72 protein-coding genes, 7 pseudogenes and 1 riboswitch are annotated in these 86,786 nt (G+C 69.4%); of the genes and pseudogenes, 45 read left to right on the forward strand and 34 right to left on the reverse strand.

Annotated features, from left to right (window positions below):
* Positions 1-185 precede the first annotated feature (185 nt).
* From ACGFWI_RS33695 to ACGFWI_RS33740, 10 genes are all read left to right on the forward strand, one after another.
* Positions 186-794: a CDP-alcohol phosphatidyltransferase family protein gene (locus ACGFWI_RS33695; RefSeq protein ID WP_393909854.1), complete on the forward strand. Its 609-nt coding sequence runs from the start codon at positions 186-188 to the stop codon at positions 792-794.
* A 122-nt stretch (positions 795-916) separates the two neighbouring features.
* On the forward strand, positions 917-3,412 hold the full coding sequence (locus tag ACGFWI_RS33700; protein ID WP_393909855.1) for a sugar phosphate nucleotidyltransferase: 2,496 nt from the start codon (positions 917-919) through the stop codon (positions 3,410-3,412).
* Between the two features lie 75 nt (positions 3,413-3,487).
* Entirely contained in the window at positions 3,488-4,420 is a 933-nt protein-coding gene (locus tag ACGFWI_RS33705; RefSeq protein ID WP_393909856.1) for a DUF881 domain-containing protein, read from the forward strand.
* Complete coding sequence (locus ACGFWI_RS33710; protein ID WP_003984969.1) at positions 4,417-4,749, forward strand: small basic family protein; 333 nt, start codon at positions 4,417-4,419, stop codon at positions 4,747-4,749. Before ACGFWI_RS33705 ends, ACGFWI_RS33710 begins: the two co-directional genes overlap by 4 nt.
* A gap of 5 nt (positions 4,750-4,754) precedes the next feature.
* On the forward strand, positions 4,755-5,819 hold the full coding sequence (locus ACGFWI_RS33715; RefSeq protein WP_393909857.1) for a DUF881 domain-containing protein: 1,065 nt from the start codon (positions 4,755-4,757) through the stop codon (positions 5,817-5,819).
* A gap of 118 nt (positions 5,820-5,937) precedes the next feature.
* Positions 5,938-6,786: an FHA domain-containing protein gene (locus tag ACGFWI_RS33720; protein ID WP_393909858.1), complete on the forward strand. Its 849-nt coding sequence runs from the start codon at positions 5,938-5,940 to the stop codon at positions 6,784-6,786.
* Positions 6,787-6,803: 17 nt separating this feature from the next.
* A complete protein-coding gene (locus ACGFWI_RS33725) occupies positions 6,804-7,550 on the forward strand; it encodes a MerR family transcriptional regulator (protein WP_393909859.1) in 747 nt (248 codons plus the stop codon).
* 56 nt (positions 7,551-7,606) lie between these two features.
* Positions 7,607-8,080 (forward strand): bifunctional nuclease family protein, encoded by a 474-nt coding sequence (locus ACGFWI_RS33730; protein ID WP_006606439.1) that lies wholly within the window; start codon positions 7,607-7,609, stop codon positions 8,078-8,080.
* A 187-nt stretch (positions 8,081-8,267) separates the two neighbouring features.
* Positions 8,268-8,873, forward strand: coding sequence for a MerR family transcriptional regulator (locus ACGFWI_RS33735; protein ID WP_393909860.1), 606 nt, complete (start codon positions 8,268-8,270; stop codon positions 8,871-8,873).
* Between the two features lie 66 nt (positions 8,874-8,939).
* Positions 8,940-10,397, forward strand: a complete 1,458-nt coding sequence (locus ACGFWI_RS33740) for a DNA polymerase IV (protein ID WP_393909861.1) — start codon at positions 8,940-8,942, stop codon at positions 10,395-10,397.
* Here the strand turns inward: ACGFWI_RS33740 and ACGFWI_RS33745 are convergent.
* Positions 10,301-10,690: a PRC-barrel domain-containing protein gene (locus tag ACGFWI_RS33745; protein ID WP_174872739.1), complete on the reverse strand. Its 390-nt coding sequence runs from the start codon at positions 10,688-10,690 to the stop codon at positions 10,301-10,303. The genes ACGFWI_RS33740 and ACGFWI_RS33745 overlap by 97 nt on opposite strands.
* A 114-nt stretch (positions 10,691-10,804) precedes the next feature.
* Positions 10,805-10,902, forward strand: a riboswitch (glycine riboswitch).
* Positions 10,903-11,088: 186 nt separating this feature from the next.
* Between ACGFWI_RS33745 and gcvP the strand changes: the two genes are divergently transcribed.
* Positions 11,089-13,974 carry an aminomethyl-transferring glycine dehydrogenase gene (gene gcvP / locus ACGFWI_RS33750; protein ID WP_393909862.1) on the forward strand — a complete coding sequence of 962 codons (2,886 nt, stop codon included), beginning with the start codon at positions 11,089-11,091 and terminating at the stop codon, positions 13,972-13,974.
* A gap of 83 nt (positions 13,975-14,057) precedes the next feature.
* Here the strand turns inward: gcvP and ACGFWI_RS33755 are convergent, their stop codons facing one another.
* Together ACGFWI_RS33755 and ACGFWI_RS33760 are read right to left on the reverse strand one after the other, a co-directional pair.
* The gene (locus ACGFWI_RS33755) at positions 14,058-14,252 is read right to left on the reverse strand and encodes a DUF5999 family protein (RefSeq protein ID WP_393909863.1); all 195 of its coding nucleotides are present in this window, start codon (positions 14,250-14,252) and stop codon (positions 14,058-14,060) included.
* A 336-nt stretch (positions 14,253-14,588) separates the two neighbouring features.
* Positions 14,589-15,179 carry a hypothetical protein gene (locus ACGFWI_RS33760; protein ID WP_393909864.1) on the reverse strand — a complete coding sequence of 197 codons (591 nt, stop codon included), beginning with the start codon at positions 15,177-15,179 and terminating at the stop codon, positions 14,589-14,591.
* A 566-nt stretch (positions 15,180-15,745) separates the two neighbouring features.
* Here ACGFWI_RS33760 and ACGFWI_RS33765 point away from each other — a divergent pair.
* Positions 15,746-17,299: a glutamate-cysteine ligase family protein gene (locus ACGFWI_RS33765; protein ID WP_393909865.1), complete on the forward strand. Its 1,554-nt coding sequence runs from the start codon at positions 15,746-15,748 to the stop codon at positions 17,297-17,299.
* A 72-nt stretch (positions 17,300-17,371) separates the two neighbouring features.
* On the opposite strand, the gene ACGFWI_RS33770 is transcribed toward ACGFWI_RS33765, so the two are convergent.
* On the reverse strand, positions 17,372-19,159 hold the full coding sequence (locus ACGFWI_RS33770; protein WP_393909866.1) for a substrate-binding and VWA domain-containing protein: 1,788 nt from the start codon (positions 19,157-19,159) through the stop codon (positions 17,372-17,374).
* A gap of 171 nt (positions 19,160-19,330) precedes the next feature.
* On the opposite strand from ACGFWI_RS33770, the gene ACGFWI_RS33775 reads away from it, so the two are divergent.
* Positions 19,331-20,173: a CPBP family intramembrane glutamic endopeptidase gene (locus tag ACGFWI_RS33775; protein ID WP_393909867.1), complete on the forward strand. Its 843-nt coding sequence runs from the start codon at positions 19,331-19,333 to the stop codon at positions 20,171-20,173.
* 69 nt (positions 20,174-20,242) lie between these two features.
* Here ACGFWI_RS33775 and ACGFWI_RS33780 read toward each other — a convergent pair whose 3' ends face one another.
* Positions 20,243-21,064, reverse strand: coding sequence for a PhzF family phenazine biosynthesis protein (locus ACGFWI_RS33780; protein WP_393909868.1), 822 nt, complete (start codon positions 21,062-21,064; stop codon positions 20,243-20,245).
* Between the two features lie 212 nt (positions 21,065-21,276).
* Between ACGFWI_RS33780 and ACGFWI_RS33785 the strand changes: the two genes are divergently transcribed.
* Positions 21,277-21,903, forward strand: a complete 627-nt coding sequence (locus tag ACGFWI_RS33785) for a PadR family transcriptional regulator (protein ID WP_393909869.1) — start codon at positions 21,277-21,279, stop codon at positions 21,901-21,903.
* 64 nt (positions 21,904-21,967) lie between these two features.
* Here ACGFWI_RS33785 and ACGFWI_RS33790 read toward each other — a convergent pair whose 3' ends face one another.
* On the reverse strand, positions 21,968-22,396 hold the full coding sequence (locus tag ACGFWI_RS33790; protein WP_393909870.1) for an SRPBCC family protein: 429 nt from the start codon (positions 22,394-22,396) through the stop codon (positions 21,968-21,970).
* A gap of 297 nt (positions 22,397-22,693) precedes the next feature.
* Between ACGFWI_RS33790 and ACGFWI_RS33795 the strand changes: the two genes are divergently transcribed.
* From ACGFWI_RS33795 to ACGFWI_RS33805, 3 genes are all read left to right on the forward strand, one after another.
* Positions 22,694-23,224, forward strand: coding sequence for a Clp protease N-terminal domain-containing protein (locus ACGFWI_RS33795; RefSeq protein ID WP_393909871.1), 531 nt, complete (start codon positions 22,694-22,696; stop codon positions 23,222-23,224).
* 75 nt (positions 23,225-23,299) lie between these two features.
* Complete coding sequence (locus tag ACGFWI_RS33800; protein WP_393909872.1) at positions 23,300-24,439, forward strand: DMT family transporter; 1,140 nt, start codon at positions 23,300-23,302, stop codon at positions 24,437-24,439.
* 254 nt (positions 24,440-24,693) lie between these two features.
* On the forward strand, positions 24,694-25,671 hold the full coding sequence (locus ACGFWI_RS33805) for a DMT family transporter (RefSeq protein ID WP_393909873.1): 978 nt from the start codon (positions 24,694-24,696) through the stop codon (positions 25,669-25,671).
* A 101-nt stretch (positions 25,672-25,772) separates the two neighbouring features.
* On the opposite strand, the gene ACGFWI_RS33810 is transcribed toward ACGFWI_RS33805, so the two are convergent.
* Both ACGFWI_RS33810 and ACGFWI_RS33815 read right to left on the reverse strand, forming a co-directional pair.
* The gene (locus ACGFWI_RS33810; RefSeq protein ID WP_393909874.1) at positions 25,773-26,435 is read right to left on the reverse strand and encodes an FMN-binding negative transcriptional regulator; all 663 of its coding nucleotides are present in this window, start codon (positions 26,433-26,435) and stop codon (positions 25,773-25,775) included.
* Positions 26,436-26,444: 9 nt separating this feature from the next.
* Entirely contained in the window at positions 26,445-27,110 is a 666-nt protein-coding gene (locus tag ACGFWI_RS33815) for a pyridoxamine 5'-phosphate oxidase family protein (RefSeq protein WP_393909875.1), read from the reverse strand.
* A 35-nt stretch (positions 27,111-27,145) separates the two neighbouring features.
* Here ACGFWI_RS33815 and ACGFWI_RS33820 point away from each other — a divergent pair, with 35 nt between their 5' ends.
* Positions 27,146-28,477 carry an aminotransferase class I/II-fold pyridoxal phosphate-dependent enzyme gene (locus tag ACGFWI_RS33820; protein WP_393909876.1) on the forward strand — a complete coding sequence of 444 codons (1,332 nt, stop codon included), beginning with the start codon at positions 27,146-27,148 and terminating at the stop codon, positions 28,475-28,477.
* A gap of 210 nt (positions 28,478-28,687) precedes the next feature.
* Here the strand turns inward: ACGFWI_RS33820 and ACGFWI_RS33825 are convergent, their stop codons facing one another.
* Entirely contained in the window at positions 28,688-29,749 is a 1,062-nt protein-coding gene (locus ACGFWI_RS33825; protein ID WP_393909877.1) for a DMT family transporter, read from the reverse strand.
* Between the two features lie 74 nt (positions 29,750-29,823).
* Here ACGFWI_RS33825 and ACGFWI_RS33830 point away from each other — a divergent pair, with 74 nt between their 5' ends.
* On the forward strand, positions 29,824-30,732 hold the full coding sequence (locus ACGFWI_RS33830) for a LysR family transcriptional regulator (RefSeq protein WP_393909878.1): 909 nt from the start codon (positions 29,824-29,826) through the stop codon (positions 30,730-30,732).
* Positions 30,733-30,764: 32 nt separating this feature from the next.
* On the opposite strand, the gene ACGFWI_RS33835 is transcribed toward ACGFWI_RS33830, so the two are convergent.
* The 3 genes from ACGFWI_RS33835 to ACGFWI_RS33845 form a co-directional block, all read right to left on the reverse strand.
* Positions 30,765-32,105, reverse strand: a complete 1,341-nt coding sequence (locus ACGFWI_RS33835; protein WP_393909917.1) for a carboxyl transferase domain-containing protein — start codon at positions 32,103-32,105, stop codon at positions 30,765-30,767.
* Between the two features lie 190 nt (positions 32,106-32,295).
* Positions 32,296-33,756 (reverse strand): acyl-CoA synthetase, encoded by a 1,461-nt coding sequence (locus ACGFWI_RS33840; protein WP_393909879.1) that lies wholly within the window; start codon positions 33,754-33,756, stop codon positions 32,296-32,298.
* A 195-nt stretch (positions 33,757-33,951) separates the two neighbouring features.
* The gene (locus ACGFWI_RS33845) at positions 33,952-34,416 is read right to left on the reverse strand and encodes a pyridoxamine 5'-phosphate oxidase family protein (RefSeq protein WP_393909880.1); all 465 of its coding nucleotides are present in this window, start codon (positions 34,414-34,416) and stop codon (positions 33,952-33,954) included.
* A gap of 224 nt (positions 34,417-34,640) precedes the next feature.
* Here ACGFWI_RS33845 and ACGFWI_RS33850 point away from each other — a divergent pair, with 224 nt between their 5' ends.
* Positions 34,641-35,288, forward strand: coding sequence for a cysteine hydrolase (locus tag ACGFWI_RS33850; RefSeq protein WP_393909881.1), 648 nt, complete (start codon positions 34,641-34,643; stop codon positions 35,286-35,288).
* Positions 35,289-35,334: 46 nt separating this feature from the next.
* Here ACGFWI_RS33850 and ACGFWI_RS33855 read toward each other — a convergent pair whose 3' ends face one another.
* Both ACGFWI_RS33855 and ACGFWI_RS33860 read right to left on the reverse strand, forming a co-directional pair.
* Complete coding sequence (locus ACGFWI_RS33855; RefSeq protein WP_393909882.1) at positions 35,335-35,847, reverse strand: Rieske (2Fe-2S) protein; 513 nt, start codon at positions 35,845-35,847, stop codon at positions 35,335-35,337.
* Positions 35,848-36,105: 258 nt separating this feature from the next.
* The gene (locus ACGFWI_RS33860) at positions 36,106-38,244 is read right to left on the reverse strand and encodes a prolyl oligopeptidase family serine peptidase (protein ID WP_393909918.1); all 2,139 of its coding nucleotides are present in this window, start codon (positions 38,242-38,244) and stop codon (positions 36,106-36,108) included.
* Between the two features lie 526 nt (positions 38,245-38,770).
* On the opposite strand from ACGFWI_RS33860, the gene ACGFWI_RS33865 reads away from it, so the two are divergent.
* Positions 38,771-39,754: a hypothetical protein gene (locus ACGFWI_RS33865; RefSeq protein ID WP_393909883.1), complete on the forward strand. Its 984-nt coding sequence runs from the start codon at positions 38,771-38,773 to the stop codon at positions 39,752-39,754.
* A 66-nt stretch (positions 39,755-39,820) separates the two neighbouring features.
* Here the strand turns inward: ACGFWI_RS33865 and ACGFWI_RS33870 are convergent, their stop codons facing one another.
* The 5 genes and pseudogenes from ACGFWI_RS33870 to ACGFWI_RS33890 form a co-directional block, all read right to left on the reverse strand.
* Complete coding sequence (locus ACGFWI_RS33870) at positions 39,821-46,162, reverse strand: toxin glutamine deamidase domain-containing protein (protein WP_393909884.1); 6,342 nt, start codon at positions 46,160-46,162, stop codon at positions 39,821-39,823.
* 158 nt (positions 46,163-46,320) lie between these two features.
* Positions 46,321-46,701, reverse strand: coding sequence for a hypothetical protein (locus ACGFWI_RS33875; RefSeq protein ID WP_393909885.1), 381 nt, complete (start codon positions 46,699-46,701; stop codon positions 46,321-46,323).
* Between the two features lie 238 nt (positions 46,702-46,939).
* Positions 46,940-48,487: an ABC transporter substrate-binding protein gene (locus ACGFWI_RS33880; RefSeq protein WP_393909886.1), complete on the reverse strand. Its 1,548-nt coding sequence runs from the start codon at positions 48,485-48,487 to the stop codon at positions 46,940-46,942.
* A 36-nt stretch (positions 48,488-48,523) separates the two neighbouring features.
* Entirely contained in the window at positions 48,524-50,506 is a 1,983-nt protein-coding gene (locus ACGFWI_RS33885; RefSeq protein WP_393909887.1) for a hypothetical protein, read from the reverse strand.
* Positions 50,507-50,707: 201 nt separating this feature from the next.
* A pseudogene (locus tag ACGFWI_RS33890) lies at positions 50,708-51,025 on the reverse strand (ABC transporter ATP-binding protein); the annotation flags it as partial.
* 399 nt (positions 51,026-51,424) lie between these two features.
* On the opposite strand from ACGFWI_RS33890, the gene ACGFWI_RS33895 reads away from it, so the two are divergent.
* A complete protein-coding gene (locus ACGFWI_RS33895; RefSeq protein WP_393909888.1) occupies positions 51,425-53,449 on the forward strand; it encodes a SpoIIE family protein phosphatase in 2,025 nt (674 codons plus the stop codon).
* A gap of 101 nt (positions 53,450-53,550) precedes the next feature.
* On the opposite strand, the gene ACGFWI_RS33900 is transcribed toward ACGFWI_RS33895, so the two are convergent.
* Together ACGFWI_RS33900 and ACGFWI_RS33905 are read right to left on the reverse strand one after the other, a co-directional pair.
* On the reverse strand, positions 53,551-53,760 hold the full coding sequence (locus tag ACGFWI_RS33900) for a LexA family protein (RefSeq protein ID WP_393909889.1): 210 nt from the start codon (positions 53,758-53,760) through the stop codon (positions 53,551-53,553).
* Positions 53,757-54,002, reverse strand: a complete 246-nt coding sequence (locus tag ACGFWI_RS33905) for a hypothetical protein (RefSeq protein ID WP_393909919.1) — start codon at positions 54,000-54,002, stop codon at positions 53,757-53,759. Before ACGFWI_RS33905 ends, ACGFWI_RS33900 begins: the two co-directional genes overlap by 4 nt.
* 338 nt (positions 54,003-54,340) lie before the next feature.
* Between ACGFWI_RS33905 and ACGFWI_RS33910 the strand changes: the two genes are divergently transcribed.
* The gene (locus ACGFWI_RS33910; protein WP_393909890.1) at positions 54,341-54,496 is read left to right on the forward strand and encodes a hypothetical protein; all 156 of its coding nucleotides are present in this window, start codon (positions 54,341-54,343) and stop codon (positions 54,494-54,496) included.
* Positions 54,489-54,578 (forward strand): annotated as a pseudogene (locus tag ACGFWI_RS33915) (RNA polymerase subunit sigma-24); the annotation flags it as partial. The gene ACGFWI_RS33910 and the pseudogene ACGFWI_RS33915, both read left to right, overlap by 8 nt.
* Before the next feature lie 83 nt (positions 54,579-54,661).
* On the opposite strand, the gene ACGFWI_RS33920 reads toward ACGFWI_RS33915, so the two are convergent.
* Together ACGFWI_RS33920 and ACGFWI_RS33925 are read right to left on the reverse strand one after the other, a co-directional pair.
* The gene (locus tag ACGFWI_RS33920) at positions 54,662-55,273 is read right to left on the reverse strand and encodes a GNAT family N-acetyltransferase (RefSeq protein WP_393909891.1); all 612 of its coding nucleotides are present in this window, start codon (positions 55,271-55,273) and stop codon (positions 54,662-54,664) included.
* Between the two features lie 353 nt (positions 55,274-55,626).
* Positions 55,627-56,256, reverse strand: a complete 630-nt coding sequence (locus ACGFWI_RS33925) for a dihydrofolate reductase family protein (protein ID WP_393909892.1) — start codon at positions 56,254-56,256, stop codon at positions 55,627-55,629.
* 431 nt (positions 56,257-56,687) lie between these two features.
* Between ACGFWI_RS33925 and ACGFWI_RS33930 the strand changes: the two genes are divergently transcribed.
* Complete coding sequence (locus ACGFWI_RS33930; RefSeq protein ID WP_393909893.1) at positions 56,688-57,491, forward strand: SDR family NAD(P)-dependent oxidoreductase; 804 nt, start codon at positions 56,688-56,690, stop codon at positions 57,489-57,491.
* A 44-nt stretch (positions 57,492-57,535) separates the two neighbouring features.
* Here the strand turns inward: ACGFWI_RS33930 and ACGFWI_RS33935 are convergent.
* From ACGFWI_RS33935 to ACGFWI_RS33955, 5 genes and pseudogenes are all read right to left on the reverse strand, one after another.
* Positions 57,536-58,273 (reverse strand): annotated as a pseudogene (locus ACGFWI_RS33935) (hypothetical protein); the annotation flags it as partial.
* A gap of 439 nt (positions 58,274-58,712) precedes the next feature.
* Complete coding sequence (locus ACGFWI_RS33940; protein WP_393909894.1) at positions 58,713-59,525, reverse strand: class I SAM-dependent methyltransferase; 813 nt, start codon at positions 59,523-59,525, stop codon at positions 58,713-58,715.
* 393 nt (positions 59,526-59,918) lie between these two features.
* A pseudogene (locus ACGFWI_RS33945) lies at positions 59,919-60,715 on the reverse strand (inositol monophosphatase family protein).
* A 331-nt stretch (positions 60,716-61,046) separates the two neighbouring features.
* Positions 61,047-61,445 (reverse strand): DUF4440 domain-containing protein, encoded by a 399-nt coding sequence (locus ACGFWI_RS33950; RefSeq protein ID WP_393909895.1) that lies wholly within the window; start codon positions 61,443-61,445, stop codon positions 61,047-61,049.
* Positions 61,446-61,618: 173 nt separating this feature from the next.
* The gene (locus ACGFWI_RS33955; RefSeq protein WP_393909896.1) at positions 61,619-62,734 is read right to left on the reverse strand and encodes an agmatinase family protein; all 1,116 of its coding nucleotides are present in this window, start codon (positions 62,732-62,734) and stop codon (positions 61,619-61,621) included.
* Between the two features lie 661 nt (positions 62,735-63,395).
* Between ACGFWI_RS33955 and ACGFWI_RS33960 the strand changes: the two genes are divergently transcribed.
* On the forward strand, positions 63,396-63,629 hold the full coding sequence (locus ACGFWI_RS33960) for a hypothetical protein (RefSeq protein WP_393909920.1): 234 nt from the start codon (positions 63,396-63,398) through the stop codon (positions 63,627-63,629).
* Between the two features lie 536 nt (positions 63,630-64,165).
* Complete coding sequence (locus ACGFWI_RS33965) at positions 64,166-65,611, forward strand: oxygenase MpaB family protein (RefSeq protein WP_393909897.1); 1,446 nt, start codon at positions 64,166-64,168, stop codon at positions 65,609-65,611.
* 49 nt (positions 65,612-65,660) lie between these two features.
* On the opposite strand, the gene ACGFWI_RS33970 is transcribed toward ACGFWI_RS33965, so the two are convergent.
* On the reverse strand, positions 65,661-65,960 hold the full coding sequence (locus ACGFWI_RS33970) for a hypothetical protein (protein WP_393909898.1): 300 nt from the start codon (positions 65,958-65,960) through the stop codon (positions 65,661-65,663).
* A gap of 25 nt (positions 65,961-65,985) precedes the next feature.
* Between ACGFWI_RS33970 and ACGFWI_RS33975 the strand changes: the two genes are divergently transcribed.
* Positions 65,986-66,402: a hypothetical protein gene (locus tag ACGFWI_RS33975; RefSeq protein WP_393909899.1), complete on the forward strand. Its 417-nt coding sequence runs from the start codon at positions 65,986-65,988 to the stop codon at positions 66,400-66,402.
* 1,339 nt (positions 66,403-67,741) lie between these two features.
* On the opposite strand, the gene ACGFWI_RS33980 is transcribed toward ACGFWI_RS33975, so the two are convergent.
* The gene (locus tag ACGFWI_RS33980) at positions 67,742-68,260 is read right to left on the reverse strand and encodes a winged helix-turn-helix transcriptional regulator (protein ID WP_393909900.1); all 519 of its coding nucleotides are present in this window, start codon (positions 68,258-68,260) and stop codon (positions 67,742-67,744) included.
* A 116-nt stretch (positions 68,261-68,376) separates the two neighbouring features.
* Here ACGFWI_RS33980 and ACGFWI_RS33985 point away from each other — a divergent pair, with 116 nt between their 5' ends.
* From ACGFWI_RS33985 to ACGFWI_RS34005, 5 genes are all read left to right on the forward strand, one after another.
* Positions 68,377-69,162, forward strand: coding sequence for an SDR family oxidoreductase (locus ACGFWI_RS33985; protein WP_393909901.1), 786 nt, complete (start codon positions 68,377-68,379; stop codon positions 69,160-69,162).
* Positions 69,163-69,186: 24 nt separating this feature from the next.
* The gene (locus ACGFWI_RS33990; RefSeq protein WP_393909902.1) at positions 69,187-69,546 is read left to right on the forward strand and encodes a nuclear transport factor 2 family protein; all 360 of its coding nucleotides are present in this window, start codon (positions 69,187-69,189) and stop codon (positions 69,544-69,546) included.
* A 179-nt stretch (positions 69,547-69,725) separates the two neighbouring features.
* Positions 69,726-70,574, forward strand: a complete 849-nt coding sequence (locus ACGFWI_RS33995) for an enoyl-CoA hydratase/isomerase family protein (protein ID WP_393909903.1) — start codon at positions 69,726-69,728, stop codon at positions 70,572-70,574.
* A gap of 336 nt (positions 70,575-70,910) precedes the next feature.
* Positions 70,911-71,546, forward strand: coding sequence for an alpha/beta hydrolase (locus ACGFWI_RS34000; protein ID WP_393909921.1), 636 nt, complete (start codon positions 70,911-70,913; stop codon positions 71,544-71,546).
* A 6-nt stretch (positions 71,547-71,552) separates the two neighbouring features.
* On the forward strand, positions 71,553-71,858 hold the full coding sequence (locus tag ACGFWI_RS34005; RefSeq protein ID WP_393909904.1) for a hypothetical protein: 306 nt from the start codon (positions 71,553-71,555) through the stop codon (positions 71,856-71,858).
* Between the two features lie 118 nt (positions 71,859-71,976).
* Here ACGFWI_RS34005 and ACGFWI_RS34010 read toward each other — a convergent pair whose 3' ends face one another.
* Positions 71,977-72,189 (reverse strand): hypothetical protein, encoded by a 213-nt coding sequence (locus tag ACGFWI_RS34010; RefSeq protein ID WP_393909905.1) that lies wholly within the window; start codon positions 72,187-72,189, stop codon positions 71,977-71,979.
* Between the two features lie 379 nt (positions 72,190-72,568).
* On the opposite strand from ACGFWI_RS34010, the pseudogene ACGFWI_RS34015 reads away from it, so the two are divergent.
* A pseudogene (locus ACGFWI_RS34015) lies at positions 72,569-73,413 on the forward strand (IS5 family transposase).
* Positions 73,414-73,506: 93 nt separating this feature from the next.
* Here ACGFWI_RS34015 and ACGFWI_RS34020 read toward each other — a convergent pair.
* A complete protein-coding gene (locus tag ACGFWI_RS34020; protein ID WP_393909906.1) occupies positions 73,507-73,908 on the reverse strand; it encodes a hypothetical protein in 402 nt (133 codons plus the stop codon).
* A 475-nt stretch (positions 73,909-74,383) separates the two neighbouring features.
* Here ACGFWI_RS34020 and ACGFWI_RS34025 point away from each other — a divergent pair, with 475 nt between their 5' ends.
* A complete protein-coding gene (locus tag ACGFWI_RS34025) occupies positions 74,384-74,884 on the forward strand; it encodes a lactococcin 972 family bacteriocin (protein WP_393909907.1) in 501 nt (166 codons plus the stop codon).
* Positions 74,885-76,086: 1,202 nt separating this feature from the next.
* On the forward strand, positions 76,087-76,341 hold the full coding sequence (locus tag ACGFWI_RS34030) for a hypothetical protein (protein ID WP_393909908.1): 255 nt from the start codon (positions 76,087-76,089) through the stop codon (positions 76,339-76,341).
* A 450-nt stretch (positions 76,342-76,791) separates the two neighbouring features.
* On the opposite strand, the gene ACGFWI_RS34035 is transcribed toward ACGFWI_RS34030, so the two are convergent.
* A complete protein-coding gene (locus tag ACGFWI_RS34035) occupies positions 76,792-77,481 on the reverse strand; it encodes a TetR/AcrR family transcriptional regulator (RefSeq protein ID WP_393909909.1) in 690 nt (229 codons plus the stop codon).
* Positions 77,482-77,556: 75 nt separating this feature from the next.
* On the opposite strand from ACGFWI_RS34035, the gene ACGFWI_RS34040 reads away from it, so the two are divergent.
* The 5 genes and pseudogenes from ACGFWI_RS34040 to ACGFWI_RS34060 all read left to right on the forward strand — a co-directional run bounded on the left by ACGFWI_RS34040 (position 77,557) and on the right by ACGFWI_RS34060 (position 81,409).
* Positions 77,557-78,249, forward strand: a complete 693-nt coding sequence (locus ACGFWI_RS34040; RefSeq protein ID WP_393909910.1) for an NAD(P)-dependent oxidoreductase — start codon at positions 77,557-77,559, stop codon at positions 78,247-78,249.
* Positions 78,246-78,650: a pyridoxamine 5'-phosphate oxidase family protein gene (locus ACGFWI_RS34045; RefSeq protein WP_393909911.1), complete on the forward strand. Its 405-nt coding sequence runs from the start codon at positions 78,246-78,248 to the stop codon at positions 78,648-78,650. Before ACGFWI_RS34040 ends, ACGFWI_RS34045 begins: the two co-directional genes overlap by 4 nt.
* Positions 78,647-79,555, forward strand: coding sequence for a haloalkane dehalogenase (locus ACGFWI_RS34050; protein WP_393909922.1), 909 nt, complete (start codon positions 78,647-78,649; stop codon positions 79,553-79,555). Before ACGFWI_RS34045 ends, ACGFWI_RS34050 begins: the two co-directional genes overlap by 4 nt.
* 151 nt (positions 79,556-79,706) lie before the next feature.
* Positions 79,707-80,025, forward strand: a pseudogene (locus ACGFWI_RS34055) (transposase); the annotation flags it as partial.
* Positions 80,026-80,344: 319 nt separating this feature from the next.
* On the forward strand, positions 80,345-81,409 hold the full coding sequence (locus ACGFWI_RS34060; RefSeq protein WP_393909912.1) for a D-alanyl-D-alanine carboxypeptidase family protein: 1,065 nt from the start codon (positions 80,345-80,347) through the stop codon (positions 81,407-81,409).
* A gap of 718 nt (positions 81,410-82,127) precedes the next feature.
* Here ACGFWI_RS34060 and ACGFWI_RS34065 read toward each other — a convergent pair.
* Positions 82,128-82,295, reverse strand: a pseudogene (locus ACGFWI_RS34065) (FAD-dependent monooxygenase); the annotation flags it as partial.
* Positions 82,296-82,890: 595 nt separating this feature from the next.
* Between ACGFWI_RS34065 and ACGFWI_RS34070 the strand changes: the two are divergent.
* From ACGFWI_RS34070 to ACGFWI_RS34085, 4 genes are all read left to right on the forward strand, one after another.
* Positions 82,891-83,391, forward strand: coding sequence for a hypothetical protein (locus tag ACGFWI_RS34070; protein ID WP_393909913.1), 501 nt, complete (start codon positions 82,891-82,893; stop codon positions 83,389-83,391).
* Positions 83,388-84,104, forward strand: coding sequence for a restriction endonuclease fold toxin-2 domain-containing protein (locus ACGFWI_RS34075; RefSeq protein ID WP_393909914.1), 717 nt, complete (start codon positions 83,388-83,390; stop codon positions 84,102-84,104). The genes ACGFWI_RS34070 and ACGFWI_RS34075 overlap by 4 nt, the downstream gene beginning before the upstream one ends.
* Positions 84,105-84,137: 33 nt before the next feature.
* Positions 84,138-84,509 (forward strand): hypothetical protein, encoded by a 372-nt coding sequence (locus ACGFWI_RS34080; RefSeq protein WP_393909915.1) that lies wholly within the window; start codon positions 84,138-84,140, stop codon positions 84,507-84,509.
* Between the two features lie 136 nt (positions 84,510-84,645).
* Positions 84,646-85,203, forward strand: a complete 558-nt coding sequence (locus ACGFWI_RS34085; RefSeq protein ID WP_393909916.1) for an HAD family hydrolase — start codon at positions 84,646-84,648, stop codon at positions 85,201-85,203.
* The last annotated feature ends 1,583 nt before the right edge of the window (positions 85,204-86,786 follow it).

Raw genomic sequence — 86,786 nt, forward strand, 5'->3', positions numbered from 1 at the left:
ACTGCAGGGGGGACCCTGTGGGAGAGTAGGACGCCGCCGAACAATCATTGTGGGAAAGCCCCGCACCTTATGGTGCGGGGCTTTTCTGCGTTTCGTGATCTTGGGACCCGCGGCACGGCCCGGCGGGCAGGCCAGGTAAGGTCAGGGGGCATCGTTGGCACATTTCCCCCACAGGAGGCCCCCGCGTGGAGGTCCAGGAGACGCGGGTCCAGACGGATCGCGTCCTCACCATCCCGAATATCCTGAGCATGGCGCGTCTCCTCGGCGTGCCGGTGTTCCTGTGGCTGATCCTGTGGCCGGAATTCGGTGGCCCGAACGCTGATGCCTGGGCGCTCCTGATCCTTGCGCTGAGTGGCGTCAGTGACTATCTGGACGGCAAGCTCGCCCGGCGTTGGAACCAGGTCAGCAGTCTGGGGCGAATCCTCGACCCGGCTGCCGACCGCCTCTACATCCTGTCCACCCTCGTCGGTCTGACATGGCGCGAGATCCTGCCGCTCTGGCTCACCGCGGCCCTGCTGGCACGGGAGCTGATGCTGCTCATCGCGGTCGGATTCCTCGGACGCCACGGTTACGGGCCTCCCCAGGTGAACTTCCTGGGCAAAGCGGCTACGTTCAACTTGATGTATGCCTTCCCGTTGCTCCTCCTGAGCGACAGGAGGGGCTGGCTTCACGAACTCGCCACTGTTTTCGGATGGGCGTTCGCAGGATGGGGTACGGCGCTCTACTGGTGGGCAGGGATCCTCTACGTGGTCCAGGTCCGCCGAATCATCAGGGCGGACGCCACGGCCGACTGAGCTATCCGAACCGGCAGGTTGTGCCAGGGCCCCGGCGCCCGTACGTGAAAACAGGAACAGCGGGCGATTTGGACAAGTGAAGTCGGCAAGACCGTCGTCTCTTAGAGGAGGACGCTTCCGACATGAAGGCCGTCGTGATGGCCGGCGGCGAAGGAACACGCCTTCGCCCCATGACGTCCAGCATGCCCAAGCCCCTGCTTCCTGTCGCCAATAGGCCGATCATGGAGCATGTGCTCAGGCTGCTGAAACGGCATGGTCTCAATGAGACCGTCGTAACCGTGCAATTCCTTGCCTCGCTCGTCAAGAACTACTTCGGTGACGGCGAAGAGCTCGGGATGGAGCTCACCTACGCCAATGAGGAAAAGCCACTCGGCACCGCAGGCAGCGTGAAGAACGCCGAGGAAGCCCTCAAGGACGACGCCTTCCTCGTCATTTCCGGTGACGCCCTCACCGATTTCGATCTCACCGATCTGATCAGGTTCCACAAGGAAAAAGGTGCCCTGGTCACCGTTTGTCTCACCCGGGTTCCCAACCCGCTCGAGTTCGGCATCACCATCGTCGACGAGGCTGGCAAGGTCGAACGTTTCCTGGAAAAGCCCACCTGGGGCCAGGTCTTTTCGGACACCGTCAACACCGGTATCTACGTCATGGAGCCGGAGGTTTTCGACTACTTCGAGCCCGATGTTTCGGTCGACTGGTCCGGTGATGTCTTCCCGCAGCTCATGAAGGAAGGCAAGCCGATCTACGGCTATGTCGCCGAGGGCTATTGGGAGGATGTCGGCACACACGAAAGCTATGTGAAGGCACAGGCCGATGTGCTCGAAGGCAAGGTCGATGTCGAAATCGACGGCTTCGAGATCTCGCCGGGCGTATGGGTGGCGGAGGGGGCCGAGGTCCACCCCGACGCGGTGCTCCGCGGTCCGTTGTACATCGGTGACTACGCCAAGATCGAAGCGGATGTGGAGCTTCGCGAGCACACCGTTGTCGGCTCGAATGTCGTCGTCAAGAGCGGTGCGTTCCTGCACCGTGCCGTAGTGCACGACAACGTCTACATCGGGCAGCAGAGCAATCTGCGCGGCTGTGTGATCGGCAAGAACACGGACATCATGCGGGCCGCCCGGATCGAGGACGGCGCCGTCATCGGCGACGAATGCCTCATCGGTGAAGAATCGATCGTGCAGGGCAATGTGCGGGTCTACCCGTTCAAGACCATCGAGGCCGGCGCATTCGTCAATACGTCGGTGATCTGGGAGTCCCGCGGCCAGGCGCATCTGTTCGGCGCCCGAGGTGTGTCCGGGATCCTCAATGTCGAGATCACGCCGGAACTCGCCGTACGGCTGGCGGGCGCGTATGCCACCACGCTCAAGAAGGGCTCCACGGTCACCACCGCGCGAGACCACTCCCGAGGTGCCCGGGCACTCAAGCGTGCGGTGATCTCCGCACTTCAGGCCAGCGCCATCGACGTACGCGATCTGGAGAACGTCCCGCTGCCCGTCGCCCGCCAGCAGACCGCCCGCGGCAGCGCCGGCGGCATCATGGTCCGGACGACGCCGAGCGTGCCGGACTCCGTCGACATCATGTTCTTCGACGAGCGGGGCGCCGACCTGTCGCAGGCCGGGCAGCGCAAGCTCGACCGCGTCTTCGCCCGCCAGGAGTACCGTCGCGCCTTCCCTGGTGAGATCGGTGATCTGATCTTCCCGGCCAGCGTCTTCGACTCCTATACCGGGTCACTGCTGCGGGCCGTGGACATCACGGGCATCAGCGAGTCCGGGCTGAAGGTCGTCGTGGACGCCTCGAACGGCAGCGCGGGCCTGGTCCTGCCCAGCCTGATGGGACGGCTCGGCGTCGACTCCCTGACCATCAACCCCGGGCTCGACGAGTCCCGGCCGACCGAGACGGCCGACGCGCGGCGCTCCGGACTCGTGAGGCTCGGCGAGATCGTGGCCTCGGCCCGGGCCGCCTTCGGCGTGCGCTTCGACCCCGTGGGCGAGCGGCTGTCCCTCGTGGACGAGCGCGGCCGGATCATCGAGGACGACCGCGCGCTCCTGGTCATGCTCGATCTGGTGGCGGCCGAGCGGCGCACCGGGCGGGTGGCGCTGCCGGTCACCACGACCCGGATCGCCGAGCAGGTGGCGGCTTATCACGGGACGCAGGTGGAGTGGACGACGACCTCGCCCGACGATCTGACCCGGGTGGGCCGCGAAGACGGCACCGTCTTCGGCGGGGACGGCAGGGGCGGCTTCATCATCCCCGAGTTCAGCAGCGTCTTCGACGGTGCGGCCGCATTCGTCCGGCTGATCGGCCTGGTGGCCCGCACCCAGCTCACGCTCAGCCAGATCGACGCACGGATCCCGCGGGCGCATGTCCAGCGCCGTGACCTGGCCACCCCCTGGGCGGTCAAGGGACTCGTCATGCGGCATGTCGTCGAGGCGGCCGGTGACCGGGACGTGGACACCACCGACGGCGTACGGGTCGTGGAGCCCGACGGCCGCTGGGTCCTGGTGCTGCCCGACCCCGCCGAGGCGGTCACGCATCTGTGGGCGGAAGGGCCGGACGACGCCTCCGCTCAGCAGCTGCTGGACGAGTGGTCCGCAGTGGTGGACAGCGCAGGACGCTGACCCGGACCCCACCGGCGGGCCGCGGACGGGCACGCCGGTGGGGCCATTGGGAGACTGTGCGGACGACGTGCGACGATGTGCGGCATGTCGCAGCAGCGCCCCGATCGGAGCAACACGAAGACCTCGGCCGCGCGTCCCGATGCGTCCATGTCGCTGCTGACCAATGTGATGGATCACAGCCTCGACGACGGATACGCCGAGGCCGCCGCCCGGAAGTCCGAAGCCGGGGTCCGCGGTCTGCCGCGTACCTTGCGGGCGAAGTTGGGCCTCGCGGCCGGTCTGGTGCTCGCCGCGCTCGTGGTGACGGTGGGGGCGGCGCAGGCGCGGATATCCGCACCGACGCTCGCCAAGGAGCGCGAAGAGCTGATCAACCGCATCCAGAAGGGCACCGGCGAGGCGGACCGGCAGCAGCATCGGGTCGACGCACTCCGGGACGACGTCAGCAGAATGCAGCGCGAGGCGCTGAAGCAGCACGGCGGTGACAAGGCCGAACTGCTGGCTCTGCTGTCCGGTTCGACCCAGGTCTCCGGGCCCGGGGTGAAGCTCGTCGTGGACGACGCCAAGGACGCGGAGTCCAGTGGCGGCGGGCCGCGCGAGAGCAGTGGATTTTCGGACACGGGGCGGGTACGCGACCGAGACATGCAGCGCGTCGTCAACGGCCTGTGGGCGTCCGGTGCGGAGGCCATCTCCGTCAATGGGCAGCGGCTTACGTCACTCTCGGCGATCAGAGCCGCAGGAGACGCCATACTGGTCGACAACAAGCCACTGGCGCCGCCTTATACGGTGCTGGCGGTGGGGGACGGGCAGAGGCTGAGCACCGCTTTCCAGGACAGCGCCGACGGTCAGTACCTTCATGTGCTGCAGGAGAACTACGGCGTGCGCACCAGGATTTCCGCGGAGAACAAGGTCACGCTGACACCCGCGCCCAGTTTGATCGTACGTACCGCAAAGCCGCAGGCCGGTGCCGCCAAGGCGGACGGCGCCGACACAGGGAAGGGCACATCGTGATCGCCGTATTGGGCCTCATCGTGGGAGTCGTGGTCGGGCTTGTCGTCCGACCCGTGGTGCCGACGGTGGTCGAGCCCTACTTGCCGATCGCTGTCGTCGCGGCGCTGGATGCCGTGTTCGGTGGTCTGCGCGCGATGCTGGACGGCATCTTCGACGACAAGGTCTTCGTGGTCTCCTTCCTGTCGAACGTCGTCGTCGCCGCGCTGATCGTCTTCCTCGGCGACAAGTTGGGCGTCGGCGCCCAACTCTCCACCGGCGTCGTCGTGGTGCTGGGTATCCGAATCTTCTCCAACGCTGCCGCGATCCGCCGGCACGTCTTCCGGGCGTGAGGCAGATGTCGACGGAAGAGACCCCGGAGCCGGAGAAGAAGCCGGAACAGCCGGAACAGCCGGAGTGGGAGAAGGGGCCGGAGCGTCCCGAGCGGGAGAAGAAGGCAGAGCAGCCGGAGCCGGAGAAGTCGCCTGAACCGGAGCCGGAGAAGAAGCCGGAGCCGGACCAGGACAGCAGTACGGCCGGCCGACGGCCGATGCCGCCCGAGAGCCGGAGCACCTCTGAGCGGGCGGAGGCCGAGGAAGAGACCGAAGCCCCGGAACCGGACAGTGCTGGACAGAGCGCCGATAAAGGGGCAGACTCCTCGACTCCGGAGGCGGTTGCCGATAACGGGACTGCGGAGCGCCCGAAAAGTGGTCGGGAGCGGCTGGTGGCGAGCCTGTGGCCGCCGCGGCTGACCCGCGCTCAACTGATCGTTGCGTTGCTCCTGTTCATTCTCGGCCTCGGCCTGGCGATTCAGGTACGTTCCACAAGTGACAGCAGTGCGCTGCGGGGTGCGCGTCAGGAGGACTTGGTGCGCATTCTGGACGAGCTGGACAATCGCTCCCAGCGGTTGACCGACGAACAGCGGCGCCTGGAAGGGCAGAAGACCGAGCTGGCGAACAGCTCGGACCAGGCCGAGGAGGCCCGTAAGCAGACCGTGGAGAAGGAACAGCAGCTGGGTGTGCTGGCCGGGACCGTCGCGGCGCAAGGGCCCGGCATCAACCTGACCATCGACGACCCGAAGCACTCCGTCGAGGCGGACAAGCTGCTGGACACCATCCAGGAGCTGCGGGCGGCCGGCGCCGAGGCCATCCAGGTCAATGACGTCCGGGTCGTCGCGAACACCTCCCTCTCGGATCTCCGGGGTGGCGTGGAGATCGACGGCAAGCGCGTCACGCAGCCGTACCGCTTCAAGGTCATCGGTAAGCCGCAGGACCTGGAACCGGCGCTGAACATCCCCGGCGGAGTGGTCCAGACTCTGGAAAAGGAGCAGGCCAAGGTGTCTGTGACCCGTGAGGAGAAGATCATTGTGAGCGCCTTGCGACAGGCGAAGCGGCCTGACTACGCTCGGTCGTCATCGCAGTGAGGCGTACACCTATGTCGAGTGCCCGGGGAGGGCACGAGGTAGCGGGGGGTCGACGCACCGTGCATGTGGTGTGTGGTGGAAACTGTCTGAAGGCCACGGACGTTCACAGGATGTCCGGATGGGCCGGTGTGTGCATCGAGGGTTCGTCCTGCCCCACGGGCGGGTCTATGTCGTTCAAGGGGAATCGCCCGTGAAGTTGTTTGGAAAGCTGTTCGGCAAGAGCGCCCGCCAGGATGGCGGCAGCGGCTCCGCGCGGCACCGCGCGTCGGGCCGGCCCGACGAGAGCGGCGCTGCTGAGGACCGTCCGCTCTTCCGTGACGAGGTCAGCGGGCCGTCCGGGGGGCACGGCGCGGGTTCTGTTGACCCCTCCGGGGCCGCCCGCATAGGTTCCCAGGAACCATCAGCCGCACGCACGGGTGGAGGGTCGGCCTTGCCGATTTGTACGAGGTGTGGGAACAGGAACGCCGAGGCGAGCCGGTTCTGTTCCAACTGTGGTGCGCCGCTGCGTGCGGGCGCTCAGCCCGAGAGGGCGTCCGAGACGACCTCCACCATCTCCATTTCGGGGCTGGAGGCCTACGACTCGGAGGCGACGGGCCAGAATCTGTCGCCGTCGCTGTCCCCCGAGGCCCAGGCGGCTGTCGACGCCCTTCCGTTGGGTTCGGCGCTGCTGGTCGTCCGGCGGGGTCCGAATTCGGGCAGCCGCTTCCTTCTGGACAGCGAGCTGACGACGGCGGGCCGGCATCCGCAGGGCGATATCTTCCTCGACGATGTGACGGTTTCGCGCCGTCATGTGGAATTCCGCCGCGGCCCGGACGGTCTCTTCACGGTCGCCGATGTCGGCAGCCTGAACGGTACCTACGTCAATCGCGAGCGGATCGACTCCGTCACCCTTGCCAACGGCGACGAGGTCCAGATCGGCAAGTTCCGCCTGGTCTTCTACGCGAGCCAGCGAGGCGCCGGTATCTGACCGGCCGGGGAAGGCATATGCGCCATACACCGAAAGGCGGTGCCGGCTTTGCCGGCGCCGCCTCCTCGGGCGGTAAGCCGGTGAGCATCGGCACGGTGCTCACCCTGCTGCGCGAGGAGTTTCCCGAGGTCACCATCTCCAAGATTCGCTTCCTGGAGGCCGAGGGGCTGGTCGAGCCGAAGCGCACGCCTTCCGGATACCGCAAATTCACGTCGGCGGACGTCGAGCGGCTGGCCGCCGTCCTGCGGATGCAGCGGGACCACTATCTGCCGCTGAAGGTCATCCGGGAACATCTGGACGCCCTGGAGCGCGGTGAGCGGGTCCAGCTTCCGGCCCCGGCCACACCCTCACGGGATCTCGTCGAAGGCGTGCACGACCCGGGCGAGGAGCGCCCTACGGCTGCCCGGATCGGTCGGGCCGAGCTGCTGGCCGCCGCGGAGGTGGACGAGGCGGCGCTCGCCGACTGGGAGTCCTACGGACTCATCGTCCCTCATGCGGAGGGCGGATACGACATCGAGGCCGTCACGGTGGCCAAGCTCGTTGCGGACCTGGGCCGTTTCGGTCTCGAACCGCGGCATCTGCGTGCCGTGAAGGCGGCCGCCGAGCGCGAGGCCGGCCTGGTCGAGCAGGTCGTTGCACCCCTTCGGCGGCACCGTAATCCGCAGACCAGGGCCCATGCCGAAGCCACTGCCAGGGAGCTGGCGACGCTGTCCGTACGGCTGCATGCGGCACTGGTGCAGACCGCTTTGCGGGTCCGGCTGTAGTGAGCAAACGAGTGCCCGACTACCCAAACCGGCCGGGCACGTCCTAGGGTTGCTGTGTGAACGAGCTCGACGTCGTGGGTGTCCGGGTGGAAATGCCTTCCAGCCAACCGATCGTGCTCCTGCGGGAGGTGGGAGGCGACCGATACTTGCCCATTTGGATCGGGCCAGGGGAGGCCACCGCCATTGCCTTTGCCCAGCAGGGCATGGTCCCTGCCAGGCCGCTGACGCACGACCTTTTCAAGGATGTGCTCGAAGCGGTGGGCCAGGAGCTGACGCAGGTCCGCATCACGGATCTGCGCGAGGGGGTTTTCTATGCCGAACTTGTCTTCGCGAGCGGGGTCGAGGTCAGTGCGCGTCCGTCCGACGCGATAGCGCTGGCTTTGCGCACCGGAACGCCGATCTTCGGTACCGACGGTGTGCTGGACGACGCGGGCATCGCCATCCCGGACGAGCAGGAGGACGAGGTGGAGAAGTTCCGCGAGTTCCTCGACCAGATCTCGCCCGAGGACTTCGGGACCAACAGCCAGTAATACCGGCCAGGCGAACCGCCTGTTTCCGGCCAAACAATTAGGCCTTCCCCGTGCGAGGTCACGAGAAACCACTCGTAGGGTGATTATCACTCGGCGTGGCGAGCGCGGCGATCGTTGACGCACCCCGAGTGACTGCATACCGTCGATGTGGCAGGTCCCGTCCGGGACGTGGAGGACGGAGGGCGGCGTGGCAATCACCGGCGACGGTATGGCGGCGGAAGGGGCGTTGCCGCTCCACTCGGGCGCGGCAGCAGACCCTGCCCCGGCATCGGCCGCGGCGGTGTCGGGGGACTGCGAGGCGCAGAACATCGGCTATCGCGGCCCGACCGCCTGTGCGGCAGCGGGCATCACCTATCGGCAGCTCGACTACTGGGCGCGTACGGGCCTGGTGGAGCCGAGCATCCGGCCGGCGTACGGCTCCGGCACCCAGCGGCTCTACAGCTTCCGGGACGTCGTGGTCCTGAAGATCGTCAAGCGGCTGCTGGACACCGGGGTGTCGCTGCAGAACATCCGCACCGCCGTCCAGCATCTGCGTTCGCGCGGGCTTGCGGATCTGACGCGGATGACGCTGATGAGCGACGGCGCCACGGTCTACGAGTGCACCTCGCCCGACCAGGTCGTGGATCTGCTCCAGGGCGGCCAGGGCGTCTTCGGGATCGCCGTGGGCGTGGTGTGGCGGGACGTGGAGAGCGTGCTGTCACAGCTCCACGGGGAGCGTGTGGACACCGGCGAGACCCTGGTCGGGAAGAACCCGCACGACGAGCTGGCGCGGCGGCGCAACCGGGCGGGCTGAGTCCCTGGGGGCATCACCGGCCCGGCATCGGGCCGATTGTCAGTGGCATGGGGCAGCATCGGACATGTGAGACCCGCGCCGACGATTCTGCATCTCGACATGGATGCGTTCTTCGCGGCCGCCGAGCAGGCGGCCAAGCCGAGCCTCCGCGGCAAGCCCGTGGTGGTCGGCGGGATCGGCGTGCGCGGGGTGGTCTCCACGGCGTCGTACGAAGCCCGGGTGTTCGGTATCCGCTCAGCGATGCCCACGGCACAGGCGCGTCGGCTGTGCCCCAACGCCGCTTATCTCACCCCGCGCTTCGCGTTGTACCGCCAGGTGAGTGAGACGGTGATGGAGCTGCTGCACGCGCTGTCGCCGCTGGTGGAGCCGCTGAGCCTGGATGAGGCGTTCGTCGACCTGGAAGCAGGCGGGGTGCCGCCCGAGACGGCCGCCGCGCGGGTCGTGGGGGAGCAGCTGCGCCGAGACATCCACTCCGCCACGGGCCTGACCGGCTCGGTGGGGCTGGCCGGCGCCAAGATGCTGGCGAAGATCGCTTCGGAGGCGGCCAAGCCGGACGGTCTGGTGGTCATCGAGCCCGGTACCGAGCGGGAGATGCTGGGCCCGATGACGGTGCGGACGCTGCCCGGGGTGGGGCCCGCGACGGCCGAGACGCTGCGCCGGGCCGGGATCCACACCATCGCGGAGACCGCGGAGGCCGGCGAGGCCGAGCTGGTGCGGCTGCTGGGCAAGGCGCACGGTGCCGGGCTGTATGCGATGGCGCTGGGCCAGGACGACCGGCCGGTGGTGGCCGAGCGGGACGCGAAGTCCATCTCGGTCGAGGACACCTTCGAGGTTGATCTGACCGACCGGACCCGGGTGCGGAGCGAGGTGCTGCGGCTGGCCGACCGCTGCGTACAGCGGCTGCGGGCCGCCGGGCGCTCCGGGCGGACGGTGGTCATCAAGGTGCGCAACTACGACTTCTCGACGCTGACCCGCTCCGAGACGCTCCGTGGGCCCACCGACGATCCGGCGGTGATACGGGAGGCCGCTGCGCGGCTGCTGGAGACGGTGGACACCACCGGCGGGGTCCGGCTGCTGGGCGTGGGGGTCAGCGGACTGGCCGACTTCACACAGGAGGATCTGTTCGCCCAGCTGGCGACGGAGCGGGAGGCGGAGGAGACTGCGAGAGCAGCGGCGGAGCCGTCCGGTGGCGAGACGGCGCCGCACGAGCCCGAGGAGGAGCGGCCGCGGCGCTGGCATCCGGGACTGGACGTGGTGCACGACGCATACGGCGCCGGCTGGGTGCAGGGCAGTGGGGTGGGGAGAGTGACCGTACGCTTCGAAACGCCATGGTCCGCACCGGGAAGGGTGCGGACCTTTGCTGTCGAGGATCCGGCACTGCGGCCGGGGGAGCCCCTGCCGTTGGTGGGCGGGGGGCCGGCGGACGGTCAGTCGTCCGAGCCGGCGATCTTGCCGAAGTCCTGGTCACCGGAGCCGGGGGAGGACACCGGATCGGAGGTCGGGGAGGAGATATCCAGTCGGTAGTGGTGATAGAGCTGAAGTTCCTGCTCAGGGGAGAGATGGCGGCCGACGCCGAAGTCCGGCGCGTCCTTGATCAACTTGCGGTCGTAGGGAATGTGCAGTCCCTCACCGACCATCTTGCTGGGTTCGAGGGGGACGAACGCGTCCCGGCTGAAGAGTCCGGTGCGCACGGCCGCCCACTCCGGTTCCCCCGTCGCGTCGTCGAGATAGACCTCGTCGATCGTGCCTATTTTGGCGCCGTTGCGGTCGAACGCTTTGCGGCCGATCAGGCTCCGGGGATCGATATCGGTTTGCACGGTCCCTCCAATTGGTCGCAACTGCCCTCTGACAACTACCAAACGGCACATTTCATGCCCTGGCCACTCGAAGGATCCTTCGAGTGCCGCGCTGGTAGGCTGGCCCATGGCCGCAGACCCCGTGCGGGAGAGTCCTTTGTCGTTCGCGACCAGGGCGCCGAAGGAGCAAATCCTCCCCGGAATCTCTCAGGCACACGTACCGCATGGGCGAGGTCACTCTGGAAAGCAGGGCGGGTCACGGAAGGTACAGTCCGAGACCCCTCCTCACCGACGGTGAAAGCCGGGCCGCCTCGGGCGGGCCGGTGAAGCTCTCAGGTTAGATGACAGAGGGGGAGGCCGTCCGGGCACCCGCGCCGTGGTGCCCCTCGTAGGTCGCACCGACCAGGAGGCCCCCGCAGATGACCACCAATCGCATCTCCTTGACCGAGCTGGAACGCGGCACCCCCTTCGAGCACCGGCACATCGGTCCCGACCACGAGGCGCAGGCGAAGATGCTCGCGCACATCGGATTCGGATCGCTGGACGAGCTCACCGCCACCGCCGTCCCCGATGTGATCAAGAGTGCGGAAGCGCTCGGCCTGCCGCAGGCCCGTACCGAGGCCGAGGTGCTCCAGGAGCTGCACGGCCTCGCGGACCGTAACCAGGTGCTGGCGTCCATGATCGGACTCGGCTACTACGGCACGTTCACCCCGCCGGTGATCCTGCGCAACGTCATGGAGAACCCGGCCTGGTACACGGCGTACACCCCCTACCAGCCGGAGATCTCGCAGGGCCGCCTCGAGGCGCTGCTCAACTTCCAGACGATGGTCGCCGACCTGACCGGACTGCCCACTTCCGGCGCCTCCCTGCTGGACGAGGGCACCGCAGCCGCCGAGGCGATGGCGCTCTCCCGCCGTGTCGGCAAGGTCAAGCAGGGCGTCTTCCTGATCGACGCCGACTGTCTGCCGCAGACCATCGCCGTGATCCAGACCCGCGCGGAGCCGACCGGCGTCGAGGTCGTGGTCGCCGACCTGTCCGACGGCATTCCGGCCGAGATCGCCGAGCGCGGTGTGTTCGGTGTGCTGCTGCAGTACCCGGGCGCCTCCGGTGCGGTCAGCGACCCGCGCGCCGTCATCGAGCAGGCCCACGAGCTGGGCGCGATCGTCACCGTCGCCGCCGATCTGCTCGCCCTGACGCTGCTGACCTCGCCCGGTGAGCTCGGCGCGGACATCGCCGTCGGCACCACCCAGCGGTTCGGCGTCCCGATGGGCTTCGGCGGACCGCACGCCGGGTTCATGGCCGTACGCGACCAGTTCGCCCGCAGCCTGCCCGGTCGTCTGGTGGGCGTCTCGGTCGACGCCGACGGCAACAAGGCCTACCGCCTCGCGCTGCAGACCCGCGAGCAGCACATCCGTCGGGAGAAGGCCACCAGCAACATCTGCACCGCGCAGGTGCTGCTCGCCGTCATGGCCGGTATGTACGCGGTGTACCACGGTCCCGAGGGCCTGCGGACCATTGCCCGGCGCACCCACCGCTACGCCGCGGTCCTCGCCGAGGGCCTGCGGGCCGGCGGGGTGGAGATCGTGCACGGCGCCTACTTCGACACGCTGACCGCGCGGGTGCCCGGCCGGGCCGCCGAGGTCGTCGCCGCCGCCCGCGAGGCCGGTGTCAACCTCCGGCAGGTCGACGCCGATCTGGTCGGCATCGCCTGCGACGAGACCACCGGCCGTGCGCAGCTGGCCGGTGTCTGGGGCGCCTTCGGTGTGCACGGCGACGTCGAGCAGCTGGATGCGGCCGCCGACGAAACGCTGCCGCGGGCTCTGCTGCGCGGCGACGACTACCTCGCCCACCCGGTCTTCCACCAGTACCGCTCCGAGACCGCGATGCTGCGCTACCTGCGCACCCTCGCGGACAAGGACTACGCGCTGGACCGCGGCATGATCCCGCTCGGCTCCTGCACGATGAAGCTGAACGCGACCACCGAGATGGAGCCGGTCACCTGGCCCGCGTTCGGCCAGCTGCACCCGTTCGCGCCGGCCGCCCAGGCCCAGGGCTACCTCACGCTGATCCAGGAGCTGGAGGAGCGGCTGGCCACCGTCACCGGCTATGACAAGGTCTCCATCCAGCCCAACGCCGGATCGCAGGGCGAGCTGGCCGGTCTGCTGGCGGTGCGTGCCTACCACCGCGCCAACGGCGACGAGCAGCGCACCGTCTGTCTGATCCCGTCCTCCGCGCACGGCACCAACGCCGCCAGCGCGGTGATGGCCGGAATGAAGGTCGTCGTCGTCAAGACCGGTGAGGACGGCGAGGTCGACGCCGACGATCTGCACGCCAAGATCGAGAAGCACCGTGACGAGCTCGCGGTCCTGATGGTCACCTACCCCTCCACACACGGCGTGTTCGAGGAGCACATCACCCAGATCTGCGCGGCGGTGCACGACGCCGGCGGCCAGGTGTACGTCGACGGCGCGAACCTCAATGCGCTGGTCGGCATCGCCGAGCCCGGCAAGTTCGGCGGCGATGTCTCGCACCTCAACCTGCACAAGACGTTCTGCATCCCGCACGGCGGCGGTGGCCCGGGCGTCGGTCCGGTCGGCGTACGCGCCCACCTGGCGCCGTACCTGCCCAACCACCCGCTGCAGCCCGCCGCGGGTCCCGAGACGGGCGTGGGACCGATCTCCGCGGCGCCCTGGGGCTCGGCCGGTATCCTGCCGATCTCCTGGGCGTACGTCCGCCTGATGGGCGGCGAGGGACTCAAGCGCGCCACCCAGGTAGCGGTGCTGAGCGCCAACTACATCGCCAAGCGCCTGGAGCCGCACTACCCGGTGCTCTACACGGGCCCCGGCGGCCTGGTCGCCCACGAGTGCATCATCGACGTCCGGCCGCTGACCAAGGCGACCGGTGTGAGCATCGACGACGTCGCCAAGCGGCTCATCGACTACGGCTTCCACGCGCCGACGATGTCCTTCCCCGTGGCCGGCACGCTGATGATCGAGCCGACCGAGAGCGAGGACCTCGGCGAGCTGGACCGGTTCTGCGACGCGATGATCGCCATTCGCGCGGAGATCGAGAAGGTCGGCTCGGGGGAGTGGGACAAGGACGACAACCCGCTGCGCAACGCCCCGCACACGGCGGCCGCGCTCGGTGGCGACTGGTCGCACCCGTACACCCGTGAGGACGCCGTCTTCCCGGCCGGTGTCGAGGCCTCGGAGAAGTACTGGCCGCCGGTGCGGCGCATCGACGGTGCCTTCGGCGACCGTAACCTCGTCTGCTCCTGCCCGCCTCTGGACGAGTACGACAACTGAGGTACGGCAACGGCGTCACCGCAACATTCAAGGGCCCTCGGCAGATCTGCCGGGGGCCCTGTGGTTCGTGCCGCTCTCGCGGGTCAGGCGGCGGCGATGGCGCGAGCGCGGTGCGGGGCGATGACCTGCCCGTCCGGCAGCAGCTCACCGGTGTCCTCGAAGAGCAGGACGCCGTTGCAGAGCAGGCTCCAGCCCTGCTCCGGGTGGTGCGCCACAGGGTGTGCGGCCTCCCGGTCGGTGGAGTTCGCAGACGGGCAGGGCGGTTGGTGCTGGCACATGGAAGTTGTCTTTCGCTGCGGTGTGAACGTCGTTGTGCGGCTCGATGAGGTGTTCATGGCCGCTCCCCCGTTTCCTTCGGTCGGTCCCAGTGTTGCCCCACAGGCAGGATTCCGCAGGGATTTCGCAGCAGCGGTACTCACTCGGTATGGACGCGTCACCCATGCGGGCGGTTGCTCCCAATTGCACTCCTCCCCAAGAGGATTGGGAGAGGTATCCGCGGGCTAGCCCGCGTGGGTGAGTACGACAGAGCGCCCCGCGGCCGGAAGGGCCGCGGGGCATGCTCGTGCGGGGTGGCGGAGGCCGGTGTCCGCGGGCAGCGGAGCCGGCGCGCCGGTTCAGGCGGGTTCGGCGAGCAGCGGGGTGGCGGGTGTGAGGCGCCGGGTGAGGCGGGGGAGCAGGTCGGCGATGGGCTGCGGACGGTGCGCGGCGATCCCCGGCGGGGCGGGCGCCAGCGGAACCAGCAGGTCACCGGGTGCGGGCAGCCCTTCGGCGCCGTCGGAGGCGATGTCGTGATGCAGCCACAGGGTGAGCATGTACAGCTCGGGAACGGACAGCAGTCGTGGCTGGTAGGGCGTAACGAGCGACTCCGCCTGCGCCAGAGCCTGCTCGGTCGCGGCGACATAGGGGCCGCCGCAGAACCGCGCGAAGGTCCAGCCGTCCGCGGTGAGCATCGCCTCGGCGGTCGCCACGGCACGCTCCCCGCCGCGGACCAGGAAGCGCCAGCCCGCCAGTCGGGTCTGCGGCATACCGCCGGCCCGGCTGACGTCGTCCCAGACGTGGACGGGCAGCGGGTGGTCGGGGCTGAGCGGACCCTGATGGGCGCGCAGCGCGGAGACCGGAGCCTCGCGGACCGCGGTGGGCGAGCCGAGGGCGGCGAGAACGCTGCGCAGGGCAGGCGCGGGGGCAGGGGGAAGGTGCAGCGGCATGGTGGGTCGCCTCTCACTTCGGAGACACGGTGGAGCGTGGCAGGTGCAAACGACGCTGTCTGCGTGCGGGGTCAGAGCGTGGCCGGCCGGGGCTGCGGCCCGGCGAGGTCAGTCGCTGTGCCCCGTGCCGATGAGAACACCGAGACGCTGGGCGCCAAGTCTCTGCCTCGTAAGCGGAGTTTATACGACGTATGTTCTGAAAGTGTTTCGTCTACCGGCCTTGTGGATTTCCGGCAAGATGAAATCCAGACCCTTGAGTGAGGTGCTTTCTGCCGCTTTGTGCAACGTTTTTGCGGCGCCACCTCACATTTCCTCGGCGGCGCGGTAGGCCGGATCTCGTCGGTGTTTCTCACGAAGGAAATGCGGAAGGCGATCGCCGCCGAGATATGCCTATGGGAGGTGCCGGAGGCTGGGCCACTTCGAGCCTATCGGTACCGGCGTGCCGCTGCGGCGTTATCGATCAGATTGCCGGGGCATCATCGACCGTAGCGTGAGCCCCGGTGGAGTCGGGGAAGGCCCCAAGCGGCCCGTGGTCACGGGTCGTTCACTCGAGGAGGGACCCTTCGATGGGGGAGAAGGTCGCCGCGGACGGGATCGACCTGGCGGACCGGGAGCGTTATCGAAGAAAGCTTCACGAGTGTCTTGAGGGATTGCGGAGGCTCCTGGAGGAGGAGAGGTTCGACCGGCCCAAAAATCTCATGGGGCTGGAGATCGAACTCAATCTGGCCGGCGCCGACGGGCTGCCCCGCATGATGAACTCGCAGGTGCTCGAGCGCATCGCCAGCTGCGATTTCCAGACCGAACTCGCCCAGTGCAATCTTGAGGTCAACATCCTGCCGCACCGATTGAGCGGCCGGGTCCTGGACCAGCTCGCCGAGGAACTCCGTACGGGACTCGCCTACGCCGAAAGGAAGGCGCGCGAGGTCGCCGCCCGGATCGTGATGATCGGCATCCTGCCCACCCTGCACGCCACCGACCTCACGGCCGCCAGCCTCTCCGAGAACGACCGCTATGTACTGCTCAACGACCAGATGCGGGCGGCCCGGGGCGAGGACTTCGCACTCGATATCCGGGGCGTCGAGCATCTGGTCTCCCGCTCGCCCTCGATCGCACCGGAAGCCGCGTGTACCTCGGTCCAGCTGCACCTCCAGGTGACACCGGGCCGCTTCGCCGCTGTCTGGAACGCCGCCCAGGCCATCGCCGCGGTGCAGGTGGCGGTCGGCGCCAACTCGCCGTTCCTCTTCGGCCGTGAGCTGTGGCGCGAGTCCCGGCCGCCGGTCTTCCAGCAGGCCACCGATACCCGCGTGCCCGAGCTGCAGGCCCAGGGGGTACGCCCCCGCACCTGGTTCGGCGAGCGGTGGATCGACTCCGCATACGACCTGTTCGAGGAGAATCTGCGCTACTTCCCGCCGCTGCTGCCGGTGTGCGGACCGCAGGAGCCGCTGCGGGTCCTCGCCGAGGGCGGGGCGCCCGACCTGGCCGAACTGGTGCTGCACAACGGCACGATCTACCGCTGGAACCGCCCCGTCTACGCGGTCGCCGACGGGGTCGCGCATCTCAGGGTCGAGAACCGGGTGCTGCCGGCCGGCCCCACCGTCGCCGACGTCATCGCCAACACCGCCTTCTACTACGGACTGGTGCGGGCGCTGGCCGAGGAGCCGCGCCCCATCTGGTCGCGCCTCCCGTTCGCCGCCGCGGCCCGCAACTTCGACGCCGCCTGCCGGTACGGCATCGACGCCACCCTGGACTGGCCCCGTCCCGGACGGGCCGGCGGCATCGCCGAAATCCCGGCCGTACGGCTGGTGCGCAGGGAACTGCTGCCGCTGGCGGCCCGCGGGCTGGACGCCTGGGGGGTGGAACCGGCCGATCGTGACCACTACCTCGGCATCATCGAGGAGCGCTGCCGGCGCCGGGTCAACGGCGCGTCCTGGCAGGCCGCGGCCTGCCACCACGCCCGGCGCCAAGGCCTGGACCGGGATGCCGCGCTCGCCGCGATGACCCGGCGCTACAGCGAGCTGATGCACACCGGGGAGCCGGTGCACACCTGGCCGGTCGCCTGGCCGGTGCGTGGGCGGCCCGCCGTACGGGAGCCACAGGAGGCGGCGGCCGAGGGGGCGTAGCGAGGCGCGGCGGACAGTGCCCGGTTGCTGCCGGTGCGGCCGAACGGGTTCCGGGGCCGCCGCACGGGGTGCTCAGCGCGGCCCCTTGCCGCCTGCCGCCAGGAGGGCCTTGAGGATCACCTGGTGGATCTGCGACGGGTCGCTGACCTGGTGCGCCGATCCGCCGGTCGGCGCCACGATGCGGTCCAGGGCCGAGGTGTCGGCGGCCGGGCCGATCGCGAGGGCGATCAGCGGCACCGGCTGCTTGGGGTCGGACAGCTCCTTCAGCTTGTCGACCAGGGCGTCGAGGCCGAGGCTGCCGGCGTCGTCGTTGGCGCCGTCGGTGACGATGACCAGTGAGTTGAGCTTCCCGCTCGCATACGAGGCGCAGGCCTCCCGGTACGCGGCGAGCGTGGTGTCGTACAGGCCGGTGGCGCCACGGGGCACCGGGGCCAGCGAGCTGAAGGCGGCGGTGAGCGCGTCACGGTGGGTGCCGCCGGCCGTCTCCCGGTCGCCGAGCCGGCCGGTGGGGGACAGCTCCACATAGTCCTTGTCGCCGTCCAGGAAGGTGGCGAACTTCCACAGCCCGATCTCGTCCTCGGGTGTGAAGGTGGCCAGCGCCTGGAGCAGGGACTTCTTGGCGAGATCCATCCGGGACCGGCCGGCGCCGCCCGGGACCGGGCTGCCCATCGACGGCGAGGCGTCCACGACCGTGGTGAGCCGGATGTTCTGCACCGTGACCGTCCACATGCCCATCAGCGCCTGGAGTTCCTTGACCGTCGGCGGATCGGCGGGGTCGGCGGAGTACGGCTGCGGAGCACGCCCGCCGGCCGCGGCGGTCACCTTCGGGTCCGCCTTGCCGTTGCCGGCCCGGAAGCCGTGCTTGCGCAGCGTGCGCTGTCCGTCGGTCTCGCCCAGCAGCGTCATGAAACGGTTGGCGGCGCGGGTCTGCTCGGGGCTCATCTCCGCGTCGTCGACCAGCGTGTACGGGTAGTCGAGCCGGGCCGCGCCGTCCTGGGGGTAGAACAGGTCCAGGTCGGGGCCGCCGCCCGTCCCGGTGTTGTGGGCGTACGCGGCCTGCTCCGACAGCAGCAGCGCCTGGTTGCGGCGCGGATTGTCCTGCTCCGCTCCGGAGCCGTCGCGCGGCAGGGTGGCCAGTGCCTCTTCGTCGCCGTCAGCGATCCGCTGGTGGAGAAGCTTGGCCGTCGCCGCGGTGCGGGTGTCGGCCTCGTCGCTGTCCTCGGCGTCCTTGGCGTTGGCGGTGCCGACCCGGGCCAGTGCGAGCAGCCCGGTGGCGCTGCGGGCCGGGTCGGCGACGCCCAGGCGCAGTGCGTCGCCGGATGTCACGGTCCGGGTCAGCTTCGTCCAGCTGTAGGTCTTCTCGGGCCAGCCCAGCGACGTGGCGGTCCCGGGGACGGCGCCGAGCGCGATCGGGGACGAGGCGATGATGCCGGCGGCGGTCAGGGGGGTGCCGCGCTCCGCGTCGACCCGGTCCACCCACAGGCTGGAATCCGGTACCCATACCTGGAATTCGGGGTCGACGGGCCGCTGCCCGAACGCGTCGGCGAGGTCGTTCGAGGCGCGCGCGGTGACTCTGACGTCCAGACATCTGCCGTCGGTGCGCGTCGCGTCCTCGCGGGCGGTCTTGGCCACCGCTTTGAGCGCCGGGGCGATATCGGGCGAGACGGCCACGTCGAGCCGCGCCGACCGGCCGCCGCACGGACCCCCGAACGGGAGCAGACCGCTGCGCAGCGCCACGACCGAGCCCGCGGCGACGGCCAGCACGAGCCCGGTGGAGATGACGAGGGTGCGCCGACGTACACCGGAGCGGGCCCCTGTGTGCTCCGGTGCGGAGCCGTCGGGCAAGCTGTGTCGTCCCATTGCGGTAGCGCCTCGCCTTCTCGGAGCTCGATCGGGATTCGATGGGGCGAGGGAGCGCGCCACGTGGATGGCGCCCGTCCCCGGCCTGTCGCGCGCGATCTTCGTACCTGCTGTCGAGACCCTAGCGGGGCGGTGGTGGCGAAGAGGCGGTAATGCGGAAGTGGAGGAAGCGTGCAGTCGGATACAAGTCCCGTGGCCGATGCGGACGTTCCAGGTAATGGGCCCGGTACGGGAGCAGGGACGGGGCAGGCCGAGGAGCCGTCCCGGAGCATCCTGCGCAGTGAGACGCTGATCGTCCTCGCCCTCTCGCTGGGTGCCAGTGCGGTGTCGGCACTGATCAGCTTCATCGGATCGCTGACCAAGCCCGGCGGCCTCAAGCATCAGGCGGCGACGCTCAACGGGTCCCATGCGCCCGGTCGGCCCTGGCTGGATCTCGCCTGGCAGCTGTTCGGTATCGCGACGGCCCTCGTCCCCGTGGTGCTGGTGGCACATCTGCTGCTGCGCGAACGGGCCGGCGGGCTGCGGGCGATCGGCTTCGACCGGCGGCGGCCCGGCTTCGACCTGGGGCGCGGTGTCGCGCTGGCGGCCGTCATCGGCGGCAGCGGGCTGCTGCTCTATCTGGGTGCGCGGGCGGCCGGATTCAATCTGACGGTGGTCCCCGAGGCGCTGCCCGCGGTGTGGTGGAAGATTCCGGTGCTGATCGCCTCCGCGGTGCAGAACGCCGTACTGGAGGAGGTCATCGTCGTCGGGTATCTGCTGCGCAGGCTGGGGCAGTTGGGCTGGTCCCCGGTGGCGGCCCTGGTGGCCAGTTCGGTGCTGCGCGGCTCCTACCACCTCTACCAGGGCATCGGCGGCTTCGTCGGCAACATGGTGATGGGCGTGATCTTCGTCCTGCTCTACCGGCGATGGGGGCGGGTCGGGCCGCTGGTCGCCGCCCATGCCCTGATCGACATCGTGGCGTTCGTCGGCTATGCGGTGCTGGCGGGGCATGTGGGGTGGCTGCCGACGGCGTGAGACGGGGGAGGCGCGGGGCACCGCCGGTGCCTGCCGCGCCTCCTGGGGACCGCTCCCGCCGGGGCCGGCTCAGCCGGTGACCAGCAGCTCGCCGTCGATGACCGTGACCGCCCAGCCGGTCAGCAGCGTACGGTCGCCGCGCAGCTCGGTCCGTACGAAGCCGGTGCGGGCGGCGCCCTGCAGGCCGACGAGTGCATCCCGGCCCAGGCGCGCCGACCAGAACGGGGCGAGCGCGGTGTGCGCGCTGCCCGTCACCGGGTCCTCGTCGATGCCCACCCCGGGGAAGAAGCAGCGCGAGACGAAGTCATAGCCGCCGTCGGGGTTTTCGGCGCGCGCGGTGGTGATCACGCCCCGGCCTCCGTGCCCCGCCAGCGCCGTCAGGTCCGGGCGCAGCGCCCGTACGGATCTCTCGTCGGCCAGCTCGACCAGGAGATCCCCGACATCGGGACCGGTGTCGTGCGCGGAGCGGATCTCGGTGCCCAGCGCGCCCGCGACGGCCGGCGGTACCTCGACGGGCGTGAGCGGGGCGGTCGGGAAGTCCATGGTGATCGCACCGCCGGAGCCGGTCGTCGTGGTCAGCACTCCGCTGCGGGTGCGGAAGCGGACCGTACCGGTGGCCGTCCCGGTGGTGTGCAGGACATGTGCCGTGGCCAAAGTGGCGTGCCCGCACATGTTCACCTCGGCGGCCGGGGTGAGCCAGCGCAGCGCCCAGTCGGCGTCACCGCCTTCGGGCAGCGGATGCGCAAAGGCGGTCTCGGAGAGATTGACCTCGGTGGCGACCTGCTGCAGCCAGGCCGTATCGGGAAAGGCGCCGGAGTCGAGGAGCACGACTCCCGCGGGGTTGCCGGTGAACGGACGCTCGCTGAAGGCGTCGACGATACGAATCCTCATGGCCGCGAGCGTAGAGGTGCCGCAAAGCCGCAGGCCAAGGCCAATTCGAGGGAATTGGACACGGTTGGCCGGCACGGCGGCGGCCAACCGTGGCTCGCCGCTCTGTGCGCGATGTTCCCGGGGGAGGTGTTCAGGGGCTTGCTTCGACGAACAGTCCCGATATATCGTTGAGGCATCGCAATAGATCAACGATAGAAAGCGAGGACGCCATCATGCGTTCCCAAGGACACGATCACGGACATGAGCACCGCCATGAGCACTGCGGCCCCGGGCGCCATGGCGGCCGCGGCGACTTCCCGGGCGGCTGGGAGCGGCGGCGCGCCGCCTTCGGCCCGTTCGGCCCGCCTTTCGGGGGCCCGCCGTTCGGCGGCGGCCGGGGGCGCGGCGGACCGCGCGGCCGGGCGCGGCGGGGTGATGTGCGCGCCTCGATCCTGGCGCTGCTCAAGGACCGCCCGATGCACGGCTACGAAATGATCCAGGAGATCGCCGAGCGCAGCGGCGGGGCGTGGAAGCCCAGTCCCGGCTCGGTCTATCCGACGCTGCAGCTCCTGGAGGACGAGGGGCTGATCGCCAGCGCCAGTGAGGGCGGCAAGAAGCTGTTCTCGCTGACGGACGCCGGGCGCACCGAGGCCGACAGTGGCTCGGACGCCCCCTGGGAGGACGCCGGCCGCGGCGTCGACTGGGAGGCGATGAACGAGATCCGCAAGGCGGGCGGCGGCCTGGTCGAGGCGTTCCGTCAGGTGTGGGCCACCGGCAGTCCCGAACAGCGGGAGAAGGCCATGGCGGTGGTCAACAAGGCGCGCAAGGAGCTGTATCTGATCCTTGCCGAGGAGGACTGAGCGGGGGGGGGTGACGGGGGTGCGGGGCCTTCGGGGGCCGGTGTGTGTGGGGGCTCCCGAGGGCTCAGGTGACCAAAGCGGCGAGCTTGCGCAGTGACTCGTTCAGCGCGGCGCTCGCCGAATCCCTGAGTTTGCCGGCCATCAGGGAGACCGCGGCGCCGGTGAACGTCCCGTCGATCCGGACGGCCGTCGCCGCGCCGTCCGGTGTGAGCTCATAGCGCATCCCCAGGTTGACGCCCATCGGGCCCTTGCCCTGGATGCCGAGCAGCCGGCCCGGCTCCAGCTCCCGCACGGTCCAGATGACCTCCGCGGGAAAGCCCATCAGCTTCATGTTCTCCTCGTACCCCGCGCCGACCTCAAGTGATTCCGGGCCGCCTTTGGGGAAGGCGGTGTGGGTGGCGTTCCACTCCCCGTACGAGTCGAAGTCGGTGAGCCGGTCCCAGAGCTTCTCGGCCGGTGCTTCGATACGGGCCTGCGCGGTGACTTCGGCCATGCGAGCACCCCTTCGGTGACGGTCTCTGGCTGGTGCCGCGGAACGTAGCCGTACGGGGGTGAAGGTTCAATACCGATGACCGAGCTTTGCTGATGAGTCGTCAGTTTGAGATGTCCCGCCGTGGTGGGCCGCGACGGACGCGTGGTCGCCCCGGGCCCGCATGTCCGGCCTCCACGTTTCCCTCGCATCTCCTCCGCAAGGATGAGACGGTGTGCGGCCGTGCCCAACCACCGTGGGATACGCAAATGCTCCCCGCCGGGGATGATCCGGCGCCCAGAGGCTGGTGGGGTGGGTGCTGTGCAAAACCGTACTGCGTACAGTGGTGGCGACGGGCCCGCCCAGGAGGAGCTCGACACCCGGCTCACCGTCGAGCTTGCGACGGTCGTATCCGCTGCCCGCAGACGGGCCACCCGCGACGGCGACCGGCAGGTCGACACCGCGCATCTGCTGCACGGCCTCCTGGAATCGGACCCCGCCGTACGCGACTCCTTCGACGGTGCACCGCAGGTCGCACGGCTGCTGGGCTACCTCGTCCAGCGCAGCATCGGCTACGGGCTCCAATGGCACGGCACGATCGAGGACTCCGGAGCGGTCCCCATGGTCGCCGAGGGCGGGGCCCCCGGGTGGTCACCGGCCGCGGCCGCCGCCATGGACGGCGCCCTGGACCGCGCCCATTCCCGCTACGACACCTGTGCGGGCTGCCTCGACCTGCTCGCCGCTTTGGTGGACGACCCCGAGTCCCGGGCCGTCGAAGTACTGCGCCGGGCCTCCGTCGACACCGCCCGGCTCGCCGCCCGTCTGGACGGGGAACGTCCCGGTCGTGTCTGACGGGGAACGCGCCGGCCAGGAAGGACAGGGGTATCGGGGGGTGGCACTGCTGACGACGGCTGCCATGATGGCCCGATGCACGCGACTTCGGGGAGCCCGGCAGGTCCATCGACCGGGCCGGGCCAGGGAACTCCAGGGTCCTGGGGGACCCGGCCGTCAGCACCCGCCCTCCGGGCGAGCCATGGCGAGGCGTCCCGGGGACGCGGCGCCGGCCTCGGTATCGCCCTGCTGTCCGCCCTCGCCTTCGGCGGTTCGGGCGTCGCCGCCAAGCCCCTGATATCCGCCGGTCTCGAACCGCTGCAGGTCACCTGGCTGCGGGTCGTCGGGGCCGCGCTGGTCATGCTGCCGGTCGCCTGGCGCCACCGGGATCTGCCGCGCCGCCGGCCCGCGCTGCTCGTGGGCTTCGGGCTGCTCGCCGTCGCGGGGGTGCAGGCCTGCTACTTCGCCGCGCTCTCCCGTATCCCCGTCGGTGTCGCGCTGCTCATCGAATACCTGGCTCCCGCCCTCGTGCTGGGCTGGGTGCGCTTCGTTCAGAAACGGCCGGTCACTCGTGCCGCCGCGGTCGGAGTGGTGCTGGCTGTCGGCGGACTGGCCTGCGTCGTGGAGGTGTGGTCCGGGCTGAGCTTCGATGCCGTCGGACTCGCCCTCGCGCTCGGCGCGGCCTGCTGCCAGGTCGGCTACTTCGTGCTCTCCGATCACGGCAGCGACGGTGACGACTCGGTGGACCCGCTCGGCGTGATCGCCTACGGCCTGCTGATCGGCGCCGTCGTCCTCACCGCCATCGCCCGCCCCTGGGGCATGCACTGGCCGGTGCTCGGGGGCAGCGCGGAGATGAACGGTGTCCAGGTGCCCGCTGTCCTGCTGCTCGCGTGGATCGTGCTGATCGCGACGGTGGCCGCCTACCTCACCGGAGTGGTCTCGATCCGCCGGCTCTCACCACAGGTGGCCGGGGTGGTCGCCTGTCTGGAGGCGGTCATCGCGACCGCCCTTGCCTGGGTCCTGCTCGGTGAGCACCTCTCCGCGCCGCAGATCGTCGGTGGGATGGTGGTGCTGACCGGCGCCTTCATCGCGCAGTCGGCCAAGCCGAAGGCGACGGAGACGGTGCGGGTGGCGGGTGCCGGTGCCGGGACGGGGACGGCGGCGGGCGACGGGACGGGTGAGGGGGCTCCGGGTGACGGGGTGTCCCCGGCATCGTCGGCCTCCTCGGCGCCCTAGCGGACACGCCCTGGGCCCGTCGCGCCCGGAGCGCTCCGGGGAGCGACTTGTCGGCCGGTCCGAGCGTGACGTAGGGTCACGATCATGCATTCGACTGTGCTGCCCCCTCCCGCCGCGTAACGCGGGCGGCGGCCTCCGAGGAAACCCCCGGCTCGGGAAGGTTCCCGAGCTGTTTCGTCGCTGCCTGCACACGGGACCACGCGACCACTCCACGGCGCACCGCGCCGTCCTGGATTTCCCGGAGCACCTCTGTCATGCATGCCACTCCTTCCTCCGCCCTGCCCGTGGGCCGGGGGCTGCTGTACGTGACGTTCGCCGCGACCGCCTGGGGCACGGCGGGCGCGGCCGCCGCGCTCCTCTACCGCGGTAGCGGACTGGGCCCGCTCGCCCTCACCTTCTGGCGCACCTTCGGCGGCCTGGTCCTGCTGCTCGCCGTAAGGGCGCTGCTGCGCCGCCGGTCCGGTACCGCCGACGTCCCCGCCCCGTACGAGCCGCTGCGCCGGCGGATGACCCGGGTCGTGGTGACCGGCGTCGCCCTCGCCGTCTTCCAGGCCGCCTACTTCGCGGCCGTCGAAGCCACCGGCCTGGCCGTGGGCACCGTCGTCACCATGGGGGCGGGTCCCGTCCTCATCGCCATCGGGGCGCGCGTGACGATGGGCGAACGGCTCGGCGGGGGCGGGGTGCTGGCCGTCGCCGGGGCGCTGGCCGGGCTGACGGTTCTGGTCCTCGGGGGTGACGGGGGCGCCACCGTCCGTCCCGCCGGCCTCGGTTATGCCCTGCTGTCCGCGGCCGGCTGTGCCGCGATGACGCTGGCCACCCGGCGGCTGGGCAAGGGCGGCGGCAGCGATCCGTACGCCGCGACGATCGGCGCGTTCGCCGTCGGTGCGCTGTGTCTGCTGCCGCTCGCGGCGGCGGAGGGGCTGTGGCCCCAGGCCCACGATCTGGGCCGCAGCCTCTTGCTGCTGGGGTATATCGCCGCCGTGCCGACGGCGCTGGCCTACGGGCTGTACTTCGCGGGGCTGGCCGCCGTCCGGGCCGCGACCGCTTCCGTGATCTCGCTGATCGAGCCGGTGTCGGCCGCGGTGATCGCGGTGCTGTTCCTCGGGGAGCGGCTCACGACGGGGACGGTGGTCGGCACCGGCGTGCTGCTGTCGGCCGTGGCCGCGCTGGCGGTGACGGAGGCGCGCGGAGCGGTGACGGCGGCGCGGTCAGCGGCGCCGGTGGCCGGCTGAGACCCGGGGCCCGGCCGGTTGTACCGACCGGGCTCCCGCCGGTTCGTCGGCCGGGCCCCTGCCGACGGACCGGCGGGGCAGTAACAGGGCGGGGGCGCCGTTCAGGGGCGAGGCGTGCCGGTGGCCGTGCCGGTTGCCGTGAGTCGGCGCTGCTGGTGGGTGCGGGCCGCCGCGTCCCCGGGGCCGTCCCGTTCGGCGAGGTGCTCCGAGATTCGCTGTTGGACGGCCTCGCTCCGCTTGCCTCCGTACTTGAACTTGGCGCGGACCTCGTGCACTTCGAGGCGCAGGCCGCGGATACCGGACAGCAGTCGCCCGTACGGAGCCGCACCGGGGGTGACCGGGGCCGAGCCGCCGTCCGGCTGGAAGTGGCCCAGCTGTCGCTGCAGCAGCGCCGCCTTCGCCTCCGGGTCGTCCACCACATGCGCGGTGCAGATCAGCTGGACCGCGGCGTAGAAGCTGGTGGGGACGCCGTGTTCGGGCGGCTGGTCCTCGGCAGCCTGCCAGGGGCCGGGGACGAAGGTGTAGTCGTCCACCACGCTCAGCAGCACCGTCGGCCGGTCCTCCAGCGCGCCCCAGAGGGGGTTGGGGCGGGCCAGGTGGGTGAGGGCCTCGCGCCGGGACGGGTCGTAGGCGAAGTGCAGTGGTTGCAGCATCGGCGGCTCGCCGGGTGGTCCGTTGACGGCCAGCTGGCCGAAGTCGTGTGCCGCGAGCCACTGTTGCCACTCGGTGTCTTCGGTGGGGGCGTCCCAGGGATGGATCAGCACGGTCGCTCCTCAGCGGGCGGAGAGGTACGCCGGCTCGGGCGTGCCCGGCGCGAGATCGTCGGACGCTATGGGGGCGCCGTAGACGGGTGCCACGGGAAGGACGCCGCTCCAGTACGGCAGCTCAAGATCCTCCGGCTCGTCGTTGGGGCCACCGCTGCGGATCTTGGCGGAGACCTGGCGCAGGTCGAGCCGGATCACCGCGGTCGCGGCCAGTTCCTTGGTGTTGCCCGGCCGGGAGTCGGCGGCGCGGCCGGGCAGCACATGGTCGACGAGCGCGTCGAGCGCGGCCTTCTTCTCCTCGGGGTCGGTCACCTCGTGCGCGGTGCCGTGCACCACGACGGAGCGGTAGTTGATGGAGTGGTGGAACGCGGACCTGGCCAGCACCAGACCGTCGACGTGGGTGACCGTGACACACACCTCCAGGCCGGGATCCGGTGCCTCGCCGGCCATCCGCAGCGGGCGGGATCCGGTCGATCCGTGCAGATAGAGGCGGTCCCCGACGCGGCCGTAGAGCGTCGGCAGGACGACGGGGGAGCCGTCGCGGACGAAGCCCAGATGGCAGACGTATCCCGTGTCGAGGATGGCGTGCACCGTCTCGTGGTCGTAGGCCGCGCGGTCACGGGCGCGGGTGGGGGTCGTGCGCGCGGTCGGTTCGTAGGCCTCGGTTCGGGACATTGCCAACTCCATTGAACTAGTGCATAATAAAGTTTGTGCTAGGAGAGTATCGGATCGAAGGGCGGCGCGCATCGGAGATTGCCGCCAGCGTCGAGCGAGCCGTCGGTGCGGGCGAGCTCCAACCGGGCGAAGTCCTGCCCCCGCTGCGGGAGTTGGCCGTCTATCTGGAGGTCAATCCGAATACGGTCGCGTCCGCGTACCGCACGCTCCGCGACCGCGGGGTGATCGAGACGGCGGGCCGGCGCGGCAGCCGGGTGCGCCCTCGCCCCGCGAGTACGCCACGTGAGGCGCTGCGGGCGGAGGTCCCGCCCGGCGTCCGCGACGCCTCCGGCGGGAACCCCGACCCGTCCCTGTTGCCCCCGCTCGAACGGGCACTTGCGGAGGCCGCGGCGCGCAGCGCGCGGCGCCCCGTGCTCTATGGCACACCTGCCGTGGACGACGAGCTCGCGGCCCTCGCCCGCGCGGCGTTCGCTGAAGACGGCGTGCCGGCCGGCCCAGTCGCCGTCACCAGCGGTGCCCTGGATGCCATCGAGCGGGTGCTGGCCGCTCATCTGCGGCCCGGCGACACCGTGGCGGTGGAAGACCCGGGGTGGGGCAGCCTGCTGGATCTCATCCCGGCGCTCGGATTGCGCCCCGCCCCGGTCGGGGTGGACGACGAAGGCCCGTTGCCGGAGCCGCTGGCGCGTGCGCTCCGGGACGGCGCCCGTGCCGTCGTCATCACCGACCGGGCGCAGAACCCCACCGGAGCCGCCGTCAGCCGCGCCCGCGCCACCGAACTCCGCACGCTCCTGTCCGCACACCCCGGCACCCTCCTCATCGAGGACGACCACGGCCACGGCATCGTCGACCTTCCGCTTCATCCGCTCTCCGGCGTCACCGACCACTGGGTCCTGGTCCGCTCGACGGCCAAGGCGTACGGACCTGATCTGCGGCTGGCCGTGCTCACCGGCGATGCGCTGACCATCGACCGGGTGCGGGGCCGGCAGGGCCTCGGCCCGGGCTGGATCAGCCATCTGCTCCAGGACGCCGTCGTCCATCTCTGGCGGACGTCCGCGGTCGACCCGGAAGCGGTGGCCGGAGCGTACGGGCGCCGGCGTGACGGGCTGATACGGGCGTTGGCGGAGCGCGGGGTCCGTGCCCGGGGCCGCAGCGGTATGAACGTGTGGGTACCGGTGCCGGACGAGACCGGTGCGGTGGCCCGGCTCCTGCACTCCGGCTGGGCGGTGGCCCCCGGCGCCCGCTTCCGTCTGCAGTCCCCGCCCGGCATCCGCATCACCGTCTCCGCCCTCTCCGATGACGACATCGACCCCGTGGCGGACGCCGTTGCCGCGGCAACGGGGGTGGGGGAGGCGCGGCGGTACGAGTGAGGGGAGGCGATAGGGGCTGACGGAACCGTGCAGAACTGCCGGGGAGGCTGCGGCGGTTGGCCCGGGGGTGCGGGGGAGCATCTGCGGGAGCCCCCGCGCCGGGAGCCCCCGCGCCGGGAGCCCCCGCGCCGGGAGCGCCCCCGCGCTGGGAGCCCCCGCGCCGGGGGCACGGGGGCTGGGAGGCGCGGGCTCGGCGCCCTGGCGGCGCCGTCAGTCGCTGGTGGAGCCGGGCCGGGGGAGCGACGGGCCCTTCGGGCGGGGCTTGCTCTGTGTGAGGGCGGCGCCGGCCAGGACGATGAGGGCGCCGGCCGGGGTGTTCCAGCTCAGCTGTTCGTGCAGAAGGGCCACTCCGGCCGCGGTGGCGATCACGGGGATGAAATACGTGACCATCTGGGCGGTGGTGGGACCGATCTCGGCGACGAGTCCGTACTGGATGAGGAAGGCGAAGCCGGTGCCCAGGGCGCCGAGGGCGAAGACGGCGAGCAGCGGGACGATCGGGTAGTCGGCCGGTGCGGTGGTGAACAGGGGTGTCACCACGGCCAGTTGGGCGGTTGCCAGCAGCAGCTGGGCGCTGGACATGGACAGGTGGGAGTGCTGGACGCCCGCCAGGGTGCGGCGGACGTAGATCCAGCCGATGGCGTAGCTGAGCGAGGCGCCCAGCGCCATCGCGGTGCCCGTCAGATCCGTGCCCGCGAAGCCCTGCCAGGCGCCGAGCACGGTCAGCACGCCCAGGAACCCGAGGCCGAGTCCGGCGACCCGGCGCCGGCTGGGGCGGTCCTCGGAGAGCGCGACGACCGACAGCGCCATGCCCCACAGCGGGGAGGTGGCATTGCAGATGCCGGCCAGTGTGGAGGGGATGGTCAGCTCGGAGTAGGCGAAGAGGGAGAACGGCAGCGCATTGAGGAAGAACGCGGCGACGGTGAGATGAGCCCAGGTGCGGGGGGAGCGGGGAAGCCGCTCACGCTTGATCACGACCATGGCCAGCAGTACCAGCGCACCGAACGCCACCCGGCCCAGCGTGACCTGCAGTGGGGCGAAGCCCTGGGTGCCCACCTTGATGAAGAGAAAGCTGAAGCCCCAGATCAGCGAGAGGACGGCGAAGCGGAGCTGCCAGCCGCGGGCCCGGCCGGTGGTCTTCGGGGTCGGGGTGCCGGTGCGGGGCGAGGCCGTCGTGGTTGCCGCGGCGTGCTCGTCGCCGGCGTGGCACGCGGTCGTGGCCGGAGAGTTCGTGGTGTCGGCGGAGGCAGCGGGTGCGCCGGTGGCGGTGCTCATGACGACCACGATGCGGCGTACAACTTCGTAGCACAAGCGAGATTTCGTGGCGGGTATCGCTTAGCATTGCTTATATGTTGAACCTTGATCGCCTACGGACGCTGAGCGCGGTCGCCCGGCACGGGTCGGTGAGCGCGGCCGCCGACGGACTGCATGTGACGACCTCGGCCGTCTCGCAGCAGATCGCCAAGCTCGAGCGGGAGACCGGACAGCAGCTGCTGGCGAAGAACGGGCGCGGGGTCCGGCTGACCGACGCCGGACGGCTGCTCGCCGACCATGCGACGCGCATCCTCTCCCAGGTCGAGCTGGCACAGGCCGAGCTGGAAGCGCATCGCGGCCAGGCGGTGGGCGAGCTGCGGCTGGGCGCGTTTCCCACCGCGGCGCGAGGACTCTTCCCGGCCGCGCTGGTCGCCCTCCGGGCCGAGCACCCACAACTGCGGGCGCGGCTGACGGAGATGGAGCCGGATGAATCGGTACGCGGCGTGGTGCGCGGCGATATCGATCTGGCGGTCGTCCTGGACTGGTACAACCGGCCGCTGTCACTGCCCGAAGGGCTGGCGAAGGCCCCGCTCCTGGACGATCCGGCCGATGTGGCCATGCCGTCCACGCATCCGCTCGCCGGGCGGGGGTCCGTGGAGCTGGAGGAATTCGCGGAGGACGAGTGGATCTCCTGGCCGCAGGGGGAGTTCTGCCACGACTGGCTGATGTTCACCCTGCGCAGCAAGGGCGTGGAGCCGCGCATCGCGCACATGGCCGAGGAGCACCACACCCAGCTGGCCCTGATCGCGTCCGGGCTGGGCGTCGCGGTGGCGCCGCGGCTCGGCCGCGGACCGGTGCCGGAGGGGGTGAGTGTGGTGCCCGTCCGTCATACGATGCGCCGCCATGTCTATGCCATCTGGCGCGCGGACGCCGACCGCAGGCCCTCGATCCGTGCCGCGGTGGGGGCGCTCCGCGCGGCCGGGAAGCGCGTGGAGGGCTGCTGAGGACGGAGCTGCCGGCAGTCTCCTGCCTCCGCTCAGGGCGGTGGGACGATCCCGCGGATCACGCCCAGTTCCAGCAAGTCCTGCGGGCGGATGCGGAGTTGGTCGGCAGTGTCGTGGATCTGCGCTTCGTCGCGCTTGAGGATGGCCGCGGCCAGCTCCGGGGCGATCACGGAGAAGTAGCTGTCCGGTGTCGCCCACAGCCGGTCCGGCGCGGCAAGGGCCAGTGCGCCGCCCGAACCGCCCTCCCCGATGAGCAGGGAGGTGACGGGCACCTCGGCGGTGGCGAGCGCCGCGAAGGCATCGGCGATGGCCGCGCCGGCCCCGGCCCGTTCGGCCGCGGCATCGTTGGCGGCGCCCGGGGTGTCCACGAGGGTGAGGACCGGAAGGCCCAGCCGGCCGGCGAGCCGGACCAGGCGCGCGGCAGTACGGAAGCCGGCCGGACGGGTGGCCGTGCCGCACTGGGCGGCGAACGCGATCGTACGGCCCTCGTGATGACCGAAACCGCACCGTATCCCGGGGTCGACGCCGCCACAGCGGTCGCCACTGATCTCCTCCCGGTCGTCGAAGTACGCGTGCAGATACGCCTCGGCCCGCGGCCGCCGGGGCTCGCGGGCGCGGACCACCGCACCCCAGCCGGTCTCCGGCAGCCCCGGCGCTCCGAGCGCATACGGCGGGGGCGCCGGCTCCACGGTGCGAGTGCGGGACTCCGCGGGCGGGCACAGCAGTTGCAGCCACCGCTGGAGCGTGCCCCGCAGCCGGTCGGGCGGGACGACGGCGTCGATCTGGCCGGAGGCGAGCTGCCCCTCGGCGCAGTAGGCGGAGGGATCGGCGTCCGGGGGGCGCACCCGCGAGCCCGCGAAGCCGACCTGTGCCCCGGGAAGCGCGAGGATCACATCGGCGGCCGCGCCGAGGGTGGCCCAGCCGCCGCCGGTCGTCGGATCACGCAGCACGGCGATCTGCGGCAGCCCCGCGGCGCGGTTCAGCGCCGACTGCCGTGCCACCCGCTGGAGTTGGGTCAGCGCGCGCATCCCTTCCTGCATCCGGCTGCCGCCCGTCGCGATCAGCGAAACGACCGGCAGGCCGCGCTCGCGGGCGTGGGTGTAGGCGGCCTCCAGACGGTCGCCGGTGCGCTCGCCGAGGGAGCCGCCCAGATAGCGGAACTCGAAGGAGATCACGACCGTTTCCCTGCCGCCCATCGTGGCCAGGGCCGTGACCACCGACTCGTCCTCGCCGGTCCGTGCGTGGGCGCGGGCCCGTGCGTCGTCGTAGCCGCGCCAGCCGAGCGGGCCGTCCGGTGCGGACGGAGCCGCGGCCGGAGTTTCGCGGCCGGCGGGAACGGCCGTTTCGGTGTACGTGTCCGCCACTGCCGCGATGGCTTGACGAGCTGTCAGCCGGGCGCACGGTATCGCGGTGGCAGCGGTGGCAGCGGTGGCAGCGGTGGCCGGAGCCCGGTCGTCGGCCGCGGCGTCGTTGGCGGCGTCGGCGCCCTGGCCGCCGTCCACACCGTGGCGCCCCTTCCCGCCCCCGGCCCGGTCCCCGTCCCCGGCCGCGCCGCGGCCGTCGTTACGCACGGAGCTCACGCTTCAGGATCTTGCCCATGTCGTTGCGCGGCAGGGCGTCCAGGAAGTGCACGGTGCGTGGCCGCTTGTGCGGCGCGAGCTGGCGGGCGACATGATCGGCGAGCTCCGGGCCGGAGGGTGCCGGGCCTGCGTCCGGACCGGTCTCCGCCACGACCCAGGCGACGATCCGCTCGCCGAGGTCTTCGTCCGGCGCGGCGGTGACGGCGGCCTCGGCGACCCCGGGGTGGGCCAGCAGCGCATTCTCGATCTCGCCCGCACCGATTTTGTAGCCGCCGCTTTTGATCAGGTCGGTGGCCTTGCGGCCCACGATGCGGTAGTTCCCGCCGGCGTCCCGGATCGCCATGTCGCCGGTGCGGAACCAGCCCCCGTCGAAGGCCGCGGCGGTGGCATCGGGGCGGTTGAGGTACTCGACGAAGAGGTTCGGGCCGCGGACCTGGATCTCGCCGACCGTCTCGGCGTCGTTCGCCTCGATGGCCTGCCCCGTCTCGTCGACGAGACGGACGTACACCCCCGGCAGCGGCACTCCGACCGTGCCCGTGGCATCGGGGCCGTCCGCCCGCACGCTGGTGTTCATGAGCGTTTCCGTCATGCCGTAGCGCTCGATCACCCGCCGGCCGGAGGCCGCCGTGATCCGCTCATGATCGGTCAGCGGCAGCGCGGCCGAGCCGGAGACCAGCAGCCGGGCGCGGGAGAGCGCCTTGGCGAGCGCGGGGTCACCGCCGGCCTCGACGGCCAGGCGGTGGTACATCGTCGGTACGCCGAACAGCATCGTGCCGTCCGCGGACAGCTCACGGACCACCGCGTCGGTGCTGAAGCGTCCCAGGTGGTGAACGCTGCCACCGCGGCGCAGCGGTCCGAGGATGCCGAGAATCAGGCCGTGGACATGAAAGAGCGGCAGGGCGTGGACGAGGACGTCGTCGGCGGTCCACTGCCAGGCGTCCTCCAGGGCGTCGAGGGTGTGCGCAATGGCGCGCCGGGGGAGGACGACGCCCTTGGGCGGCCCGGTCGTACCCGAGGTGTAGACGATCAGGGCCGGTGCCTCGTCGCCCGGTTCGTACGGCGACGGGGCCGGCTCGGCGTCCTCGGGCGGCTCCGCGGCCTCGATGTCGACGCGGTGCAGTGCGGCGAGCGGGCCCGGCAGGTCGGCGCCCGGCTCGGCCAGGACGAGCGACGGCGCGCTGTCCGTCACGATGTGCGCCAGCTCGCTTTCGCCGATCTTCGGATTCACCGGCACCACGGACACTCCGGCGAGCAGGGCGGCCACCACACCGACCGAGGTCTCCAGCGTCGGCGTCGCCCAGACGGCGATACGGGTCTCACCGGCGATCCGCTCGGCGAGCGCCCCCGCCACCGACGCCAATTGGCGATAGCTGAGGGTGCGGTCACCGAAGCGCAGCGCGGGCGCGGGCGAAGCGTCACGCAGCGCGGGGAAGAGCACGTTCACCGGATCTCCTTCGTCCTCGTCGGCGCCCGGTCCGTCGCGGCCGGGCCGTCCCGCTCCGGCGCCCCTGCCGGTACCGAACGGGCTGACCCACACCACTCTCGCAGAGACCACCGACAACGCGATCACATCCGGATGATCGATCCCCGCCGTCCGCGGTGACCGTCCCCATACCACCCCTCGCCCGCGCCCCGACGCTCACCCCGGGATCTTGCGGAAGTCCCATGACGCGACCGACTCCGGCGTCAGGCGCAGCCACGCATGGCGGCCGTCGTGCGGCATGTCGGACATCCCGAAGTACTTGTCCGCGAAGAGCCGCTCCGGGGCGTCGAGCGCGGGGCAGGGCTCGCCGGTGCGCGGCGCCTCGCCGACGAAGTCCGCGCGGCCCGCCAGCTCGGCCCCGCGCAGCTCGCCGTACTCGTGCCCGTCGTCGACGACCACCGCGATCCGCGGGTCCGTGCGCAGCTGGGCCCACCGCTTGCTGCGGGTGATCGAATACAGCCACAGCGCTGTGCCGTCCCAGACGAACCAGAGCGCCCCGACGTGCGGCGCACCGTCGCCGCCGACCGTCGCGACCCGGCAGGTGCGCTGCGCCGCGAGAAACGCGTCGAGCTCGCCCTGCGTCATCATGATCCGGCGCCCGCGCCGCTGTGTGTCGGCCATCGTCCCTCGCCCTCCGCCGTGTGCCCCCGCTCGTGGGGCACTGACCCGCTTGCCTGACACCGACCCCGCTACCTGACTGGGTGTCAGAAATCATGAGGGCTCTTCCTGACGTGCGCAATGCCCGGTACCCTCACCCGGCTCGGACAGGCCGGGAACAGGTCCGCCAGGGGCCGGCTCCGAGGAGTCACGTCCGGCAGCAATCACATCCGCCAGAGGGGAATGCGATGTCTTCGGGCGCAGCACGGCTCAGCGAGCAACTGGATCCGGTCTCCACGGTGCTGCTCACCGTCGAGTGCCAGCGCGGCGTGGTCGGCCCGGACAGCGCGCTGCCCGAACTGGCGGACGCGGCCCGCAAGTCGGGGGCGCTGGCGAATGTCGCGCGGCTGGTGACGGCCGCCCATGACATCGGCGTCCAGGTGCTGCACGCCGTGGCCGAACGCCGTCCCGACGGCCGCGGCGCCAGCCACAACGCCCGTCTCTTCAAGGCGGCCGAGCGGCTGCCCGTCCAGCAGCTCACCGGGTCCACCGCGGTACGCATCGCCGATCCGGTCCCCGTCTCGCCGGACGACCTGGTGGTACGCAGACTGCACGGCCTCTCGCCGATCGCCGGCACCGAGGTGGACGCGCTGCTGCGCAACTTCGGGTGCCGGACACTCATCGTCACCGGGGTGTCGGCGAATGTGGCGATCCCCAATGCCGTGTTCGACGCGGTCAATCTCGGATACACGGCCGTGGTGCCCGCGGACGCCATCGCGGGGGTGCCTGCCGACTACACCCCCGCGATGGTCCGCAACACCCTCGCTCTGGTCGCCACCGTCACCACCACCGATGACGTCCTGACCAGCTGGAGACGACCGCGCCGTGGCCGCTGAGCCGTGCCCGCCGCCCTGAGCGGCGGGCGGCCTGCGGCCCGTTCCGTCAGTCCAGGGCGACCGAACCGCCCTTCACGTTCACCTTGGCGGGCGCCAGCCCCTTGGTGGCGGGGCCCTTCTTCACGCTGCCGTCGGTGATGTCGAACTTGCTGCCGTGGCACATGCAGTTGATGGTGCCGCCGGAGACCTCGCCGACGACGCAGCCCGCGTGGGTGCAGATCGCGGAGAACGCCTTGATCTCGCCGTCCTTCGGCTGCGTGACGACGACCTTGTCGGCCTTGAAGATCTTGCCGCCGCCCGGGGGGATCTCCGAGGTCTTGGCGAGGATGGTGCCGCCACCGCTCCCGCCGGCGGCGCCGTCGCCCCCACCGCTCCCGCCCGAGCTGCCGGCCTGATCGCCGCCCTCGGCCTTGGAATCGCCGCTCCCCGCGTCCGCCGTGCTGCCTCCGCAGGCCGCGAGCGCCGCCGTCAGCCCGGCCGCGCCGACCGCCGCGACGACGGTCCGCCGGGCCGCCCCACGCCCGGCCGGCGCCTGGTCGGTCCCCTCCGTCGCCGTCATCGCTTCGGTCTCCGTCCGCTCTGACGCTGCCTGTCGAGCCATGGTGTGCCTCCGGTTCTTGGTGGTGCCTTCGGTGCGCGTTGTGCTCCATGGACGTTGCACAAGGTCCATACGGAGGGACGGCCCGGCGTGTTCAATGCGGATGCGTTCTCTCGGCAAAAGCGACGAGCCGACGGTGAACCACCAGGTCGAACGGGCGGACCGAAGAGCCGAGAGGGAACCGCCGAGCCGGACCACGGGGCGAACCGCCGCGGGCCCTCACTCCACGTCGTCGCGCCCCGCCAGCGCTTCCAGCAGGAAATCCCGCTGGAAGTGCAGCAGCTGCTCATTGACCGCGTCGTCGGCCGGCAGATGCGTGGCGCCCGGGAGCGGGAGCACACTGTGCGGTTTGCCCGCCGCGAGCAGCTCCGCCGAGAAGCGCAGGGTGTGCGCGGCGGCCACATTGTCGTCCGCCAGGCCGTGGACCAGCAGCAGCGGACGGCGCAGCAGATGGCCGTGGCCGATCAGGGAGCAGCGCACATAGTTCTCCGGCTGCTCGTCCGGGTGGCCCAGGAACCGCTCCTTCCAGTGGGTGTCGTACAGCCGCATGTCGGTGGGCGGGGCGCCGGCGACCGCCGCGTGGAAGACATCGGGGTGGTGCAGCACCGCGGCCGCGGCGAGGAACCCGCCGAACGACCAGCCGCGGATCGCCACCCGCGTCAGGTCCAGATCGCCGAAGCGCGCCCCGGCCGCCCGCAGCGCGTCCACCTGGTCCTCCAGCGCGGGCGTGAGCTGGTCGCCGTGGATGGTCTTCTCCCAGGCCGGGCCGCGGTTCGGTGTCCCGCGCCCGTCGACCACCAGCACCGCGAACCCCTGCTCGGCGAACCACTGCGACACACAGGCGGGCCAGTCACGGGCCCGTCCCACGAGCTGCATGGCCGGGCCCCCGTACGGGTCGAGGAGTACCGGCAGCTTCGCGGCGCCTTCCTCGTGCCACGACGGCAGGAAGAGCGCGCCGCGCAGCCGCCGGGAGCCGAGGGTGAGATGGAGCGGCTGCGGGGTGACCGACGGCTCCTCGGCGAGCGAGGCGATGGCCTGGTACGACGCTTCCTCGTCCGCCCCCGCACCCGGCCCCGTTCCCCGCAGCACACCGGCTTCCTCGCCCCGCGGTGTCACTCCCGCCACGACGACCGCGCCGCCCCGCCCCACGCCGGTGTACCTGCCGGGGTCCCGGCTCAGTCGGCGGCAGCCGTGGCCGGGCTCATGGCACCACACATGGGTCTCCAACGGGTCCTCGCTCGCGGTGAACAGCACCCGCTCGCCCTCGACCCCGAGGACCGCGCACAGCTGCAACCCGTCCGGGGTGACCCGTCGGCCGCCGACGGTCAGATACCGGGTGTCGCCGTCGTCCTCGGGGAGCACCAGGGCACCCGACGCCGTACGGGCCGGGGTGCCGCCGACGAGCTCCACCCATGCGGGATCGGTGCGCTCATGCAGTACTTCGGTGGCACCGGTCGCCGCATCGACCGACAGCGTGCGCACTATCCGCTGGTCGCGGCTCTGTACGGCGAGGTACGGGCCGTGCGCGTCCCAGCCGGCGTCCACGAGGTACTCGTACGCCTTGCGGTCCCATTCCACGTCGACCCGCTCCCCCTCCAGGGAGAGGATCTGCAGGGTGACCTCCGCATTGGGCGTCCCGGCCGCCGGGTACCTGATCGTCTGCGGTGGCCTCGTCGGGTCGGCCGGATCGCCGACGTATCGCCGTTCCACGGGGCCGGTGTCTACCCTGGCCACCAGGACGTGGCGGCTGTCCGGAGCCCACCAGTAGCCGCGCATCCGGTTCATGGATTCGGCGGCCACGTATTCGGCGAGCCCGTAGGTGATCTCCGGGCCCTCCGCGCGGGCCAGTTGGCGGTCGGCACCGGTCAGATCGACGACGTGGAAGCAGCGGCGGCTCACATAGGCGATGTGCCTGCCGTCGGGGGAGGGGCGGGGGTCGACCACCGGACCTGCCGCGGGGACGGAGAACGGCGCGCCGTCATCGGTGCGCACCGCCCAGAGGGCTCCGGACAGCGCGAACGCCACGAGACGGGCGGCGTCGTCGGTCGCGTAGGACACCACCCCCACGGACCGCTCACGGGCGCGTTCCCGGCGCAGCCGCTCCTCCTCGGGGACGGCCCCGGAACCGGCCCCCACCAGGAGCGCCGGATCGGCCAACAGCCGTTCCACGCCGTCCTCGTGCTGCCACAGCCGGCCGACGGGATCGGTGCCCGAACCCGTACGGACGAACAGCACCCGGCTGCCGTCGGGGGAGAGGGTGAAATGCCGGGGCACCCCGAGGGAGAAGCGGCGAGTGCGGGCGAATTGGCGCGGAAAATCGGCGGAGTTTTCGGAGCTCACGGCGGGCGTCGAGCTCACGGCGTGTGCGGAGTTAGCGGTGTCCGTGGAGTTCACGGTGCTGCTGGGCAAGGTGCTGTCCTCCAGGATGCTGAGGGGTCCGGTCTGCGATGGTCCGGGTACGGCGATCCCTGGGGGCAACATAGGCAGGTCCGGGATTCACGGAAAAGGCTTGGCCGCGACGAGTTTTTTCGCAGCACTGAGCGCCCGGTACCCGACCGGGTGCTCAAGAGAATTCGGAAGCCTCCCCCTGCGCCCTGCCGCCCGGCGTATGCCGGTGATGATCACGATGCGGGGCATCGGCGCGTCAGGGTCAGGAAAGCCGTAGTTCGATCCAAGGGATGATATCCCCCCGGCAGCAGACCGCGCTCGGATTTTCACCGACCCGGTGCTGCTGCACGAACCGGAGCCAGCCCGCGCGGGAGGACAGGACGACGGTCTCGATCGTCTGCGTCACCGAGGTACGCGACCTCCAGATTCCGGCGCCGGGTACGTTCCCGTATCAGCCCCGGAGGGCCTTGGTACCTGCTCGGCTAGGGTCGTTCCCATGAGTGAGGACATCGCCGCGCTGGTAGGGCAACTGGCAGCCGTGGACCGGGTCGAGCGCAGGGCAGCGGCGGGCCGGCTGGTCGCGCTCGGAGCCCCGGTCGTGGAGTACCTTCTGCCGCTGCTCAGTGACGAGGAAGGGCCCGGCCGGGAGGCCGCGGAGTCGTGCGTACAGCGCCTCGGCGCCTCGGCGATCGAGCCGCTGAGAAGGGTGCGCGGCGAAGGCCCCGGCCGCCTGCGGCCGGCCGCACTCCGCATGCTCGCGAGCGTCGGCGGCGGCGACGCCCTGGCCCCCGCCGACCGGGCAGCCATCGAGCGACTCGTACGGATCAAGCTGCTGGACGAAACGCCCGGTGATCTTCCGGCCGAGACCTGGGCAGCGGTGCCACGGGCGGAAGTGAAGGACATCGTCCGGGCGTTGGGACTGCACGACGCACGCCCGGTCACCACGGCCCTGGGGGTGTCCGCCGCCGTCCACCAGGAGAATGCGCTCGACCATCGCTCCGCCGACGGCACCACCACCACCGAATACCGCGTGTTCATCACGCCCGAATTCGACGGCTGGCGGCTCGTCTACGGTGCCGGCTATCTCAACGACAACTGGGCACAAGCCGTCGAAAAGCTCAGCGCCCATTGCCGGGAAGCCCATTTCTACGCGGTGGACGAGTACAACGGCGCGCGGGTGTGGTGGGTCGCGGAGAACGGGCAGGACAAGCGCGGCTACCGCACCTACGGCGATCCCGAATGGGTCGGCGAACCCATGGAATTCGAGCGGGACCTGATGCAGGACGAGGACGACGAACTCTACGACCCGGAAGAGGCCGAGGAGTACGCCGAAGGCGTCCGCGACCCGGAGGAGGCGGCGTCCTGGATCTCCGTCCAGCCGACGACCGTCGAGGTGCTCGACCGGGTGGGCCACGGCTGGCTCGCGGTGACCAGCCCGGACGTCGGACACGGCCGGTTCAGGGGCGCACTGGACATCTGAGGGCCGGGACGGGACCGGTGGGGCCGCCCCGGCACGGGCGGCCGCACCGGGGACCGGGCCGACCGGTCACATCAGGCTCGGCTGGATCTTCCGCCAGGTCGTGTCCAGGTGATCGATGTGCCGGTCCATCTCCCGGACCATGGCCTGCTTCTCCTCCGTCGTCGAGCTGTCCTTCCGCTTGCCGTACTCGCGCTCGATGATCTTCTTGAGTTCCTTGCGCGCGTCCGCCTCGCCGAGCTTCTGTGCTGCCGCGATTTCCTTGGCGGCCCGCTCGGCGGACTTGTCCGAGCGCGCGTTGATGCGGTCGGCGATGTTCTGCTGCACGTCGGCCGCGGTCATCTTGTCGACCTTCTTCTTCTCCGCGGTCTTCTCCGTGTCGAGCTTCTTCTTCGCCGCGACATCGGCCGGGTCGGTGCGATAGGTCGTGCTGTAGTAGACCTTTGCGTCGTCGAGTGCCTTGTCCCGCAGCACCGTGGAACACTTCGCATGGCCCTGGCCCATACCGCAGGGCTCACGCTCCGTGTAGACGGCCATGGGCGTGTAGGTCTGGTCGCCCTGATTGACCCGCTTCAGCCAGTCGGCGAGATGCTTTTCCGAGTGCCGGCCCGACACATATTTCTCGCCCACCGGCACCGAGGAGTCGGTGACATAGTGCGTCTCGCGTCCGGGCGGCGGGCCCTCGACCTCCAGCACCGCGTAATTGCGGTCCGTGAGGTCCGGGCTGTTGTGCTGCAGGCCGGGCGGAACGGTGCCGAGCTTGAGAGTGTTGAGGAGTTTGTCGCTGCTCTTGCGGTGGCCCCGCACACCGAGCGATTCATCCGAGTTCTTGGCCGCACTGTCCCGGCTTTCCGGCTTGGGCGCATCCTCGCCCTTCTTGCGGTACGGCTTGTCGACGTTCTCCGGATTCTTGCCCACGCCGTGCTGCTCGTGGAATCCGACGCTGAGCCGGGCCAGGGACGAAACGACCGCGAGCCGTTCACCGCGCTCCAGGTTCTTGAATCCGGGCAGCCGCTGTTCCAGATCGCTCTGGGTGAAGGCGCGCGGACCCTTTCCGGCATCGGGTGACGAGGGAGTGGCATCACCGGTCGAGGCACGGAGAACCTGCGCCAGACTCCCGTCCTTCGCCCAACTGTCCAGATGGTCATGGACGTTGTCGAGCGGGATGCGGTGTACGTCGCGGTCCCGCCGGAGATCGTTCTGCAGCGTGTCCGGCGGAATTCCGTACTCCTTGGCCCCTTCCGCCTCCGCGGCGAGAGTGCGATCCCCCTTCCGCTCCTGCTCGGAGGTGTCGCTGTCACCGCGGTCGTGCGGGTCGGAGTAGGGCTTCTTCTCGTCGACGTCCATCCCGTCGTCGTCCTTCGGCGGCGACGGTGAATCGTCCAGTTTCAGAGCGGCGAGCCCCTCGTGATCCGGATCCGTTCGCGGCCTCTTGTTGCCACGTCCGTCCCCCGACGAGGGCCCGGCGCCCGAGCCGGACGGCTGGTTGTCCGTGGGCGGTAGATCGCCGGCCTTCCGCTTTCCGCCCGGAGCGTCAGGAGCCGGCTGCTTCGGACGGCCGTCGGGAGGCGACTGCTTCGGGCGGCCGTCGGCAGGGGGCTGGTCCGGTCGGCCACCGGGCGTGCCGGGGACGGTGGGGTCGGGCCGCGCCGTGGTGGGCCGGTTCTGGTCGTTGCTCTGGGGATCGCCCTCACGCGGCGGGGTGTCGCCGGGATTCCGGGATGCGCCGTCCGCAGCGGGCCGGGCGTCGCGACCATCCGGACGCGGCTGTCCACCGGGTGAGCCGTCCGCAGGCGGGCCCGAGGAGAGCGAGGTGGACTGTTCGTGCCCGCGCTCGGGCTCGTGCCCGTGGCCGTGCCCGTCCTGCTTCTGGTGGTCCGGGGCGTCCTGGCCGTTGTCCGAAGCGGGCGGGGTGCTGGCGGAGTCGGGTGTTGCGGTGTCCGGGCCGGAGGACCTGTCGGGGCCGGCGTCCGGCGTGCTGTCCGCAGGTGCGTGGGGCGTGGTGTCAGTCGCGTTGACGTGGTTCCCGGGCGACTCTTGAGGGGCGTCACCTGTCGGGGGCTTGGCGGGATCGCGCGCGTCCGAGGGGCCCGAGGCCTCCGAGGTATCCGAGGCGCCGTGGTTGCTCTGTGACGGGTCGGACGGGGGTGAGTCTGACGGGGACGGGTCGGACTGGGACGGGTCGGACTGGGACGGGTCCGACTGTGGTGAGTCGGGGTGCTGCGCGTCCGGGTCCTGCGCGTCGGCGTGCTGTGCGTCGGACTGTGGTGAGGGATCGGACGGGGCGCTTTCCGTCTGTTCGGACGGGGAGTTGTGTGGCTGATCGGTCGGGGAGCCGTCGCTCTGCGGGCCGTCGTGCGCATCGTCCGAGGGTGGGGAATCGGCCGACTGGACGTCGTCGGACTGGTCCGAGGCGGAGTGGTCCCCGTCGGACTGGTCCGAGGTGGAAGGGGCATCATCCGACGTGTCGGAGCCGGCTGCCGGGTCCTGAGCCGGATGGAGCGGGTTCCGGTCGGCGTCCATCGGGATGTAGAAGACATCCGTGGCGCCGTCGGTGTTGATGGGCTGCTCGCTCACCTCGCCGCTCTGGGTGTCCACCCACACGACGCGGCCGTCGTGGTTGACGGCGTTGAACGCGTGGCCTCCGCCTCCGTCCCAGTTGACCTGGACGATCGCGGACGAGCCCGGACCGGCGTTCAGAAGGTCTTGGGCGATCGCGGCGTGGCCGTCGGGGCTGGTGCCGGCGTACGAGTGCGGTGCACCCGTCCAGTCGATGATGTTCTCGTTGGCATCCGTCTCCGGCGACCAGTGGTCCGGGGTCCCGTCCGCATTGAGGTCCGGCGTACGAGGTGCCGAGACCTGTGGGTTTCCGTACCAGGACTCAAGGAATGAACGGCTGCAGTCGGCACAGTTGTTGGACCGGCCGGGCACGTTCGTACCGCCGTCGTTCTGCAACTGGGCCCAGTTCCCGAACGGGTCGGGAAAGCGTTGCGGGGTGCCATCGTCGTTCCGGGGGATGGCGTCCACGAGTGCCTGCTGATCCGCTGTGTCGGGCGGCAACAGGCCGCCGGGGGCCTCGTGGATACCGGCCCGGATGTCATCGAGGCTGGGCCGGTCGTCCTGCGCGTCGGACTCGGTGTCCGCGTCGGACTCCGGGTCCGAGTCCGGCTCCGAGTCGGCTTCCGAGTCGGCATCCGTGTTCGGGTCCGAGTCGGACGTGGAGTCCGTGCTCGGGTCCGAATCAGGTGAGTCCTTGTCATCGGGGCCGGAATCGTCGGCCTGGGTGTCGTCGCTCTTGCTGTTGTCGCTCTCGCTGTCGTCGTTTGTGACGTCGTCGTTCTTGACGTCGTCGGGCTGGTGGTCCTCCGGCTTGTTGCCGTCGCCCTGGTGCTCGGAGTCGGCATCGGGGTTGTCGGCGTCGGGCTTGTCGGGACCCGGCTTGTCGGCATCGGGCTTGTCGGTCTCAGGGTCCTTGGCCGAGTCCGGCTCGGTGTCGGGCTTTTGCTCGGAGTCCGGCGTCCGGCCGTCGTCCGTGCGGGGGTCCGGCCGGTTCGTGGTGCCGGACTCCGGTGTCTCCGTGCTGTGGTCAGCCGTGGGTGGTGTGTCGTCGCCCCGGGGGGACTGCGGATCGGGGCCGTGGTTGTCCGGTCCCTTGCTCGGCGGCGGAGTCTGCGGCTGGTGCGGGGACGACTCGTCGCCGCGCGGCTGCTCGCTACGCGGTGGGTCCGCGCGCGGAGGCGTGGGCCGGGGACGTGAGGCCTGGTCCGGAGCGCCGGGCCGCTGACGTGGGGGAGCGCTGCGGGGATCGCCGTAGGGCGCGGTGCGGGGGTCCCGGGCGGGGGTGCTGCGTGGTGGAGTGCCGTTGCCGGCCGGCGTGCTGCGCGGGGGCGCGGAGGCGGGTGGAGCGCCCGCCGAAGCGTGGGCTCCGGCGGGGGCACTCGGGGTGGGGACCGGGCCGCCGCCCATGGCCATGCCGGGCGGCGCGGTGGCAGCTGCGGGAGGGGGCGAGGACGGGGAGTTGGACGGATCGCCCCCGGCCTGCGACGCGTTCGGCACACCGGTGGGCGGCGGCGCGAGGGTGGTCGCGCTGTCCGTGTGCATGATGACGTCGCCGTCGTCGTTCGCCTGGTGGGGGTTGTGCTGCTGGGGTGAGCCGTACGAGGACGCGGGCGAGGAGTGCGACGAAGCCGCATGAGGCATGGCGCCCGAAGGCATACCGACCCGGCCGCCGCTCCCGTTGCCGCTGTCGCTCTGTGACGACGAGTGGGAGGAGTCCGCCCCGTTGGGCGCGTTGTCCGGTGCCGGCGAGCGGGAGGGGACATGCGCCTCCGGCCGGCTCCCCGAATCCGGTGCGGGCGAGGGGGACGGGTCCGGGGACTGGGACGAAGCGGGCGTCGGGGAGTGCTGCGGCGACTGGCCGGCTTCGGGGCCCGCGTTACCGGGGCCGGGGGTGCCGTGATGGGCCGGCCCGGAGGGCGTGCTGTCGGAGTGGGCGGGCGTGCCGTCGGTATGGGCGGGCGTCGGCGAAGGCCCGTTGTCCTGTCGGGTGCTCGCGTCGGGCGTGGGCGAGCTGTCCGTGTGTACGGGGTCGGGAGACGACCCGTGATCCGGTCGCGGTCCCGCGTCCGGGGACGGGGAACTGTCGCCACGGGACGAGTCCGACGAGGGTGTGCCGGCCGGGCCGTCGGAGTCCGGGCCGGGGGATCGGTCGGGTGCCGGTGCCGCGTCCGGTCTCGTGTCCTGTGGCGTGCCGGGCGTGGTGTCGGGCCCGTGGCCGGAGGGGGTGTCGGCGTGCGCAGACTCCGGTGCGGCCGGGGCGCTGTCCTGAGATGAGCCGGAGTCCGGCGTGCCGCCCACGTCGGGACGGGCACCCGAATCCGGGGACGGCCCCGCGCCGGCGTCCGGTACCGAACCCGGCCCGGAGCCGGTGGCGGACGCCCCGTCGGGCCCGGCTCCGGAATCGGAGGACGGCGAAGCATCGGGGCGGGACGCCCCCGCGTCGGGGGAGGTACCCGGGTCGGGGGAGGAACCCCCGTCGGCGGACGCCGAGGACGAGGACGTCGGCGGCGTGGCGGCCGAGTGCGAGGAGTCGGAGGGCGAGTGTGACGAGTCGGAGGGCGAGTGCGAGGAGTCGGAAGGCGAGCTCGCCGGAGCGTCGCCGCCGCTCTGCGATGCGCGGTAACCCTCGTCGAACGGGGTCAGTTGGTGCGCAGCCGGGGAGTTCGACCCCGAAGGTCCGGACTGACTGCTGCCGTCGGGGGAGTGGCCGCCACCGGAAGCGGGCGTGCTGGGGGCATCGGCCGGCGAACCCGCGTTGTCGGACGCCGAGTTCGTCGAGACCCCGGCGCCGCCGTCGGAACTGCTGCCGCCCGAACCCCCGCGGTGTGACGCGCCACCACTGGACGAGCCGTCACCCCCCGACGCACCGGAAGTACCGGACGCCCCCGAGGACGTCGAGCCGCCAGAGGCAGACGAGTCACCCGAGGACGACGAGTCCCCCGAGCCGGACCCCGTCCCCGTCCCCGAGCCGGAGCCCCCGGACCCGGACGATCCCCCGGAAGCCGAGTTCGTTCCCGAACCACCGCTGCCGGAGCCGCTGTTGGTCTCACTTCCGCCACCGGAGCCCCTGTCGGAGTCTCCGGCGGATTCGTGCCCGGAGTCTGCGCCGGAACCGTGCCCGGCCGCCGATTCCATCCCGTTGCGGACGTGGTGTCCGGCCTTGGCGCCCGCACCGTCACGCAGCGACTCGGCGAACGTCTGGCCGGAGTTCTTGAGCGCGTTGACGCCCTCCTCGGCGCCCTTCTTGACCGTACGGCCGGCGTCGAAGCCGTTCTGCGCGTCGAAGCTCATGTTCACGGACTGCGCGATGACGTCCGAGATCATCGCCTGCAGCGCCGAGACGGCGGGTTCCTTCGCCGTCTCCATGGCCGCGTCGAGGAGCTGCTTCGCCACCTCCTTGATGATCTTCCGGACGATCGCACGGGTCGCGGTGGTCGCCGCCACCGCCGCTGCCTCGGACAACCCGAAGGTGAACGGTGCCGCTGCTTGAGCCGCGATGATTTCCGCGGCAAGAATCGCTAACTGCGTGATCACCGCGACTTTCATCCCGATGACGAGTCCGGCCGCGGCGTCCAGAGCGATGGCGATGGCGTTCGCGGCACTACGGGCGTCGGCGAAGTAGCCCGAGCCGCCCGCGAACTTCTCCCAGGTGGTGTGGAAACCGTCGATGGAGTCGCCGGAGTTCTGCGACAGCACGTTGCCGGCCGCCGTGACGCCCTGGTGCTGGAGATCCTCCACCCCGGCCGCGAAGTCCCGCCACTTCTGGGCGGAGTCCATCAACTTGTCCTCGTCCGCCGTGGGCCAGTTGAACCCCAGCATTTCGAGGACCCACTCAAGTGCGTCCGGCAGCATCAACGACACGGTGGCGTTTCCCCCGGCTGACTGTGGTTCGGGTATGTACGGATCAAGGACTGCTCATCCAGCGGGACGGCGTCATCGCGCTCTATCGAGAGGGAACTGAGCTCGGCAAGGGTTCTTGGGCCTGTCGGTGGAGCGGGGTCGGACAGGCCTCAGACGCTGGGCCGTTTGACCTGGGCGATCAGCTGGCTCTCCGCTTCTTCGTTCGCCACATGCTGCTTCATCATGGACTCGTTGAAGTTTTCGTCGGCGTCGTGGTTCTTGGCCATGTTGTTCAACCCGCCGCCGATTTCCTGGAGCTTGGCCGCAAGGTGGCCCATCGACTCGTACATGCCGTCGCGCAGACCTTCGTACACGACGCCGAACTTCTCGCCCAGGTCGTCGTCGCCCCACGGAGGTGTGTCCTGGCCTTCGAGGGAGGTCAGTCCGCTCTGCAACGTGTCGACGAGAGACTGGTAATCCTTGCCGATCCGGTCGAAGTCGGTGCCGCCCGTCCGCAACGACCCGATGTCGGCCTTGAGCCCGTCTCCCATCGAGTTCCCCTCACCTTGGACGTCGCGGCCGCTCCGTCGGTACGGAAAGTTTAACCGTCAAAGTTGACGCCGCCTCAAGCGGCCTCCTGTTACGGGCGGTGGCGGTGGCCCTTGAGGGCGTCACCGGTCTGCGCCGGACAGCTCCGTCGCGATTGCGGCAACCATCGGATCAACGGTCCCGCATTGAGGACGAGTACGACGCGGGCCCGGTTGCCCGGAGGTCCGTACACGATCCCGGTCACGGCACCAGGTACGGCGGGCCGGGGTCCTTGAGGGGCTCGGGCAGTCGGATCACGGGGACCGGTTTGTTGTGCGGCCAGCCGTTGGAGGCGTCGTCGAAGCTGAGCTCTCCGCCGGCCGCGGGAACGGTGCTCGCGTCGTGGAGATTGGTGATCTCGTTGTACACGTCCTGGACGCCGGGCGCGTCCTTGCCGGTCTGGCCGGTGACATTGCGCGTCGCCCAGATCGCGGTCAGCACGGCGTCGTGGTGCATGATCGCGTATCCGTCGTCCATCACCGAGTCGGGGAACCGCAGGTCCCGCAGGGCTTGGTGGAAGGGTTTGAAGCCGGACGGGGCATGGATGCCACGGACCCACTGGGCGGGACTCGTCGCCGAGACGTCCAGAATGGATATTTTGTTTTCCTTGAGCAGCCCCCGTACCTGCTGTCCCTGTGCGAACGCCCCGGTCGCCCCGGTCATCACCGTGATCGGCGCGTCATGACCGCACTGGCTGCGCGTGGACAGGGCACGGACGAGATCGGCGAGATCGCGGTCGCGCCCGGCGTAGAAGATGACTTGCGCCTTGGTCAGGCAGATGTTGTTGACGGCGTTGTAGAAGAGCCTGGGGATGCCCGCGGGGTTGTGGCCGGTCGTGCCGACGAACGAGGCCCGCCGCCGGCCGATGTAGTCGGCGAATTCTTCGTCGAACGCCTTGCGCATGGTCTTGACGTAGTTGTCTTCCCGGCTGTCGAAGACGAGGTAGCCGCGGTGCCCGGCCAGCGGAGAGTGGTCCAGGTACCGGCGGAGCGCCTTGGCGTAATCGACGTTGGACGGCGACACCTTGAACAGCCGTGGCGCATTGAGGTCCGTGGCGGTCAGGACCGCACCGATCGCGGGGATCTTCAGGCGGCCGAGTTCGGCGGCCGCTGCGTGGGTCTCCGGAATGCTGACTCCCATGCCGGCGACCGCGACCAGGGGATGCGGGTCGTCGACCAGGTCGGCCAGTTGTCGCACCACCGGCTGCCAATGCGTCTCATTGCGGCCCTCGTTGGCCAGGACGAGCTGGATCAGCGGTGTCTTGCCCTGGATGCCGGTGGAGCTGGTCGTGGACAGCTCGGGGCAGGCATTCGCGCGGCACTGCGCGATGAAGGCGCCCTCCAGGCTGGTGCGGATCTCATCGAGGGGCAGCGCGCTGGTATCGCTCTCCGTCATGGGCATCAGTACGCCGACCTTGACGTAGGGCAGTCGGCTCTTTCCGGAAGCGGGCTTCTCCCACTGGGCACGGACCCGTCTGTTCTCCTGCGCGATCCGGTCGGTGATCCCTTTGAGGCGGGGGTCGAAGGCGAAAGCCTTCTCTTCCGTGATGCCGACGCACTCCCGCCGCGGGCCGGTGCCGTCCCAGTGCAGCCCCGGCTGGCCCGCCGCGCAGCTGGTGTCCTCCTCGACCGGCCAGAAGAACCAGAGCCCGCCGGCTGTCAGCGCCAGCGCGAGTACGAGGGAGGCGATTCCTCGCCACCCCTTCCACCACGGGGGGAGTTCGTCGGCGGGTTGCGGGGGCAGATGCATGGTGCCAGCTCCTAGGGACGGGGTGCTGCAGTGCGCTCACACGTACTTCGCGGCCTCGTGCATGAGTCCGATCCGGCGGGGGACGGAGCGCATGGCAAGGTCCTGGAGCATCGCGTTGATGGTCCGGTTGAGCTCGGGATTCGCGCCGGGCAGCCGATTGCGTGGATCGGACGCCAGCCACAGCCCGACCACCAGCAGCGTCAGGGGTGTGTGCGCCGCGAACGAGCGGGGCGCGAGGTCGGCGGCCAGCTGCTCCAGCCGCAGCGTGGCGGACTGCTCCGGCACCACCGGTTCACGAAGTGGCGCGGCGGTGATCGTGTAGAGCTCGTACAGCCAGATGTCCGTGTCGGAGAGCTCGGCCAGACGCCGGACGAGATGCTCGATGACCTCGTCCACCCGGTGCAGCGCAAGCGAGTGGTACAGCACCTCCAGCGGGTGGCCGTGGTGGGCGTGCCAGGTCCGCAACTGTCCGTGGACGGCGTTCCAACGGTCCGGGCGGGCGGCCAACTCCTGCAACAGCAGCAGGCGCAGCCACGGGTGAAGGGCGGGGCTGCCGCGCAACGGGTGCGGATGGACGCCTTCCAGATAGCCGGAGCCCCGGCCGCCGCGAGCCTCGGCATCCTGGGGGACCGGATCGGTCAGCCATAAGCGGGTCGCGACCACCCGGGCCAGCGAATCACGGGTGTGCAGCTGGAAGCGGTCGAGGAGCCCCGCGTCGCATGCGGCGTCGAACTCGCGGGCGGCACAGCACTCGACGAGCGCACGGTGCTGGTCATCGGTCAGATCGCGCAGCAGGTACTGCCGCGCCTCTTCCTCCAGCAACGGCCCTTCGTCGGCACCTTCCGCGGACGGCGCGGTACCGGCGAGCACCGCGCGCAGCAGCGTCTCCGGGTCCTCACGGCCCACGAGGCGCGCCGAGGCGGCCAGCAGTTGTCGGATGCTCCATGGATGGCCGCTGGTCAACCGGTGTGCGAGCAGCGGTGCTTCCGGCAGCCGCGTGGCGATGTTCGTGCCGAGCTGGGCGGTCTCGCCGGCGGTGAGACCGCGCAGCTGGACGCAGTACCAGCGCCAGGAACGGTTCGGCGGCGGGTCCGGGATGGCCTGCTCCCAGTCGGCGTAGCCGGCCTGCTCGGGGGCCAGCACCCGCACGCCGGCCGGTCCGGTGGCGAACATCGCCGGCACCCGGCCGACGTTCGACGCCGCGGCCACGGCCAGCAGCGGATCCGGCTCCCCGCTGGCGTCGCGGAGTTCCATCATCAGGTCCAGGAACTCGCGCCCGCCGGGAGCATCGATGTTGTCCAGCAGCACGACGCAGTTGCGGTCGCGCTGGCGGCGCGCGTACTCGCCGCGCAGATCGGCCAGGAACGCCTCGCACAGCCGCCGGTCCACCGTGGCCCGGTCCGCCGGCTCCTCGCTCTTGCTGAGCTGGTTGAGTTCGACCAGTGCGTCCAGGGCGGCCAACGGACCGGCGTACCAGGCGAATCCGGTGTGCCGGGTCACCCGCAGCGGCATGCTGGGCGGCTGCCGGATGAGGCTGGCCAGCAGGCTGACGCCGGGGATCCGGACCAGGTTGAGGTCCTGCAGCAGCCCGGCGACCGCGGCCACCCGGTCGCCCGCGGCGTTGGGCTCCTGGGGCCCGCGCAGCGCCTGGCGCAACTGCTTCTTGGCCCGCTCGGGATCCGTCGCGTCCAGCGACAGTTCGGGGGCCACCACGAACAGTCCCAGCGTCAGCCGCGGGAAGACCAGCGGGGTCTGCCGGGGAAAGCGGTGCGAGAGCCCGTACGCCAGACGTCCGGCGACCTCGTGGGGCCTGCGGAGCGCGGCGGACCCGAAGTCGAAGTACGCGTGCGGACGCCGCGATCCGAGGTAGCCGAGCCAGTTCAGTGTGGTGGTCTTGCCGCTGCCCCGCGGTCCGACGAGGACGACCGCGGGAAGTCCGCGGCCGGTACCGGCGGTCCTGCCGTCCTGTACACGAGTGCGGCACTCCTCGTACAGGGCCTCGATCCCCTGTATCCCCAACGGACGCTCCGCCACGCTGCTTGGCCCCCTGTGAAGACAGCGACTGTGATGACAGCAACTGTGATGTCAGCGACGGCAGACGCCGGCTGATTACAGAAGGTTGGCACGCGTACGCACAACGTGCCACCGGTTCGCGCAAGGTACCGAAATGCGGGGCGCCGCGGGAGATTACGGAGGAGAGGGGGGCCTACTCGGCATGCGCTATGCGGTGACCCCCGCAGCGGCCGACGTCGCCGTCGCCGGGTCCCAGCCCTCGCGCGGCACCGCGGCCAGCAGCGCCCGGGTGTACGGAGCCGCCGGCTCGGCGAGCACCTGTTCCGTGGGCCCCTGCTCCACGACCCGGCCGCGCTGCATCACCAGCGTTTCGTCGGTGAGGTGTCGGACCACGGCCAGATCGTGGCTGACGAACACCAGCGCCACCCCCGTTTCGCGGCGGATCCCGGCCAGCAGTTGCAGGACCTGTGCCTGGATGGAGACGTCCAGCGCGGCCACCGCCTCGTCCAGGACGAGCACCTTGGTGAAGGAGCGGGAAACTCGTCGGCCAAGCGCCGACTCGCGCCGCCGCCCGCACGGGGCGCGTACCTCACCGCGGCCGGGGGACGGCTGCCCGACCTCCTCGCCTCCGTCCGGCCGGGACGAACGACGTAGCGTCCCCTCCCTCGCCACCTGGATCCGTCTGCATCGTCCGGGCCCCCGGTCCGGCCTCCTCACCCCATGCCACTCCAGCGGCTCCCGCCAGGTGCCTTTTCCAGCCCGTCACTGCGGTGTGGCGACAGGCAAGGCAGACCCGGACCGGTGCAGGAACGGCCCGGGAAACCTGGGTCCGCCTGCTCGGTGGCCGCCTCGGTGGTGCCTCATCGTCGCGACGGCGGGACGATGGACAGGGGGCCGCGCGGCTCAGAGCAAGGAGGCGGGCCGGTGACCGAGGGCTGGTGGGCTGCGGGCTCCGCCCAAGTGCGGGCCGGGCCGTCGCCGCCGGGCGCCCTGCTGGACGTGCTCGGGGTCGCCGCGGTGGTGCTCGACGCCGAGGGGCGGATCGTCCTGTGGAGCCCGCAGGCCGAGGCACTGTTCGGCTACACCGCAGGTGAGGCACTGGGTGCCTTTGCCGGCCGTCTCCTGGTCAGTGAGGAGAACCTGGAGCAGGTGATCGACCTGTTCTCCCAGGTGATGGAGGGGGGCGGCCCCTGGGCGGGAGTCTTCCCCGTGCGGTGCAAGGACGGCAGCACCCGGTCGGCGGAATTCCGCAACATGCGGCTGGAGGACCGGGACGGACACTTCTTCGCCCTGGGCCTGGCGACCGACCAGCCCACCCTGCGCCAGGTGGAGCGGGACCTGGCCGTCTCCCTACGGCTGGTGGCCCAGACTCCGATCGGGATCGGGGTCCTCGATACTCAGCTGCGGTTCATCACGGTCAATCCCGCGCTGGAGCGTCTCAACGGCCTGCCGGCGGCCGAACACGTAGGCCGCCATGTCCGAGATGCCGTGCCCTTCTTGGACACCGAGGACATCGAGAACACGATGGGCGAGGTGCTGGCGACCGGGAAACCCGTACTCGATCGATTCACTGTCGGTCGCACCCCCGCCGACCCCGCCACCGAGCATGCCTGGCGGGTCTCGTACCACTGCCTGGAAGACTCTGCGGGGAACGTACTGGGGCTGGCCACCTCGGTCGTCGACTGCACCGAGGAGTACCGCACCCGCAATCACATGGCGCTGCTGGCGGACGCCTCCAAACGCATCGGCACCACCCTCGATACCGACACCACAGCACGGGAACTGGCCGAGGTGTGCGTGCCCGACCTGGCCGACTCTGCCACCGTCGACCTCCTCGCCCTGGTCACCGACGACAACCAGATCGAGTCCAGGCCGGAGAATCCCCACGACTTCCACCCCGCCGCCACCGCCTCCACGACGGGTTCCCCCTCGTCGGCACCTGCCCGGATCGTGGCCGGGTGCATCGACACCGGCTGTCCGCTGCAACTCTACGAGGGCGCGGCCGGCACCTCAGGCCAAGCGGCGGCTCCCGGAACGGGCGCACGGAGTGGGGGGAAGTGCTGCCGCCTGGTCGTGCCGCTGATTGCCCACGGTGAGGTCATCGGGGCCCTGGACCTTGCTCGTTCCCGTGAGTCCGCCGGCTTCGACCAGGACGCCCTGGCCCTGACACAGGAAATCGCCTCCCGCGCGGCCGTGTGCCTCGACAATGCCCACGGCTACCAGCAACAGCGCCAAGCGGCCCTCGCCCTCCAGCGCCACCTGCTTCCCCACCGCCCGCCCCAGCACTCGGGCCTGTCGGTCGCCTACCGCTACCGGCCGGCCCGAGCCGCCAGCGCCGTCGGAGGGGACTGGTTCGACGTCATCGCCACCCCGCACCAGACCACGACCCTGGTCATCGGAGACGTCATGGGCAGCGGCCTGTCCGCCGCGGGCACCATGGGCCAACTGCGCACCGCCATCCGCATCCTGGCCACGCTCGGCCTGGATCCGGCCCGCATCCTGCAACACGTCGATATCAACGCCACCGGCCTCGAACACGGCATCGCCACCTGCACCCTGGCCGTCTACGACCCACGCCAGGCGACGTGCTGCATCGCAACCGCCGGACATCTGCCGCCGGTTCACCTCCACGGGCAGCAGCCGACACTGCTCGACCTGCCCACCGGCGCTCCCCTCGGCGTCGGAGGCGTGTCCTTCCACACCACACACCTGCGCCTGGCCCCCGGCGACCGTCTCGTCCTCTACACCGACGGGCTTATCGAAACGCGCGACGAGCCGATCGACTGCCGCCTCGACATGCTCCTGCGAACCCTGCGAGGCGCACCCACCGGTGTGGAAGCCGTGTGCAACCTGCTCATGGACACCCTGCACATCGACGACCTCGACGACGCCACCCTGCTCGTCGCGCAGGTCCCCCTCAACAGTCCACCGGCCGAGGACCGGCCGTAACGCCGGCGCCCATGGACCGCACGTAGTGACGGCGAACCGTCCGCGATGCCGACTCTCACCTGACGCGGGCCACGGGATCCGCCGGCACCGCGGCCGGGCTGTCAGCGCACCCGGTACGAGCGGCTGTGGTGCGGGGTGTGGGTGACGATCCCGTGGTGTTCCAGGGCCTGCAGGTGGTAGGCGACCGTCGAGGCGGACAGGGCGACCGCGTCGGCGATCTCCCGTATAGACGGCGGGTAGCCGACGTCGTCCGTCAGCTCCCGCAGGGCCCGTGCGATCCGGCGCTGGGTGTCGGTGAGGTAGGCGGTCATCGCCGGGTCTCTTCGGCGTCTGGTGCCCAGGTCTGCTGCTTGAGTGCCATCCGAGCGGCCGGGGCCCGGCCGGGGATGGTCGCCCAGTAGGGGTGCGTGGCAATCCGTACGGACAGCCGCTGCAGCGTACGGCGCAGAACGGTGGTCTGGGCAGGGTTCTGCTCCTGGGCGAGCTGACGGTAGGCGGCGTACCAGGAGTGCTGGGCTTGCACGAGGTCATCGGGGAAGTCGTAGGAGGACATCACCCTCGGATTGCATCACATGTTCGAATTGCGGTGCAGCACACGCAAGGGTGAATCTCGCACCCGGCTGTGGTCGGACGCGTCGCCTGGCGGTTGGGCTCCTGAGCTGGCGGTCCGAGCGTTTCGGTCGGCGGGCACGGCAGCGGTCGGGGCGAAGGCTCCAGCGCATCAGCCCTGCCGGACCGTGTTGTGAACTGAATCACAGTGGAGGGCTGTCACGGTTTTCCGGTGCGGGGTGTCTCGATGAGCATCCGAAGAAAGGGGCCGGATGTGATGCCGCCGGGTTGCCCACGCATGGTCGTGATGGGGCAGGCCATCAGCCTGGGACGCCGAGGGGTGTGATCCAGCCTTCCCGGTTCGACGGCACTTCGCTCGGGCCCCCGGTCACCGGACGCACCGCGGCGGTGACCAAGGAACTGGTCTGCCGGTTCACGGTGTGGCCACTGCGGACCGGCCACCGCACCGGGGGAGGAGTGGGGGTCGGCCATGGCTGAGGACGTCTTCACCGAGCACCGTCCGCTGCTGTTCACCATCGCCTACGAGATGCTGGGCAGCGCCGCCGACGCCGAGGACGTGCGCGCTCACCCGCTGTGGGGTTCAGATCCAGTACGGCGTCGTGCGGACCGGACCGGGCCGGGAGGCCTCGGGCCACGCCGGGCTCACAGCTCCCACGACCTGGGCCGCTCCAGCCCCTCCCACTCGGCGCGGAGCAGGGACAGCAGCGCGAGGTCGTAGCGGCGCCCGCGGTGCAGGCACACCGAGCGGCGGACGCCCTCCCGGACGAAGCCCGACCGGGCCAGGGCCGCCAGCGCGGCGTGGTTGTCGGTGTGGGTGTCCGCCGCGAGGCGGTGCAGGGGCAGTTCGCCGAAGGCGAGGTCGACGAGGGCGTCGAGGGCGTCCGTGCCGAGGCCGCGGTGCCGGTGCTCCGGGGCCAGCATCAGTGCGATCTCCGCCGTGCCGTCGACGAAATCCTGGTCGGTGAGTGCGATATGGCCCACCGGAGTGCCGTCCGGGAGCAGGACGAGGAAGTCGTCGCGGTCGTACGTGGCGATATAGCTCTCGATGCGCTCGCGGAGCGAGGACAGGGGGCGTGGCCAGAAGCCGATCTCATGGATCGCCTTGGGGTCGCACCGCCATGCGTGCAGCAACTCGGCATCGTCGACATCGAGTGGGGCGAGGCGGATCTGCTGCCCCCGCCAGCACGTCTCCCGGCCCGCATCCGCCGGCCGCCGTGCCGTCCCGCCCGTCTCTTCCCCCGTGTTCGCTGTCACGGGTGGATGCTACGGGCCGGGCGGGCGCCGGGCCACGGGATTTCGCCCACGGGCGGAACAATCCGCCCGTCGGGCAGGTGACTTCGGCATGAGAGCGCTACAACTCACCCGCACGACAAGGGACTTCGACCGGATGTCCGTCGGACCCCGCCCCACGTGCCCCGTGCACGCTGCGAGCCCCGGGCACGCACGCTGCGAGCCCCCGGCATTGCGGCGGCGGAGTGGGCCGGGTCGGCGACTGCCTTCGGGCCTGCCTCATCGAGTGGGGGCAAAGCTGGTACATGCGGCGCCCGGCCTGCGCCCAAGACCGGCCGGCTGCGCGCCGGCTGCGGCGAGGCGTCTGTCGAGGGTTCTCACTCCTGTTCGTCCAGCATGAAGGATCCGTACTCGGGCTTCCCCGCCCGTTCGTAGGCGCAGTACTGCACGCCCACACTGGTGGCGCGGGATTCCGTGAGTGTCCAGGCGGCAGGGACGGCGCCCTCGGTGAAGAGCCGCTTGCCGATGCCGATGATCACGGGGTTGACGAGCAGCCGGTACTCGTCGACGAGGTCGTGCTGCTGCAGGGTGTGGATGAGGTCGCTGCTGCCCTGCGTCATGATCACGCCGTCGAGCTGCTCCTTGAGCTGTGCGACGGACTCCGCGGCCTCGCCCTTGAGCAGATGGGAGTTGTGCCACTCCAGGCTGTTGCGGGTGCGCGAGGCGACGTACTTGGGCATGGCGTTGAGCTTCACGGCGATCGGGTCGTTCTGGTCGGTGACGCGGGGCCAGTGGGCGGCGAAGATGTCGTACGTCTTCCGGCCGAGCAGCAGATGGTCGGCGGTCCGCTCGAAGATCCCCGTCATGAGGTCCATGAAGTCGTCGTCGACGTACGGGACCTGCCAGCCGCCGTGCTCGAAGCCTTCGTCGACGTCCTCGCCCCGGCCGCCGGGGGCTTGCATGATGCCGTCCAGGGTGACGAACGCGGTGACGATCAGTTTGCTCATGGTGCTGCCTTTCGGGTGCGGAATCTGCCTGCAGGTGAATTGACTCCCGGACCGGCGAGAAGTCATCGCCCGCCGCGCGACGGTCTTCGGCACATTCCGCGATCAGCGGCCCGCCACGCGCAACCTTGCGTGGGGAGGGCATCGGCTCCTCCGAAAGGACTCACCCCGGCCCCGGGCCGACGAGGGGGCGGAAACCAGCGCGCGAAGCCTCTCACCAGCACGTGCTGGTAAGGGCGTGCGGCGGTGACAGCGCGGCGGCGCGGCCGGGCGCCCAGCCCCACGTCGGCAGGGGGGATCCGCCCGCACCTGCGGCACAGGAAGCCCACCAGTTCTCGTCCTTCCACACCCCCGGTGTGCGCGGGTGTCGCGGACCCGGTCCAGGTACCGCCGGTGCCTGGACCGGCTCTCTGAACGCACACAGGCTTGCTGCCATGGACGACACATCCACCACTGACACACCCACCACCCCTGCCTCCCTGGGCTTGCTGGCCGGCAAGGTCGCCTTCATCACCGGTGCCGGGCGCCGTATCGGCGCCGCGGCGGCTCGGCTGTTCGCCCGGGAGGGCGCCCGGGTGCTGCTCGCGGCCCGGACGGAGGCACAGCTGAAGGCAGTGACTGAGGAGATCCGGGCGGCGGGCGGCATCGCGGACCACGTGGTGTGCGACCTGGCCGACGCGGCCGGCGTCCGCGCCGCCGTCGACCGGGCCGTGGACCTGTACGGCCGACTCGACGTCGCCTTCAACAACGGCGCGACGTTCGTGCCGCCCGGCCCGATGGACCAGGTGACGGAGGCCGACTTCGACCACGTCTACGCCGTGAATCTCAGGGGCCCCTGGCTGGCCATGGTGGCCGAGGTCGCCGCCATCCGAGCCACGGCCGGGACGGGCGCCATCGTCAACAACTCCAGCGTCGGCAGCCTGCGGGGCAACCCCGAGCTGCCCGCGTACGGCGCGATGAAGCGGGCGGTCAACAGCCTCACCGAGTCCGCTGCCCTGACGTACGGCCCGGAAGGCATCCGCGTCAACGCGATCGCCCCCGGCAACACGCTGACCGAGATGATCCGTACCTGGGAAGCGGATTCACCCGGTCTCGTCGACCGACTCAAGGCGCATACCCCACTCGGTCGCGCGGCCGACCCTGAGGAAATCGCCCAGGCCGCCGCCTGGCTCCTCAGCGACCGCTCCTCCTACGTGACCGGCACGGTCCTGCGGGTCGACGGCGGCGCGCGGGCCTGAGCCGGGACCGTGCGCCCCGCCCCGAGACGACCACCCCACCCCGGTCAAGGCCGGGCGGAGCCCTGAACGGAGGTGGTGGCGTCGGCGATCTCCGCGCGGCCCAGAGCCGGCCGCAGCGTCAGGGCAGCCACGGATCCTGCCACCAGGCCGCAGGTCAGGGCGGCAGGGACACCGTTACCGATGCCGACGGACAGGCGCAGCAGGTCCCAGCGCAGGTCCGAGATCGCCCCGTCCACCGCCATCCTCAGCAGCTGGCTCGCCAGCAGCCCGAGGACGGTGGCGCAGACCGCGCCGGCCGCCATCGCGGGGACAGTGGCTCGGGTGAGCAGGCCGGGCAGCCGGCGCAGTGCCCACCACACCACGGCGAGCAGCAGCACGTCGGTGGCGCGATACAGGAGCCAGTCACCGAGCGGCGCCCCTCCCGGGCCCGTCCAGGCGCCGAGCAGCAGCCACTGCCGCAGGAGGTCGCCCGGCTCGGCGAACAGCCCGATGCCCGGGGAGACTCCCTGGAGAACGGCGGCGACCGGCTGGTACGAAAGGACCACCAGGGACAGTGCGATCACCGCGGTCCCGGCGGTGGCGGCCAGGCGGGCGGCGCGCGCCGGGACGGCCTCCCGTGGCAGCGGACCGGTCCCCTTGACGGTGACCCGCGCGATGAACACGGTCACCGCCGCCGCGACCAGTGCGGTCACCACCAAGACCTGCCGCCCGGAGGAGATCACGTTCGCCAGCTGGGGCAGGAAGCGGTAACTGCCGTGCCCTCCCGAGGCGATCAGCCACGGAATCCTCTGCCCGGGGGAGATTACGGGGCGTTGATCACATACGGATCACGGTCGTACGCCGGGTTGCCCGAGCGACGGAGACGACGGCCTCAGCTGGATCCCGGGGACGACCGGGCAGTTGACGTCTTGCGTGGCTCCGGCAGACCGAGTCCAGTGCCGTCCGCCTCCGTGCACGTCACGCTCTACTCGCGCTCAGGCTCCCGCATCGCCTGCCGCCTCGGTGGTCACGCCGAATCGCCGCGTACAGCTCGGCCTTCGACGTCTGCAGCATGACCTTGCGCAGCAAGCTGCAGCTCAGCATTCGGCGCTGCCATCTTGCCTACCGTCTTGCCCTCATGGAGCAGATGATCCAGTGGTTCCAGCGCCCAAGCGGCGTCACCCGCAGCTGCCTGGCTTGCCGTGCCACGAGCGGAAAGCCCGCGCTTGACCGGCCACCTGTTCAGGCCGACGCGTTCGGTTCGCCCCCGGGGCGGCGGCCCCATGCGGAAATGGTGACTTGGGGGATGTCGATGAACGCTGGGTCCTTGAGCAGGGTGGCGAACTCCGCCAGGTCGGCTTCAGTGAGGAGACCGTCGGCGAGAAGCGCGGGGGCCGCCTGGGTAAGGAGGGGGAGCCAGCGGTCCTTGTCCAGCCCGCCCATGCAGCCGAGGTTTCCGGCGAAGGCCACCTCGGTCAGCGCGTTGCGGGCGAGGAGAGCGGGCAGGGCGCGTGCCCAGGTCATGTCGGCGCCGTGTTTGCGGTAGGTGCGCTGATAGGCGTCGAGGATGCGCTGGACCAGGGGGAAAGGTGAGGTGTCGGCCGGCAGGTGGTAGGGCTCTTCGACGAAGAGCCGGCCACCGGGGGAGAGCCAGCGGGCGGCCCGCGCGATCATGTCGTCGCGGTCCTGGAGATGGCAGAACAGGTAGCGGGCGTGGATGAGGTCGAAGCTGCCGGGCGCGTAGTCTCCGCGCGTGATGTCGGCTTCCTGGATCTCCAGGTTCGCGGCCCGGCCCGCATCCAGGTGGCGGGTGTCGAGATCGACGGCGACCACCCGCCCGTCCGGACAGCGTCCGGCGAGCCAGTAGGCGATGGAGCCGGTGCCCGCGCCCAGTTCCAGGCAGTTCCATGAGGCTTCGATGGGAAAGCCATCCAGGATTCCGGTGGTGAACCCGTCGACATTGCGTTGGATGGCCTCTAAGCGGTCACGTTCACGCTGGGCGTCATTGCTCAACAAGCCGGAGTTGTACGGGGTGGTGGCAGGCTGCTGTGTCATGGGGTGCGCCTCTCTCGTGCGAGTAGCCGGGGCATGGCGGTCGCGCCGGCCCGGCGTGGCGGGGTCGGATGCTGTGGCGGGATAGCGCACGAGTGTACGGCGCGTAGCGTGCGGGTCCGGAGGACGGCAGGAAACCAACTCGCCCAGCCTCTTATGACCCACTACGGCAGCCGTGGGACTCCGCGGGCTACAGGGCCGCCGAGCGCCAGGGAGACCGGGACGGCGGCCGCGAGGACGATCACCCCCAGGGCGGTGAGAATGACCTCGACTGTCCTGGTGAGAGCCGCGACGCGAACGCGGCCGCGTCCGCAGTGAGAAGGGCATCCGCTGGGGCGGCCGCCCACTCCAAGCCACAGCCTGATCAACCCGCCGAAGTTTCCGACGTCACAGCCTTTAGCCTCGACCGCGGATCATCGACAACAGCAGAGCGTGAGTCTCGGCGTCCGAGGCCACTACGAGCCCACGGCCTGCCTGCCCGATGGGAGCGCCGTCGACTCCGGTGACGACGCAGCCGGCGGCCTGGCACAAAGCGATGCCGGCGGCGAAGTGCACGCTCTCGGCCAGATCGCCGCCATCGGTGACGTACGCGGCACGCTTACCGGCCGCGACCCAGGTCAGCGCCAGCGTCGTGGACACGACCCGCGGCCGGAACCGCTCGACGAAGCCTGGGTGAGCGAGCAAATCCACAGCTCTGAACCCAGGCGCGCTCGGAAAGGGCGGATCCAGGTTCACGTCCACCAGCTGGGTGGCCGCCGTCGGCACCAGCTGCGTGTCGCCGCCGTCGCGCCGAACCCAGGCCGACTCACCGTCGGTGAAGAACACCTCGCCGCTGACGGATCGGCCACTGCGGCCGGACCGTTGCGCAGTGCCACGTTGACTGCCACCAGCATGTTGCCGACGGCATAGTTGAGGGTGCCACACAAGGGGTCCACCAACCACTGGCGCACCACGTCAGTGGCACCCTGCTGCCCGCCCTCCTCGCCGTGCACCGCGTCCTCAGGCCGCGCAGCACGGATGACGTCGAGGATCGCTCCCTCAGCCGCCACATCGGCATCAGTGGCGAAGTCCCCGACGCCTTTGTCGATGTGGGTGAGCCGCCGTCCATACCTGGCCCGCACGACCTCCGCCCCGGCACGTACCGCAGCTACCGCAACCTCAGCATCGTCAAGGCTCGCATGTGAGTTGATCACGGCGGGCAGAGTATCGGGGGCACATCCCCCGCCGTACGCGGAGCCATCCGACAGCCGCCACGCCTCTGCGCTCGCCGGCCCGGTGAACCAAATTGGTCACAGCACCAGGGTCCGGCTCCGGACAGACCTGCTGGCGGCGCCTGGACCGATGGCAGCAGGGCTCGCCGTCCGATGGGAACGCCGCACCGAAATCCACGATTCCCTCGTCTCCTTGGCCTGCAGCCCCATCTGCTGGAGGTCCCTCAACAAGCCCAAGTCGTGATCGTGCTACGAGTTCCGAGCAACGGCGTCGAGTTCCCAGCTGATGAGCCGCAGCCGACCGCCCCTGCGGTCAGGGCTGGTCGTACCAGGCCAACGCTGCGATCCGCCAGCTCTCTGAGGTGCGGACGAACTGGATGGTCTTGGTCCCGCCTCCCTCGAACGGCGCACCATCCAAGGTCCCGGACTTGCGGTACTCGCTGAACCGCGACGCGATATCGCCCGCGATCTCTGTCCGTTCGGAGGTCTCCCACTCGGAGAACTCGACGAGCCGACCGTCGGTCAGCAGCCGCTGGCGAGGCTCGATGAACTCGTCCACGGTGTAGACCGTGAACTCCGGGCCGGCCTTGACAATCACACCACCCGGAAGAACCAACCGGCGGATCCGGGCCACGTCGGCAGCCTTGCCGCCCCGGTTGTCAAAGGCCTCGAAGAACTCGGCGGTCACCACGTCTATCTCGGTCTTGGACATGGCGCGACAGTAACAATGAAGGGGCCCGGACATCGTCGGTCTCGACAAGCTGCGGCACTGGTCAGGAGCGGGACAGCGGTGGGAGAAACCGGGAGGTGCAACGCGAACCGGCCCTCGCTCCGGACGGGCCGAGCAAAAGGCGCCTGACGGGCAAAAGCCCAGGTCAGTGAAGGCTATGTCTGCTGCCCGGGCGGCGGGCCGGCGACCGCCGGGTCCAGATAGGCGGGACCGGGCAGACCTTTGCGACGCATGGCGATCCCGGTCAGCGCCTCGAAGATGGCTCGGCGGGCGTTCATGGTGGTGGTGTAGCCGGGATCGAGATGGGGTGCGACCTCGACGATGTCCATGCCCACGACGGGCGTTTCGTGACAGATCCGGCGGATGGCCGGCAGCAGTTCGCGGTTGGTGAGGCCGGGTGGCTCCGGTGTGCCGGTGCCGGGCGCGAAGGCCGGGTCCAGCACGTCGATGTCCAGCGACACGAACAGATATTCCGGACCGTCCAGCGCCTCATCGATGGCCTGTTGGAGGACCACGTCGAATCCGCGTCGGTCGATCTCAGCCATGAAGTGCGCGCGCAGTCCGTGCTCGCGCATCCAGTCGAACAGTTCGTCGTCGGGCGCGATCGCGCTGCGCAGGCCGATCTGGATGAAGTTGCGTCCGGGGACATGCTCGTCCTCGATCAATCGGCGGATCGGTGTTGCATGCGAGGTGGGATGGCCGAACAGGTCGTGGGAGCAGTCCGGATGGGCGTCGAAATGGATCACGCCGACCTTGCCCGCCCCGTACACGTCGGCCATAGCCGCAGCGTCCGGCCACAGGATCGAGTGGTCCCCGCCGAGCACGATCGGGATCGCGCCCGTTCCGGCGATCTCGCGGACCAGAGTACGGATCGGTTCCATGGAGTTGTCGATGCTGAATGGGTCCACGGCGGCATCGCCGTAGTCGACTACCGTCAACTCCTCGAACGGTTTGATGCGGGTGCTGGGATTGACCAGCATCTGCGGAGTGTTGGGCAGAATCCGCTCATCGGCCCTGATCGCACGTGGCCCGTAGGCCGCCCCCCGGTGTCCGGTGGACATGTCCACCGGTGCCCCGACAACTGCCACATCGACATGGCCGGCACGCAAGTCGTCCGGATTCAGGCACAGCGGCAGCCCGAAGAACGTGGCGACCCCGGCGTAAGCCGGTACGAACGCATACCGCTGCAGGTTGATCGGCCCAGGCTCGCGCCTCGGGTCGGACGTACGGTCGAGTTCCCATTTCCAGGCATCCGGCGGTACGCCTTCCATGAGCAGCTCCTTTCGATCCCGTCCGGACAGCCCCTTGGTACGGATGGCGCCGGGTCGGCCACACAGCCGTCACTCAACCCGACCTGCGGTGATTCGCCGCGCACCTTGGCGAGACAGACCGCAACAGTCAGTCGTTCGGACTGGTGATCAGGATGTCGGCAGGTCACGACAGAGCATCTGCGGTGGCGAATGGGCTCCTGGCGGATACTCTCCACGCCTTCACCCCGGCGCGCGGGAATCAGGCGGACAGCGGCCGATGGCCGGCGACACGCGAGGAGGTGGGAAAGGGTCGCGCCCTATGGGCTGGTTCTCCCTGTTCACCGCCCTACGCGCCCAAGAAGGCTCCTGCGGGCAGTGTGCTGCACGGAGCGGCCGAAAGCGGCGTCACCATGAAGAGCATCGCGCAGGCCATCGCCCGGGCCGCTCATCCGACACTGCTCGATGACCCGGAGCACGGCGACTACTTGGCCACGCCCGCCTCCTGCCCCCCAACCACAGCTACGGGCGGGGCGGCGCGCTGGCCTACCTGGCTGCCTACGACGTCCACCGCGCGAAGGTCTTGGGCCGCCGCGAGCCGAAGACCGGCATCGTGCCCTTTATGGCCTTGGTCGCCCAAGTTATGGCAACCGAGCCCTACGCCAGCGCGAAACGCGTCTTTTAGATTGTCGACAACGGCTCCTCCCACCGGGGGAAGAAGGCCATGGACCGTCTGACCAAGGCGTTTCCGAACGCAGTCATGGTCCATACCCCCGTGCACGCCTCCTGGACGAACCGGATCGAGATCTTCTTCTCGATCGTCCAGCGCAAGGTCGTCCGACCCAACGCCTTCACCGACCTGACCCAGGTCCGGAACTGGATCCGAGCATTCGAAGACCGCTACAACGCCACGGCATAGCCATTCCAGTGGAAGTTCACCACCTCCGACCTGGACGATCTACTGGCCCGGCTCGACCGAGCAACATCCGCCGACCGACAAGAAGAATCCTCCGCCGCCCAGTCAGCCGGATCAACCCCCGAAGGGTTTCCGTAGCCGACCACTGAGGCGTACCCCCCCAAGTCCGTTCGCGGGCCTGATTGTTCAAGAAGGTCTGGGAGAGAACTTCGAAGCGGATCCCTTCACGGCAGGTGTGGTGCAGGGTGTCGTCGCCTCCACCGCCTCTGGTCTGTGTGAACTCCCACCGGACGCTCGCGGCGGCGCCCCGGAGAACCCGCTCTGCTCGGAATGTCGTGCTCGGGTAGAGGCGGACCGGTAGAAGACCCGTTTCTGAATCGCCCGTTTCCGCGGCCCTGTGGCGTGTCTCGGATGGGTGAATTCGGGAACCTGGCCGCTCCCGGATTCCGGTAGGACCGTTGGGCTGGGCGGATAGCCGGATGATCGCTCTTCGGGCGTCCCCTGCTCATTCCTGTACACATGCTTGAGGAGACGTCCCCTTGACTACCGCTGATCTTCCTGGTCCTGATTCGCTGCTGCGCCGCACGCTGGGGGAGTGGCGGATCGGGTTGGTGGCGTGGCGGCTGCTGGTTCTGCAGACCGCGGATCCGGCGGTCGCCGCCGGCATGGCCAACTTCTCCACCTACCGCGCGCACCCGTGGCGGCGTATCGAGCACACCATGGACAGCGGGAAGCGGCTGTTCTTCTCCGACCGTGAAGGGCTACGCCGTGAGATCGCCCGTCTAGAGCGCACGCACCGCCGTCTGGCCGGGACCGACGAGCAGGGCAGGCCGTTCACGGCGTTGGACCCGGCGGTGCGGGCGTGGGTACTGGTCACCTTGTACGAGTGCATGACGGCGATGCGGGAACTGTCCGGACGCCCGCTGGCGCCGCCTGAACTGGATCAGATGTACGGAGAATTCCGTGCGGTGTGTACCGAGTTCGGCCTCTCCGACGACCTGCTCCCGGCCACGGCCGCGGACGTGCCCGCGTATATGGACCGCACGATCCGCGAGCGCCTCGAATACAGCGAACCCGTGCGCTACCTGCTCTTCGACATCCTCCGTGAAGCACCCGCACCCCGCCGCCTCGGCCACCTGAAACCGGCCTGGCCGCTTGTGCGCATGGTGGCCGCCCACGTGATCGGTGCACTGACCATCGCGGACCTGCCGGAAGCCTTCCGCGAGCGCTTCAACTTGCCCCGCACCCGCCGCGCGGCCCTGCTGTCCTTCATCCTGCACCGTGGCATGCGCGTGCTGATGAATGCGCTGCCCGAGCACCGCCGCTACCGCACACCACTGGCCGGCAACTCCTCGCCTTCGCAGCCTCCCACCGCCTCCACCGACCGTCCTTCCCCGCCGGAGGCAAGCCCTGTCCGGCTTCCCGCACCACGCCGCCGCAAGGGTGCCGATTCCCGCCCGGCGCGTCTGCGGACCTTCTTCCGCCAGGTCCTCGACCAGACCGGCGACGGCCGCATCAGCTCGGCCGATCTGCAGGCCATGGCGCACAATGTGTGCTGGCCACTCGAACTCACCCCTGAGCGCGAAGGCCGCGTCTATGCCGCCTTCGAGACCTGGTGGCAGCACCTGCGGACCGGCATGGATGCTGACGACGACGGACAGGTGACCTGCGAGGAGTTCGTCACCGCCATGCTCACCGGGATCGACGCCGGGCCGGCCTACCTCGAGCAGGGGTTGCATTTCGCGGTGCGGGCGATCTTCCACGCTGCGGACACCGACGGCAGCGGACACCTGTGCGCCGATGAGTACCGCACGATCTTCGGCGGCTCCCGGGTCCACCCCGCCGAACTCAACCACGGCTTCCGCCAGCTCGACCACGATGGAGACGGCCGCATCACCGAAGACGAATTCGTCCAGGCCTTCACCGACTACTTCACCGCCTGCACCGACAACACGGCCGGCAGCCAACTCCTCGGACGCCCATAGCGGCCGACGCGGGCGAAGTGCCGGGGCAGCCACTGACGGCCTTGGCAGCTCAGTGGCGATTCCCGCAGGGGCCCGGCGCGTTTGGTGGCGGGAAGTACCCGACGTGGCTGGTGGCCAGGGTGTGCACGTCAAACGGATTGTCGGGCGTCAAGGCATCGGCTTCGGCGACCAGGCGGTCCTGCATGGCCACGGGAAGCGACCGGTCGTCGGTGAGACGGATGTAGGTGCGGGCGATGGTGCCCCAGGTGTCGGCGTGACCGCGTGCGTCGGACATCATCACGGCGCCCCGGTGGTGGCTTTCCACACTGCTGGTGGTGAATACGGCAGTGGTCGTGCTGTTCCAGGTCAAGGCAACCCGGTGGGTGAGGGGCCCGTTGCCCGCTTCCACCGCGCTCCGCGGAGCAGGATTCCTGTCCCTCGCCGGCTGTACCGTGCTCGCCCTCGCCGCAGGGGTTTCCGCCGCCGTCGCCGCGGCCCTGCTACTCGTCGGCGTGCTCCTGCTGTCATCGGGTGAACTCGGCCTGGCCGCAGGGGCGTTCGAAATCAGCTTCGTGCTGGCCCCGGAACACGCCCAAGGGCAGTACCAGGGAGCATTCAACCTGGCTGATGGCGGGGTACGTGCAGCGTCACCGGTCGCGCTCACCGCTCTCTGCCTCCAATGGGGCAGGCCCGGCTGGGTGGTACTGGGCATCGTCCTCACGCTCTGCGGCCTCGCCACCCGGCCGCTCACCCGGTGGGCATTGCGTACCCGGACGCTTCCGGCGCCGAAAGCATCCGTCCCCGTTGGCTGAGGCCTCCATCGCTCTGACATCTCCGGCATCGATCCATGGGTCTGAACATCATCATCAACCTGTGGCCTCTGTTGGAGTTTTGACAGTGGCGGCAAAACAAGTGGCACGGATCGCGGACATCGAATGTTCCGAGTACATCGCCTGACCATTACTCACTGATGCGATGGAAATAGGGTGTTGGTCTCGACAGCTGCACCTCGGGTGCGGGATACCGAAGTGCAGATGGTGCGATGAGATCGCGACGCATGAATCCAGTTGGTCAGGGCGGGAAAAGCTGGAATCCAGAGAGCAACCAGTGGCCACGTTGAGTACACGGAACAGCAATTTGGCTACCTTTCAGCTTTTCCCGTTTGATTTCGGCTCATACCGCGGCGTAGCGTAGGAAGTGGTCCAGCTGGACAGCTGGACCATCATCAGAGATTCAAGGAGGCACGATGAGCTTCCGAAGCATATTCCCCCGCAGGCATGGCGATGACTGGGACGACTACGGCCGACGTGGATACGGTCGTGGACGGCGCGGGCGTGGACGCGGTCGTGGCCGTGGACGCGGCTTTGGCCGAGGTCGTGGATTCGGCCGCGGAGGCCGTTTCTAGGACTCCACAGGTCAACCTCGAGGCTGGTCCCCAATTGTGAGGGCTGGCCTCGAAGGTGCTGCGAGACGGGGGTTGACGGTCGTGCCAATTCCCGTTCGCGCTATCCGTATCGGGGAGTAATCTGATGCCGACTCCTGACTCGCCGACCTCGATGAGGAAAGCGTCATCGGCGAAGGCGGCTCATCACCTTGCAATGCTCGCGCACCCTGAACCCGTGTTCGTCAACAGCTCATTGAGTCTACGGAGTTCCCCGACGTTCCCAGTGCCTGCGCAAGGGAAACGCTGCGTGGGGCGCATTTGCTCACACGCAGCGCGCTTCCGGGCCTTCCCTGCCCGCGGTATTCGGTATTCTCGTCGACGACTTGCATCGCAATCCCAGATGCGCAACGCGCCCTTTGCGCACTCCTTCCGACTGCATAACGATGCGCTGCGCTCAGACGAGCAGTCAGGCCGTTTGCTGTCATCGGTACGACGATTTTGGACTGACGTCGGTTATGGAAATACGGCCGCAGGGCAACCGATAGACGAGGTGACGTGGCGCCGGATGCCGTTCAGCGTAGAGTCGCCGTGAGTCGAGCCCGGCGGTCGGCCAGGGCTTTCCTGCCTGCCGGGGTGCCGAGGGCGGGCGGCGGTCCGGCAGCGGCGGCTCGCTCACCGCCCGGAACTCCTCGTCAACGAGCCACGGCTGAGTATTCGGATCCGCCCGCCCCAAGGGTGCGGTTCCACGCTTGTTGGTGAGATCGGCGTCAGGCGCTGCTCGCAGTATCAGTTGCGGTCGCCGTGGTGCGGGTGTAGCGCGCCCGCATGGCGTGGCTGGCAGCGGGGCCGGCGGCGAACACGTAGGCATGGCTGTCGTCGAGGCGGCGGCCGGTCTTGGCGTCGACGACCGCGGGTTCGACTTCTTCGCCGCTGCTGGTGTCGATCAGAATCATGCTGCGCTGCTCAGGGGTGAGGCGGGAGTTGCCCCAGGCCGCAAGCGTGACTATCACCGGGCGCAGGGAGCGCCCCAGGCCGGTGAGGACGTACTCGTGGCGCACGGGGTTGGTCTGGTACGGGCGGCGCTCCAGCAGGCCATCGGCGACGAGGGTTTTCAGGCGTGCGGTGAGCATGCTGGTGGAAATGCCGAGGTTCTCCTGGAACTGGTCGAAGCGGCTGTAGCCGTCGAAGGCATCGTGGAGGATCAGCAGTGTCCACCATTCGCCGACGTGCTGCAGGGTCGTAGACAGCGGGCATTCGAGATCTTCCACCCTGATTCGGCTTGCCAAGGTTGACCACCCCCAGAGAGTTACTGCTAAAGTCGAAGTTACTGGCTTCTATTTTAGCAGTAACTGCGGGAGGCGGGCGATGTTGCTCCTGCCTGCACCCCGGAACGGAACTCGTCATGACCACCCCCACCAGCGAATCTCTCAAGGCCCGCCGCGCCCTGGTCACCGGTGGCACCAAAGGGGTCGGCGCAGCCATCGCCCGGCGCCTCGCCCATGCGGGCGCCACCGTACTCGTGACCGCACGCAGCCGACCCGACGACATCGCCCCCTCGGACATCATCACCGCTGATCTCGCGACCCCCGAGGGGGCCGCCGCCGTGGTCGAGGAAGCCACCCGCCGCCTGGGCGGGATCGACATTCTGGTCAACAACCTGGGCGGCTCCGATGCCCCCTCGGGCGGATTCGCGGTGCTCAGCGAAGACGACTGGGCCACGGAGCTCAACATCAACCTCCTCGCTGCCGTCCGCTTGGACCGCGGCCTGCTGCCCGGAATGATCAAAGCCGGCAAGGGCGTCATCATCCACGTCTCCTCGATCCAGCGCCGCATGCCGCTGTGGAACGGCACTCTCGCGTACGCCGCGGCCAAGGCCGCGCTGACCACCTACAGCAAGGGCCTGGCCAACGAGGTCGCCCCACACGGCATCCGCATCAACACCGTCTCTCCCGGCTTCGTCCAGACCACTGCCGCCGACAACCTCGTCGCACGGATCGCCGAGAACGCCGGCACCACCCACGAAGCGGCGCTCAAGCAACTGATGGCATCCCTGGGCGGCATCCCCCTGGGTCGTCCCAACCGCCCGGAAGAAGTGGCTGAACTGGTCGCCTTCCTCGCCTCTGACCGCGCATCGGCGATCGTCGGCGCCGAGCACGTCATCGACGGCGGCACCACTCCGACCGTATGAACTCCTCCACCGTCAGGAATTGCGATGCACGACAGTCAGCCCCAAGGCATCACCCCGGACGCCCTGCCCGATGTGATCACCCGCTATCTGGACGCCCACCGCACCCATGACACCGCCACCGCAATCAGCGCCTTCCATCCAGACGCCACCGTGAACGACGCAGGCGAGACCCATCAGGGAACCTCAGCGATCGAGACCTGGCTGACCCGTTCCGCCACTGAGTTCACCTACACCATCGAACTCATCAGCGCACAAGAGGTCGACGCACAGCACTACATCGCCACACACCACCTGGAAGGCAACTTCCCGGGTGGGGTCGTCGACCTGCACTACCGGTTCACCCTCAACTGTGGCCTCATCGAGGGCCTTCTCATCGAACCCTGACTCGCGCACCCAGAGACGCTCCGCCCGACACCACAGCGAACGGCACCCAGCCTGTCAGCAGTTCTCACCGCGCAGTGGTAAGAGATCGCTGCGCAGGTCGTGCTGTGGCTCGGTGAGCACCAGCTTTGGCAGCCGGGATTGCCACCGGGCCGTGATGAGTGCCGAGAGGAAGCAAGAACATGACCGCCTCGTACGAAACCATCAGCACCAGGCTGGACGGCAACGTCCTGTCCGCCACCTTCCACGCCCCGCCGATTAACCTCATCGGTCCCGCGGTCGTGCGCGACCTGGTCGGACTGCTCGCGGAGCTTTCCCAACCGGCGACCGCACGGGTGGTGGTCTTCGACAGCGCGGATCCCGACTTCTTCTTCCCCCACGTCGACCTGACCAAAGTGCCCGAATACACCGCTGAAGCCGCGAAGGCCGGAGGACCGGGCGACGCCTCCCTGGGCATGCTGTTCCGCAAGCTCAGCGAGATCCCGGCCGTCACCATCGCCAAACTGCGCGGCCGAGCACGGGGGGCGGGCAGCGAGTTCCTCCTCGCCTGCGACATGCGCTTCGCCTCCCGGGAGAACGCTGTCGTGTGCCAGCCCGAAGTCGGCATCGGCACCCCGCCAGGCGCGGGAGCGATCCAGCACCTCACCCGTCTGCTGGGCCGGGGCCGAGCGCTCGAAGCCGTGCTGACGTCGGCCGACTTCGATGCCGAACTCGCCGAACTTTACGGATGGATCAACCGCGCGGTGCCCGACGCCGAGCTGGACGACTTCGTAGCCGGCATTGCCGCGCGCATCGGGGGCTTCCCCCGCGATGGACTGATCGCAGTCAAAGCAGCCATCAACGCCGTCAGCCTGCCGACTCCGGCCGACGTACCCGCGGATGCCGCCCTGTTCCAGCAGCTCGTACGGGGTGAGGCGGCGCAGCAACGCACGGCAGAGCTGTTCGAGCGGGGCTTCCAGACCCGTGGCCGTACCGAACTCGACCTCGGTGACGCACTGGGCGACTTGAGGGCCGTCGACTGCCACAGATGACGAAACATGCATCCGGCCCGTGGCCTGCATGTACCTCGACCCAGGTGTCGGGTGGCCGGGCTCTGGCGCAACTTCTGTGAAGCGGCCACTCTGAGTCACACATGCGGCTGCGGCACATCCCGCTCGGCGATCTAGAACCGACCGCTGGGAGCGGCCACCTGCACAGACTCGACAAGCGCTCATGCATGCCCCTGGGGGCGGGCGCGATGCCGCAAAAGCGAGGAAGATGGAAGGTGGAGGGGCGTCACACGTCGGCGCCGCTCCAGCGCACCCTGCTGGGCTCTTGAGTCGTACTCGGCCGAGAGCTGACCGAAGCGAGGGACCGCGGTGCCAGATATGCATGTGATCGTCCTCCCGGGCGGCGGTTATGCCGAACATGCGCCACACGAGGCCGACCCGATCGTCGACTGGCTCAGCGGGCTCGGAGTACAGGCGAGCGTCTTCCGCTATCCACTCAACGTCCGGCACCCGCGACCGCTCCATGCCCTCCGTGCCGAGATCCGGCGCCGCCGCGCGAGTGGGGCGGACCGCATCGGTCTGATGGGATTCTCCGCCGGTGGTCACCTGGCCGGCCTCGCGGCTCTCGCACCTGGTGCCGAGGCGCAGGACGTCGTGCAGTTCGTGGTCCTCGGATATGCGATCACGTCGATGGAAACCGAAACCTACCGCCCCGCCAGGCTGATCCTGCTGGGGGAGGATGCCGGCCCGGCGCTGCGGCGCTCGACGTCTCTGGACGCCTTGGTGACGCGTGAATCGCCACCGTTCTTCCTGTGGCACACCGCGGAGGACGTCTACGTCCCTCCCGATCACACCTACCGCTTCGCCGCGGCGCTTGCGGCCCACAATGTCCCCCATGCCGTGCATGTGTTCGCGCACGGGCCGCACAGCCTCGGCCTGGCCGAAGGCGCGGGGGACACGGCGACCTGGACTGCTTTGGCCGCGTCCTGGCTTCGCGAACGGGCAGAAGCCTGAGGTCGGATGTCCACGGGCTTTCTGGTGCACCTGGGAGTCTCCGCCGCCCCCGGGCGGGATATCCCCGCGCTGGTCCTGACCCCGGACGATCTGCAGCGCATGATCGATGCGGGGCTGAACACCGCGCCCGCCAACATGGACGCCGCGTACGCCTCCAGCATGCTGACCTGGGCGCGACAGACCTACGAGGGCCGGATGGACCACTCCGCAGTCACCACCAGCACGGTTCAGGACCTGCTCGGCCGAGAGCCCATCCATCTCGATTCGTGGGCCGCCGCACACAGTCAGGAACTGCTCAACCAACTGCCCTGAGAGTTGCGGCAGAGCGCGTGCCGGACGGCACACGGGCAGGCATCCAGTGGCGCGTCGGAGTCGTCAGCGAACTGGCCATGTCGCCCACCCGTGCTGTTCGCCGCGCCCAGTTTCGAGCTCACCCACCGCCACAACGGGACATCTGTGCCGCTTCGGCGGCCTCCGCCTGAACGGCCACAGCCAGATCCGGGTCCACATCGGTATCGGCCACGACAACCGCCGGGACGTCTACCAGGACCGCCGCGCCTACGTCTGGGACGGCGACACCGCCACCCTGCGCAACGACCACCGCCGCGTCGTCGATGCCGAAGGCCGGGGACGCCGCGGTCACCGACCGGCACTGAACCGGCCGGTGAGCTGTGCCGCTCACCGGCCACCACGGTGCGCCGCAGTCCCTGCGCCTGCGGCGCACCACTGTGTTGAGGTACCCGGCCGAGCCTGATGACAGCGAGGTTGCGTCATCGGCAGCCTCTTGCACGAGCTGCTTGGGGAAGCAGGGCCCTCATGAGCTTCGCAGCTCAGAGCGCGGGTTCGATTCCGTCACCCTCACCCGCTCCACGACGAAGGCCCAGGTCACAGACCCGGGCCTTGCATGTTGTGTGGGATGTTCCGGCCCTTCCTAACGGGCTCGTGCCCGCGGGCTGATTCTCCAAGATCGACCATGCAGGATCTAGGCGGTTTCGTTTGGATCAGTCGGTCGTTGGTCCGGTATGCCGTTAAGCGATGTGCAGTGGGCGCGAATTGAGCCGTTGCTCCCGGACCGGATGCCGAAGCGAGGTGGCCGCTGGCGTGACCACCGGGAGGTGATCGACGCGATCGCCTTCAAGTTCCAGACCGGAACGCAGTGGGTCCACCTGCCGGAGAAGTACGGCAATTGGAGGGGTGTTTACAACCGCCTGCGGATGTGGGCGCTGGATGGCACGTGGGAGCGGGTCTTCACCGCGCTGATGGCCCAGGCCGACGCCGACGAGGACCTGACCTGGGCGGTCTCGGTGGACTCCACCATCGTGCGAGCTCACCAGCATGCGGCCGGGGCCCGCAAAAAGGGGCCCCGGCCGCAGAGCCAACCGATCACGCCATCGGCCGGTCCCGCGGAGGGCTGAGCACGAAGATCCACCTCGCCGCAGATGACTGCTGCCGACCCCTGGCCTTCGTTCTCACCGCAGGACAGGCCGGTGACGCACCTGCCTTCACAGATGTCATGGCCCGCCTACGTGTTCCCCGCCGCCGCGGAAGGCCGCGGACCAGGCCGGACGTGGTCCTGGCAGACAAGGCGTACTCCTCACGCGCGATCCGCGACCACCTGCGCAAGCGCGGCATCAGAGCGGTGATCCCCAGCCCGGCGGATCAACGCGGCAACCGACTGCGACGGGGCAGCCGGGGCGGTAGGCCGCCGGCCTTCGACCGCGAAACCTACAAGCAGCGCAATACCGTCGAGAGATGCATCAACCGACTCAAGCAGTGGCGCGGCATCGCCACCCGCTACGAGAAGACCGCAACGATCTACCTCGCCGGACTTCACGTCGCGGGAATCTTCCTCTGGTCCGCCCGATGATCCAAACGACAGACCTTAGGCCGTTTCGTGATCGACGAGCCCTGGACTGCGCGCAGCGGACAGCTGAATCACAGAGCTTGGCAGGTGGCCGGGTCAGAAGACGGCGGGTACTGCGCGGGACAGGGGTACGAGATCCCCATACAAGGCAGCGTGTAGCGCGGCGGCCAGTTCACGAGCCCTGGGTTCGGTGTGGATATCGAAGAGTGCGCAGTAGCCGGGGCTGACGTGGGAGTTGGGGCGGATCTCCCGTTCCTGGACAAGGTGGGCGACCGCCGCGCGGATTTTCTCGGTAACGCGGTCGTCAACGGTGTGGTCGGGGCCAGCGGTGAGCGTGTCGGCCTTCACGGTCCACAGTTGGGCCTGGCACTCGATGGCGATGAACACGGCGCGCTGCCGCTTTGCCTGTCGGTAGGCCGCGTAGTAGGTGCCTTCCTCCGAGACGTCCGGAACCAGATCGGGAGGGCAAGGCGTCGGCACCGGCTGCATGGCATACATCGTGCCGGATGGTGGCCCTGAGTGCTGGTTGGCATCGCTCGCTTGGAGTGCTTCCGACTGTGTAGGACAAAGACGCATGCCGTTGCCGAACTCGGCATCGCCACCGCCCCGCCTGACGTCGCCGACGCGGGGGTCTCGGCCCGCAGTCCTGTGTGACTGCCAGGAGCCGGCGCTGCGGAACGTGCCCGGTCGCTACCCGGAGCTGTGGATTAACTGCTACGGGCACCCTCGTTCAAGGTGCGAGTAGCAATCGACACGAACGCATGCCCATTCCGCTTTTGGAACGCTTTCCGAGACCCGTAAGGTCGTGCTTTGGATTCCGCAGCAGGGAGAACCGGAACCTCCGGTCCCGATCATTCCATGCGGAAGGGCGAATTCCTCGGGGCTGGTGACTCAAAACTGCCTTGATTCGCCCTCTCATGCAGACCAGCATGATCCACACCGCTGTTCAACGAGAACATCACAGGGGGAATAAATGACCAATTCGTTTGGTAGGTCGATAGCCGTCGGCTTTGCCGCTGTCGCACTCGCGGTTGGTGGCTCGGCTACGGCGGCCGCTGCGAACGACTCTCGGGCTGCAATCGTTACCGCGAACGGCGCTATCGTCGCCGCTGACGGTGCGCAGATCGGCCAGATCACGATTCATAAGCGCGGCGACGGCACTCAGCCGCCCGCAGAACTGGGCAATCCCTCTGAATGGGGCGTAATTGAGGTGCCCGCTTCAGCGGCGCGCACGCTGGGGTCCACCTGCCTTGACCATGTCAGTGGTGGAAAGTGGTGCTATGGCACTGAACTCGTCACCAGCGGCAAGCGCTGCTTCTCGAACTATCTCCACAATTCCAAGACGCACGCGTCCGCGGTGAAGATGGCAGGTGTTTGGGACAAGAGTGGCCCGACGTCCAAAACAAAGGTCGCCCGATCCTGGTATACGGCGGGAGCCGGCTACACCTGCAACACCTACTACTCCGTCGATTAGTTCCAGGGGACGAACTTGATTGGGGTGGGACTAGCTCAGACGCCTCTGAAGGCCAACGATCTGCCCTACATCGAGTGGTAACTCCACGGCGCATGAGGTAAGTTGGCGTGTTGCTCGGTGGGGCTGCGCGGACGACCGCGCAGCCCCATTGTGGAGCCATCTCCACCTCGGACTTGCCCGCGGAATAGGGAAGTGGAATCGTGCACATTCTGCGCATTCGCCTCGTACCGGTCGTGGCGACTCTCGGAGTGGGGCTACTGCTGGGACTGGTGGGCCCCATTGCGGATAAGTGGGATAATCCTGTTGGCGTCGTCCTGGGTCTCGTGTTTTCTGGCGGATGGTCGTGGGCCTGTTATGCATCCCTAGTGGGTTTTTTCTGTCGATCCAAAATTGAGTCAATGGTGCTGTCGTCCCTTGGCTTGACTGTCGGCGTGGCGACTTATTACCTCATCAAGACTATTAGCCCAACGCTGCCAGCCGGGACCGAAGGCGAGGTTGTTAGCAGCGGTAATTATTCTGCGATCCTTTATTGGGGAATGGCGGCTTTCATTATCGGCGGGCCTCTAGGGTTCTTCGGTAATGTGGCCCGAACGCCAGGCATTTACGGCCTCCCGTGCCGACTGATCGTTCCTCTCGTGGCCTTTATTGAAACTTCTATGCGGCTCGCTAATGAGGCAGACGGTCAGAGTCCGGTTACCGTAGCGACTTGGACCGTGATTCGATTTGTCGCAGTCGCTGTCGCGCTGGCCCTGGTTGGACACTGGATTTGGGGTTGGCGGCGCGCCCGCCGGACGGGGCACGGCTATTACGCCAGCGCCGCCCGGTCTTCTCGTTGATGCCGACGAATGAATAACGATCCCGGATCCTGAAGTCCATCGCATCCCCTGTACTACGGCCGTGAGTGTCAGGGCCAGGGTTGATGCGTGCAGTGGACGCGCGCACCTGCCCGACCGCCCTCCGTGTGGCCCGCAGCCACAGACCAGCCCCAACGATCGCCACCCCGACGACGATCGCACCGATCAACCGTCCACAAAACGTCCAGCGTGCCGCTGCGCTCACTGCCCCCTCAATCCACCAAGCCAGGGGGAACCTACACCGTCTCCTACGTGGCGGGTTCGATGTCGTCCGACGGGCAACGGCTACGCCCTGCCGTTCGGGCCCACGACCGGCTGATCCAAACGAAACGGCCTAGGCTCGTCCCCATGGCTAATGGGGATATGCGCTACGGACGCTGTGGGGCGTGCGGCGGCGGCGAGGTGTACCGGGGCGAGTACGTGGCGCAGGCCGGGCTCCGCCGGTCGGGAACGAGCAAGTTGGGGGCGAAGCAGCCGGTGTTCGACGCTTACGTCTGCGCAGCCTGCGGGAATACCCAACTGCACGTGCAGCTGGACGCGAAGATGTCGTCGCACATCCGGCACCAACTCGACTGGATACCGCCGCAGCAGAGTATGGGCTAGCTTTCGACCTCGTGCGGCAAGCACGCGGTCTTCGCGTATCCGCGGACCCACGCGGCCCACTCAGGCGAGCGGATCGTGTGCGGGCGACCGGTCGGCCCACGACGGTTGCGCCGCGTCAGATGCGCACCAGTACGGCCTGGTGTTCTGCGGTCAACTCCGGTCAACGAGCAGCGTCCAGCGCCACCCTCGAACCCCCATCCGCCCAGCTCAGACCTCCAACTCCCGCTCAGTCCCACATGATTCGCCAGGTCAGGAGGCACCGTCTTCGTATTGGTGAAGTGGTTGACGGAGATCTCCAGGGAGTAGCTGCGGGCCAGTTGACCGTCACTGTCGGACGGGTTTCCGGAGCAGGTGGCGGTGCCGTAGACGGCCCCGGCATAGCCCGCAATGCGTCTGCACGGCGAGATCAGCGCCAAGACCGCCATCCCGAAAACCTCTTTGCACCGCTATCTACAGGGTTAGCCGAACCGGAGGCATTGAGGGGGCAAGGCCGGACGGCGCCTCCACCGGAGTCGGTGTGCCACGACGGCCTGGTCCGGTGGTTGCCACGGTGTGCCGCCTCGGGGCCAGGGCCGCGCGCAGGGCCGGGGTGAGGGAGTGGCGGGCCTCGGAAGGGGTGAGGGCTGCGGGGGTGGGGAGGGGGTTGAGGTAGCGGGTGTAGATGAGGCCGCCGAGGATCGTCACCACGGCCGTGGCGCGGGCGGTCGCGTCCCGGCCGCCGAGAAATTCAACAAGCCGGGCCAGCAGCTCGCGTTCCAGGTATTCGCGGATCGCCTCCGCGGCCTCGTCGCCCTGGGTGGAGAGCTGCAGGAAGTCGGCGTCCTCCCACAGGTCCGTCACCGCGTCGATCAGGCGGTCGGGGAGGGTGGCCGGGTCTCCGCCGAGGACATCGTCCACCGCCAGCGCATTGGCGCACTGGACCTGCATCACATCCGCGAACAGGCCCTTCTTCGAGCCGAAGTGGTACGCGATCAGCGCCGGATCGACCCCGGCGGCCCCGGCCACCGCGCGCAAGGTGGTGCGCCGGTAGCCGTGTTCCAGGAACAGTGCACGGGCCGCTGAGACGATCGCCTCGCGGGTCCGCGGGTTGCCGCGGGGACGGCCCCGGGTGCGGGCGGGGGCAGGGTCGGCGTTATTCATCAGCGTTGAGCTTGCGTTTCGTGATCGGCACAGTCAAGGGCATTCCAGGACCACACGAAGGGATGACCCGACACCATGCGTATCGCCATCTTCGGCGCCAACGGACCGACCGGCCGCTACCTCACCGACCAGGCCCTCGCCGCCGGCCACGAGGTCGTTGCCGTGACCCGCCGCCCCGGATCCCTCCCCGTGCGGCCCGGCCTCGCCGTGGCCGTCGCCGACGCCACCGACCCGGCGGCCGTCGACGCCGCCATCGGCGGGACGGACGCCGTCCTCTCCGCGCTGGGCGCACGCTTCAGCAAGGAGACCATCACCACGTACTCGGCGAGCGCCACCGCCATCACCGGAGCCATGGCCCGCCACGGCATCAAGCGGCTGCTCACCGTCAGTTCCAGCATCGCCGACCCGAACTGGCGCCCCACCGGCGCCCACTTCTTCAATCATGTACTCGACCCGCTGGTGAACCGACGCCTCGGCCGCACCCTCCACGAGGACATGCGCCGCATGGAGGCCGCGATCCGTCAGACAGACCTCGACTGGACCCTGGTCCGGCCCTCTGGCCTCTTCGAGCACTCCGCCGTCACGAACTACCACACCGCCGAGACCAGCGCCGATGGCGTCTTCACCGCCCGCGTGGACCTCGCCGCGAGCATGCTGCGCGAGCTGGAGGAACAGCGGTACATCCGCACGGCCATGGGCGTCATCACCACAGCCGTGAAGCCCAACATCGCCAAGCTGATCTGGAACGAGGGCGTGAAGAAGAAGTGAGCCGGGCGACCGTCGAACTCCCTGCCACCACACGGGCGTTCCTCACCCGCCCCCACACGGCCACCCTCACCACCCTCCGCCCCGACGGCAGCCCGCACGTCACCCCCGTCCGCTTCACCTTCGACGCGGCCACCGCTGTGGCCCGGGTGACCACCCGGGCCACAGCCCGCAAGGCCCAGAACGTAGCGACGGGCGGCTCGACGGCCCGTGTCGCGCTCTGCCAGGCGGACGGCTTCCGCTGGGTCACCCTCGAAGGTCAGGCCACCGTCGCCGACGACCCCGCGCGCCTGGCCGAGGCGGTCCGCCGCTACACCGTCCGCTACCGCGCGGCCCCGCCCGCCCCGCTGGACCTGGTCGTCATCGAGATCGCCGTCGAAAGCGTCCTGGGCCTCAACCTCTGAAATCTCCGTACGGAAAGCGAAGTGACACCTCGATGCCCACTCTCCCCGTCCTCGACTCCACCCTCCACTACCGCGAGTCCGGCGACCCCGACGGGCTGCCGTTCGTCTTCCTCCACGGCAACCCCACCTCTTCCCACCTGTGGCGGAACGTGCTGCCGGGTGTGGCTGCGCCCGGCCGCCGCCTTCTGGCCCCCGACCTCATCGGCATGGGCGACTCCGGCAAGCCCGACCTCGCCTACTCCTTCGACGACCACGCCCGCTACCTCGACGCCTGGTTCGACGCCCTCGGCCTCGCCGAGGCCGTCCTCGTCGGCCACGACTGGGGCGGCGCGCTCGCCTTCGACCGCGCCGCACGCCTCCCGGGCACCGTCCGCGGTCTCGCCTTCACCGAGACAATCGTCAAGCCGCTGGTCGGCGACGAATTCCCCGCGGCCGGACGGGAGTTGTTCACCCTACTGCGCACCCCCGGGGTGGGCGAGGAGATGATCCTGGAGAAGTCACTGTTCATCGAGGGGCTCCCGGACACCCTCGCCACCCCGCTCGACCCGGCCGACCTGGAGATCTACCGCCGCCCCTTCCCGACGCCACCGAGCCGCCGCCCGGTGCTGGCGTGGACGCGCATGATGCCGCTGGACGCCGAGCCCGCCGACGTCGTGGCCCGCGTCGAGCACTACGACGCCTGGCTGGCGGCCAGCCCCGAAGTCCCCAAGCTCCTCGCCGCGTTCGAGCCGGGTCCCGGCGCGATGACCGACCAAGGAGCCGTGGCCTGGTGCGAGGAACACATCGCGGGCCTGGAGGTCTCCCGCCACGGCCTCGCCGGCCACCATTCCCCAGAGGACCGCCCCGACGAACTGGCCGCGGCCATCAACGCCTGGGCCGACCGCCACCTGCTGGCACGCCAGTAGGTGCCTTGACTGACCAATCAACTCGCGGTCGTGTGCAGGCGACTTCCCGCATCAGTACGGCCGACTTGAAAAGCTGGCACCTGCGGAGCCGCCCAGACCCTGCAGGGCCTTCAAAAACACCCTCAAAACCCTGGGTTATCCAACAACCCCACGTCTGGGCAGCGAGGTGTCCTTCGCCGTGCTGTGCGGGGTCAGCCCCATCGAGCACTCCTCGGGCCGACACCCCTACCGTCGGCTCAATCGCGGGGGCGACCGACAAGCCAATGGCGCACTCCACCGGATCCTGCAGACCCGTCTGCGCTACGGCGCGCGCACCCAGGACTAGCCCGCGCGCCGCATCAAGCAGGGCAAGCAAGACCCGACGCGAGAACGTCCGCTGCCTCGAACGCTACGCCGCCCGAGATGTCTTCCACCTGAATGTCTTCCACCTGATCAGGCCGCTACCCGCAGAACTCCCGGCACAGGGGTGAGGAACTCGTCGGCAGGCCGGCCTACGGGACGGCGTCCCTCGCCTCTGTCTTGTCACGGAAGCCGGCGACGGCCTGCCAGTTGGGGTTCGCGGGCGTGCCACCAGTAGCGAACCAGTAACCCAGGGGAGTGGCCCGGGCGCCGCGCGCGAATGACCTCACAGGACCCACCAGTCACCTGCACAACACATCCACAGAGGTGAACCCCGTTACATGGCTATGACATAGCCAGCTTGAGTCGCTGTCATCGTACAAGTAGGTTCGCTATGAACCGAGTTCTTACTACGCACCGGCGTCCCTTCGCCGGAAGGATGGACGCCCCATGGGTTCCCACGCCCGCCCCAACCGAATACACCGCACCGGAGTCCGGATCGCGATGGTCGCACTTGTCGGTGCCGCCCTGCCGATCACCGCCGCCGGCCTCGCCGAGGCGGCCACCCCGGGCGCCACGCACTCCGCAGACGAGAACGACCAGCAGGGTGGCGAGGCCACCGCAACGGCCGGCCAGAACCAGGGCACGCAGCGGCCGTTCCAGCCTGCCCAGGCGGCACAGCACGCTGTCAAGGACAAGGCCGCCGGTGCGCAGGACGCGAAGGACCAGGCCGCTCCCCAGATCAACACCGACCACGCCTTCCTGCTGGACGCCCGCGACGGCAGCCAGGAGCGGGAGCTGTGGGGCGGGGCCAAGGCGGACGAGAGTGTGCCGATGGCCAGCACCACCAAGATCATGACCGCCATCGTGGTGCTCAAGCACCCGGAGTGGCTGAACCGGAAGATCACGGTGAAGCAGGAGTACCGGGACTACGTCCAGAAGGTCGGCGGCAGCACCGCCGACCTTCAGACCGGTGACACGCTGACCGTCGAGCAGCTGCTGCACGCCATGCTGATCCCGTCCGGCGACGACGCCGCGATGGCGCTGGCCGACAACTTCGGCTCCGGGGACACCGAGGACGCGCGGATCGCCGACTTCGTGAACCAGATGAACGCCGAGGCGCAACAACTGGGCATGACCGGCACGCACTTCGACACCTTCGACGGCATCTCGCACGGCAACAACCACAGCACCGCCCGCGACCTGGCCAAGCTCGGCCAGCGCGCAATGCTGCAGCCGGTGTTCGCCGGCGTCGTGAAGAACAAGCAGTTCAAGACCGAGGCCACGGCGGCCAACGGGCACACCCGGTACTACAGCTGGGACAACACCAACAAGCTGCTGAGCACCTACGATGGTGCCCTGGGCATCAAGACGGGCAGCGGCCCGGAGGACGGCTACTGCGTCGTTTTCGCCGCCAAGCGGGACAACCGCACCCTGGTCGGCGCGATCCTCAAGGACGACAAGGGCCGCTTCGACGACGCCACCAAGATGCTCGACTGGGGCTTCGCCCACTGAACAGCAGGGCCCCCGGTACTGAGCGGGCACCGCGCGCACCGCGTGCGGCACCGTCGGCCCCTGCCCCGCCCCCCGGCACCGCCAGCTGCGCAGGCCCCGCTTCCGGGGGAGCGGGGCGTGGATGGTTTTGTCGACCCTGGGGCGGGTTCCGGGGCCGGGCCTGATGGCCGCCGCTCCCGCCACTGAGGTCGGGCGTGCGTCTCATGAGCCTCGCCGGCGCCCTCATACCTCGTCGCCGGGAGAATGTCCTCGGGTGCCATGTCGACCCGTATCCGCGGTACCCGGACGGGACGGCGCCGGCGGCCGGCATCCCACTGCGGTTTCTCTGGGGCAGGGCAGTGTGGCGTGGAGCGAAGTACACGGCTTCTGCGCAGCTCAGCGTCGGCGTGGTAGACGAGAGCCAGTGCAACGTGCGGTGCTCTCGCTGGATCGAGCCAACCCACCGGAAGACACCAGAGGCGTCACCAGACGCGCCACATGTGCGAGTACACAGAGGCCCTGTTCTCGTATATCGGCGCGATGCTGGTGGACTCTCCTCTTCAACTGTCTCCAGTTCTCGTGGAGTACAGCCTGCTGGTGACCGTGTGTGGTCGACGGCGGCGTATCGGCTCCAGGTTCCTCCGGCCTCGGACGCGAGACGAACCGCGACCGCGCCTCGTCTTGGCCGGTTCGTCGATGCCGCGAGGTCCGCTCGACGGCGAACGCCTGGGCGAATGCCTTATTGGGACGGCTCGTGCCGGGTGAATGCGGTGATCAGGCCGTGGGCCGTGTTGTTGTCGGAGTCGGTCCCGTGGGCCTAGGCACCTTCAAAGGTGGCAGCCTCGGCGCTGCGGGGGAACATGGCCTGCTCGTATTCGGTGAGCGCGGCCTCGATGTCGTCGGGTGCGGACCCGCGCTGCGAGCCCTGTCACCGCCGCCGCGACCAGCGGTCACCACCAGGGCGCCCCTAGTCCTCTCCCGGCCGCGTGCTGGACAGGCGGTGGCCTTGGAAATCCTGGCTTCGGCTAACGGGAGCATGAGGTCGAGGCCGGACGACTCCTCGGCCGCTGTCGTCGTAGTAGAGACCCCAAGTGCCGCCGCTGAATGTGCAGTCGGCCCCGCCGGTGGATGGGGTGACGGCCTCCAGTCAGAAAGACTTGACGACACGGCGACGATCGCCGCTTCCCACCTGCCTTGGCCCGGGGCGAATACATCTACGGCGACGAGGGTGAAGGAACGGACTCCGTGCCTTGCGATCCCTCCGAACGAGCCCGTGGTGAGGGGCCTGAAAGCATCGTTGAACAGCATCGACGCCGAAAATAGCTGCCCGATAGGGTCGGTGATGGACGGTCAGAGGCTAGGACGTTGTGGGGGATGCAGTGACCGGATTCCATGTAGACCCACCCCAGATGTTGGTGTCGTCAGCAGGTTTCACCGATCTGCAGTCATGGGCCTCGCAAATCCACCGCGGACTCATCGGTTCCCTCGACGACACAGCAGGAATGGCCGGCGACGACGACGCCGGCCACGCCTTCGCAGCCAAGTACGACCCCGCTGCCCGTAAGGTGACAAACGCCCTGGGAAAGGCGGTCGCGCACCTGAGCGGCACTGCCAACGGCCTTTACACGATGGCCCTGAGCTACATCAAAACCGACGCGGACATCTCCGCGAGCATGATGAAGCCTCAGCAACTACCTCAGGGGTCCGGTCCGAAGTGCGACAGCGAACCGCGCGCGATCGCGATCCCGACGGCGGTAGGCCACGCCAACTGGGCAGTGCGAGAAATCATCGCCAGATTCTGGCCCCAGGGAGATCCCGACAAGCTGCGCCAGGCAGGGCGGGACTGGCAGCGCGCTGCCGAGCTGAAATCTCGCCTGGGACTGGAGGGCGACAAGCAGGTGCGTCCCGTCATCGCTGGGAGCCATGGCAAAGCAGTGGACAGCTTGCCGCCGGGGGAGAAGCGGCCATTGCCACCGAGGCCGGAGTGGCCGCTGCCGCGATGAGCGCAGAGGTGTCCGCGAGCGCCGAAGTCGCCGTACTGGCGGAAGCCGCCTCGGTGGTGGACGCAGCAGCCGCGAGGATCGTCATTCCGGCGGCCGCCGCAGCGACGGCGACCACTCTGGCTTCCGCACCTGCCGCGGCGGCTCCGCCCCCCGGGCCCGCCGCCCCAGGGACTCAGCCCTTGCCGGCCGACCCAGCCAGTGCGTTCCCCCTCCTGCCGCCGGCTCAGCGACAGCGATTCCAGCAGTGGATGGGACAGATGCATGCTGACGGGCGGACGTCCCCGGCGCTCACACCCAACGGAAAGAAGCCGAAGATCGATGCCCGCCGCGCCTACCAACTGCGGGTAGCCGGCTCGACGGAGTACAACCTGCACACCACCGTCCCCAACAAGACCGGCGGCCAGTTGGGTATGAACGCCGACGGAGTCCGGGCGCAGGATGGCGCCGCGGTCGACGCCAAGTACGTCGGCCAGCAAAGCGGATGCCGCTCCCCGCTACGCCTCGGCAACGTCGACAATGTCCCGTCATACGTGTACGCATCGACAGAGAAGAGTCAAGGGGACGAGCTTGTGAAGTACGGCTCTGCTTTCAAGGACCCCCGAAATCAGGTCAACCACCTGGAAGTCATCACCAACGATGAAAAGGCGGCCGCCTACTACGACGCCATGATGGCGGCCAAGGGCGTTCCCGGCGAAACCCGTATCGTCAAGTAGCCGCAGCCCTGAACCATTCTGGAAGGACACACGGTGGGATCCAGTTTCTTCATCAGCGCCGACCAGCAGAACGGTGCCTCCTGGCCGTTCTCAACCGAGCAACTAACCGAAGCCGTGACCCGACTGTGGCCCGGCAGCGCCATCGGAGGCACACCCGACGATGTCCTCGAAATGGACATCCACGTCGATGACCGGACCCTGCACTTCGCCTGGCAGGTCGAATACCAGGTCCTTCTCTTCCCCGACCAGGAGCCCCTGTCCGAACCCGCACGAATCGTGCACCGGCTGCTACGGGAACTTGCACCCGATGTCCCCGCCGTCTGGTGGAGCGAATCCGACGGGACGTTGGAACCGATCGACCTGTCGCCAGATCCTGAGCCATTCATTCGCGAGTTCGCCGGCTGATATACGCCCAGAGCCCACGTTCCCGCCTACGATGACTGACGCAGCGTGGGCGGGACACGCACGCACCTCAACGGGCGCATGCGGCAAACACCGGTCGCCACGGGTGGGGATGTTCGCGAGAAATGACGTCGCGCCTATGTCGGAGCTCCTCGGGCTTGTGGCTGCACCCTGCTGGAAGCCTGCCGGTAGGGAAATCTCTGCTGTGCTCTTAGATGTGGACGGAGTCCTCCTGGACTCAGCAGGCGCTCACCGGAGAGTCTGGAACTCCTGGTCATTGGTGAGGGGCCTGGAACTCGAGAAGGTGTGGGAGCTCACCCTCGGGCGGCGCCCTGAGGACACCGTCAAGGATGCGGCTGCCCATCTGGATCCAGCAGTCGAGCGGAAGGTGCTCGACGAGCTGTTGGCCCAGGAGAAGGACAGCGTTCTGCCGGTCGACGGAGCAGCTGATCTGCTGGAGGCGTTGTCCGGCAGTCCGTGGGCGATCGTGAGCTCTGGCGACCGGGCCTTCGTCGAAGCCCGTTTCGCGGCTGAGGGGCTCCCCCTCCCCGCTGTGCGGGTCTACGGCAGCGATGTGGAACACGCGAAGCCGCCGGAGCAGTCCGTTGAAGCCTTCGAAGCGGCAGAAACACCGCCACCCTGCGCAATGATCACCGCGCACCGTCGACACCAAGGGTTAGAGGCGGGCGGCCACTGACCTTTGCGGGGAAGACTGGTGAGACCTGCCCACTCTCACCACGGCTCACGGTGCGCCGCAACATTGCAGCCTGTGGCGCAGAAGGCTGCTGCGCACCGCCACCTCGGGGCCGGTGGGATGTTCGGGGAGCCAAGTTCGGGCGTTACACCCGCTCGAACTCCACCTCAGTGCTCTCGCAGTCGACGGCTAGGCAGCGCAGGGTGCCGCGTTCGGTGCGGTCGACGGTCAGGGACCAGCGGAGCTGTGGGCTGGGTGACTGCTTCGGCGAGGAGGACTTCCGCCCTCGTGTTGCAGCCGGTCCGTGGTGACCGTGGCGAGGTGGCTCGGGCACTCTTCCCCGTCTATGACGTTCAGTTACTATGCTCACTTCATTCCGGAGGCCGGGAACAAGGGGCGCACTGCCTTTGACGGAATGCTCGGGAGGCAGGGCGATCTGCATGCCAGTCGAAACTCTCCAGATTCTCACCAAGGCTGAGTGTGGCTGGTTTGCGTGATTTGGGGACAGTGTGGATTGTGAGGCCGAGCATTCCTATAGCCTGGGAAAATGCTGACCCGCCGAACGCCGGGGTGAGCCTCAGCAGGCTGCGCCCATCGGCACAGCCGACATCGACCAGCCGGCCGTCCGGACCGCCCAGGCCCCTCGTCAGCTCGTCGCACGCAGCCTCCGGATCACCGTCCAGGAAGACGTCAGTACGCAGTCCCGCTGGTATATTCGCCGAACTCGTCGGCAACCCGCGAGTAGAAATCGAGTTCATTAACACCTACCTCGGTTTCATCGATCTGGCGGAGCCATTGCGCGGAATCCGTTCGGCATGTGGGTCGTATTGCGTCCGACCGCCGACGGGAAAACCGCGTTAAAGCGTGACCACCACGCGCTGTGATCGCGCTTCAGCGCTTCTTGCTCGGACCGGCATCGTCAACGATGTCCGTCCGTACGTCGGGCAAGGCTCAGCGCAGGCCGGTGCAGAGTCCGTGCACTTCCCCCTGGACCACGGTCAGGGAGAGGCCCTGGTGCGCACGCACCGGTTCCTTCCTCTTCCGTGGGAACTCCCTGACAGGGTCTACCGCTGCCATCGCGGGGGAGTCGTGCTGTGCTGCGGTTCGGGTTGCGGGGCGCCGAACAGGCCAGGCGTCACCGCGTCCCGGGTCACTACAGTCATGGGACTACTCCTTGAAGCCGTCCCCTGAAGGGGCGCCGAGGTCGGCAGGACCCAATCTCCGGTGTCGCCCTATCGGCCCCGCGTCCCGGAGCATCCACGGCAGACAGGGCCGGGATAAGACGGTGATAGCGCGGGCATGCGGCCGCGATGGGCGCCTGGCCCACGCTGGTTCCAGTAACGCCGCACGGATCGCGAAGCGGGTTGCGAGACGAATGGCCACATCGAAGGAGAGCTGAGATGTCCGTCAAGAAGCTGCCGGTCGCCGTGACGCTTGCCGACGGCCCACCCGCCGACAACACGCCGTGGACGTGACGGGCCAGCATGTCTTCTGGTGTCAGCTGACCGATGTTACGGGCCTGCCCAGGATGGCAACGATGTCGGCCCGTACTGCGGCGGCTCCGCTGTGGTCGAGGATCCGTTCCC

It is taken from the genome of Streptomyces sp. NPDC048434, from assembly GCF_043200375.1.
Lineage (GTDB): Bacteria > Actinomycetota > Actinomycetes > Streptomycetales > Streptomycetaceae > Streptomyces.

Excerpts from the sequence above, each read along its gene's own strand:
- ACGFWI_RS34040 (WP_393909910.1), top strand. The coding sequence starts at position 77,557 with ATGCGTATCGCCATCTTCGGCGCCAACGGACCGACCGGCCGCTACCTC.
- ACGFWI_RS33855 (WP_393909882.1), bottom strand. The coding sequence starts at position 35,847 with ATGACGGCGACGGAGGGGACCGACCAGGCGCCGGCCGGGCGTGGGGCG.
- ACGFWI_RS34035 (WP_393909909.1), bottom strand. The coding sequence starts at position 77,481 with ATGAATAACGCCGACCCTGCCCCCGCCCGCACCCGGGGCCGTCCCCGC.
- ACGFWI_RS33770 (WP_393909866.1), bottom strand. The coding sequence starts at position 19,159 with ATGGGACGACACAGCTTGCCCGACGGCTCCGCACCGGAGCACACAGGG.
- ACGFWI_RS33780 (WP_393909868.1), bottom strand. The coding sequence starts at position 21,064 with ATGAGGATTCGTATCGTCGACGCCTTCAGCGAGCGTCCGTTCACCGGC.
- ACGFWI_RS34075 (WP_393909914.1), top strand. The coding sequence starts at position 83,388 with ATGAGCGCAGAGGTGTCCGCGAGCGCCGAAGTCGCCGTACTGGCGGAA.
- ACGFWI_RS33925 (WP_393909892.1), bottom strand. The coding sequence starts at position 56,256 with ATGAGCAAACTGATCGTCACCGCGTTCGTCACCCTGGACGGCATCATG.
- ACGFWI_RS33940 (WP_393909894.1), bottom strand. The coding sequence starts at position 59,525 with ATGACACAGCAGCCTGCCACCACCCCGTACAACTCCGGCTTGTTGAGC.
- ACGFWI_RS33850 (WP_393909881.1), top strand. The coding sequence starts at position 34,641 with ATGTCTTCGGGCGCAGCACGGCTCAGCGAGCAACTGGATCCGGTCTCC.
- ACGFWI_RS33900 (WP_393909889.1), bottom strand. The coding sequence starts at position 53,760 with ATGACCGCCTACCTCACCGACACCCAGCGCCGGATCGCACGGGCCCTG.
- ACGFWI_RS33765 (WP_393909865.1), top strand. The coding sequence starts at position 15,746 with ATGGGGGAGAAGGTCGCCGCGGACGGGATCGACCTGGCGGACCGGGAG.
- ACGFWI_RS33880 (WP_393909886.1), bottom strand. The coding sequence starts at position 48,487 with ATGCATCTGCCCCCGCAACCCGCCGACGAACTCCCCCCGTGGTGGAAG.
- ACGFWI_RS34020 (WP_393909906.1), bottom strand. The coding sequence starts at position 73,908 with ATGTATGCCATGCAGCCGGTGCCGACGCCTTGCCCTCCCGATCTGGTT.
- ACGFWI_RS33805 (WP_393909873.1), top strand. The coding sequence starts at position 24,694 with ATGCATGCCACTCCTTCCTCCGCCCTGCCCGTGGGCCGGGGGCTGCTG.
- ACGFWI_RS33845 (WP_393909880.1), bottom strand. The coding sequence starts at position 34,416 with ATGGCCGACACACAGCGGCGCGGGCGCCGGATCATGATGACGCAGGGC.
- ACGFWI_RS33800 (WP_393909872.1), top strand. The coding sequence starts at position 23,300 with ATGCACGCGACTTCGGGGAGCCCGGCAGGTCCATCGACCGGGCCGGGC.
- ACGFWI_RS33905 (WP_393909919.1), bottom strand. The coding sequence starts at position 54,002 with ATGTCCTCCTACGACTTCCCCGATGACCTCGTGCAAGCCCAGCACTCC.
- ACGFWI_RS33955 (WP_393909896.1), bottom strand. The coding sequence starts at position 62,734 with ATGGAAGGCGTACCGCCGGATGCCTGGAAATGGGAACTCGACCGTACG.
- ACGFWI_RS33825 (WP_393909877.1), bottom strand. The coding sequence starts at position 29,749 with ATGAGCACCGCCACCGGCGCACCCGCTGCCTCCGCCGACACCACGAAC.
- ACGFWI_RS33715 (WP_393909857.1), top strand. The coding sequence starts at position 4,755 with ATGTCGACGGAAGAGACCCCGGAGCCGGAGAAGAAGCCGGAACAGCCG.
- ACGFWI_RS34000 (WP_393909921.1), top strand. The coding sequence starts at position 70,911 with ATGCATGTGATCGTCCTCCCGGGCGGCGGTTATGCCGAACATGCGCCA.
- ACGFWI_RS33930 (WP_393909893.1), top strand. The coding sequence starts at position 56,688 with ATGGACGACACATCCACCACTGACACACCCACCACCCCTGCCTCCCTG.
- ACGFWI_RS33785 (WP_393909869.1), top strand. The coding sequence starts at position 21,277 with ATGCGTTCCCAAGGACACGATCACGGACATGAGCACCGCCATGAGCAC.
- ACGFWI_RS33985 (WP_393909901.1), top strand. The coding sequence starts at position 68,377 with ATGACCACCCCCACCAGCGAATCTCTCAAGGCCCGCCGCGCCCTGGTC.
- ACGFWI_RS33830 (WP_393909878.1), top strand. The coding sequence starts at position 29,824 with ATGTTGAACCTTGATCGCCTACGGACGCTGAGCGCGGTCGCCCGGCAC.
- ACGFWI_RS33720 (WP_393909858.1), top strand. The coding sequence starts at position 5,938 with ATGGGCCGGTGTGTGCATCGAGGGTTCGTCCTGCCCCACGGGCGGGTC.
- ACGFWI_RS33870 (WP_393909884.1), bottom strand. The coding sequence starts at position 46,162 with ATGCTGCCGGACGCACTTGAGTGGGTCCTCGAAATGCTGGGGTTCAAC.
- ACGFWI_RS33725 (WP_393909859.1), top strand. The coding sequence starts at position 6,804 with ATGCGCCATACACCGAAAGGCGGTGCCGGCTTTGCCGGCGCCGCCTCC.
- ACGFWI_RS34005 (WP_393909904.1), top strand. The coding sequence starts at position 71,553 with ATGTCCACGGGCTTTCTGGTGCACCTGGGAGTCTCCGCCGCCCCCGGG.
- ACGFWI_RS33700 (WP_393909855.1), top strand. The coding sequence starts at position 917 with ATGAAGGCCGTCGTGATGGCCGGCGGCGAAGGAACACGCCTTCGCCCC.
- ACGFWI_RS33705 (WP_393909856.1), top strand. The coding sequence starts at position 3,488 with ATGTGCGGCATGTCGCAGCAGCGCCCCGATCGGAGCAACACGAAGACC.
- ACGFWI_RS34060 (WP_393909912.1), top strand. The coding sequence starts at position 80,345 with ATGGGTTCCCACGCCCGCCCCAACCGAATACACCGCACCGGAGTCCGG.
- ACGFWI_RS33815 (WP_393909875.1), bottom strand. The coding sequence starts at position 27,110 with ATGTCCCGAACCGAGGCCTACGAACCGACCGCGCGCACGACCCCCACC.
- gcvP (WP_393909862.1), top strand. The coding sequence starts at position 11,089 with ATGACCACCAATCGCATCTCCTTGACCGAGCTGGAACGCGGCACCCCC.
- ACGFWI_RS33790 (WP_393909870.1), bottom strand. The coding sequence starts at position 22,396 with ATGGCCGAAGTCACCGCGCAGGCCCGTATCGAAGCACCGGCCGAGAAG.
- ACGFWI_RS33995 (WP_393909903.1), top strand. The coding sequence starts at position 69,726 with ATGACCGCCTCGTACGAAACCATCAGCACCAGGCTGGACGGCAACGTC.
- ACGFWI_RS33990 (WP_393909902.1), top strand. The coding sequence starts at position 69,187 with ATGCACGACAGTCAGCCCCAAGGCATCACCCCGGACGCCCTGCCCGAT.
- ACGFWI_RS34070 (WP_393909913.1), top strand. The coding sequence starts at position 82,891 with ATGGCCGGCGACGACGACGCCGGCCACGCCTTCGCAGCCAAGTACGAC.
- ACGFWI_RS33875 (WP_393909885.1), bottom strand. The coding sequence starts at position 46,701 with ATGGGAGACGGGCTCAAGGCCGACATCGGGTCGTTGCGGACGGGCGGC.
- ACGFWI_RS33755 (WP_393909863.1), bottom strand. The coding sequence starts at position 14,252 with ATGTGCCAGCACCAACCGCCCTGCCCGTCTGCGAACTCCACCGACCGG.
- ACGFWI_RS34085 (WP_393909916.1), top strand. The coding sequence starts at position 84,646 with ATGTCGGAGCTCCTCGGGCTTGTGGCTGCACCCTGCTGGAAGCCTGCC.
- ACGFWI_RS34030 (WP_393909908.1), top strand. The coding sequence starts at position 76,087 with ATGGCTAATGGGGATATGCGCTACGGACGCTGTGGGGCGTGCGGCGGC.
- ACGFWI_RS33950 (WP_393909895.1), bottom strand. The coding sequence starts at position 61,445 with ATGTCCAAGACCGAGATAGACGTGGTGACCGCCGAGTTCTTCGAGGCC.
- ACGFWI_RS33865 (WP_393909883.1), top strand. The coding sequence starts at position 38,771 with ATGAGTGAGGACATCGCCGCGCTGGTAGGGCAACTGGCAGCCGTGGAC.
- ACGFWI_RS34025 (WP_393909907.1), top strand. The coding sequence starts at position 74,384 with ATGACCAATTCGTTTGGTAGGTCGATAGCCGTCGGCTTTGCCGCTGTC.
- ACGFWI_RS33760 (WP_393909864.1), bottom strand. The coding sequence starts at position 15,179 with ATGCCGCTGCACCTTCCCCCTGCCCCCGCGCCTGCCCTGCGCAGCGTT.